At 36.8% G+C, this 115343-nt stretch carries 116 protein-coding genes, 5 pseudogenes, 3 riboswitches and 1 other annotated feature (1 of these 125 running past the window's edge); of the genes and pseudogenes, 20 read left to right on the top strand and 101 right to left on the bottom strand.

The window, feature by feature from the left end; all coding sequences use genetic code 11:
* From JCM9152_RS01695 to prsW, 42 genes and pseudogenes are all read right to left on the bottom strand, one after another.
* Nucleotides 1–1265 carry the 5' portion of a tetratricopeptide repeat protein gene (locus JCM9152_RS01695; protein ID WP_035340183.1) on the bottom strand. Its footprint begins 1 nt before the window's first position, so the window shows 1265 of its 1266 coding nt (coding positions 1–1265); its start codon is at nt 1263–1265; the stop codon is cut by the window's left edge — 2 of its three bases fall inside, at nt 1–2.
* Between the two features lie 315 nt (nt 1266–1580).
* Complete coding sequence (locus tag JCM9152_RS01690; protein WP_035340181.1) at nt 1581–2531, bottom strand: hypothetical protein; 951 nt, start codon at nt 2529–2531, stop codon at nt 1581–1583.
* 332 nt (nt 2532–2863) lie between these two features.
* Complete coding sequence (gene aroA / locus JCM9152_RS01685; protein ID WP_035340179.1) at nt 2864–4153, bottom strand: 3-phosphoshikimate 1-carboxyvinyltransferase; 1290 nt, start codon at nt 4151–4153, stop codon at nt 2864–2866.
* A gap of 12 nt (nt 4154–4165) precedes the next feature.
* Nucleotides 4166–5263 (bottom strand): prephenate dehydrogenase, encoded by a 1098-nt coding sequence (locus JCM9152_RS01680; RefSeq protein WP_035340177.1) that lies wholly within the window; start codon nt 5261–5263, stop codon nt 4166–4168.
* A 315-nt stretch (nt 5264–5578) separates the two neighbouring features.
* Entirely contained in the window at nt 5579–6676 is a 1098-nt protein-coding gene (hisC, locus tag JCM9152_RS01675; protein ID WP_035340175.1) for a histidinol-phosphate transaminase, read from the bottom strand.
* Nucleotides 6677–6699: 23 nt separating this feature from the next.
* Nucleotides 6700–7512 (bottom strand): tryptophan synthase subunit alpha, encoded by an 813-nt coding sequence (trpA, locus tag JCM9152_RS01670; RefSeq protein WP_081727859.1) that lies wholly within the window; start codon nt 7510–7512, stop codon nt 6700–6702.
* Nucleotides 7502–8695, bottom strand: coding sequence for a tryptophan synthase subunit beta (gene trpB, locus JCM9152_RS01665; protein ID WP_035340173.1), 1194 nt, complete (start codon nt 8693–8695; stop codon nt 7502–7504). The genes trpA and trpB overlap by 11 nt, the downstream gene beginning before the upstream one ends.
* Entirely contained in the window at nt 8682–9332 is a 651-nt protein-coding gene (locus JCM9152_RS01660) for a phosphoribosylanthranilate isomerase (RefSeq protein ID WP_035340171.1), read from the bottom strand. The genes trpB and JCM9152_RS01660 overlap by 14 nt, the downstream gene beginning before the upstream one ends.
* Entirely contained in the window at nt 9313–10089 is a 777-nt protein-coding gene (gene trpC / locus JCM9152_RS01655; protein WP_035340169.1) for an indole-3-glycerol phosphate synthase TrpC, read from the bottom strand. The genes JCM9152_RS01660 and trpC overlap by 20 nt, the downstream gene beginning before the upstream one ends.
* The gene (trpD, locus tag JCM9152_RS01650; RefSeq protein WP_035340167.1) at nt 10082–11101 is read right to left on the bottom strand and encodes an anthranilate phosphoribosyltransferase; all 1020 of its coding nucleotides are present in this window, start codon (nt 11099–11101) and stop codon (nt 10082–10084) included. Before trpD ends, trpC begins: the two co-directional genes overlap by 8 nt.
* On the bottom strand, nt 11094–12605 hold the full coding sequence (gene trpE, locus JCM9152_RS01645) for an anthranilate synthase component I (protein WP_173402057.1): 1512 nt from the start codon (nt 12603–12605) through the stop codon (nt 11094–11096). The genes trpD and trpE overlap by 8 nt, the downstream gene beginning before the upstream one ends.
* A gap of 233 nt (nt 12606–12838) precedes the next feature.
* Nucleotides 12839–13210 carry a chorismate mutase gene (gene aroH, locus JCM9152_RS01640; protein WP_035340165.1) on the bottom strand — a complete coding sequence of 124 codons (372 nt, stop codon included), beginning with the start codon at nt 13208–13210 and terminating at the stop codon, nt 12839–12841.
* Nucleotides 13203–14294: a 3-dehydroquinate synthase gene (gene aroB / locus JCM9152_RS01635; protein WP_035340163.1), complete on the bottom strand. Its 1092-nt coding sequence runs from the start codon at nt 14292–14294 to the stop codon at nt 13203–13205. Before aroB ends, aroH begins: the two co-directional genes overlap by 8 nt.
* On the bottom strand, nt 14295–15467 hold the full coding sequence (gene aroC / locus JCM9152_RS01630) for a chorismate synthase (protein ID WP_035340161.1): 1173 nt from the start codon (nt 15465–15467) through the stop codon (nt 14295–14297).
* 176 nt (nt 15468–15643) lie between these two features.
* Nucleotides 15644–16435, bottom strand: a complete 792-nt coding sequence (locus JCM9152_RS01625; protein ID WP_304503384.1) for a CheR family methyltransferase — start codon at nt 16433–16435, stop codon at nt 15644–15646.
* A 15-nt stretch (nt 16436–16450) separates the two neighbouring features.
* Entirely contained in the window at nt 16451–16894 is a 444-nt protein-coding gene (gene ndk / locus JCM9152_RS01620) for a nucleoside-diphosphate kinase (RefSeq protein ID WP_035340159.1), read from the bottom strand.
* A gap of 157 nt (nt 16895–17051) precedes the next feature.
* Nucleotides 17052–18023, bottom strand: a complete 972-nt coding sequence (gene hepT, locus JCM9152_RS01615) for a heptaprenyl diphosphate synthase component II (RefSeq protein ID WP_035340156.1) — start codon at nt 18021–18023, stop codon at nt 17052–17054.
* An 82-nt stretch (nt 18024–18105) separates the two neighbouring features.
* Nucleotides 18106–18954 carry a menaquinone biosynthesis protein gene (locus tag JCM9152_RS01610; RefSeq protein ID WP_035340155.1) on the bottom strand — a complete coding sequence of 283 codons (849 nt, stop codon included), beginning with the start codon at nt 18952–18954 and terminating at the stop codon, nt 18106–18108.
* Nucleotides 18951–19559, bottom strand: a complete 609-nt coding sequence (locus tag JCM9152_RS01605) for a UbiX family flavin prenyltransferase (RefSeq protein ID WP_035340153.1) — start codon at nt 19557–19559, stop codon at nt 18951–18953. Before JCM9152_RS01605 ends, JCM9152_RS01610 begins: the two co-directional genes overlap by 4 nt.
* Nucleotides 19544–20419 carry a UbiA-like polyprenyltransferase gene (locus JCM9152_RS01600; protein ID WP_035340151.1) on the bottom strand — a complete coding sequence of 292 codons (876 nt, stop codon included), beginning with the start codon at nt 20417–20419 and terminating at the stop codon, nt 19544–19546. The genes JCM9152_RS01605 and JCM9152_RS01600 overlap by 16 nt, the downstream gene beginning before the upstream one ends.
* A gap of 35 nt (nt 20420–20454) precedes the next feature.
* Nucleotides 20455–21150 (bottom strand): demethylmenaquinone methyltransferase, encoded by a 696-nt coding sequence (locus JCM9152_RS01595; RefSeq protein WP_035340149.1) that lies wholly within the window; start codon nt 21148–21150, stop codon nt 20455–20457.
* Nucleotide 21151: 1 nt separating this feature from the next.
* The gene (locus JCM9152_RS01590; RefSeq protein ID WP_052015466.1) at nt 21152–21934 is read right to left on the bottom strand and encodes a heptaprenyl diphosphate synthase component 1; all 783 of its coding nucleotides are present in this window, start codon (nt 21932–21934) and stop codon (nt 21152–21154) included.
* 44 nt (nt 21935–21978) lie between these two features.
* Entirely contained in the window at nt 21979–22197 is a 219-nt protein-coding gene (gene mtrB / locus JCM9152_RS01585; protein ID WP_035340146.1) for a trp RNA-binding attenuation protein MtrB, read from the bottom strand.
* Nucleotides 22198–22416: 219 nt separating this feature from the next.
* A complete protein-coding gene (gene spoIVA / locus JCM9152_RS01580) occupies nt 22417–23895 on the bottom strand; it encodes a stage IV sporulation protein A (protein ID WP_035340144.1) in 1479 nt (492 codons plus the stop codon).
* Between the two features lie 224 nt (nt 23896–24119).
* Nucleotides 24120–24848, bottom strand: coding sequence for a YphF family lipoprotein (locus JCM9152_RS01575; RefSeq protein ID WP_035340141.1), 729 nt, complete (start codon nt 24846–24848; stop codon nt 24120–24122).
* A 21-nt stretch (nt 24849–24869) separates the two neighbouring features.
* Nucleotides 24870–25073, bottom strand: a complete 204-nt coding sequence (locus JCM9152_RS01570) for a DUF2768 domain-containing protein (RefSeq protein WP_035340140.1) — start codon at nt 25071–25073, stop codon at nt 24870–24872.
* A gap of 231 nt (nt 25074–25304) precedes the next feature.
* Nucleotides 25305–25544 (bottom strand): stage VI sporulation protein F, encoded by a 240-nt coding sequence (locus JCM9152_RS01565; RefSeq protein WP_373646501.1) that lies wholly within the window; start codon nt 25542–25544, stop codon nt 25305–25307.
* A gap of 103 nt (nt 25545–25647) precedes the next feature.
* Nucleotides 25648–26697, bottom strand: coding sequence for an NAD(P)H-dependent glycerol-3-phosphate dehydrogenase (locus JCM9152_RS01560; protein WP_035340135.1), 1050 nt, complete (start codon nt 26695–26697; stop codon nt 25648–25650).
* Between the two features lie 21 nt (nt 26698–26718).
* On the bottom strand, nt 26719–27342 hold the full coding sequence (plsY, locus tag JCM9152_RS01555) for a glycerol-3-phosphate 1-O-acyltransferase PlsY (protein ID WP_052015464.1): 624 nt from the start codon (nt 27340–27342) through the stop codon (nt 26719–26721).
* A 14-nt stretch (nt 27343–27356) separates the two neighbouring features.
* A pseudogene (der, locus tag JCM9152_RS01550) lies at nt 27357–28669 on the bottom strand (ribosome biogenesis GTPase Der).
* A gap of 39 nt (nt 28670–28708) precedes the next feature.
* Entirely contained in the window at nt 28709–29335 is a 627-nt protein-coding gene (locus JCM9152_RS01545) for a YphA family membrane protein (protein WP_035340133.1), read from the bottom strand.
* Nucleotides 29336–29470: 135 nt separating this feature from the next.
* A complete protein-coding gene (rpsA, locus tag JCM9152_RS01540; RefSeq protein WP_035340131.1) occupies nt 29471–30628 on the bottom strand; it encodes a 30S ribosomal protein S1 in 1158 nt (385 codons plus the stop codon).
* A 93-nt stretch (nt 30629–30721) separates the two neighbouring features.
* On the bottom strand, nt 30722–31303 hold the full coding sequence (locus JCM9152_RS01535; protein ID WP_035340129.1) for a lysophospholipid acyltransferase family protein: 582 nt from the start codon (nt 31301–31303) through the stop codon (nt 30722–30724).
* A complete protein-coding gene (gene cmk, locus JCM9152_RS01530; protein ID WP_035340128.1) occupies nt 31300–31965 on the bottom strand; it encodes a (d)CMP kinase in 666 nt (221 codons plus the stop codon). Before cmk ends, JCM9152_RS01535 begins: the two co-directional genes overlap by 4 nt.
* A gap of 100 nt (nt 31966–32065) precedes the next feature.
* A complete protein-coding gene (locus JCM9152_RS01525; RefSeq protein WP_035340127.1) occupies nt 32066–32734 on the bottom strand; it encodes a flagellar brake protein in 669 nt (222 codons plus the stop codon).
* 152 nt (nt 32735–32886) lie between these two features.
* On the bottom strand, nt 32887–34239 hold the full coding sequence (ypeB, locus tag JCM9152_RS01520; RefSeq protein ID WP_035340125.1) for a germination protein YpeB: 1353 nt from the start codon (nt 34237–34239) through the stop codon (nt 32887–32889).
* An 18-nt stretch (nt 34240–34257) separates the two neighbouring features.
* Nucleotides 34258–35300: pseudogene (locus JCM9152_RS01515) on the bottom strand (cell wall hydrolase).
* Nucleotides 35301–35575: 275 nt separating this feature from the next.
* Entirely contained in the window at nt 35576–39025 is a 3450-nt protein-coding gene (metH, locus tag JCM9152_RS01510; RefSeq protein ID WP_035340123.1) for a methionine synthase, read from the bottom strand.
* Nucleotides 39026–39043: 18 nt separating this feature from the next.
* Nucleotides 39044–40879: a bifunctional homocysteine S-methyltransferase/methylenetetrahydrofolate reductase gene (locus JCM9152_RS01505; protein ID WP_035340121.1), complete on the bottom strand. Its 1836-nt coding sequence runs from the start codon at nt 40877–40879 to the stop codon at nt 39044–39046.
* 26 nt (nt 40880–40905) lie between these two features.
* Nucleotides 40906–42018 carry a methionine biosynthesis PLP-dependent protein gene (locus JCM9152_RS01500; protein ID WP_035340119.1) on the bottom strand — a complete coding sequence of 371 codons (1113 nt, stop codon included), beginning with the start codon at nt 42016–42018 and terminating at the stop codon, nt 40906–40908.
* Between the two features lie 144 nt (nt 42019–42162).
* A riboswitch (SAM riboswitch) is annotated at nt 42163–42267 on the bottom strand.
* Nucleotides 42268–42336: 69 nt separating this feature from the next.
* Entirely contained in the window at nt 42337–42501 is a 165-nt protein-coding gene (locus tag JCM9152_RS22820) for a hypothetical protein (RefSeq protein ID WP_162831716.1), read from the bottom strand.
* Between the two features lie 15 nt (nt 42502–42516).
* On the bottom strand, nt 42517–43164 hold the full coding sequence (gene prsW, locus JCM9152_RS01495; protein WP_035340117.1) for a glutamic-type intramembrane protease PrsW: 648 nt from the start codon (nt 43162–43164) through the stop codon (nt 42517–42519).
* Between the two features lie 164 nt (nt 43165–43328).
* On the opposite strand from prsW, the gene JCM9152_RS01490 reads away from it, so the two are divergent.
* Nucleotides 43329–44297, top strand: coding sequence for an asparaginase (locus JCM9152_RS01490; RefSeq protein WP_035340115.1), 969 nt, complete (start codon nt 43329–43331; stop codon nt 44295–44297).
* A gap of 75 nt (nt 44298–44372) precedes the next feature.
* On the opposite strand, the gene JCM9152_RS01485 is transcribed toward JCM9152_RS01490, so the two are convergent.
* The 4 genes from JCM9152_RS01485 to JCM9152_RS01470 all read right to left on the bottom strand — a co-directional run bounded on the left by JCM9152_RS01485 (nt 44373) and on the right by JCM9152_RS01470 (nt 48900).
* Nucleotides 44373–45329 (bottom strand): YpdA family putative bacillithiol disulfide reductase, encoded by a 957-nt coding sequence (locus tag JCM9152_RS01485; protein ID WP_035340113.1) that lies wholly within the window; start codon nt 45327–45329, stop codon nt 44373–44375.
* A 72-nt stretch (nt 45330–45401) separates the two neighbouring features.
* On the bottom strand, nt 45402–46661 hold the full coding sequence (locus JCM9152_RS01480; RefSeq protein WP_035340111.1) for a Glu/Leu/Phe/Val family dehydrogenase: 1260 nt from the start codon (nt 46659–46661) through the stop codon (nt 45402–45404).
* 167 nt (nt 46662–46828) lie between these two features.
* Nucleotides 46829–47425, bottom strand: coding sequence for a genetic competence negative regulator (locus JCM9152_RS01475; protein WP_035340109.1), 597 nt, complete (start codon nt 47423–47425; stop codon nt 46829–46831).
* Between the two features lie 260 nt (nt 47426–47685).
* The gene (locus tag JCM9152_RS01470; protein WP_035340107.1) at nt 47686–48900 is read right to left on the bottom strand and encodes a M20 metallopeptidase family protein; all 1215 of its coding nucleotides are present in this window, start codon (nt 48898–48900) and stop codon (nt 47686–47688) included.
* A gap of 517 nt (nt 48901–49417) precedes the next feature.
* Here JCM9152_RS01470 and JCM9152_RS01465 point away from each other — a divergent pair.
* Nucleotides 49418–49645, top strand: coding sequence for a hypothetical protein (locus JCM9152_RS01465; protein WP_035340105.1), 228 nt, complete (start codon nt 49418–49420; stop codon nt 49643–49645).
* A gap of 4 nt (nt 49646–49649) precedes the next feature.
* Here JCM9152_RS01465 and JCM9152_RS01460 read toward each other — a convergent pair whose 3' ends face one another.
* The 4 genes from JCM9152_RS01460 to JCM9152_RS01445 form a co-directional block, all read right to left on the bottom strand.
* Nucleotides 49650–50108, bottom strand: coding sequence for a DUF2663 family protein (locus JCM9152_RS01460; protein WP_035340103.1), 459 nt, complete (start codon nt 50106–50108; stop codon nt 49650–49652).
* Between the two features lie 51 nt (nt 50109–50159).
* Nucleotides 50160–50396, bottom strand: a complete 237-nt coding sequence (locus JCM9152_RS01455; RefSeq protein ID WP_035340101.1) for a hypothetical protein — start codon at nt 50394–50396, stop codon at nt 50160–50162.
* 75 nt (nt 50397–50471) lie between these two features.
* Nucleotides 50472–51974: a RecQ family ATP-dependent DNA helicase gene (locus JCM9152_RS01450; protein WP_035340099.1), complete on the bottom strand. Its 1503-nt coding sequence runs from the start codon at nt 51972–51974 to the stop codon at nt 50472–50474.
* Nucleotides 51964–53022, bottom strand: a complete 1059-nt coding sequence (locus JCM9152_RS01445) for a YpbB family protein (RefSeq protein WP_035340097.1) — start codon at nt 53020–53022, stop codon at nt 51964–51966. Before JCM9152_RS01445 ends, JCM9152_RS01450 begins: the two co-directional genes overlap by 11 nt.
* Before the next feature lie 296 nt (nt 53023–53318).
* Between JCM9152_RS01445 and JCM9152_RS01440 the strand changes: the two genes are divergently transcribed.
* Nucleotides 53319–53567, top strand: coding sequence for a ferredoxin (locus tag JCM9152_RS01440; protein WP_035340095.1), 249 nt, complete (start codon nt 53319–53321; stop codon nt 53565–53567).
* A 45-nt stretch (nt 53568–53612) separates the two neighbouring features.
* Here the strand turns inward: JCM9152_RS01440 and JCM9152_RS01435 are convergent, their stop codons facing one another.
* Nucleotides 53613–54662 (bottom strand): M14 family metallopeptidase, encoded by a 1050-nt coding sequence (locus JCM9152_RS01435; protein ID WP_035340093.1) that lies wholly within the window; start codon nt 54660–54662, stop codon nt 53613–53615.
* Nucleotides 54663–54825: 163 nt separating this feature from the next.
* Nucleotides 54826–55050: a binding site (T-box leader), on the top strand.
* A gap of 110 nt (nt 55051–55160) precedes the next feature.
* Between JCM9152_RS01435 and serA the strand changes: the two genes are divergently transcribed.
* Nucleotides 55161–56765 carry a phosphoglycerate dehydrogenase gene (gene serA, locus JCM9152_RS01430; RefSeq protein ID WP_235715589.1) on the top strand — a complete coding sequence of 535 codons (1605 nt, stop codon included), beginning with the start codon at nt 55161–55163 and terminating at the stop codon, nt 56763–56765.
* A gap of 50 nt (nt 56766–56815) precedes the next feature.
* Here serA and JCM9152_RS01425 read toward each other — a convergent pair whose 3' ends face one another.
* The 8 genes from JCM9152_RS01425 to JCM9152_RS01400 form a co-directional block, all read right to left on the bottom strand.
* Complete coding sequence (locus JCM9152_RS01425; protein ID WP_035340092.1) at nt 56816–57190, bottom strand: hypothetical protein; 375 nt, start codon at nt 57188–57190, stop codon at nt 56816–56818.
* A gap of 87 nt (nt 57191–57277) precedes the next feature.
* Entirely contained in the window at nt 57278–57961 is a 684-nt protein-coding gene (locus JCM9152_RS01420) for a M23 family metallopeptidase (protein ID WP_235715596.1), read from the bottom strand.
* A complete protein-coding gene (locus tag JCM9152_RS23055; protein WP_052015461.1) occupies nt 57874–58158 on the bottom strand; it encodes a hypothetical protein in 285 nt (94 codons plus the stop codon). The genes JCM9152_RS01420 and JCM9152_RS23055 overlap by 88 nt, the downstream gene beginning before the upstream one ends.
* A gap of 81 nt (nt 58159–58239) precedes the next feature.
* Nucleotides 58240–59352 carry a Ger(x)C family spore germination protein gene (locus JCM9152_RS01415; RefSeq protein WP_035340090.1) on the bottom strand — a complete coding sequence of 371 codons (1113 nt, stop codon included), beginning with the start codon at nt 59350–59352 and terminating at the stop codon, nt 58240–58242.
* Nucleotides 59330–60112 carry a GerAB/ArcD/ProY family transporter gene (locus tag JCM9152_RS01410; protein WP_268870705.1) on the bottom strand — a complete coding sequence of 261 codons (783 nt, stop codon included), beginning with the start codon at nt 60110–60112 and terminating at the stop codon, nt 59330–59332. Before JCM9152_RS01410 ends, JCM9152_RS01415 begins: the two co-directional genes overlap by 23 nt.
* Nucleotides 60018–60443, bottom strand: coding sequence for a GerAB/ArcD/ProY family transporter (locus JCM9152_RS23610; protein ID WP_268870704.1), 426 nt, complete (start codon nt 60441–60443; stop codon nt 60018–60020). Before JCM9152_RS23610 ends, JCM9152_RS01410 begins: the two co-directional genes overlap by 95 nt.
* A gap of 19 nt (nt 60444–60462) precedes the next feature.
* Nucleotides 60463–61956 (bottom strand): spore germination protein, encoded by a 1494-nt coding sequence (locus tag JCM9152_RS01405; RefSeq protein ID WP_035340088.1) that lies wholly within the window; start codon nt 61954–61956, stop codon nt 60463–60465.
* 126 nt (nt 61957–62082) lie between these two features.
* Complete coding sequence (locus tag JCM9152_RS01400) at nt 62083–62673, bottom strand: cob(I)yrinic acid a,c-diamide adenosyltransferase (protein ID WP_035340086.1); 591 nt, start codon at nt 62671–62673, stop codon at nt 62083–62085.
* Between the two features lie 109 nt (nt 62674–62782).
* A riboswitch (cobalamin riboswitch) is annotated at nt 62783–62977 on the top strand.
* Between the two features lie 126 nt (nt 62978–63103).
* On the opposite strand from JCM9152_RS01400, the gene metE reads away from it, so the two are divergent.
* Complete coding sequence (metE, locus tag JCM9152_RS01395; RefSeq protein ID WP_035340083.1) at nt 63104–65371, top strand: 5-methyltetrahydropteroyltriglutamate--homocysteine S-methyltransferase; 2268 nt, start codon at nt 63104–63106, stop codon at nt 65369–65371.
* Nucleotides 65372–65379: 8 nt separating this feature from the next.
* A complete protein-coding gene (locus JCM9152_RS22250) occupies nt 65380–65559 on the top strand; it encodes a hypothetical protein (RefSeq protein ID WP_148296411.1) in 180 nt (59 codons plus the stop codon).
* Nucleotides 65560–65618: 59 nt separating this feature from the next.
* Here JCM9152_RS22250 and JCM9152_RS01390 read toward each other — a convergent pair whose 3' ends face one another.
* The 9 genes and pseudogenes from JCM9152_RS01390 to JCM9152_RS01350 all read right to left on the bottom strand — a co-directional run bounded on the left by JCM9152_RS01390 (nt 65619) and on the right by JCM9152_RS01350 (nt 74818).
* Nucleotides 65619–67403 carry an ATP-binding protein gene (locus JCM9152_RS01390; protein ID WP_035340081.1) on the bottom strand — a complete coding sequence of 595 codons (1785 nt, stop codon included), beginning with the start codon at nt 67401–67403 and terminating at the stop codon, nt 65619–65621.
* Nucleotides 67403–68116: a response regulator gene (locus JCM9152_RS01385; protein ID WP_035340079.1), complete on the bottom strand. Its 714-nt coding sequence runs from the start codon at nt 68114–68116 to the stop codon at nt 67403–67405. The genes JCM9152_RS01390 and JCM9152_RS01385 overlap by 1 nt, the downstream gene beginning before the upstream one ends.
* A gap of 63 nt (nt 68117–68179) precedes the next feature.
* Complete coding sequence (gene ccsB, locus JCM9152_RS01380; protein ID WP_035340077.1) at nt 68180–69370, bottom strand: c-type cytochrome biogenesis protein CcsB; 1191 nt, start codon at nt 69368–69370, stop codon at nt 68180–68182.
* Nucleotides 69371–69399: 29 nt separating this feature from the next.
* Nucleotides 69400–71033 (bottom strand): annotated as a pseudogene (gene resB, locus JCM9152_RS01375) (cytochrome c biogenesis protein ResB).
* Nucleotides 71034–71051: 18 nt separating this feature from the next.
* Nucleotides 71052–71582, bottom strand: a complete 531-nt coding sequence (gene resA, locus JCM9152_RS01370; RefSeq protein ID WP_035340074.1) for a thiol-disulfide oxidoreductase ResA — start codon at nt 71580–71582, stop codon at nt 71052–71054.
* Nucleotides 71583–71656: 74 nt separating this feature from the next.
* On the bottom strand, nt 71657–72385 hold the full coding sequence (rluB, locus tag JCM9152_RS01365) for a 23S rRNA pseudouridine(2605) synthase RluB (RefSeq protein ID WP_035340072.1): 729 nt from the start codon (nt 72383–72385) through the stop codon (nt 71657–71659).
* A 173-nt stretch (nt 72386–72558) separates the two neighbouring features.
* Nucleotides 72559–73092, bottom strand: a complete 534-nt coding sequence (locus JCM9152_RS01360) for a spore maturation protein (RefSeq protein ID WP_035340070.1) — start codon at nt 73090–73092, stop codon at nt 72559–72561.
* A gap of 3 nt (nt 73093–73095) precedes the next feature.
* Nucleotides 73096–73686, bottom strand: coding sequence for a nucleoside recognition domain-containing protein (locus JCM9152_RS01355; RefSeq protein ID WP_035340067.1), 591 nt, complete (start codon nt 73684–73686; stop codon nt 73096–73098).
* Nucleotides 73679–74818: a D-alanyl-D-alanine carboxypeptidase family protein gene (locus tag JCM9152_RS01350; RefSeq protein ID WP_035340065.1), complete on the bottom strand. Its 1140-nt coding sequence runs from the start codon at nt 74816–74818 to the stop codon at nt 73679–73681. The genes JCM9152_RS01355 and JCM9152_RS01350 overlap by 8 nt, the downstream gene beginning before the upstream one ends.
* A 367-nt stretch (nt 74819–75185) precedes the next feature.
* Between JCM9152_RS01350 and JCM9152_RS01345 the strand changes: the two genes are divergently transcribed.
* The gene (locus tag JCM9152_RS01345; RefSeq protein WP_035340062.1) at nt 75186–75890 is read left to right on the top strand and encodes a DUF421 domain-containing protein; all 705 of its coding nucleotides are present in this window, start codon (nt 75186–75188) and stop codon (nt 75888–75890) included.
* Between the two features lie 3 nt (nt 75891–75893).
* Here JCM9152_RS01345 and JCM9152_RS01340 read toward each other — a convergent pair whose 3' ends face one another.
* The 7 genes from JCM9152_RS01340 to JCM9152_RS01310 form a co-directional block, all read right to left on the bottom strand.
* On the bottom strand, nt 75894–76751 hold the full coding sequence (locus JCM9152_RS01340) for a DUF421 domain-containing protein (RefSeq protein WP_035340060.1): 858 nt from the start codon (nt 76749–76751) through the stop codon (nt 75894–75896).
* Nucleotides 76752–76775: 24 nt separating this feature from the next.
* Nucleotides 76776–76982 carry a DUF1657 domain-containing protein gene (locus JCM9152_RS01335; RefSeq protein ID WP_035340058.1) on the bottom strand — a complete coding sequence of 69 codons (207 nt, stop codon included), beginning with the start codon at nt 76980–76982 and terminating at the stop codon, nt 76776–76778.
* A gap of 11 nt (nt 76983–76993) precedes the next feature.
* Nucleotides 76994–77344 (bottom strand): stage V sporulation protein AE, encoded by a 351-nt coding sequence (gene spoVAE, locus JCM9152_RS01330; protein ID WP_035340056.1) that lies wholly within the window; start codon nt 77342–77344, stop codon nt 76994–76996.
* Complete coding sequence (spoVAD, locus tag JCM9152_RS01325; protein WP_035340054.1) at nt 77341–78357, bottom strand: stage V sporulation protein AD; 1017 nt, start codon at nt 78355–78357, stop codon at nt 77341–77343. The genes spoVAE and spoVAD overlap by 4 nt, the downstream gene beginning before the upstream one ends.
* The gene (spoVAC, locus tag JCM9152_RS01320) at nt 78358–78837 is read right to left on the bottom strand and encodes a stage V sporulation protein AC (RefSeq protein WP_035340052.1); all 480 of its coding nucleotides are present in this window, start codon (nt 78835–78837) and stop codon (nt 78358–78360) included.
* 13 nt (nt 78838–78850) lie between these two features.
* Nucleotides 78851–79279, bottom strand: a complete 429-nt coding sequence (locus JCM9152_RS01315; protein ID WP_035340050.1) for a YhcN/YlaJ family sporulation lipoprotein — start codon at nt 79277–79279, stop codon at nt 78851–78853.
* 92 nt (nt 79280–79371) lie between these two features.
* Nucleotides 79372–79575 (bottom strand): DUF1657 domain-containing protein, encoded by a 204-nt coding sequence (locus tag JCM9152_RS01310; RefSeq protein WP_035340047.1) that lies wholly within the window; start codon nt 79573–79575, stop codon nt 79372–79374.
* A 100-nt stretch (nt 79576–79675) separates the two neighbouring features.
* Here JCM9152_RS01310 and JCM9152_RS01305 point away from each other — a divergent pair, with 100 nt between their 5' ends.
* From JCM9152_RS01305 to JCM9152_RS01295, 3 genes are read left to right on the top strand one after another with little or no spacing between them, the layout of a single operon-like run.
* The gene (locus JCM9152_RS01305; RefSeq protein WP_035340045.1) at nt 79676–80203 is read left to right on the top strand and encodes a hypothetical protein; all 528 of its coding nucleotides are present in this window, start codon (nt 79676–79678) and stop codon (nt 80201–80203) included.
* 54 nt (nt 80204–80257) lie between these two features.
* The gene (locus JCM9152_RS01300) at nt 80258–80938 is read left to right on the top strand and encodes a DUF421 domain-containing protein (RefSeq protein WP_035340043.1); all 681 of its coding nucleotides are present in this window, start codon (nt 80258–80260) and stop codon (nt 80936–80938) included.
* A 20-nt stretch (nt 80939–80958) separates the two neighbouring features.
* Nucleotides 80959–82524 carry an alkaline phosphatase family protein gene (locus tag JCM9152_RS01295; RefSeq protein WP_035340041.1) on the top strand — a complete coding sequence of 522 codons (1566 nt, stop codon included), beginning with the start codon at nt 80959–80961 and terminating at the stop codon, nt 82522–82524.
* Between the two features lie 147 nt (nt 82525–82671).
* On the opposite strand, the gene JCM9152_RS01290 is transcribed toward JCM9152_RS01295, so the two are convergent.
* The 3 genes from JCM9152_RS01290 to JCM9152_RS01280 all read right to left on the bottom strand — a co-directional run bounded on the left by JCM9152_RS01290 (nt 82672) and on the right by JCM9152_RS01280 (nt 85099).
* Nucleotides 82672–83568: a superoxide dismutase gene (locus JCM9152_RS01290; RefSeq protein WP_035340331.1), complete on the bottom strand. Its 897-nt coding sequence runs from the start codon at nt 83566–83568 to the stop codon at nt 82672–82674.
* Between the two features lie 194 nt (nt 83569–83762).
* Entirely contained in the window at nt 83763–84341 is a 579-nt protein-coding gene (scpB, locus tag JCM9152_RS01285) for an SMC-Scp complex subunit ScpB (RefSeq protein WP_035340039.1), read from the bottom strand.
* Nucleotides 84338–85099, bottom strand: coding sequence for a segregation/condensation protein A (locus JCM9152_RS01280; RefSeq protein ID WP_081727855.1), 762 nt, complete (start codon nt 85097–85099; stop codon nt 84338–84340). Before JCM9152_RS01280 ends, scpB begins: the two co-directional genes overlap by 4 nt.
* A gap of 217 nt (nt 85100–85316) precedes the next feature.
* On the opposite strand from JCM9152_RS01280, the gene JCM9152_RS01275 reads away from it, so the two are divergent.
* Nucleotides 85317–85853, top strand: coding sequence for a DUF309 domain-containing protein (locus tag JCM9152_RS01275; protein ID WP_035340034.1), 537 nt, complete (start codon nt 85317–85319; stop codon nt 85851–85853).
* A 126-nt stretch (nt 85854–85979) separates the two neighbouring features.
* On the opposite strand, the gene JCM9152_RS01270 is transcribed toward JCM9152_RS01275, so the two are convergent.
* The 6 genes and pseudogenes from JCM9152_RS01270 to JCM9152_RS01245 all read right to left on the bottom strand — a co-directional run bounded on the left by JCM9152_RS01270 (nt 85980) and on the right by JCM9152_RS01245 (nt 91546).
* Nucleotides 85980–86327: a GNAT family N-acetyltransferase gene (locus JCM9152_RS01270; protein ID WP_035340032.1), complete on the bottom strand. Its 348-nt coding sequence runs from the start codon at nt 86325–86327 to the stop codon at nt 85980–85982.
* A 173-nt stretch (nt 86328–86500) separates the two neighbouring features.
* Entirely contained in the window at nt 86501–86968 is a 468-nt protein-coding gene (gene ribH / locus JCM9152_RS01265) for a 6,7-dimethyl-8-ribityllumazine synthase (protein ID WP_035340030.1), read from the bottom strand.
* 16 nt (nt 86969–86984) lie between these two features.
* Nucleotides 86985–88208: a bifunctional 3,4-dihydroxy-2-butanone-4-phosphate synthase/GTP cyclohydrolase II gene (locus JCM9152_RS01260; protein WP_304503383.1), complete on the bottom strand. Its 1224-nt coding sequence runs from the start codon at nt 88206–88208 to the stop codon at nt 86985–86987.
* 19 nt (nt 88209–88227) lie between these two features.
* Nucleotides 88228–88878, bottom strand: coding sequence for a riboflavin synthase (gene ribE / locus JCM9152_RS01255; protein WP_035340028.1), 651 nt, complete (start codon nt 88876–88878; stop codon nt 88228–88230).
* Nucleotides 88851–89965, bottom strand: a pseudogene (ribD, locus tag JCM9152_RS01250) (bifunctional diaminohydroxyphosphoribosylaminopyrimidine deaminase/5-amino-6-(5-phosphoribosylamino)uracil reductase RibD). Before ribD ends, ribE begins: the two are co-directional and overlap by 28 nt.
* A 202-nt stretch (nt 89966–90167) precedes the next feature.
* Nucleotides 90168–90321, bottom strand: a riboswitch (FMN riboswitch).
* Between the two features lie 118 nt (nt 90322–90439).
* Complete coding sequence (locus JCM9152_RS01245) at nt 90440–91546, bottom strand: MGDG synthase family glycosyltransferase (protein ID WP_035340024.1); 1107 nt, start codon at nt 91544–91546, stop codon at nt 90440–90442.
* A 186-nt stretch (nt 91547–91732) separates the two neighbouring features.
* Between JCM9152_RS01245 and JCM9152_RS22520 the strand changes: the two genes are divergently transcribed.
* A complete protein-coding gene (locus JCM9152_RS22520; RefSeq protein ID WP_156314970.1) occupies nt 91733–91897 on the top strand; it encodes a hypothetical protein in 165 nt (54 codons plus the stop codon).
* A gap of 134 nt (nt 91898–92031) precedes the next feature.
* Here JCM9152_RS22520 and JCM9152_RS01240 read toward each other — a convergent pair whose 3' ends face one another.
* On the bottom strand, nt 92032–92916 hold the full coding sequence (locus JCM9152_RS01240) for a diacylglycerol/lipid kinase family protein (protein ID WP_035340022.1): 885 nt from the start codon (nt 92914–92916) through the stop codon (nt 92032–92034).
* A 107-nt stretch (nt 92917–93023) separates the two neighbouring features.
* Here JCM9152_RS01240 and JCM9152_RS01235 point away from each other — a divergent pair, with 107 nt between their 5' ends.
* On the top strand, nt 93024–94115 hold the full coding sequence (locus tag JCM9152_RS01235; protein ID WP_052015459.1) for a class II aldolase/adducin family protein: 1092 nt from the start codon (nt 93024–93026) through the stop codon (nt 94113–94115).
* A 37-nt stretch (nt 94116–94152) separates the two neighbouring features.
* Nucleotides 94153–95382 carry a zinc-dependent alcohol dehydrogenase gene (locus tag JCM9152_RS01230; RefSeq protein WP_035340020.1) on the top strand — a complete coding sequence of 410 codons (1230 nt, stop codon included), beginning with the start codon at nt 94153–94155 and terminating at the stop codon, nt 95380–95382.
* A 218-nt stretch (nt 95383–95600) separates the two neighbouring features.
* Here the strand turns inward: JCM9152_RS01230 and JCM9152_RS01225 are convergent, their stop codons facing one another.
* Together JCM9152_RS01225 and JCM9152_RS01220 are read right to left on the bottom strand one after the other, a co-directional pair.
* Nucleotides 95601–95897, bottom strand: coding sequence for a Dabb family protein (locus JCM9152_RS01225; protein ID WP_035340018.1), 297 nt, complete (start codon nt 95895–95897; stop codon nt 95601–95603).
* A 229-nt stretch (nt 95898–96126) separates the two neighbouring features.
* Nucleotides 96127–96507 carry a hypothetical protein gene (locus JCM9152_RS01220; protein WP_035340016.1) on the bottom strand — a complete coding sequence of 127 codons (381 nt, stop codon included), beginning with the start codon at nt 96505–96507 and terminating at the stop codon, nt 96127–96129.
* Nucleotides 96508–96660: 153 nt separating this feature from the next.
* Here JCM9152_RS01220 and JCM9152_RS01215 point away from each other — a divergent pair.
* Nucleotides 96661–97673, top strand: a pseudogene (locus JCM9152_RS01215) (LLM class flavin-dependent oxidoreductase).
* A gap of 55 nt (nt 97674–97728) precedes the next feature.
* On the opposite strand, the gene JCM9152_RS01210 reads toward JCM9152_RS01215, so the two are convergent.
* From JCM9152_RS01210 to JCM9152_RS01160, 11 genes are all read right to left on the bottom strand, one after another.
* On the bottom strand, nt 97729–97989 hold the full coding sequence (locus JCM9152_RS01210; RefSeq protein WP_035340014.1) for a YciI family protein: 261 nt from the start codon (nt 97987–97989) through the stop codon (nt 97729–97731).
* A gap of 82 nt (nt 97990–98071) precedes the next feature.
* Nucleotides 98072–98854: a TerC family protein gene (locus JCM9152_RS01205; protein WP_035340011.1), complete on the bottom strand. Its 783-nt coding sequence runs from the start codon at nt 98852–98854 to the stop codon at nt 98072–98074.
* 30 nt (nt 98855–98884) lie between these two features.
* Entirely contained in the window at nt 98885–99157 is a 273-nt protein-coding gene (locus JCM9152_RS01200; protein ID WP_035340008.1) for a DUF1232 domain-containing protein, read from the bottom strand.
* A 400-nt stretch (nt 99158–99557) separates the two neighbouring features.
* Entirely contained in the window at nt 99558–100481 is a 924-nt protein-coding gene (locus tag JCM9152_RS01195; protein ID WP_035340006.1) for a manganese-dependent inorganic pyrophosphatase, read from the bottom strand.
* 240 nt (nt 100482–100721) lie between these two features.
* The gene (locus JCM9152_RS01190; RefSeq protein WP_035340004.1) at nt 100722–101993 is read right to left on the bottom strand and encodes a TraB/GumN family protein; all 1272 of its coding nucleotides are present in this window, start codon (nt 101991–101993) and stop codon (nt 100722–100724) included.
* Between the two features lie 173 nt (nt 101994–102166).
* Entirely contained in the window at nt 102167–104665 is a 2499-nt protein-coding gene (locus JCM9152_RS01185; RefSeq protein ID WP_235715588.1) for a beta-mannosidase, read from the bottom strand.
* A gap of 341 nt (nt 104666–105006) precedes the next feature.
* Nucleotides 105007–105456 (bottom strand): SMI1/KNR4 family protein, encoded by a 450-nt coding sequence (locus JCM9152_RS01180; RefSeq protein WP_035340002.1) that lies wholly within the window; start codon nt 105454–105456, stop codon nt 105007–105009.
* Nucleotides 105457–105459: 3 nt separating this feature from the next.
* On the bottom strand, nt 105460–106518 hold the full coding sequence (locus JCM9152_RS01175; protein ID WP_035340322.1) for an FUSC family protein: 1059 nt from the start codon (nt 106516–106518) through the stop codon (nt 105460–105462).
* 55 nt (nt 106519–106573) lie between these two features.
* Entirely contained in the window at nt 106574–107107 is a 534-nt protein-coding gene (locus tag JCM9152_RS01170; RefSeq protein ID WP_035340000.1) for a hypothetical protein, read from the bottom strand.
* A 203-nt stretch (nt 107108–107310) separates the two neighbouring features.
* Nucleotides 107311–108738: an NAD-dependent succinate-semialdehyde dehydrogenase gene (locus JCM9152_RS01165; RefSeq protein ID WP_162831715.1), complete on the bottom strand. Its 1428-nt coding sequence runs from the start codon at nt 108736–108738 to the stop codon at nt 107311–107313.
* Nucleotides 108739–108796: 58 nt separating this feature from the next.
* Nucleotides 108797–109141 carry a YolD-like family protein gene (locus tag JCM9152_RS01160; protein ID WP_052015455.1) on the bottom strand — a complete coding sequence of 115 codons (345 nt, stop codon included), beginning with the start codon at nt 109139–109141 and terminating at the stop codon, nt 108797–108799.
* 152 nt (nt 109142–109293) lie between these two features.
* On the opposite strand from JCM9152_RS01160, the gene JCM9152_RS22515 reads away from it, so the two are divergent.
* Nucleotides 109294–109437 (top strand): hypothetical protein, encoded by a 144-nt coding sequence (locus JCM9152_RS22515; RefSeq protein ID WP_156314969.1) that lies wholly within the window; start codon nt 109294–109296, stop codon nt 109435–109437.
* Here JCM9152_RS22515 and JCM9152_RS01155 read toward each other — a convergent pair.
* Nucleotides 109422–110069, bottom strand: a complete 648-nt coding sequence (locus tag JCM9152_RS01155) for an SIMPL domain-containing protein (protein WP_035339998.1) — start codon at nt 110067–110069, stop codon at nt 109422–109424. The two genes, JCM9152_RS22515 and JCM9152_RS01155, sit on opposite strands and share 16 nt — an antisense overlap.
* A gap of 180 nt (nt 110070–110249) precedes the next feature.
* A complete protein-coding gene (locus JCM9152_RS01150) occupies nt 110250–111098 on the bottom strand; it encodes a Cof-type HAD-IIB family hydrolase (protein WP_035339995.1) in 849 nt (282 codons plus the stop codon).
* Between the two features lie 142 nt (nt 111099–111240).
* Here JCM9152_RS01150 and JCM9152_RS01145 point away from each other — a divergent pair, with 142 nt between their 5' ends.
* The 3 genes from JCM9152_RS01145 (at nt 111241) to JCM9152_RS01135 (ending at nt 113786) form a co-directional block, all read left to right on the top strand.
* Complete coding sequence (locus JCM9152_RS01145) at nt 111241–111999, top strand: NADPH-dependent oxidoreductase (protein WP_035339994.1); 759 nt, start codon at nt 111241–111243, stop codon at nt 111997–111999.
* Between the two features lie 104 nt (nt 112000–112103).
* Complete coding sequence (locus JCM9152_RS01140) at nt 112104–112829, top strand: PRC-barrel domain-containing protein (RefSeq protein ID WP_369384508.1); 726 nt, start codon at nt 112104–112106, stop codon at nt 112827–112829.
* A 225-nt stretch (nt 112830–113054) separates the two neighbouring features.
* Nucleotides 113055–113786, top strand: coding sequence for a YqcI/YcgG family protein (locus JCM9152_RS01135; RefSeq protein ID WP_035339990.1), 732 nt, complete (start codon nt 113055–113057; stop codon nt 113784–113786).
* A gap of 57 nt (nt 113787–113843) precedes the next feature.
* Here JCM9152_RS01135 and JCM9152_RS01130 read toward each other — a convergent pair whose 3' ends face one another.
* Complete coding sequence (locus JCM9152_RS01130) at nt 113844–114470, bottom strand: spore coat protein (RefSeq protein WP_235715595.1); 627 nt, start codon at nt 114468–114470, stop codon at nt 113844–113846.
* A 218-nt stretch (nt 114471–114688) separates the two neighbouring features.
* Here JCM9152_RS01130 and JCM9152_RS01125 point away from each other — a divergent pair, with 218 nt between their 5' ends.
* The gene (locus tag JCM9152_RS01125; RefSeq protein ID WP_035339988.1) at nt 114689–115279 is read left to right on the top strand and encodes a DUF1989 domain-containing protein; all 591 of its coding nucleotides are present in this window, start codon (nt 114689–114691) and stop codon (nt 115277–115279) included.
* The last annotated feature ends 64 nt before the right edge of the window (nt 115280–115343 follow it).

Here is a 115343-nt window from a genome sequence, read left to right as displayed (position 1 = left end):
TATTCTTCACTTAAAAGATTTTCTAGTAACTCTACAATATCATATCGCTCCGGTTTTAGTACTAAAAGACGTTCAAAAATCTCCCTCGCTTTTTCTCTCCTACCGTACTCGAGTAAAAATTGGCCATATTCCTCGAGGAAATCAATATCTTTGACATAGTATTCCGCTATTTCTTTGTACAAGATTTCTGCCTTTTCATATTCATCTAATTCACGTAAAGCAGATGCCTCATACCATTTATACATGACATCATCTTCGCCGTAATCTTTCATATGATTCATTAAATCCAATAGCTCTTCATGTAAGTTTTGATGTTTATAGTATGCAGACAATGTATGAACGGCTTCAACATTTGACGGGTTTAATGCAATCACTTTTTGTAAATAGGACTCACCGTCTACTTCAACATTTTTCTTGAAGGAGAGCTTTGCAGCTTGAATATACAAGGATTCATTATATTGGTCTACACTCATTCCTGCTTTTAACGTATCTAATGCTTCATCAATTCTTTCTTCTGATTCGTAAGCCTTTGCTAAATAAGCGTAAACGGAAGAGTAGTCAGGATCTAACGTCTTAAGTGTTTCGAACTGTTCAATAGCAAGTATCATATCACCCATTTGATAAGCTGTGAAACCATAACCAAATAAAGCATCTGCGTTCATATTCTTTTTTATACCAATTTGATAATAATGAATGGCATCTTCAAATTGACCAGTAGCACTGTAGGCTTCAGCTAACGTCAACTCTAGATATGTATCAGGTATTACCTCGTCAGCATGAACAGCTTTTTTTAAATGAGGGATGCTTTTAAAATAGTCACCACGTGATAAATAAAATTCTCCCAAGCCATATGAGATGATCGGTTCATCAGGAGCTATTTTCATCGCATTTAACAGCTTTTGTTCAGCAACCTCGTCTAATGATTGTAGCTGATACAAATCAGCTAAAAGTAATTGTGCTTGTAAATAGGCAGGGTCATTCTCTTTAATTTCATTTAGCATTTCAATGGCTTCATCTTCTTGATCAAGATCAATTAATAATTCAGCAGCAAATGTGTACAGATCACCTTCATCTGGATATAACATTAGCAATTCGTCGATTACTTCTTTTGCTTTTTGGACGTGACCTAACTCTTGATAAACTTGAGCAATTTCGTATTTTGTTTGATGATCAGCTCGTTTAAGTAATAGTTCTATTTCATTTAAACCCTCATCAACCTTGCCCGATTCTATTTTTTGAATAATAACGTCTAATGATTCGACCACTTTTGTAAGCCTCCTTCTCTCACAAGGATAACGATATCGTATCATTTTTTGTGCTAAGAAGAAAGAATGTTCTCTTCTATAAGAAAAACCGCGCAGCGGACTTTTCTTATAAGCGTTGTGAGAAGTCGTTACAGCGGTTTTATCTTTTTTTATTGAAAGTGTCCGTCTTTTAGAAAAAGCATGAAACGAGCCTATCAGCCTCCTCCAATGAATTCACTTAAAGCTACCTTGATTACAAGATTAAGAATTTTATATATTATTGCCTTTTAATCAAAGAAACCTATTGAGCTATGTCTTTTAACAAAACAACTCTCTTCAGTATGATGATCGATATACATGATTTTCTTGCTCCATCAAATCATTCATTGACAAAAAGCGTCCAGGGCGAATGATTTGAATAGGCTGACCAAAACCGGGTTTTAGATCAATTTCATTTAATACTTTTAGAATTCGACCTCTTAATACAACTAAATCAGGTTCTTCATGTTTATAATGTTCTATATCTCGTGCAGTACGCTTTCTTTCTTCATAACGTTTTTTTCTTTTTCGATCAACATATGCAATATAATCGAGATCACTCCCTGCAATAAGAGTTCCCTTTTGTGGGAATAAACCGATCTTTTGTAACAATGACTTATTTATTCTATTACTATATTGTGAATCTAGATCAGTATGAATACCATAATCTAAGCAATACTTCCTCCAAATAACCTCAAGTGACTTTGCGCGTTTAGTCGAAGCTTGGAAAACAGGGATGATCGCTAAAGGGTAATGTAATAGCGTATGAGAGATGTGTGTCCATTTAATAGAGTGAATATCCTCTTCTGTCGTTAGTTCAACTTTTAAATAAGGAATGAGCATGTTTTGACATTTGCGTATAAAGCTCATTCTAATTAAATAAGCAGGAATGGTAAGTCCAATGACATAATCAATTGTGCTCTTTTTTAAATAGGCATTCCAATTGTGATAGACATTTGCAAGCTCACTTTCGTATTTTACATGTGGAGCGATTGCGACTGTTGTACAGCCGTCTTTTATCAGTTGTTTTTGTCTTTCGTATAGTATATCATCCCCACCTTCATATAATAATGAATCATCAAAGTAAACACGCCCACTACATAGAACAGTCCCGTTCATACTAACTCTTTTTTTATTCCACTGCTTGAAAGTAGTAGTGGCATAGCGTACTCGACCTTCTTCAACAATAAAACAGCGATCTTTCACTCTCTTTTCATCAACTTTGATTACTTTGTCTAGTAAGTACATCTGTATCCCTCCTTATGGTTTCTTCTACTAGACAAGCTATGAATGTAAATGAAAAATAAGAACGTTGAAACGTAAATGGATCACACTATGAGAACAAAAAGATATTTATTTTTTTCTAAATATGGTTGACTTTTTATAAAAAAGAAGTATACTTTAATTAAGCGTATGGTTTCTCTCCGCTCCTATCCATACAACTTAGCTTATTTTCCTCGCATTTGTAAACGCTTACTAGTTTACGGATACGAGGGCTTTTTTTTGTAAATTAAAACGGCTCCCCTGCTTTACAAAGGAAGCCGTTTTTTCTAATTTCTAATGAAGTAGTACCGTTTTTATTATCTTTGTAATTGTTGAATATGTTCAAAAAAAGTAGGATAAGAAACAGCAATCGCCTCACTTCTTTCAATTATCATCGTCCCTTGTGCAATAAGGCCGGCGACAGCCATTGCCATACCGATACGATGGTCACCGTAACTATTCACATGAGCTCCATGAAGTGCTGCTTGCCCTTCTATCACCATTCCATCTTCTGTTGCGGTAATTTTAGCTCCTGCTTTCGTTAATTCACTAACCACTGTATCAATACGGTTTGTTTCCTTTACTTTTAATTCCTCCGCATCACGAATGACCGTCTTTCCTTGTGCTTGAGTAGCTAATACAGCAATTACAGGGATCTCATCTATTAATCGAGGAATTAATGGACCGCCGATATCAATTCCTTTTAATTTAGAGGTTGAAATCGTTAAATCAGCAACAGGCTCCCCACCTGCATTTCGCTCATTTTCAATCGTTAATTCAGCCCCCATTTGCTGTAGGACATCAATAATTCCTGAACGAGTTGGATTCATACCAACACCGTGTAACGTAATTTGACTATTAGGAACAATAGCACCTGCAACAAGGAAAAAAGCAGCAGAAGAAATATCTCCTGGAACGATAATATGTTGAGCTTGAAGTGATTGTCCCCCTTCAACGGAAACTGTTAGACCGTCTCTCTGAACTTCAACACCAAAAGCTTCTAACATACGTTCTGTATGATCGCGGGATAATGCAGGCTCGTTAACGGAGGTTACCCCATCACTTTGGAGACCAGCTAATAGAATGGCTGATTTTACTTGAGCACTGGCCACTTTAGATTGAAATTGAATAGCTTTAGTAGTACCACCACGAATCGATAATGGTGTGAAGTTCCCATCATCTCTTCCATCAATGGTTGATCCCATTTCTCGTAATGGACTAGTCACTCTTGCCATTGGCCTTTTCGCAATAGAATCATCGCCTATGACAACAGAATGGAATGGGCGCGTTGCTAGAATTCCTAACATAAGCCGCGTTGTTGTACCTGAATTACCTACATCCAATATTTCACTAGGCTCTTCTAACCCTTCCCATCCGTTTCCTTCGATCGTCACTTTTTCATTTTCTTGTTCAATAGCTACTCCTAATTTACGAAAGCAGCTAATTGTACTTAAACAATCTTCTCCAGGTAAGAATCCTTCCACTGTTGTATTCCCATTTGCAATGGCTCCAAACATGACAGCGCGATGAGAAATTGATTTATCTCCTGGTATACGAATAGTACCATTTAATCCATTCATTACTTGATTCACACTTACTTTAGCCATGTATACCCCTCCTTATAATATATATGTTTCATACATTTCATTTTCTAAATGTATTTTCGCGCGTTGCCTATCTTCTTCAGACCTAAAACTAATGCTTAACACACCCATGATATCTTCTCTCGTTTCTAAAATACGAATATTGGTTAAACTTATATCGTGTTCAGCAAGTATACCTGTGACATCTGATATGACACCTGGATGATCAGGAATATCGACAAACAGATCATAAAACGATGGGATTGCTCCTTTTTCACGAGGAGGTAATCCTTCACGAAATGATTTAGCGGCTTGAAAGTAATGGAAGATCGCTTCTGCATTTTCATGCACTAACATATTTCGAACTTTTTCCATCTCTTCTAACCATTCATCTAGTAATGTTAAAAGGCTTTCCTTATTATGTAATAAAATGTCTCTCCACATCGTTGGGCTAGAAGATGCGATTCTTGTAATATCTCGAAATCCTCCTGCTGCTAATTGTGAAACGAGCCGATCATCACCATCTAAATTGGCCAATTGATGAACTAGTGAGGCTGCAACAATATGCGGAAAGTGACTAATTGCACCAGCAAACCGATCATGATCGTCCGGAGTTAACTCTAAGAATGTAGCTTTTGTTCCTTTGAGCCAATTTTGTAATTGAATAATGTGCCTAGTATCTGATTTATTAACGGGAGTAAATATATAAAATGCATTTTCAAACAAGTGCACTCGAGCTGCTTCTACACCACTTTTATGTGAGCCGGCCATAGGATGTCCACCGATGAAAACGACATCTTTTTCAGCTAAACAAGATGCTGTTTCAACAATTTTCTTTTTCGTGCTTCCGACGTCAGTAATTAATGCTCCTGACTTTAGCTCTAACTGGCATAGCTCTTTAATTAATTCTTCTGTTTTTAATACAGGAGTAGCTAGCACTATTAAGTCAGCATTCTTCACCCCTTCTTCAATAGATGGTGCTACTTCATCAATTACTTTTAAAGATAGTGCCATTTTCTGTTGTTCATCTGAAATATCGTATCCTGTTATTCGAACATGATGCTCTGAGCGAATGGCTAACGCTATGGAGCCACCAATTAACCCTAATCCAATAATAAAAGCTGTTCGCTCCATCCCTTTCTCCTTTCTAATCAAAATTCTAAACATGCTGTCAAGAGGGTGGGACAAAAGTATTTTAGGAAAGGAGAATCCGAACAAATCTAGAGTGGAGCACGTGCACCGTTCCTGAAATATTCGGATTCTCAGATGAACACTTTTGTTATATCCCAACCTCATCGTGCGTAGTCGTTACAGGGAAAACGTGTAACGTACGAAGCCGACGTCACCCGAGAATATACTTACATCTTCTTTGGTAAACTTTTTTAGTCTCATTTCTTCAAAAAACCGTCTCTCATCCATGTATGAAAGACGGATTCCTTAAGTCATCTTTTATTGAACGGTTGAATGATTTACTAATTCTTCTAAATACGTAAATAACTCTTCGTTATCTTCTTTTTTACCAATCGTTATGCGAACACATGTCGGAAATCCTAACGCTTTACCTGAACGAACAATAAATCCTTTTCTTAGTAGAAAATCAAACACTCGATCTCCCGATTGTTTAAAGTCAATTAAAATGAAGTTCGTTTGCGAAGGGTAATAATAAAGCTCGTGCTTCTGACAAAATTGTTCGAACTGCTTCATTCCTTCCGTATTCTTTTCCACACATTCATCAATAAATGCCTGATCCTCAAGAGCTGCGATAGCCGCACAATGAGCAAAAGAATTGTTATTAAAAGGAGGACGAACAGGGTCAATGCTTGATACAAACCCTGCACTTCCAACGCCATAACCGATACGTAAAGCTGCTAAACCATAAGCTTTTGAGAATGTACGTAATACCATTAAATTAGGATACTTTTTAATTAAAGGTATCGTATTCGGGTAATCTTTCGCAGTTACATATTCATAATAAGCTTCATCAGAAACGACTAATACATGTGGAGGTACTTGATCTAAGAAACGTTTAAAAGTATCTTCATTCACATAAGTACCTGACGGATTATTCGGATTACAAACCCAAACAATTCGTGTCATTTCATCAATAGCTTGGAGCATCGCCTCTAAATGATGTACGCCATCTACCGATGGAACTTCGCGAACCTCTGCCCCTTCAATTGTTGCGTTTAATTTGTATTGTGAAAAGGTGGGATCAGCTGTGACTGTATTTGTACCTGGTGATAAAAGAGCCCGACATAAAAATTGAATCACTTCATCAGATCCATTACCAAATATTAATTGTTCTGGCGTAACACCTAATTTCAAAGCAACTTTTTCTCGCAATTTTGCTGAATACCCATCTGGATAAATGGTTGTATTTGTTGCTGATTCGCTAATGGCGGTAGCTACGCGTTTTGAAGCGCCATAAGGATTTTCATTTGAAGCTAATTTAACGACTCGTGTTAATCCAAGCTCTTCTTTAACCTCTTCAATTGGTTTACCTGGTTGATATGAAGGTAAACCAATAATTTGCTGTTTGATATCCATCACAAGCACATCCTATCTTATCATTATTGATCTTCACTTTCAGCTAATGAACTGACAAGTCGTTCAATTTCTAGTAATGCTTCAGATCGTTTATTTTCGTCTAACAATCGTTGTTCCAGTTCACCAATCTTGCTAACTAATGCACTTCCGACGACGACTCCATCAGAGTGCTGGCGCATTTTGCTCGCTTGTTCGGGCGTCGAAATTCCAAAGCCAACAGCTGTTGGGATCGTACTTGCCTTGCGAACGGTCTGCAAAAACTCATACACTCTAGGATCAAATTGTGCTCGTGCACCTGTAACACCTAAAGAAGATACACAATAAAGAAACCCTTGTGACCTTTCAGCGATTTTGACGATACGCTCCTTAGATGTGGGGGCGACTAACAAGACAAGTGAAAGATTAAATTGATTACATAGTTCTGCAAAATCTCCACTTTCTTCATAAGGTAAATCAGGAACGATAAAACCATCAATTCCGTAATTAGCTGCCTCTTCGACAATCCGCTTTTCGCCGTATTGCATTAATGGATTGACATATGTGAAAATGATAACAGGAATTGTTAATCCTCGTTCTCTCATTTGTGGTACTAACTTCAAAGCTTTTTCTAAACTCATTCCATGCTTCAAAGCTCTTTTCGATGCTGCCTGAATGGTTGGTCCATCAGCAAGTGGATCGGAATAAGGAATACCAAGCTCTAAAATAGAAGCACCCGCCTTTTGAAGTGTTAGTGCAATGTCAATTGTCGCTGCACTCGATGGATCTCCCGCTGTAATAAAAGGGATAAATAGTGGCTTATCTCCACCTGTGACAGCTTTCATACGTTTAGTTGCCATTTTCATCCCCCCTAAAATGTTTCATTAATGTGTGAACATCTTTATCTCCTCGACCTGACAAACAGACTAGTATCGTCTCGTTTGGCGTTAATTCTTTCGCACGTTCAAACGCTTTAGCTAGCGCATGGGCAGATTCAATTGCCGGTATGATTCCTTCGGTTTCAGACAAAAGCTTTAATGCATCTAGTGCTTGTTGATCTGTAACAGCTTCATAGTTCACACGGTTCGTACTTGCTAAATAGGCATGTTCTGGTCCTATTCCTGGATAATCGAGACCAGCAGAAATCGAATATGGTTCAATTATTTGGCCAGCTTCATTTTGAAGAAGATAGGTTAATGAGCCATGAATAACGCCTTTTGTTCCTTTTGTAATGGTCGCTGCATGCTGATTCGTATCAATACCTTTTCCTGCAGCCTCAACACCAATTAGCGTAACATCATCATCTAAAAAAGGGTAGAACATACCAATTGCGTTACTTCCTCCTCCGACACAAGCAATAATTTCTTTAGGAAACTCACCTACTCGCTTTAAAAATTGCTCTTTTGATTCATCTCCAATAATACGTTGGAAATCTCGAACCATTTTCGGATACGGATGTGGTCCAACAACTGATCCAATTAAATAGAATGTATCTTCTGCATTTGTGACCCAATATCGAATCGCCTCATTCGTAGCATCCTTTAACGTTTGACTCCCTGAAGTAGCAGGAACAACTTTAGCCCCTAACAACTCCATTCGAAAAACATTTAGTGCTTGCCTTTCCATATCTTCAGCACCCATAAATACTTTACATTCAAGACCAAATCTTGCTGCAATCGTTGCTGTGGCAACACCGTGCTGACCTGCACCTGTTTCAGCGACTATTTTCTTTTTGCCCATTCGTTTTGCAAGTAATGCCTGCCCCATCGCATTGTTTAATTTGTGAGCGCCTGTATGCAAAAGATCTTCTCTTTTCAAATATATATTGGCTCCACCTAAAACCTTAGAGATATTTTCAGCATATGATAATGCTGTTGGTCTCCCTGCATACTCTTGTAAATGCTCTAAGTATTCAGTGTGAAAGGATTCATCTAAAAGAGCTTTATCTAACTCATTTTCCAATTCTTCTAACGCATTCATTAATGTTTCAGGAACATATTTACCTCCGAAGTCACCGAAACGTCCACGTTTATTTGGTACCATTTCTATTCATCCTTTCCTCTAACTGCCGCACAAGTTCATATGATTTCCGACCATTCTCTTCAATTCCACTAGATAAATCAATACCATCAGGTTCATAGCGCAATAAATTTTGTACATTATTTGGGTTTATTCCACCAGCGATCCACACTGGAACGTGTTGTCTATGCCCTTCCTCAATATATTGAGGGACAAATCGCCAATCAAATGAGATACCAGTCCCTCCCCATTGTTGCCCTACTTTACAATCTATGACGTATCCATCAACTAATCCTTCATATGTCTTCATCGTTTCTAGAGCATTATCATGATGATGGATCACCTTCCAAATTGATTGCTTGACTAATGACTTTAGCTGTTTAATGTACTCAGCTGGCTCATTTCCATGACATTGAATAATATCTACATTTAAGTCAACTAATTGTCTTTGAATTTCTTCTATCGGTTCATTCACAAAAAGAGTAACAATTTTCTTTTGCTCCTTCAGACCATTCTGAAGCCAAAGTTGCAATTGCTCTCGCGAAACACGGCGTTTACTCTTGGCAAACACAAAACCGATATATTCCGCAGTACTTGAGGAAGCAACGCTCACATCATGCTCAGAATGATTTCCACACAACTTAAGTAGAGGATGAGGCATGATACTCTCCTCCAAACAAAGCTTTAATACCTTCTTTAGGAGATGAAGCACGCATTAATGATTCCCCGACTAACACACCAGCTGCCCCTGCCTGTTTGACACGCTTAATATCTTCCTCTGTATGAATCCCACTTTCACTAATAAACAAGCTACCTTCGGGAATTAATGGTGCCATTTCATCTGTTTGTAGTAGTGATGTTTCAAATGTTTTTAAATTGCGATTGTTCACACCAATCACTTTTGGTGTGAAGCAATTTAATAATTCCATTAATTCATTCTTTGCATGAACTTCAACAAGGCATTCGAGTCCAACGGAATAAGCGTAATCATACAATTTCTTTAACTCTTCTATCGGCACAGTTCCTACAATGAGAAGCATCGCATCGGCGCCGATTTTGACCGTCTCATCCACTTGTTTCTTGTCAATAATAAAATCTTTTCGCATTACGGGAATGGCGCAGACTTCTTTAACAGCAGATAAGTAATCACGATGGCCTTGGAAATAATCTACATCTGTTAAGACCGAAATCGCATCAGCACCACCTGCTTCATACCCCTTTGCAATGTCTTGTGGATGAAAATCAGGGCAAATAAGTCCCTTTGATGGCGAAGCTTTTTTTACTTCAGCTATTAAACCAATGGAATGGGTAGGATGGCTTAAAGCATCATAGAGGGAGTAATGCTGAACTTTTTTTTGCGATGGCATAATTAAGTTAGCAATTTCCTTTTGCTTTGTTTTTAAAATTTGATCAAGCACGTTCGGTTGCCCCCTTCTGTAACGCTTTGTAATGCTCATCTATTTGTCCAGAGCTTAACGCAGTTTGTGTTTGTTGAACGCCTTCTTTAATCGTATTGACTTTTCCGTATACATAAAGAGCTGCGCCAGCATTAAGTGCAACGATATTAGTTGCTGATTCGTTCGCTTCTCCTTTTAATATTGCTCGAATTAATTCGGCGCTTTCTAACGGAGTATCCACTTGAATATCAGACAAATTGCCACGTTTTAGCCCCATATCCTCTGGGGTGATCGTATATTCCTTTTTCGTATTTCCTGCTACTTCAATTAAGTATGACTCCGTCGTAATCGATAATTCATCTAACCCGTCTCTTCCAGTAACAAAAAGGGTGCGCTCTGTCCCAATCGATAACAGAGTACTAGCCATTTTCTTCGCATATTCAAAATCAGAAACACCGATTAGTTGTCTTTTCGCTTTTGCTGGATTAGTCATCGGTCCTAAAAAATTGAAAACCGTTCTGAAACCAATTTCTTTTCGCGGCGCGACCGCATGCTTCATCGATTGATGATAGAGCGGTGCAAACAAAAAGCAAAGATTATAATCTTGAAGAGAACGGCTTGCTTGTTCAACTGAATGTTGGATAGGGATCGATAGTTCTTCAAGTACATCAGCACTACCACTTTTTGACGAGACAGCTCGATTTCCATGTTTTGCGACAGGAACATTTAACCCTGATAAAACGATAGCAGTTGCTGTTGAGATATTAAATGTTCCTAAATGATCTCCACCTGTCCCGCACGTATCTATGACATTTACCCCTTCTGTGTTAATAGAAACAGAATGTGAACGCATCGCTCGAACAAATCCAATCATTTCTTCGACTGTTTCACCACGGAATCGCAAAATGGTTAGAAGACTAGCGATTTGGCTTGGTGTTGCATGACCTGACATGATCTCATTCATAACCTGTTCAGCTTGTTCAGTCGATAGTGTTTCATGGTTCATACAATGACGTAATATGTCTTTAAGCATGGCTCTCTCTCCCTTCATCTCCGAACATTCTCTCAGCTATTTGTACGGCTCTTACTAATGCTTTTGCTTTGTTTTGCGTTTCTTCATATTCTCGTTCAGGGACTGAATCAGCAACCACACCCGCACCAGCTTGAATATAGGCTGTTTGATTTTTAATAACCATTGTTCGAATGGCAATACACGAATCAATATTTCCATCAAAGCCAAGATAGCCAATTGCACCAGCGTACACACCACGTTCTGTCGGTTCTAATTCATGTAAAATTTCCATTGCTCTTATTTTAGGCGCTCCTGATACAGTGCCAGCTGGAAAAGAGGCCATTAATGCTTCTAACGGTTTTGTGCTCTTTTGTAATTGCCCCGTAACTTTTGAAATGATATGCATGACATGTGAGAATTTTCCGATTTCAAGCAATGTAGGTGTTTCAACAGAACCGTATTCAGCAATACGTCCGACATCATTTCTAGCAAGATCAACTAACATATAATGCTCAGCACGTTCTTTTTCATCAGCTAATAGTTCAGTGGCAAGTGCTTGATCCTCTTCTTCTGTCTTCCCACGCTTTCTAGTACCTGCAATCGGATGAATTTCTACATGGCCATCTTGAACTTGAACGAGACGCTCAGGTGAGCTTCCAACTACTTCCATAGTGTTAAACTTTAGATAAAATAAATATGGAGATGGATTAATCATTCGTAACACTCGATAAATATTTAAAGCAGATGACGTTACATTCATTTCAAATCGTTGTGATAATACAGCTTGAAAGACGTCTCCAGCTCGAATGTACTCTTTAATTTGCTCGACATCTCTTAAAAAATCAGTACGTTTATAATTTGAAATGACATCATCGAAGGTCACTTCATCATCTGTTTCAGGAAGGTGTTTCAACAGCAATGGAGCTTGAGGTTGTTCTAATAGTTGTGAAACACGATCAATTTCAGCTTTCGCTCTACTATAAGCAAGTTCTTCTTCACCTTCGTCTGGCCTTGCATGTACTAAAATTGTTAATTCTTTATTAATATGATCATAGGCAATTAATGTCTCGCATACTAAAAAGTGATAATGAGCAATTCGATCATCGACCTGGCGAGCCAGTGACGGTTCTATCGTCTCAATTGCATCATAGCTCATATAACCAACAGCTCCACCTCTGAAAGGAATGGCAATATCAATTGGTTGTACTTTTAAATAGTCCATCATTGAATTAAAGGCTTCTTGGAATGTGTTTAACTTTGTTAGAATTTCCCCTTCCTCTAAATTCGTAAAAGAATATACACCATTCTCTTCAATTAATTCAAATATCGGATTAATTCCAATGAAAGAATACCTAGACCAAGGTGAATGCTCATCTTTACTTTCAAGTAAAAATGAAACTTGATCTCCTAATTGATGTACAATTTGCACAGGGGTTAGCCCATCAGCAAATAGCTTTTCCACAACAGGAATGGTCTTATAGTCGCGGGAAAACTGTTGAAAATCAGTAAACGTTGGGGTAATCATATCCTTCACTCCTTTAGGAATGAATGAAATGAGTGGGAGGTGAACAAATATATAACTGAATAAGCCTCCTAAATACATTCGATTAGGAGGCATTACGACTAATCCTCAACTAAACTCAGCTCTCCTCAACTCAATCTCATTCTTATACTAAGCTAATCTTTTCTCACTAGTTGATTACTTTAATTGATTCGTAGTAATCAGTTTTCTCAACTCGCCTTTAGTCTACTCCGAACTCACTTATTCGTCAAGGATAAGTCAGGTCTCAGCTTAACGGCATCATTCAAATAAATATGGTCAATATCGCTTTGTGATTGGTCAGTATTCACAGTCATCAATACTCGAACACAAAGGGGCAAGCTCTCAGGAACTGGAATTTCTTGAGCGCATACGACAGGAACATATTCCCAACCGTTTAGCTCGCGTAATACTTTTGCTGGAAATGCTTCGTTTAAATCTGCTGTAACCGTAAATAATACATGTGCGACCATTTCCGGCTTTAGTTTGTTTTTGGCGATCATTTCATTCACTAACACATATGTCTCTTTTGTAATATCAGCAACTGTATTTGCTTGAACAGTTGTAGCGCCTCTAATACCTCTAACCATGTGCCCCCTCCATCCGTTCATCAAGAAGTACCCGAATCTTCTCAGGTGGGATATTCACAATTGTCGCTTCTCCCAATCTCTTTAATAGAACCATTCGTATAGTACCCGCTTCTACTTTTTTATCCTTACTCATTGTTTGTAACAAGCGTTCTCGATTTAATGAAGCAGGTATTTTCGTGCGATAGCCTAATTGTAAAAACCAATTTTCGTATTGTTCAATATGAAAATTTACGTTCAACATTTCTTCTGATAAGCGCAACGCAAAAAGCATACCAATCGCAACAGCTTCTCCATGTGTGATCTTTCCATAACCAAGCTGTGCCTCTATTGCATGTCCAAGCGTATGACCAAAATTAAGGTGAGCACGAATGCCATGCTCCTGCTCATCCTCACTCACTACGTCTGCTTTAACAGAAATCGAGCGAGCCAGCATGTCATTAAGGCGTTCAACTGAAATAGTCTTAAATGATGTCCATTCCTTCTCTAACTGTTTCAAAAAAGCCTCATCGCGAATAAATCCATGCTTAATGACTTCGGCAAATCCAGATTTCCACTCTTCTTCTGGTAAGGACATTAAACAATCTGTATCATATAAAACAGCTTCAGGTTGATGAAAGCTCCCTACCATATTTTTTCCTAGCCGATGATTAATTGCGACCTTTCCACCTACACTACTATCGTGAGCTAATAGTGTAGTAGGCATTTGTACGAACCGTATTCCTCTCATATATGTCGCAGCTACAAATCCAGCTAAATCACCAACGACTCCTCCTCCAAGAGCAATGACAGCAGACTTTCGGTCAAGGCCCACCTCTAACGCTTTTGTTAACAATTGCTCATATACGGAAAATGATTTAGAGGCTTCTCCGCTTTCAATGACGTAATCATATACGACTGCCGACTCATCAAAGCTTTGAATAACGTCTTTTAAATAGAATGGAGCCACATTAGAGTCTGTTACAATTAATACAGACGATACCGGTTGTAGTAATTCTTTTAACAATGCCCCAACCTGGTGTCTTAAACCAGTATCTATTCTTACTTCATATTGTTTAGACATGGTTTGAACATGGACACTCCCCATTTAAAACGTCCTCGCTTCTTCATTATGTCGATTAACATTTTCTTGTATAGTCGGTATTTGATCATGCCCAAACGTCTCTAGTAGTACATTAGCTACTTCCCATGCAACAACCGCCTCTGCCACTACAGCAGCGGCAGGAACTGCACAACTATCAGAACGTTCGATACTAGCTGCAAATGGTTCTTTAGAATCGATATCCACGCTTTGTAATGGCTTATAGAGCGTTGGAATTGGCTTCATAACTCCTCTTACAACAATAGGCATTCCATTTGTCATTCCGCCTTCAAATCCACCAAGCCGGTTTGTTCTGCGAGAATAACCGTTGTCTTCATCCCACAAAATTTCATCGTGCACTTGACTTCCTGGGAGACGTGCAGCTTCAAATCCAATTCCAATCTCGACACCTTTAAATGCATTAATACTCATAACAGCTGCCGCGATTTTAGCATCTAATTTACGATCATATTGAACATGACTTCCCAATCCAATTGGAACATTTTCTATGACGACTTCAACGATTCCACCAATTGAATCGCCATCTTTTTTTGCTTGATCAATCGCTTCCATCATTTTCAAACTTGCAGCTTCATCTAAGCAACGCACTTGTGATGCCTCTGAGCGTTCCTTAAGATCTGCAACAGATTCATATGCTGTTTTTTCAGCCTTCACACCACCGATTTCTAATACATGTCCACCAACTTGAATGTTAAAAGTAGATAATAGCTTCTTAGCTACTGCACCAGCAGCAACTCGAACGGTCGTTTCTCTCGCTGATGAACGCTCTAATACATTGCGCATATCCCGATGGCCATATTTTATTGCTCCATTTAAATCTGCATGTCCTGGACGTGGTCTTGTTAATTTTCTTTTAACTTCTTTTTCTGCATCCTCATCAATTGGTTCAGCACCCATTATTTTAGTCCAATGAGTCCAATCTTTATTTTCTACAACTAATGCGATAGGAGCACCCGTTGTTTTACCATGACGTACACCACTTAAAATTTGTACTTGATCTTTCTCAATTTGCATTCGTCTACCACGGCCATAACCACCCTGTCTTCGTGCTAATTCACCATTAATATCCGCTGCTATTAACTCTAACTGTGCTGGAATTCCTTCAATAATTGTCGTCAATTGTGGTCCGTGTGATTCTCCAGCTGTTAAATATCTCATTTTCCTGCCTCCAATGTCATTTCCATTTCTCTTCATCTTCTCTTTATCGCTTTTATGCGTTAAATTATAACATGATCTAGGCAAACTGTCTCGCACATTTTAAAAGAAAAGTTTAACTTTTCTCATTATTAGATGGGTTGATCCTTCATATCTATCTAGCTGACGTCATGATGACTTCAGCATTTTTTATAAAAAAACGTGTCCTCAGTTTCAAATTGATAAGTACTAGGGTTAAAAATTTGCTCTGTACTTCCTACAAAAAGCACTCCACCCGGTCTTAATGCTTGGCTAAATTTATGGTATAGTTCATTTTTCGCTTCTTCAGTAAAATAAATCATTACATTACGACAAACGATTAAGTCGAATTGTTGCTGGAATCGATCAGCTAGTAAGTTTTGTTTTTGAAATGTGACCGTCTTTTTAATATCATCATTTACCTTATAGCCCATTGGCTCTTTTGTAAAATACCGTTCTAAGTAACTTTTCGGTACTTCTTTTATCGACCGTTCAGGATAAAACCCCATCTTAGCACGTTTAATAATTTCTGTATCGAGATCTGTTGCAAATACGTTCACTTTAGAGATAGGCATAAACTGAGCTAAAATCATGGACAGTGTATATGGTTCTTCGCCTGTTGAACAAGCAGCACTCCAAACTTTTAAATCTTTATTTTCACTGTATAATCGCGGTAAGATCTTTTTTTCTAGTACATTCCATCTGCTTGCATTGCGGAAAAATTCTGACACATTAATGGTCATTCGTTCAAGAAATTCATTAAAAAGCTCTTCATCTTTGGCCATTGCTTGATAATATGTTTGAAAAGACGAATAGCCTCGCTTTTCATATAAAGATGTCAGGCGACGTTTCATTTGTGCTTCTTTATATAAAGCTAAATCAATTGCGGTTTTTTTCTTAATATTCGCTATAAATGTTTCATAATCAGTACCATTTGTTCTCTCCAGTCTCACGATGTATCAAATACATTACGTCCAATCAGCAGTCGCCTTTTTATAATCAATTAATTCTGAATCTTGAAAAAAGATTGCTATTTCTCTTTCTGCGCTTTCTGTGGAATCAGATCCATGTATGATATTATTAGGCATTTGCGCAGCTAAATCTCCACGAATTGTACCAGGTAACGCTTCTTGCGGATTTGTCTTGCCAATCATTAATCTCGCTGTTTCGATCACTTCTGGCCCTTCCCATACCATTGCAAATACAGGCCCTGATGTAATGAAACGAACAAGCTTTTCAAAGAAAGGTTTTCCTGTATGCTCTTCATAGTGTCTCTCTGCCATTGCCTCTGTAATGACCATTAATTTTGCTGCAACTAGAGTAAATCCCTTTTTTTCAAAGCGAGATATGATTTCTCCAATTACATTTCGTTGAACTCCATCTGGCTTTACCATTATGTATGTACGCTCCATAACCGTCTCCCTTTTCCTAATAGATTCTCTCAACAGTATAGCAAATGAAGCTACATGCGACAATATACCAACGATGAAGTGTAGCGAATCATTACGGTTCATTCAAAAAGGGTTTACTCTAAAAAGTAAAAGACCTTTTAGGGTAAACCCTTCGTAATTAAAACTTTCTTTTGCCTATGTAAGAAGCAATTTCATATAAATATCTTTTTTCTTTTTGATTTGGTAATGTTTCTAACGTTTCATATGCCTTTTGCAAATACTGATCACTTATTTTAATCGAGTAAGAAATAGCATCAGTATTTTTAATCATGGCTAAAATGTCATTAATTTGATCAGCGTTTTCCTCAATGTCTTGAAAGAACAAATCGATTTTTCTTCGAATATCAGTATGATGGTGCATTGCATATAGAGCAGGAAGAGTTACATTTCCTTGTAATAAATCTCCGCCTGCAGGTTTACCAAGTTGTTTCTCTGTACCGACAAAATCAAGGATATCATCTGTGATTTGAAAAGACATTCCAACGTAGTAACCAAATTGATAGAGCTGGTTTTGTATATATGTATTAGCTTTTGCAGCGATCGCACCAAGCTGACAACTTACAGCAATGAGAAGAGCTGTCTTACGTTTAATCCTTCTTAAATAAACTCGAAAATTTTGGTTCAAATTATATTGGTCTCTAATTTGTTCAATTTCACCTAAACACATTTCCATCATAGCGTTTGAAAGAATTTGATGTATTTTAGGATTATCAAAATAGGTTGAAGTCTCAAGTGCCTTCCCGAAAATAAAATCTCCTGTATACATAGCAACTCGATTATCCCATTGTGACTTAATGGTTTTCTTTCCTCTTCTTAAATCAGCATCATCAATTACATCATCATGTACTAATGACCCCATATGAATTAGTTCTAAGGGCGCAGCAATATGCTTTAGTGATTCAATGTCATATGAGCCAAATCGCGCTGCTAATAATACAAATACTGGACGTATTCTTTTTCCTCCAGCTTTAAGTAATTGAATTGATGCATCTGTTAACACATCATGTTCTGCTTGCACATTTTCTTCAAGTTCATTTTCAATCATTTCAATATCTGCTTGGAATTGCATATAAATTTCTGCTAGCTTCATGTCGTCCACCTTATTTATTTAAACGAATTCATTACGCTCTTCCTTTAATTAGAACATTGAATCACGTTTCATGCAAGTCCCTTTATAATTGAAGTACCGGATTCCACACATGTAAGTGATCGACAGGTTCACGTAAATAGCCTAATTTGTATAGTAAATGATAATAGAATCGTAATCCTTCTTGCTCTTTTTGTCCAAAGTCATTACAGAGCTGCTTAAAGTATTTCTCCCAAAAAGGTTGTGTTCCACCATGTGTTAATAAAATATCTTTTATCATCGGTCTGTATTGGTCGTTTTCGCTTCTTTTCTTACTAGCTAAAAGTGCTTTATAAAAGCTTAACACTTCATTCGGCTTAGCCTCGATACATTTGTTTCGAACGGCAAATACAGCATAAGTCATTGGTAATCCTGTCTGTTCATACCAAATTTCTCCTAAGTCATATACGTATAAGTCTTTTGCTAATTGGCGATTCGCAACAATCGCATCATCACCTATTAACAAACAACCATCATACCGATTTATCATATGGTGAAAATGAGGTTGTACAATTTCGTATGTAACATGTTTATGATAAAAATAACCTAAAATGATTTTCAATAAATGAACAGATGTTTCTGAACTTGAAGTTAGAGCAATCTTCTTGTTATCTAATTGATCGATAGGGTATTTTGAAAATAAGAAGATTGAACGTACTTTCCCATATGTCGTTACAGATAAATCAGGTAACAGTGAGAAACTGTGTTGATTATTTGCATAAGCAAAAGATGAAATACCACCAATATCAACCTTACCATTAGCCATCGCGTCGTTTAATTGTGAAGGTACTTGAGGAACAAACTGATAATCATTTCGTTCCAATTCGTTTCGATCTAAATAATAAAAAAATGGCAAAATATTCGTGTAAGAGATTTCTCCGATTGTTAAACTCATTGCTGTTCCCCCCAACGAGTAAATAATGAATGATCGACATCTAAATTATCCAAAACTTTTCCAACTACAAAATTAATTAGATCCTCCAAATTTTTAGGTTGTTGATAAAAACCAGGCATTGCAGGAAGGATCGTTACACCCATTTTGGCTAGTCTTAACATATTCTCTAGATGAAGCTCATTTAGGGGGGTTTCCCTAGGTACAATAATTAATTTCCTTTTTTCCTTTAACATGACATCTGCAGTCCGTTCAAGTAAATTATTCGATGAAGCATGTGCGATGCTAGACAATGTCCCCATCGAGCACGGAATGATAACCATACCATCATTTTTGTAAGAGCCACTAGCAATCGGTGCAGAGTAATCACGTAAGGAATGATAACATAACAAATGTCGATTTTTGTTGAATAAATCATCGATCAACCGTTCTCTATTCCCCACATCCAATTGCAACTCTAAATCGAATACTTGCCAGGCAGCTTCGGTTATAACTAAATGTACCTGATAAGATTCGAGCAGCAGTTGATTAACGAGTTTTATCCCATATTGTGCACCACTAGCACCGGTAATGCCGACTGTATACGTTCCTTTTATAAATTGGTCCATATAAGGACATCTCCTATCGCAAATACAAATAAAACAACGCTTAATATGCTATTCATAGGAAAGAAGGCTACGTGTACTTTTGATAAATCATTCTCTGAAACAAGTGAGTGTTCATAGACAAGAATGGCACCAGAAATAATGACTCCAGCCAAATAAAGCCACCCTAAAGGTGTAACAAAAAACAAGCTTAGGAAACTTAAAAAACTAACAGTGTGAAACGCTCTTGCAAGTAGCAATGCTTGTTTAATACCAAATCGACTTGGGATAGAGTGCAACCCATGTTCTTTGTCATAATCAGCGTCTTGAGTTGCATAAATGACATCAAAGCCAGCTATCCATAATGCTACAGCTACAAATAAAAAGTATGCTTCAAAGGGCAATGTCCCTGTTGCTCCTACCCATCCACCTAAAGGCGCAATTCCTATCGTTATCCCTAAAATAAGGTGACAAGTCCAAGTGAAACGTTTTGTATATGAATAAATGACAAGAAAGAAAACAGCAATTGGCAACAAATAAACAGCAAGCATATTTAATTGAAAGGCAGAGAAGAACAACACAACAAACGAAATAACGATAAATAACCAAACTTCAATTTTGGAAACTAAGCCTGCTGGAATAGCTCGTTCTGCTGTTCTTGGATTATGCTTATCTATTTGGGCGTCAATGACACGATTAAGTGACATTGCTGCACTTCTAGCTCCTACCATTGCAAGTGTAATCCATATCCATTCAGATAATTGTGGAAAATCTCCCCTCATAATAAAGCTACCTAAAATTGCTCCCAAAAACGCAAATGGTAGCGCAAATATAGTGTGTTCAAACTTAATCATTTCTAAGATGATTTTTATTTTTCTTACCAACGTAATCGGCTCCTATCTCTATTCATCCCTCTTCTTTATTCCAAATGCATGGCAGCTACTCCTCCAGAATACGCCTTCACTTTAACATCTTTAAAACCAGTCTCTTTAAACATCGCCGCAAGTTTAGTACGGTCTGGAAAGGTCATCGTAGACTCTTGAAGCCACGAATACTCTTCATAGCTTTTTGCAAACATCTTACCGAAGAGGGGCATAATTCTTTTAAAATAAAAAAAGTATAATTGCTTAAATACTGGCATCGTCGGCTGAGATGTTTCTAAGCAGACTACTTTCCCCCCTGGTTTAACAACTCGGTGCATTTCTGCTAATACTTGCATATAATCAGGAACGTTGCGAAGGCCAAAACCAATGGTAACAAAATCAAATGAAGCATCATCATACGGAAGCTCCATTGCATTGCCGAGCACTAGATTAGCTTGATTTAATTGTAGGTGTTGAATTTTTTCTTGTCCAACCTTTAACATATTCTCACTGAAGTCTAACCCAATAACTTGTCCATTCTCCCCGACAGCTTCAGCTAATGCAATCGTCCAATCACCTGTACCACAACAAAGATCGAGAGCTCGATTTCCTTTTTGGACTTGCATGATTTTCATTGTATCTTTACGCCAAGCTTTATGGCGTTGAAAGCTAATGACGGAATTCATAAGGTCATATTTTTTATAAATAGATTGGAACACTTGATGCACACGTTCCTCTTTTGTTTGAGACATCTTATTCACCCTCTGCGATATTCTCTAATGTATCATAGCAAATGTATTGATCAATATGCCAAATGATAAAAGGCTTAATAGTAGCCGAAGATTCTACAAGTTGTAACATGCGATCTTTTGACTCTTCTATCTTATTGTCTAAAAATGAGTCCCTATGAATAAGAGGTTTAGTTTTGTGAAGCCCTCGTAATAAAGCGGTTTGTTCACCATTAATTAATAAATTCTTTTCATTCGTAAGCATTTTAAAATAAAAGAACTCTTTAATAAGAAGCCTCCATAGTTCTAGATCGAAATGAGAAGCTACTTGTTGCATGAGTCCGGTTTCAATAATTTCGACAATCTTTTTATACTCTTCGATCGATATTTCTTCCTGCTCATAATGATTCATTTTCTTTTCATTTATTTGTTGAATCGTGTGACTAATCTTTTGAATGAGGGGAACATTCCCATTTTTAGCAAGCAAATGATAGTACATCGCTACATAATAATCACCTGCTAATACGGTTAATTGTCTTTTCTTTTTTAGCTCATCTGTATCTACATTTTTTAACGTCACTTCATCATGTATATCCAGACCAGCTTGAACAAGAAGTGTTGACAAGATTAATAAATGCAAATCTTCTTTTGTCATTTTATTATGTAACATCGCATACATAAAACGGATTTTATCATCATCTACTTCTATGTCTGGTACATAGGTTTGTAAATAATGATGCTTAATCGCTTGATTAAACTCACCTTTAACCTCTTCAACATTTTCTTGATATAAATATAAACTTCTCATTAACATGTCCCCCAAATTCTGTGTAAAAAACTCATCTATTTCCCTTAATCGTTCGTATTAATCGTCCCATAACTAGTCTGGATAATAGCATGTCCGCGTACTTTCACAGCCGATGTATGTTCAGTAAATTGTGCAATCATTACTTCACCTTTATCAAGTTTCTCTGAATGATGAAAACGCGTATCAGAGCCTCTCGTTAATCCAATTACGTTCACGCCATTTTCTTTCGCTTTAATAACAAAGAAATCATTTTGGTTACTCATTCTAAACTCTCCTGTCTATCACTTTTCTCAACTATGCTTCTACACAATAGTATCACAAATTTGTTATTTTCGCTGTCATTAGAGCATATGTAAAAATCTTAGCATATTCTCAATTGAAAAAGCAAAAGAAAGTAGTAACATCAAGATGTGTAATGTCGTTTAGATCATTATACATTCTAGTGAATTACTACCTTCTGTCATCTTCAATATGAAGTTATTTTATAATATAATCGCAATTAAACCTCCTGAACCCTCATTAATAATTCTTTCTAGTGTTTCTTTTAGTTTATATCGAGCGTTCTCAGGCATGAGTGATAATTTTGCTGAAATCCCCTCTCGTACGATTGAATTTAACGAACGACCGAAAATATCCGAGTTCCAAATCGAAAGTGGATTCTCTTCAAAATCTTGCATCAAATAACGAACAAGTTCTTCACTTTGTTTCTCGGTTCCAATAATAGGAGCAAATTCTGATTCAACATCGACTTTAATCATATGAATCGAAGGAGCTACTGCCTTTAAACGAACACCAAATCGCGATCCCTGTCTAATAATTTCCGGTTCGTCTAGGCTCATGTCTGATAAGGCAGGTGCTGCAATGCCATAACCCGTTTGCTTTACCATCCTTAGTGCATCAGCAACTTGATCATATTCCTCTTTAGCGTGGGCAAATTCTTGCATAAGTTGTAATAAATGATCCTTACCGCGAATTTCTACTCCGACAACTTCTTTTAATACTTGATCATATAAATCATCTGGAGCATATAAATCAATTTCAGCGACTCCCTGCCCCATTTCAATTCCTGCTAATCTTGCTTGATCAATAAACTCATATTCTGTAAATTGCCCTACTACTCGGTCAACATCACGTAAACGTTTTATATCTTGCACGGTTTCTCTAACTGACTCTTCATAACTTTGACGTAACCAGTGATCCTCACGAAGAACCATTACCCAGCTCGGTAAGTTCACATTGACCTCGTGAACCGGAAATTCATATAATACCTCTCTTAAAACATTGTTAATATCATGGTCAGTCATCCCCTCAATGCTCATTGATAATACGGGGATATCATACTCATCACTTAAGCTTTGACGTAATTGTTCTGTTTCAGGATGATGAGGGCGTACACTATTGACAACCATAATGAACGGTTTACCGACTTCTTTCAATTCTTCTACTACTCTATGTTCAGATTCTTTATAATCTTGGCGAGGAATTTCACCAATCGTTCCATCTGTCGTAACAATAATTCCTAAAGTAGAATGTTCTTGAATAACTTTTCTCGTACCAATTTCTGCGGCTTCTTGAAACGGAATAGGCTCTTCATACCACGGAGTATTTATCATTCGTGGTCCGTGCTCATCTTCATAGCCCTTTGCCCCAGGAACCGCATATCCAACACAATCAACTAAACGTATATTCACATCTAACCCATCATCAACATGTACCGATACAGCTTGATTAGGAACAAACTTCGGTTCAGTTGTCATAATGGTTTTGCCAGCAGCACTTTGTGGCAATTCATCTTGTGCTCTTGCTTTCTCAGATTCATTTTCAATATTCGGGAGTACGACTAGCTCCATAAATTTTTTAATGAATGTCGATTTCCCTGTTCGAACTGCACCTACAACTCCAAGATAAATATCGCCGCCTGTTCGTTCGGCTATATCCTTGAAAATATCAACCTTTTCCACTTGATCCCCTCCCGATCAGTAAAGATTTGAGATTCATCTTCCTACTTCCGTAAACCTTGGACATTACCATTACTATGATGGTGTACAAGGTTTATGACAACAATTTGTATGTAGTAGGTGATCTCACTAAATACCGAGAAGGGGATTCATAGCAAAAAGCCCCTTCCTTTGATTATGTATATCAACGAAAAGGACTTAGTAGACCAACTTTTATTTAAAATAAATCATTTTTTTCTTAACGACATTTCATAGATCGGCTCTCCATTCTCATCTAGTACGTAAGGTACACTCCTTGCTGGAACAAATGGAGAATGTTGATACAATATCGGACGAAGATCTTCGTCTTCATTAAAAGAATGATCATACTCTAATAACATTTGGTAAATATCAAGTCGATAGTCTATTATAACTTCATGATCATGCGTAAAAAGAAGGGGTAAAAATTGCTCGGAATAAGGACTTTGTACAAGTGGTTCTTCTGAAAAACCAAGCTCTTCATAATCTAACATAAATAATCCATCATCGACTACTTCCATAATAGGTACATAAGTATGGTTCCTTATATAATCATTCACCCTACGATGATATTGCTGAATAACCGATTGCGGGCGTAAATCAATCACTTTCACTTCAGGTTCCTCTTCTACATTCACTAATGCATATCGAAATACACCACCATTCTCAAAAGCAGTACCAGGTGGTTGCTGTAAATAACGTGGAACCAATTGGTTAAAATCAACAACATAACGATTGTATAGCGACGTATGCTCATCAAATGTATAAATCGGTAATACACCAGAATCTGATTGGAATTGGTCTATTGCTAATTGAACAGATTGTAACTGATCAGGATAGGCGATTTGGTTTTCCGCGCGTTGATCATCAGGCAGAAAACAACCTGCTAGCATGAACATGCCTACGATTAAAACCAAAGATTGAATCACTCGCTTCATACCAAACGTATCTCCTTTAAACTAAACTGTAGCTGTGGGTCCGCCCAAAACAATAAAGAAAACAATAATTCCTGCTACGATTAAGCAGACAAATGAAAATGATAACATTACTTTTTGAAACCAACCTGTTAATTTTGTTCTACTGAAAATAGCTGTTCCTGCTGAAACAAACATAAGCGCAAGGGCAAAAAAAGACACCCACATATTAAACATCGCTTGTGACAATATGTTTCCCTTCTTTCTGTTGCAGTTTGTCGTTTATTATAGCACAGCTTGTCCGAAAATGAAGTGACAGAGTCGCGAACGATTAAACTTTAAAATGTTGAAGAAGTGGGGGCGCACTTCTTCAACATGACGTAACCCTTCGTTTTAACACAGCCCTATTATAATGTTCGTTCTTTAAAGTATATGCACATAAATGAAACATGCTTGTGATATTGCCTATAGTTGTGAATTTTACTTTTTATTGAACATTTTAGCAAGTGAAGAGAAGTCAGCAGGCATGTTATTATTAACTATAGCATTGACAATTTGGTCTTCTTTTTCTTTTGACACTTCTTTATTAGCAAGCTTTGCTACTTGAGCAACAAGCTGTCGAACGGTTTTTTCATCTTGTAAATTTGCTTGACTAACTGAATTAGCTAGTTTCATAATTTCGTCAGGTTTCACACTCGTTTTCTTTTGAATTTGATCCATAAACGAATCATTTTTTCCAAACATGTTTCGCCCTCCCTCAATCGTATGATCACCATATCATATGCACGACTAGAAAGAAGGTGAGAACGTATGACTAATTAACTTAATCTTCTTTAAATGTTGATTTAATTAAATCGACAGGTAAGTCTTCTACTTCATGCTTTTTCACACGACCCATTAATTCATCAGCTGCGTCTTGTGGCTTCACCTGCTCAAAAAGAACGCGATATAGTGCTGTCGTGATAGGCATGTCCACTTGTAGTTTGCTGGCAAGCTCATACGTTGCTTGTGTCGTACGAACGCCTTCTACTACCATACCCATTTCATTAAGAACATCCTCCAATGTTTGTCCTTTACCTAACATCAACCCTGCTCGAAAGTTTCGAGAATGTACACTTGTACAAGTGACAATTAAATCTCCAAGTCCTGATAGCCCAGCAAATGTCATTGGATTTGCACCGAGCTTCATACCAACGCGAGCTATTTCTGTTAATCCACGTGTCATTATAGCAGCCTTAGCATTATCCCCTAACTTGAGCCCTTCTGTTAATCCGCAAACTAGTGCAATAATGTTTTTCAGAGCTCCACCGATTTCAACCCCGATTAAATCAGGATTTGTATACACGCGAAAATGCTGGTTGAAGAACAAATCCTGAGCATATTTAGAAGCTTGTTCACTATGCGAAGACACAGTAACAGTAGTTGGTTGCCGTCTACTAACTTCCTCGGCATGACTTGGCCCTGATAAAACAACAACATGCTCTAGAAATGATGAGTTACACATTTCCTCTTCAATCATTTCTGAAATACGTTTATGAGATCCAGGCTCAATTCCTTTACTTGCGTGAATGATCGTTACTTTGTTTTGAAGCTTTTCAACCATTTGTTGGATCGTTGTACGGATGGCTTTTGTTGGGACGACCAAAACAACCACTTCAGTACCTTCAAGTGCTTCTTCCATCTTCTCGTAGGCTCTTATTTGTTCAGGTAAGGAAATACCAGGTAAGTATTGATTATTTGAATGTTTCGTGTTTATTTCTTCTATTTGTTTCGCTCTTCTTCCCCAAATTCGTACATCATGATGATTATCAGCAAGCACCATCGCTAAAGCAGTGCCCCAGCTACCTGCTCCTATAACGGTTACTCGTTTCAAATTCTCCACCTCAATTTTGTATTATTTGTTTTTCTGTCCAATTTTACTTTCTTCTCCTGCAACTAGTCGTTTTATATTGGTTTGATGCCTCCAAATTAAGAGAACAGCTATAATCAATGTTAAATATGTATAAGCATCTGGATAGTCAAAAAAAGCAATCATAAATATCGGTGTTCCAATCACAAACAAGATCGATCCTAATGAAACATATCTAGTCATAAAAATACTACCAATAGCAATTAAACCTGCATAAAGAGCTGGTAAAAAAACGAGCGTTGCTAGTACGCCAATCGTTGTTGCAACACCTTTTCCACCACGAAAGCCAAAATAAATCGGCCAATTGTGACCAGCAATCGCAGCGAATCCAGCTAATGCAGGGAAGACTCCGCCATCGTCAGGTGCTAACCAATGCCCGAGCCATACCGCAACTATACCTTTAGCAATATCTAAACTAAGTACTAAAATGGCTGGGCCAATACCTAATACTCGTAATGTATTAGTCGCCCCTGCATTCCCACTACCATGTTGGCGAATATCCACTTTTTTAATTTTTTTTGCTATTAAATAACTAAAGCTTATTGACCCAAGTAGATAACTAATAATAATAACAACTATTAATGAAATTGCGATTACTCCTTCTCCCATTTCATCTACTCCCTTTAACTATTTTTCTTTCTAGCAATAATTTTAATCGGCGTTCCTTCAAATTCGAACGTGTCTCTTAATCGATTTTCAAGAAAGCGCTCATATGAAAAGTGCATCAACTCTGGCTCATTAACAAAAAATACAAACGTTGGAGGCTCTACCGCTACTTGAGTGACATAATTAATTTTTAAACGACGCCCTTTGTCAGTAGGAGTAGGATTCATTGCAACCGCATCCATGACCATATCATTAAGTACATTTGTAGGAACACGTAAATGATGGTTCTCTGACACTTTTTGAACCATCGGCAAAACCGTATGTAACCTTTGTTTTGTCTTAGCTGAAACAAAAAGAATAGGAGCATATGTTAGATAGAGCAATTCATCTCTTAATTTTTGTGTGAAATTCTGCAGGGTTTTGTCATCTTTTTTAACTGCATCCCACTTATTGACAACAATTATTACTGCTCTACCAGCTTCATGTGCATAACCGGCAATTTTTTTATCTTGTTCTATAAGCCCTTCTTCAGCATTTATGACGACTAAAACAACATTTGAACGCTCGATTGCTTTTAAAGAACGAAGAACACTGTACTTTTCAGTTGCCTCATAAACCTTTCCTCGTTTTCTCATACCAGCTGTATCGATTAGTACATATTCTTGCTCGTCTTGCGAAAATGCTGTGTCAATTGCGTCACGGGTCGTACCAGGAATATCACTTACTATTACTCGCTCTTCTCCTAACATCGCATTGACAAGTGAAGATTTCCCAACATTTGGCCGCCCAATTAATGCGATGCGGATCGTGTCATCTCCATATGGATCCGAAACTTCTTCGGGAAAATGCTCAATCACTTTATCTAACAAGTCGCCTAATCCAAGACCATGTGATCCTGAAATAGGATAAGGTGTGTCCATTCCTAATGAGTAAAATTCATATAATTGTTCATGCATATCAGGGTTATCGATTTTGTTCACCCCTAATACAACTGGTTTATCCGAACGAAACAACAGATTAGCTACTTCTTGATCTGCAGAGGTTACACCTTCACGACCATTAACAATAAAGATAATAACATCTGCTTCTTTTATAGCGAGCTCTGCTTGTGCTCTCATCTGTACGAGCAATGGCTCTTCTCCAAGCTCGATTCCTCCTGTATCGATCACATTAAATTCTCTATTTAACCATTCTGCTTTACTGTATATTCGATCACGGGTAACGCCCGGCATATCTTCTACAATAGCAACTCTTTCGCCGATCACTCGGTTAAAGATTGTTGACTTTCCAACATTAGTCTTCCAACAATAGCGACAACTGGATTGGACATGTTTGCCACAACCTTTCTATTTAATAATTGACAACCTATTTATTTTAGCTGATTTCCTGTGTATTGTCGACTGCTTCTCGGAACAGGTTGACTTTTTATGAATGATGATATCCATGAAATGATTATTCGTATCATGAAACCTACTCCAAACAAGGAAGTTGTAATGAATAGAATATCAAAAAAATAGAGATTTCCTATAGCTTGATCTTGATGATAGAAAGGAGTTAAAGCCAGTAAATACTCACCATGTATAAGTCCGGAAACAGACAGGATATAGCGCTTTTTTAATGTTGATGTTAAGAAATAACAAATAATCACAACTAGGCAAGCTAACATCCACCTACTGTCAATAAATGCAATGACTGGATCGTAAATCAACATAAGACGAAAACCAGCAAAACATGCTGATACAGTTAAAGACATGAATAGAAAATAAATATATTTTTCTTGTCGTCTTAATGTTTGTACATAAAAATATAGAAAAAAAGCTGAGCCTATGTAAACTAAATGATAAGATGTGTTCATAATTGAAATTTCTATCGGTAAAAGAATGAGAATGAGTAGAATGCCACACCCCATCCAAAAGCGCATCTTCAAATTAGAACCAAAAAATGTGACCACACCCCAAAAAATCCAACCAAACCAATAAACAAAAATACCATCCATAATTAAACCACCTCAAATTCATTATGGACGAATCTTCATGAAATCATCCGTTTACATAGTACCATTCTATTTATTTTTCCTCATAAAAAAGGAGAGATAGGGTTCTACCACTATCAACTCCTTTTTGCTCATTTTTTATTTTTTATATTTATCTAGTTTATTCCCGATCATATCGCCTAATGAAAAACCAGAAGGTTCATCATTGTGCTGTGCTTCGTATTGTTTATAGTCTTCATCTTCTTGTTCATCTTCCTCTAATAAAGCACGAATACTTAAAGAAATTCGTTTTTCATCGATGTTCACATCAAGAACTTTCACTTGTACCGATTCTCCTTCAGTTAGTACCTCAGAAGGGGTGCCAATATGACGATTTGCGATTTGAGAGATATGAACGAGTCCTTCTACTCCAGGTGCGAGCTCGATAAACGCACCAAAATGAACAAGTCTTCGCACAACTCCTTCTAACACATCGCCAACTGTTACTTTACCAGAGAAAGTTTCCCACGGACCAGGAAGTGTATCTTTAATCGATAATGAAATACGCTCACTATCGACATCAACTGAAAGGACTTTGACTTTTACTGTATCTCCTTCAGCTACTACGTCTGATGGATCTTCTACCCGATGATGAGCTAATTGTGAAATATGTACAAGACCATCAACTCCACCTACATCAATAAATGCACCAAATGATGTTAAGCGCTGTACTTTTCCTTCAACGACATCTCCTTCTTTTATAGAATTCAACGCATCTTTTTTCAAACGTTCTAATTCTTCATCCAAAACAGCTCGTTGAGAGAGAATTAACTTATTGTTTTCTCGATCAATTTCTGAAACCTTTAAGCGTAGAGTACGCCCTTTATAATCAGAGAAGTCTTCTACATAATGCCTTTCGACTAATGAAGCTGGTATAAAGCCACGAACACCTAAATCAACAACAAGTCCACCTTTTACAACTTCAGCAACTTCCACTTCTAAGATGTCGCCTGATTCATAGGCTTTTTGCAGGTCATCCCATGCTTTTTCAGCTAATACAGCTCGTTTAGAAAGAATTAGCTCATCATCTTCGAGCTTAATCACTTTTAATTCAAGCTGATCATCAACTGACAAAACATCACTTACTTTTTCTACATGTAAACTAGAAAGCTCGCTAATTGGAATAATTCCATCAACTTTAAATCCGACATCGACAAACGCTTGTTTATCTTCGACTTTTGTTACTTTACCTGTAACAACTTCACCTACAGATAAAGATTTCATCTCTGCCATTTCGTTGTTCATTTCTTCGACCATTGACTTTTGCCTCCTTCATTACTCGCCGTCTACTTACGGTTATTTTCAACTTATTTAAAATCTTTCACACTAGCGAAAGAATTTGAATAACAATTACTGATGTTTATTTATCAAATTTTGAATTTCTGCCATAATAATCGAAGTGGCTTCCTCGGCAGAACCTCTAGCCTCTTTTAACTCTGTAAAGTCAATAGGCTCACCATAAACTAGCTTAAGTCTACCTCTAAATTTATATGGCCCAATAATAGCACTAGGGATTACGGCAGCATTAGTACGTAACGCAAAAAAACCAGCTCCAGCTAATCCTTTTTGTAGTTGACCGTTCTTACTTCTAGTTCCTTCAGGAAAAAGCCCCACTATTTCATTGTTCTTTAATAATGTCATAGCTGTGCGTAGTGCTTGCTTATCACTCATTCCACGACGAATTGGGAATGCGTGTAATTTCGGGAGCAACCATTTTAGTATAGGCTTTTCGAATAATTCCTTCTTTGCCATATAATGCACATTTCTGCCTAAGTAGCTTCCTAGTAAAGGTGGATCTAAATTGCTAATATGGTTACAACAAAGCAACACTCCTCCATCTTCAGGAATATTTTCACGACCAATTACTTCTACTTTATACGAACTGGAGAGAAACAACAAACAAATACGCTTGCCGAATTGGTATATGCTCATAGTGTTGTTCTCTCCTTCACAAGGTTTAAAATTTGATTTACTACATCGTTTATTGTAAGTGAAGTAGTGTCTACTTCAATGGCACTTTCAGCTTTTTTTAAAGGAGCAAATTCTCTAGTTGAGTCTAACTTATCACGCTTAGCAATTTCTTGAACTAATTGTTCGTAATCGATCGTCTCCCCTTTAGCTGTTAATTCTTCATAACGCCTCTTAGCACGTTCTTCAACGGAGGCTGTTAAAAATATTTTCAACTCAGCATCTGGTAATACGTGTGTACCAATATCACGTCCATCTAAAACAACCTGTCCTTCTTTGGCCAGTTGCCGTTGCCGTTGCACCATTTCATGCCGTACTACTTCATGCTGTGCTACTAGAGAAACATTAGCCGTTATGGAAGACGAACGTATATCTGACGTTATATCCTCACCATTTAATAGTACTGTTGTGACAGTTTCTTCATTTTTTAGTTCAATATCTAACTTAGTTAATAAATTTAGTAATGCATTTCCATCTTCTAAGCTTATATTCTCCTGTAACGCCGCATACGTCAATGACCGATACATAGCACCAGTATCAATATATAAATACGATAATGACTCTGCTACTAATTTAGCAACTGTACTTTTACCCGCGCCTGCAGGCCCATCGATGGCTATATTCATCCCGACTACACCTTCCAACAATAACAACCATATATTTTAATAACCTTAATTTTATCACATTCTTATATGCTTGGTCTAATGAAAGAATACAATATTGGAATTATATTCTGTTTTTTCTTCGTTGCTCAAGCTGTTTTTCAAAGCAATATCGAACGATCATTTGACTTTCTTCTTTAGAAATTGATAAAAACTGTAACGATACACGCTTTCCGATGTTCCCCTTTATCGGTGTAATTCTTATAATTTTGCTCAATGTTTGTATATAAACTAACTCCCCTGAGTTCATATGTAAAGCGATCCATAATTTCCCTTCTCCTCGCTCAGGGAAGGAATGATCTTCTGGCAATACTACGGCACAACCTCCACCACTTAAATCCCATGTTACAGAACGAAGTGGCTCATATCTATTATCTGTTGGATAAACAACAACATCAACTGCTTCTTCTACTCTAACATAATTACGGCGCTGTATTCGGATGTAATTTTCTTTTCCTGGATCTTTTAACAATAAAACGGGTACGTTGAATTTTATCCTACCTACAATTTCCGTACTCAACATATAGACAGCCTCATCTTTTCCAACAAATGTAGCATGAAACTCAGTACCATCTAAAAAAAAGCTTTGCTTTTTCGTTTCTTCATCTATTGGATAATCAACAACCAAATGAGAATCATGATAATCAACAATTCGACAACGAAACTTTCTATTATGTTGATTTTCTGTTTTATTTGACATTTCTAATATAAGAACTGTACCTACTTCAATCATAAATACCCCTCCTGAAAATACCGCTACTATCATTTCTAATCTATTATGACATGAATAAGTCAAAAGTAACACTATTCATGCTGATTATACAAAACCTTTTTCCTATAAAAAAGTGGAAGGAGGTACTTTATCCCCCCTTCCACTTATCTTCTTTATGAGAAATCATAAACGGGCTCCGCCTGTTCTAGCATTTCTACCTTCTCTTCTTCGCCATCCTCTGCGTTAATGAAGATTCGATACGTATCATTATCAATTACGCCAAAGAACTCATAGCATAACACTTCTTCCCCTAAATCATTCTCAATAACAGCAATATGATCTTCCATAATTTCAAGTCGTGGATTAACGTTGTCTAACGCTTCCTCCATTGAAATTTCTGGATCTGGAATATCCCTTTCTTTATGGTTAATTAGATAACTGATGGCGTGATAACCTAATATATCATTATCATCTAATGCTACCTCTAGGGTAATTTGGTCTGGATAAACACGTACATTATCTTCTAAATGTACGTATTCAAGTACAGCTAAAGAATTATATTGCTTACTATCAACTAACTGCATTGAAGGTTTATCTTGCTTTTTTAGAAATTTAGAACCAGCTTCAGCTGCTTCGTTTAAACTTTTGTTTGTTTCTGAAACTTGACGATCTTGAAGAAACCATAATGGCTCTCCACCATAAACACTCATGTCCATATAATAATTTGAACCATGATTAGGATCATTTATAACGATTGAGTATGCAGGATATTCTAATCCATTACCAGTTTTTGAAATGTCCACTTCAGTTTGTTCATTCATATTTAAGAAGGACAGCGCCTTGTCTTTTGCTTCCGCTTCTGAAATTTCTTCCCCTTCTTCAAGAGCTCTTTTTAATTCACCATTTAAATCATCAATGGCGGCTAAACTAACTCCCCAATCTGTTTCACTATAACCTTCTATCGCTTTATTCATCACTTCAAAGTTTGTAACGACTTCATTTTCTTTCGCTTCCTCTGTTTGCTCAAGCGCTTGTTCAACATCTAACCAACGTCCGTCTTGCTGTAACATCAATGCTTGAGCTTTTCTTAGTTCTTGTCGAATCTCTTTAGAATAATCATACAATTTTTCAAGTGTTTCATATTCCTCATCTGTTAAAGGGTCCTTGTCAAGATCTCTTATCGATGTCCGATACGAAAAACGCCCCATTTTAAACAGAAATTCTTCTGTTTTCCCTATATCAACAAAATTTAAAGGGAGCTGTCCGATCATTTCATGTGCCAGGCTTGTCACACGCCAAATCTCTGCTAAAGCAGGCGTTAACTGTCTTCTCGTATTCATGGCTAAACTAGCTCCTAATTGATCTTCAATTTGATCTATATAATAGGCTAATTCATGAAATGCCCGTTGGTAATTATTCTCAGCTTGTATTTGTAAAGTTTGACCTTGAGTTTGTTGTTGATATCCCCAAATACCCGTTGAAACTAAAGCGATAGCTAATAGACCGATAATAAGATTCTTTGCCATACTTTTCACCTCCAAAGATTAATGACAGAAAATGTGCTTCCCGATACGTTTAATTTGTGGTCTGCTCCAAATCCATCCAGATGTAGCTGTATCAGGGTTGAAATAGTAAATGGCGTTCCCACTTGGATCCTGGCCATTTAATGCATCTAAAACCGCTCTTCGCGCTGTTTCATCAGGATCCATGTATATTTGCCCATCTGCAACAGCAGTAAATGCCCGCGGCTCAAAAATAACACCTGAAACCGTATTAGGAAAAATTGGACTGTTTACACGGTTAATAATGACAGCGGCAACGGCAACTTGGCCTATATATGGCTCGCCACGTGCCTCTCCATAAACGCTTGCGCCATAATTTGAAGGTCATTATCAGAGTAACCAGGGGGAACGTTATCGGCTTTTTGAATATTTGCTTCATTATCCTGTTCCTCTGGTACCTCTTCATATGGAACCGGTTCTTCAGGTATTGGTTGTTCTTCAGGAGTTGGTTCCTCTGGAGGTGCTGCTTCTTCACCTGTTGGTTCCGCTTGTTGAGCAGGGGGCTCTTGAGCAGGTGGAGTAGGAGCTGGCTCCTCCGCTTCTTGAGGTGAAGGTGTCGGTTCCTCTGGTTGGTCCGCTTCTGCTTCACCAGTACGTTGTTGTGGTTTTCCTTCTTCTTGAGTCTGTTTCTGATCTACACTTCCTTTTGGGCCTTTTTGGATATCTAACGGTGTGGTGCCATAATGTGTAAACTCCCTTCCCTCTGTCAATGCTTTTTGAACAAACTCTTCGTGGTATTGTGTTGTTTTCTCTAACCGTTCCTTCATCTTAGGGCCAACTAATCCATCAATCGTCATACCGAATTGTTCTTGGTAATTTCTTACAGACCAATAGGTTCCCCATCCGAAAACACCATCAATCGTTCCATCGTAAAATCCGATGTATTGTAATCTTGCTTGCAATTCAACGACATCATCTCCAGTTGCTCCTCTTTGTACAATTTGTTCTGAAAATGCGAATGTTGTCTGAGGTAAATGAAATACACTGACTAAAAGTAACGCAATTACTAAAATCGTTTTACGCATAACGATACCCTCCTTATCTTCAAACACTTAAATACGTCCTACTTTCTAAGGATATTGTTTGTAAAGAACCATATTTTATACAAATAGATCAAAAAAACAGTTAACTACCCATTTATTTCAGAAACCATAAGAAAAACGCGACAGCGTCCTTTCTTAAAGGCGACGTGTGAAGCATCGCTCTCCTTTGAGCTTGCCAACACTCTCTATACTTTCTTATTGTTAAAAAAAGCCTTTTACACTTGAAATGTAGTGTAAAAGGCTTTAAATCTCATCGTTTAATTAGCTAAAACATTAAAATAACGTCCTTCAGGATGAGCAAATACCATCGCTGTAACTGAAGCTTCCGGCTCCATCATATAACCTTCCGTTAGATCAATACCTATCTTCTCTGGTTTTAGTAAAGAGAAGAGCTTTTCTTGATCTTCTAAATTAGGGCATGCAGGATAACCGAATGAAACACGTACTCCTTGATATTTTGCAGCAAATCGTTGATCCATTGTCATATCAGGTGAATCAGGAAAGCCCATTCGATCTCGCATTAATTGATGCACTCGTTCAGCAAATCCTTCGGCAATTTCTAATGCTGCAGCTTGAATTAAATGACTGTATAAATAATCTCCATCACGTTTAGCTTGCTCAGCCAGTTCTCTTATTCCTTGACCGGCAGTAACTGCCAAGAAACCAACATAATCCATCTCGTCACTTGATACCGGTCGCAAATAGTCCGCTAAACATAGGAATGGTTTATGATTTTGTCGTGGAAATGTAAAACGCTCTATAATCGTTTTTTGATCTATTGGATCATAAATGATAATATCATTTCCATCTGATTGAGCAGGAAAGAATTGGTACATCCCATGAGCCTTGATTAGTTCGTTGCTTTTTGCTTCATGTAAAAATTGATCTACCTTTTCCTTTAATGCTAGTGTACGTTCATCACCTTCAGCTAATAATCGACTAACCTTTCCTTGTAAGCCTAAATGACGACCAAGCAGCATTTGCATATTGATATAAGGAATTAAATGTGATAATTGGTACTCACGAAGAATATGTGGATCAAGGTCAGTTGGCTTAAACACTTGAGCTTCTTTTACTTCAGATTTTGCTGGTACAATAACTTCTTTTTGTACCTTTTGCTCATTTTTTACCGTAACTTGATCTCGCTTCAACTGAGCATCTTTTAATTCTTCAGCAAGCTTCTGTTTTTCATCAGGGTTCGCTAATCTATTTGCAATTTCAAGACCATTCATCGCATCCTTCGCATATAAAACGAGGCCATCATATTCAGGGGCAATTCGAGTGTTTGTAAATTTCCGTGTAAGTGCAGCACCACCAACGAGAATAGGTAATGAAATTTGCTGTTGCTTTAAGTCTTGGGCAGTTAAAACCATTTGTTGTGCAGATTTGACTAAAAGACCAGATAGACCTATTGCATCAGGGTTTTCTCGGTTAATTGCATCTATCAATTCATTAGGTGTTACTTTTATACCTAGATTCACAATATTGAATCCATTATTACTTAATATGATTTCAACAAGGTTTTTTCCGATATCATGAACATCACCTTTAACAGTCGCAAGAAGAATTTTGCCTTTTCCATTTCCGTTTTCTTTCTTCTCCATCATCGGTTCTAAATGAGCGACCGAGGCTTTCATCACCTCAGCACTTTGTAGAACTTCAGCTACAATTAATTCATTATTATTAAATAACCGTCCTACTTCGTCCATCCCTGTCATTAGTGGACCATTAATAATATCTAAAGGATCATCATACTTCTCCAATGCTAGATCTAAATCTTTGATTAAACCGTCTTTTGATCCTTCTACAATGTAGGATGCAAGTCGCTCCTCTAATGTTAAATTGGAGTGCTCCACTTTCTTTTCAGCTTTTTTTCCACGATAGAATGCCGTAAAGCTTGCTAAGTTCTCATCAGTTGTATGAAATAATAGCTGACTAGACATTTCTTTTTCCTTATCTGAAATGGAGGCATAACGTTCAAGCTTTTCGGTGTTCACAATCGCGTAATCTAATCCAGCTTGTGTACAATGATACAGAAAGACTGCATTTAGCACTTCACGTCCAACAGGAGGCAAACCAAATGAAACGTTACTCACTCCCAGTATCGTTAAACATTTAGGAAGCGCTTCTTTGATTAAGCGGATTCCTTCTACCGTTGCATTTGCTGATCCTATATATTGTTCATCACCCGTTCCAACCGGAAATACTAACGGGTCGAAGATAATATCTTCAGGCTGCAAACCATATTTATTAACTAATAAATCATGCGATCGTTTAGCGACTTCTAACTTACGTTCAGCCGTTACAGCCATCCCTTCCTCATCAATTGTTCCGATAACAACAGCTGCTCCGTACTTCTTAATAATGGGCACAACTGCTTCGAAACGCTCTTCGCCATCTTCTAAATTAATTGAATTAACGATCGCTTTACCTTGAGAATACGTTAATGCCTTTTCAATTACTTTTTCATCAGTCGAATCGATCATCAAAGGGACTTTAACTTTATTAATAACAAATGACAAAAACTCCTCCATATCGTGTAGTTCATCTCGATCTGGATCAGCCAAACAAATATCTATAACATGGGCGCCTCGCTTTACTTGAGCGCGTGCGATTTCAGAAGCTTCCTCGTATTTCCCATCAGCAATCAATTGTTTAAATTTACGAGAGCCGATGACATTCGTTCTTTCACCAACAAATAATGGCCTCATACTCTCATCATATATGAGTGGCTCAATCCCTGATACCGCATGTCCATGCTCACGATTGAATGAGCGAGGCGCTACACCCTTTGTCGCCTCGACCATTACACGGATGTGCTCAGGTGTTGTCCCGCAACAGCCCCCAACGACATTTAACCAGCCCTTTTCGGCAAAAGCGATAAGCTTTTTGGCTAGAGAATCCGGAGATTCATGATAATGTCCATCTTCATCAGGTAAACCAGCATTCGGATAACAGCTTACATAGGTGGTGGAAAGCTCTGACAATGAGCGAATATGGTCACGCATAAATTCGGGGCCAGTAGCACAATTTAAACCAACGACAAGTGGCTTCATATGTTCTAATGACAGATAAAATGCTTCAATGCTTTGTCCAGCTAGAGTCGTCCCCATCGGTTCAATCGTCCCTGAAACGATTAAAGGCAATTCAACATTCATTTCTTCACTCGCTTTTTTTATTCCGATATAAGCAGCTTTCACATTTCTCATATCTTGACTTGTTTCAAGTAGAAAAATATCAATTCCACCTTTAATCAATCCTCTTGCCTGCTCATGATAGGAAGCTGTCAATTGTTCAAAAGTTGTTCCACCCGTTACCGATAGAGATTTCGTTGTTGGCCCCATTGCACCAGCCACAAACCTTGGCCATTCATGTGTAGAATATTCGTCTGCCTCTTTTTTGGCAATTTGAGCAGCTATAAGGCTTAATTCCTCAGCCTTGTAACCAAGATCATAATCGTCCAATACAATGTCTGTAGACCCAAAAGTATTAGTCGCAATAATATCGGCACCAGCAGCTAAATATTCACGATGTATTCGTTCAATTACATGAGGAGCGGTTTCATTTAAATACTCATTACAACCCTCAAATTCTTCTCCACCAAAGTCTTCAGCTGTAAGGTTCGCATCTTGAAGCATCGTTCCCATAGCTCCATCAAGAATCATAATTTTCTTTTCGAGCTGTTGTTCAAACAATGATTTTGTCATACTCGTTTCCTTTCTGTTTTAAACTCTCCTTGTTGACTTTGCTTTTTGATCGATATATTCTTTCAATTCCACAGTCATTTCATATCGTAAAAATGGAGTAATTAAATAAATGCCATTAAAATATTCAAGTGTTGTATCAATTAAAGATTTTGCAATAGAAAGACCTTCTTGTGTGGAAGCCGCACGATCTTCCCCGCAATTTGCCATCGCACTACGAATGTTATCTGTTAATTTAATACCCGGTACTTCGTTGTGAAGAAATTCTGCATTGCGACTATTTGTAAGAGGCATAATGCCGACATAAATTGGATGTGATAAGTGCTTCGTTTCATGATAAAGTGCTTCGATTTGAGTTTCGTTGTAAATCGGTTGTGTCATAAAGTAGTCTGCGCCACTTTCAATTTTTTTCTCTAAACGTTTCACTGCTTTATCTAAATACTTCACATTCGGATTGAAAGCAGCTCCTACAGAAAATTGAGATTTTTCTCCTAACTCTTTTCCTGAAAAGGAAATTCCGTCGTTTAATTGTTTAATGAGTTGTATCAGTTGAAATGAAGTTAAATCATAGACAGATGTCGCACCTGGAAAATCTCCAACCTTCGTCGGATCACCTGTAATCGCTAATATATCGTTCATTCCAAGTGCATGTAATCCCATCAAATGAGATTGTAATCCGATTAAATTTCGATCACGACAAGTAATGTGAACGAGTGGCCGTGCCGAAAGATGCTGTTTGACCATTGAACCAAGAGCTAAATTATCAACTCTGGGAGAAGCTAACGAATTATCAGCCATCGTAATGGCATCCACACCTGAATCTTGCAATGCTTTAGCACCTTGCATAAAGGCTTCTGTGCTCAATTTCTTTGGAGGGTCCAATTCGACAATTACAGAATGGCGTTCCTTTACGATCTCAGGCAATGGTTTATCTACTTTTGCTGGAGTTTGATCTTTCACCATCATTTGATGTAAAGGACGGACAACTTTGCTCGTAATCGGTGCTACTTCTTTTTTTATTTTGGCAAACGCAGCAATATGTTCAGGAGTCGTACCGCAACAACCTCCTAATAGTCTCACACCTTGCTCGATAAATTTCTTTCCCATTGATTGGAAATAATCAGCATTAGATTGATAAAAAACACGTCCATCGCGAAAGTCTGGTAAGCTTGCATTAGGATAAGCAGCAAGATACCCTTCAGTAGGAAGAGGAACAGTTTCAAATGAACGTAACATGTGATAAGGTCCCATACGGCAGTTTAAACCAACAACATCTGCGCCATTATTATACAAAGCTTTAAAAGCTTCCGTTACAGGAATCCCACCATTCAATACGCCTATTTCTCCTAGTGAAATATTCATTACAATCGGTAAGGAAGTTAAGTTCCGAGTAAGCTCTACTGCGAGCTTTGCTTCTTCTAAATCATAAAATGTTTCAAGAAGAAGACCATTTACACCTGATTCAAGTAGTATCTCAGCCTGTTCCTTAAAAGTATTTCGAATGTCTTCAAGCCCTACTTCTTCTAATTGAAAACGCCTAATCCCACCTATTGTTCCAAATATATAAGTGTCAGTATGTGAAGCCTGCTTAGCGAGCTTCACACTTTGATAATTAATATCTTTCACTTGCTTTGCAAGTCCATATTTTTCAAGTTTAATTGCATTAGCTGCATATGAATTCGTTTGAATCATATCAGCTCCAGCATTTACATATTTTTCATGGAGATCAACGATCATTTCAGGATGAGTTTGATTTAACTCCTCAAAGCATTGATCAACGCCTAATGCGTATAATTGAGTACCCATTGCTCCATCGCCAATTAATACGTTTGATTGTAGCTGATTTAAAAAAGTCACCTTATTCCTCCTGTCTCGATCCTATGCTAGGACTGTCCCTTTACGTGATTAAATGCTTGCTGTAAATCTTCAATTAAATCTTCAGCTTCTTCAATCCCAACCGAGAAACGTAATAAACGATTACAGACACCATTAGCAATCCGAATTTTTTCAGGTATGTCCATATGAGTTTGTGTAGCTGGATATGTCATAAGACTTTCGACTCCTCCAAGACTTTCAGCAAATGAGATTAGCTTTAATTGTTGTAAAAATGGATTTACCCATTCTTCCTGTTCAATTCGAAATGAAATCATTCCACCTTTCCCTGGATAAAGCACCTCTCTTACACCTTTCTCTTGCTCCAAATAATGAACGATCTTTTTCGCATTTTCTTGATGTTTGTTCATTCTTAACCCTAATGTCTTCATCCCTCTGATTAGTAACCATGAATCAAAAGATGATAGTATCGCACCTACACCATTTTGATAATAAAAGAGTCTTTCACAAAGAGCTTCTCCTTTTGCGACGATCAATCCAGCAATCACATCATTATGACCACCTAAATATTTTGATGCGCTATGAATAACGATATCAGCACCTTCCACTAACGGTTGTTGTAGCAGTGGTGTATAAAACGTATTATCGACAATTAATAATAAATCGTGCTTTTTCGCAAAAATAGCCAATTCACTAATGGATGCTTCTTGCATAAGTGGGTTTGTCGGTGTTTCAATAAAGAGCGCTTTTGTTTTATCAGTTAAGCAAGCTTCAACATTACGAATATCACGAGGATCGGCATATGAAAAATTCAATCCCCACCTATTCCAACCTTCTTCAAATAACCGGTATGTTCCACCGTATAAATCTTTCGAAGCGATAATTTCATCCCCAACCTCGAATAATGAAAAGACAATTTGAATAGCTGCCATTCCTGAACTACAGGCAAAACCTCTGTCTCCTTTTTCTAAACTGGCAATAGCGTTCTCCAATACTTCTCTTGTTGGATTCCCTGTACGAGAGTAATCATATCCTGTTGATTCTCCGATACCTGTATGACGATACGCTGTAGAGAAATAAACAGGAGTATTAATGGTTCCTGTGGGATCTTTTGAGCGGTTTCCAATTTGTACGAGTTCTGTACGCAAATGCTTGTTATTCATCAACATAACCCCCTAGTCAAATAAGACAACTCAGATTAATTTTTTTTTTAGTAGTCTCATCATATTTACTTGTTTGTAGAACACAGAAAACACCTTCTTCAAGTAATAAGAAGAAGGTGTTTGTTTACATTTAATCAGCTCTCCTTCTTATCTCTCAAGTTAATTTCAACTTGTTGGAATTAGCACCTGACCTAGTGGCTGGTTGCTGAGACATCATAGGGCCATTCCCTCCGCCTCTCGTGATAAGAATCATCATATATTGTTTTATTAAAGGTACAACACTTTCGTTAATTTTGCAAGACTATTTCGTTTTCTTTTTTATTCGGGACTTGCATCTGTGTGTAATTGCTGATCATTTCCACATACACATCGTTTAAAGCCCGTTTCAAACTCACCTTGATCATTTAAATAACCACGTAAAATATATTTTTCACCACAATTTAAACAGCGTATAACAACTCGATATCGCTCTCTTTGCTGCATGATTATTCCCCTTTCTTAAACATCTAATTGATGAGCTCGTTTTACCTTTGTTAATGCTAGCCACCATAATAACAGCATAAATGGAATCATCCCAATTAGAAAGTATATATCGAATAATACTAAAATGAAATCATATGTTCCATGTAACAAAAACGGAAATAATAAAGCCAAAAATAGATACAAACGTTTCTTTGAATGCTCAATCTTACTTCGTCCAAAGTAATAACCCATTATGACCCCATACAGAGCATGACTCGACACAGGAAAAATAGCCCTTCCAAGAGCAAAATCAAGGCCATTCGCTAATAAGTAAAAAACATTTTCAAGTGTGGCAAAGCCGAGTGATAACGCGACACCAAAAACAATTCCGTCATATCGTTTAGTAAATGTCGTATGTTGATAAGTAAAAAAATATAGAAGAAACCATTTAAAAAATTCTTCAACAAATCCATATAAGATAAAAGTACGAAGAAAAGCTTGTTGAAAATAACCTTCTGTTAAGAAAGCATATTGTAATACCATAACCGGAAACACTAAGAGCGCACCAACAAAAAATGTCCTAAAAATAAAACCAACTGTTGTATCACTATAATGATTTCTTAAATAAAAATATGATAATAAAGCCATTCCCGGAGCAATAGCTGCTGTAATAAGTGCAATCATTATATGTCCTTTCTCTTTTATCTTAAGCCTTTGAACCTATGATTATTCGACTTTGAAAAAACCTGCAGAAAAAATGCTTCATAATCTCCTCATGTTAATCATTATTCTGCTATGATATATACGTTCAGTAATATCATTAATCAGAACTGTTAGAGGTGTATAAATTGAAAAAAATACTTATTCTTAATACTGGTGGAACGATTGCGATGCAAGAAGGTCCAAATGGTACAATCTTAAAGCAACAGTTAAATCCATTATATTCCACAATTGAATCTCTATCAACAATAGCTTCTGTTATCGTAGATGATTATTTAAATATTCCCTCTCCTCATATGACTCCTCAAATAATAGGACAATTAGCAAAACATATGAAGAAACGAGTTGAAAAAGATCAATTAGAAGGAATAGTTATTACTCACGGAACTGATACTCTTGAAGAAACAGCCTATTTGCTTGATTTATTATTAGACTGGGACCTCCCGCTAATTGTGACAGGTGCGATGAGATCAAGTAATGAACTTGGCTCAGACGGTCCTCATAACCTCATTTCAGCTGTTAAAGTAGCTGTCTGTAAGGAGGCTGAAGGAAAAGGTGTTCTTGTTGTTTTAAATGATGAAATTCACACTGCAAAAAACGTGACGAAAACACATTCAAGTAATATCGCTACATTTCAAAGCCCCCAATATGGGCCGATTGGGATTGTGACAAAGCGCGGAGTTATTTTTCACCACACGTTAACGAATCGTGAATCGTTTAATTCGACTCAATTAAACAAGAACGTTGCCTTAATTAAAACCTATACCGGAATGGATCCTTGCATCATCGACGCCATTCATAAGACGAATATAGATGGTTTTGTGATCGAAGCATTCGGCCAAGGTAATGTACCTCCTGAATTAGTTAAACCTATTCGATCACTCCTATCTAACAATATTCCTGTTATCCTTGTTTCACGTTGCTTTAGTGGTATTGTTCAAGATATTTATGCTTACGAAGGAGGTGGCAGAACATTAAAAGAATTAGGAGTCATTTTCGCAAATGGCTTAAATGGACAAAAGGCTCGCTTGAAATTAATGGTGATACTCGAACAAACAAGTGACTTATCTCAAATACAAGCTTTATTTGAGCAATAAGCATAATAAATGAAAGTATAATTTAAAAGTCTTAAGAAGGGGAAGTACCCCTCTTAAGACTTCTACATTTACTGATTATGAAATAATATGATTGGCAATAACCTCTCCATGAAAACGTCCATTTTCAATAAAAATCTCATTAGCATTGTTGCCCGCAGCGATTACACCAGCAATATAAAGTCCATTTATATTTGTCTCCATTGTTTCTGGATTATAATAGGGACGTCCCGTTTCCACGTCTACGTTTACTCCCATCGCTTGAATAAACGAATGATCAGGATGATAACCCGTCATTGCAAAAACGACATCAGCTATAACCTCTTGCTTCTTACCTTCTTTTTTATATACGACAGATGACTTTGTAATCTCAGTTACTTCAGCATTAAATTCCATTTGAATAGAGTTATTACGAACTAACGAATCAAATTCGGGTAAAATCCATGGCTTTACACTTGTTGAATAGTCGTTACCACGGTATAGGTTCGTTACTCGTGCACCAGCCTTTTGTAGTTCTAGCGATGCATCAACAGCTGAGTTCTTCCCGCCTATAACGACAACATCCATATCAAAGTACGGGTGAGCTTCCTTGAAATAATGATGGACATGACTGAGGTTTTCACCTGGTATATGAAGCATATTAGGAGAATCATAATAACCAGTCGCCACAATAACTGATGTTGACTCATAACACCCTTTTGAAGTTCTTATATTGAATAGTCCTCCCCTTTTTTTTACTTCTAATACTCGCTCGTATTTATTAATGCGGATCTCTTTTCTTTTCACTACATCACGATAGTACACTAATGCTTGATTTCGTCTAGGTTTTCGTTCCTCTGTTAGAAAGGCTACACCACCAATCTCAAGCTTTTCACTCGTACTAAAAAACGTTTGATGAGTGGGATAGCGATAAATAGAGTGAACAACGTTTTCTTTTTCAATGACTAACGTGTTAAGCCCTTTATTTTGACAAGCGATGGCTGCTGATAGTCCACATGGGCCAGCACCAATAATAATGACATCTTCTCTTTTCATGAATAAACCACCTACATAAAAAGGAGTTGCCAGTTTGAATGGCTTCTCCTTTTTTTAATTTATTATATCAAACTAATGGCAACCGCGAAAACGAGATGCTTCAACGATTGAACGCAAACTATACATAAACGAAGCTAAACGCAAGTTAACTTTACGTCTAATTGCTAATTCATAGATATCTTGATAGGACTGAGTCATTCTCTGTTTTAACTGTTGCTCTACTTCCGCTTCTGACCACCTTAACCCTTGCTTATATTGCAACCACTCTAAATACGAAATGATGTCTGTTCCAATACTTGCAAGAACGTGAGGGACTATAAATAATTCATTTTGATTAATACTTGGCATATCAGTCAAGGATAGTGAATGGTTTGTCACTTCAATAACAATCGAAGCAGCTAGGTTCTCAATTTGTATCGGTGTTACTTGCTGCTGCTCAGTTGCAAGTAATAATAAATCACATTGTTTTCCTTGTAGTTCTTCTATCTTTAGTGTGTTTTTAAATAATTTCGTTACGGTTCCAAAGCTATCCCGTCGGTCTAATAAATAATCAATATCTAAACCATCTTCATCATATAGTGCTCCGTAACTATCTGAAACGCCAATAACAGTAGCCCCTTGTTGATGTACATATTGAGCAAGAAAGCTTCCGACTTTTCCAAACCCTTGAATGATCACGCGAGTTTCATTTAACTCTCGTTTGTTATAGTTTAACGTTTCATTTAATGTTGTAATAATACTAATTGCCGCTGCTTTTTCACGACCATATGTACCGCCAATTTCTAATGGTTTACCTGTAATCGCACCAGCTGACTCCTTATCAAAGTAACTTAATTCATCATACATCCAAGACATCATCTGAGTATTCGCTTGACCTTCAGACGTTAGGATATCCTTACTTGTACCGATAGTCTCATACATTCTACGTATATATAGCCTACTTAAGCGTTCCATTTCACGATAAGACAACTCACGTGGATCGCAACTAATTAAGCCTTTTGCTCCACCAAATGGAATGTTGGCAACTCCCGTTTTAATACTCATAATCATTGCTAAAGATTCTACATCACTTTCATTATAAGTAGGGTGACAAATGACACCGCCCATTGTAGGGCCTTTATATAAATGGTGTTGTACGCGATATGCCGTGTATAACCTTGTGGAACCATCATCTAACTTCAAAGGTAACGTCACTTTAACAAGTCTTGTTGGCTCCATAAATTGTAAGTATTCTTTTTCTGTATATCCTAACTTATTAAACGCAATCGTAAATTCTTCTTTAGTTGTAAAAAGTACGTCATTTTGCTCCGTACTTCCCTTTATCTTTGACATCTCCTTATTTTCACCTCAAAATGTGTAATTCACAAATCAGTATTCACCTCAATCTAATATAATCAATGATCCTGATAATTTCCATACTAAATTAAAATTTTTACAATTTTATTTATGAAGAAGGACATTTAAATAAAAAAAGAGACTGATTTTGCTCAGTCTTCTTATCAATGATTAAAAAAATGCGTATATAACAATTGTATCGCATTATGTTCCATTAGACATTTCCCATATTCTTGTACACGATATATCGAAACCGTTGCAGGTGAGCCATATTCAGAAAGAATAGCGACAAATGTTTCTTCTAAGTCTATATCAACGTCAAACTCTTCAAACGCTAAATAGTAATGACCTTCAAATGTATACAGTGTACCATTCACTATACCGAGATTGTACAAACGTTCAGCAAGTAAAAGGACACTTTCAATATCATCAAATACGTAATAAAAATCCTCTGTCTCATCAAGAGTGACTTGCATCTCAATATAACCATCATCAAGGTCTTCGTTAGACCATTCATCCACTTCACATTTTGAAACGACAATTACCATCCCTTGCGCCGGCATGGCATATACTTCAACAGCAATTGGGCCATCTATTTTAAATCCTAATTCATCATCAGCTTCTAACATCATTTCTCGAAATAGGTCATGAACTTTAGGCAAATCTTGCCAAAGATCATCTTTAGTTAACCCTCGTTCATTCATATCATCATTTGATAAAAATGCTTTAAATTTATTCGTCGTTAACCGCTCAAGGCGCAATATCCTCACCCTCCTAACATTCTGCCAATTTCGATTCACAGCCTTCATAGTATACGGTATGACAAAACTGAAAAGAAGGTTCGCAATTGAAACAGGAATCATTGTTCATGAAGTTTAAATACTTTACGTTAGTCTCTCCTATATTAACTAAAGTATGTTCAGACCAACATTAAAAATTGTCATATCAAAAAGGTGAGTCCCATATTAAACATCAGACTCACCGAAATGTTATGATCATATTCTTCTTAACCGTTTTGTACTTATACTAATGGCTTCATTTCTTCCTCAATACCTATTTCGAAATTCCCACTCAAGTAGGATAGCGCCGCACTCCCTAACGCTTTCGCTGCAATTAACATGGCTCGTTCATCTATATCAAACTTCGGGTGATGATGAGGGTAAGACGTACCTTCCATATTTCCAGCACCAGTAAAAAAGAAGACACCTGGAACACGCTGCAAGTAATAAGCAAAATCTTCTCCACCCATAACTGGAGCTATTTCTTCAACTTTAACTTCATTTAAATTATTTTTCATGATTTTACTAAACTGCTTAGTCATAATAGAATCATTGACAACAGCTGGATAGCCCTTTTCATAATTAAATGTGTAATCTGCATTCATCGCTTCACATATGCCTTTAATGATTTGCTCCATACGATTAATCATATTGTTTTGAATATCTTTATCAAACGTTCGAACTGTACCTACTAGCTTCGCTTGATCAGCAATAACATTAAACGCACCGCCTGCTTGAAAAGATCCAATTGATAATACTGCTGACTTTAATGGGTCTATATTACGACTAACAATCTGTTGTAGTTGTTGGACGATTGATGCGCCAACTACTATAGCATCAACGGTTTCATGCGGGCTTGCACCATGCCCTCCTCTACCGTGTATCGTTAAGTGGAAACGGTCAGCTGAGGCCATAATAGCACCTGAACGATAACCAATACACCCATAGGAGAATGAACTCCAAATATGATTGCCAAAAATGACGTCTACATCTTCTAAGCAGCCATCTTTTATCATCTCGATTGCCCCTCCTGGAGCTAATTCTTCAGCAAATTGGTGAATCAAAACAATAGTCCCCTGTAATTCAGAGCGAATTTCGACTAATGCTTTCGCTAAAACGAGTAATGTAGCAGTATGTGCATCATGTCCACAAGCATGCATCACACCAGGTACCTTAGAAGCAAAAGGGAGATTCGTCTCTTCTTGTATTGGCAACGCATCAAAATCTGCTCGAATTGCAACCGTCTTTCCTGGTTTCCCACCCTTTATGTATCCAACTATGCCACGACCACCAACATTTCTTTTGACATCTATTCCTATACGTTCTAAATAATCAGCAATCATTTTAGGAGTTTTGATTTCCTGAAATGAAAGCTCAGGATATTGGTGAAACTCCCTTCTCAATTCAACCATATCTCCATATAATTCATCTAATCTATGAAATAATTGCTTCTCCATTCGTTCACCTCTCCTACTTAAAGCGTTTCAGTTACTTGAAATACTTACCCAAAACGTTTTCTCTAATAAATTTTAGGAACAATGTATAATAAATTTTTTAAAAAAAGAAGCTGACTTCCCTTTGGTTGTCAACTTCTTTTCTCGTCATTCTTATTCAGAGTGTTCAGATAGCTTTAACATATAAATAGCCATAACCACAGCTAGTGCTAATGCCATAAAGCCAAAACCAAGAATCCCAGTTAATTGTATTGCTGACATCTACCTCACTCCTTACACCAACATTACATACATTTATTTTTATTTATTATATCACAACTATTTATTTTCTTAAAAGTCCGATTGTGACAATATAAGCAAAATCACAGAGCGTACTTTTATCATTGTTTAAGGTATTTCATGGGCTTAACAAGTACCTTACATGATTCATTTATTTTTAGTATTTATATTGTTTTATTTTTACGAAATCGCTATACTAATAAAGGTAAGTAACCGTTTTCATAAAAAGGGGGATCATTTGATGCGATTAAAAAAGGTAAAAAAATTCACACTGGTCACTAATAATGATATTTCCTATAACTACCGGCTTGGACTTCCGATTGAAGTTTATTGTATACGAAGTAAAAAAACGATAGCATTTGGAAGAATTGCTTTCTTTAATGATAACGTTATTATCATTCGCCGCCACTCATATGCAAGGTCGTCTTATCTATTTTTTGGTGTCAATCATTTAGAAAAGAGTTCATAATCAATTATTTGTAATATAAATTAATGTCATGCTCGGCTTTCATATAGTGAAAAACATGATCCCTTGCTAACCATTGAGTATCATCTTCCCAAAGCTCAGAACTACGATTCATTAATTCTTCTCGAAGCTCTTCGTACTCCTTTTCAGCCTTTGTAACTTTTTTATGAAAATATTGAACATATATCAAGCTTAATCCAGTCAGTAGTAAAACCAATAAAAAAAGCGAATTATTTAGCACACTCGTTAATAACGATTGATAGGAAGAGCTAAGCCGTTGAGTAAATTCAATGTAACAGACTAACAACAGTAACGATAGCAATATTAAAGTAAGATAACCACTATATCGATTATATTTTTCTAATTTCTTAAGTTTTTCTTTTCGTTCAATTAATTCCTCCAACATCACTTTAACAACTGGACTACTATAGTCATTTTGAATGTTCCATTCCTTTAATCCGCCCAATGTTGATCACCTCATTACAATGTATGTCCAATGAGCGTATGATAGAATGGGTTAAAGCCAATTTGGTAAAACTAAAGCTGCTACAATTAATAAAAGAAACAAAATTAGAAAAAGACGAATCAACACAAAGCGTACCCTCCACTTAGGTTTTTTATTTTTCTTTTCTCGTTGCTGACGCTTATGAATTGAACTACGTGGAGGTAAAGACGACATTTCGTTTTGCTTCTCTTGATATTCTCCTACTTGCTCTCTCAATTTTTCTGCTTGATCATCTAAGTTCTTATTCATATCTTTTCCCTCCTAGCTTTACTTGTTTATATTGTTATGTTGTTCCATGAAATCAATTTGTGTAAAGTATTTCATTTATACCTTAAACACTGCCTTTAAATGCTCCTGCCATGTGGAATCTTCTTGTGAATGTTCACGTTCTTTTTTTCGATTATAAGCAGATAGTGAAAATGAACAAATATCACAACACGCATACCCGTTCTCTCGTACTTTTTCTTCTGAGAAATAATGTAACAATACGTTTCTTCTACAAGATGTGCTAGTTAAATACTCTTCTGTTTTTTTCCATTTCGCTAATTTTACTGCCATTCTTTTCTGTTGTGATTTCAGCATAATTTTCGTCATTTCATCTATTGGAAAAGGAGAAATAATCATATTATTAATAACATTTAATTGTTCCAACTGAAATACCGTTAACCTCCAAGTCGTATCCGAACAACCAGTTTCTACTAGAAGGTCCTCCACTGGTACTTCATTAATTTTTCTGTAATGTGAAATACGATGCAATAGCAGTGATAACTGCTCCATTGTAACGGTATCCCTTTCAATTAGACTCTTTGCCAATGCTCTATCATCCTCACAAAAAAAGGAAATAGCAATACTTGGTGCATAATCTCTTGCTGCACGCCCAATTTCTTGAACATAAGCTTCTAGCTCTATAGGAAAGTGAAAGTGTAACACATAGCGAATATTCTTTTTGTTGATACCCATCCCAAAAGCACTCGTGCAGCAAATAACATCTAGCTCTTCGTTCATAAATTGTTGTTGGATTAGGATTCGATCCTCTGTTGATAAACCACCATGATAATACGCCGCGCGTTGATGACCCTCTTTCTTTAACTGCTCACACATCGACTCTGCCCATAATCGACTTGAAAAATAAATCATTCCAGGCCCTTCTAATTGATGAATGAGCTTTTTCGTTTTTTCTATTTTTTCCTCTGTTGAAACACAGTTCTCAACTGATAGCACAATTTCAGGACGATTGATCGATTGAATAAATCGCTTAGGATTATGAAGCGATAATTGAGCGATAAGATCACGTTGAACTTCTTTTGTAGCTGTAGCTGTAATGGCTAAACACGGTGGACTACCTAGATGTTGAATAACATCCCCTAACCTTAAATAATCAGGTCTGAAATCATGACCCCACTGAGAAATACAATGTGCTTCATCAACGACAAACAAAGACACCTGCACCTGTAACATCCGACTTTTCAAATGTCGATGCTGTAACATTTCAGGTGATACATACACTAACTTATATCGCTGTAAATTATTAATAACTCGCCTTTGGTCTTCTTTTCGCATAAAACTGTTAATGGCTACCACTTCTTTAATACCACTAGTTCGAAGTTCTTGAACCTGGTCCTCCATTAACGATAGTAATGGAGAAACGACAATCGTTATACCATCTAACAACAACGCCGGTAATTGATAACAAATAGATTTACCTGTTCCAGTCGGTAATATAGCTAACACATTACGCTTCGACATAATGGCACGTATAATAGGTTCTTGGTCATTACGAAATTTCTCATAACCAAATTTCTTTTTTAATACTTGCTCAAGACTCATAGCGCACCTTCCTTATTGCTATAACAAGTCGAATCATAAAATATGTAACAGTATCATTTAACTGCTCTTTAATGACTCTTAATTTTGTTGTTCTTAATTGATTGATACATTGAATAATTTCATTTTCTTCTTTTTCCGTAATAAATAATTTGTATGGGAAAGGAACATCTGCATAGGCCATTTCAACAATATGATCTTCTATCGTACTTTTTTTTAATTGTCGAAGCTTCATGATATCATTTAAACTAAGCCCCTTTTGTATGAGTTCATACGTCTTTTTCGTTGAATCTGTAAGCATAACCTGACCCTCAATTTCGTTTACAAACAGGTGTAGCATTGGATAAACTGTTACATTTTGAGCCAAGTTACATATTTTATGGATGACAGATATGTGTAATAGAGCAACGATATCCTCAGAAGTCGCCATTACTTCAGCTATTTGTTTCTTTGTTTTGCCTATATGGTTTTTACTCGATAATTGATAAGTAAAAGCTTCTGCTTGCTCTGTTTCACAATCATCTAATATCGATTTTAATTCGTTATGTAATTGAACAAATTGTTGTTTCTGTATCTCGGAATCTTTCGGCAGGTTTTTCTTGACCCACTGTTGAACCGAATACCTTTGTGTTAAAGGGTAAAACTTCGATTCTTTTGACATTAAAAAAGACAATGATTGAATGTAAAGTGCTAGCCTTAACCAAACAATATCCGACCATTTGTGGTACTTCCACCCATTTAAATCATGAGCAAAACCGTTTGTATCTTTTTTTTGTTCATATGTTTGTATACCGAATTTAGTTAATTTCACACGATCATTGTTGATCTTTTCAATATAATTGAGATCAATCAATTTCTTTACTTCGAAAATAAAATCGTCTCTTGACCACTTTGGAAATAGACCAAAATAAGCAGATATCATAAATAGAGCATGGTCTTGAATGGTTTGAGATGATTTTTTTCCTTGCAATACATGATAAGCACCAAAAATAGAACGTTCTCCATTAAAAGCAGCTAATATTGATAAAATAATGTATTGTTTTCTGTCCATCTTCCATACACCTACTAACTTCATCACTTCAATTTTATTGTATCAAATTCCCTCTAATAAAAGGGACTTATTTAAGCAAATAACGGGATTACTAATCATAAATAAACATATATATTCTTAATTGTTTTTAAAGAAAATAAAAATAAAACAATTATTTTAAGACGAATATGTTGAAAAGTTCTCTATTCCGTTTTAAAATAGTTCATTAGGAAAACATTTATTCAATATGTGATGAACATTTGACAGTTGTTCAGGATAAGGTAGTATAGATATAGACTAATTGGAGGGTTATAGAAATGGCGAAATATACAATTGTTGATAAAGATACGTGCATTGCTTGCGGCGCATGTGGGGCAGCAGCACCTGATATTTATGATTATGATGATGAAGGGATTGCTTTTGTCATTTTAGATGATAACCAAGGTACGGCAGTCGTGCCTGATGAGCTAGAAGAGGATATGATTGACGCCCTTGAAGGGTGTCCGACTGATTCAATTAAAGTATCAGATGATTCATTTGATGGCGACCCACTAAAATATGAATAAATCAAAAAAGGTCATCCAAATTTCACAAACTGGATGACCTTTTTTTTATAGTATCAGTGCTTCAAGGCACAGCAAGCAATTATTAGACCATACTTCAGAAAAATGATCAGGCGATAATGGATTAACACCTACACCTACTTCAATGGTAAAACCAGGTTTACGATAATGCTGAATAAACCAATCCTTATATCCTCCATCACTCTCCGCTGTTTTAATCGGTAAATAAGAGCTTACGTAAGATAGTCTACTTACCATTTCCGCACTCACTTCTGGTTCTAAATGATTATAGCCCCAATAAATGACTTGACCTTGAGAATGAAATGACAATACATAATCAAATTGATGTTGATTCGTGTAATTGTAAATCGCTTTAGCTTCTGGTTCTGTTAATGGCTTTTGTCCGCTGTAATGTCTTGGCCATGGTACTTTCGGGCTTTCATTTGCTTCCTTAGCCCAACCAGCTGGCCATTGATGATTTAAATCCACACCTCGAATGTTACTAGACCAATGATCAAATGATCTCATTCCTTTATTGATTTCTAATACTTGACGAAAGTGCGGATGCTCTTTATAAATACCTTGTTGAACTAATTCAATTCCATCGGGATTCACGATTGGAACAACATAAAGTGTACTGTCTCTCAATAATTGCTCAACTGAATAACCATGCCACCTTTGCTGATCTTTTTGCTTCTCACTAAGTTCATATATAAAATAAGCTAACAGTTTAGAGGTAATCCATTCATTGGCATGCCACCCTCCAGAGTAAAACACTTTTTTCTTGCCAGTGCCTATTTTAAATGCGTATATCTGTTTATTCATAACTGAGTAACCAATAACATCCTTTTCAACTCCGTTTTGCTGTAACCGTAATAGCATTCCTTCTAAATCATGTTGATTAAACTCCGTTAATCCTAACCAATCCATTTGATCTTGTCTAAATGTTCCATTTTGTATGTATAATTTCATTCCAGGATAGATATATTGTTGTTCTGAAAAGATCTCACGATTAAATAATAGAATGTCGAATGGACGTATACTATATTGAAAAGCGACCTTATTAATCGTCTCTCCAAATTGTACTGTATGCATCATCACCTCTTCCCCCTCCCATATTTATATATGATTTGCCCAAATTTTTATGACTAAACAACGACCGTTATAACTAAACACCAATTGACAGAAGGTTGTGTTTATGATAAATTATCAAACAATTAGTACTATTTTTGCTTAATTTAAATAGGAAAAACTATACATAAATGAAACGATGATGAAGAAAGATAGATGTGAAACCAATATCAGAGAGCTAGTGGTTGCTGTGAACTAGTTTGGTTCCTTCTTGAAAGCCCTTCGGAGTTCATGTGCTGAACTTGATGAAATAGTAGGTACATACGGATAATCCGTTATCTTGGAGTTGATTCTCCCCGAGTTGCGTTAGCAAAAAATGAGGGTGGTACCGCGGTTTAAACCTTCCGCCCCTCACGACACACGTCGTGTGGGCAGAAGGTTTTTTGTTTGTAGCGCTTTCATTTTACTGAAAAGGCCCATTAAGGCTTTTTTATATAAAAAAAGAACGAATGAGGAGTGTAGAGTATGAGCAATCAAGCTAACAAAAATGAAGAAACGATTTATCAAATTCTAGTATCTGACAGCATGAGTAAAGAGGGTCTCTTACCATTATTAGAAAGTGATAACGTTCGTTGTATTGAGAAAAATGTGAACGATGTGGATGATTTAACTCAATTTGATGCATTACTTGTCCGAAGTGCGACTACTGTTGATGCAGAATTATTAGCAAAAATGCCTAATTTAAAAATTGTAGCTCGCGCTGGTGTTGGGGTTGATAATATTGATTTAGATGCTGCTACTAAGCATGGTGTCGTTGTCATTAACGCTCCAGATGGGAACACAATTTCAACGGCGGAGCATACTTTTGCGATGATTATGTCATTAATGCGTAATATTCCTCAAGCGTATGCTTCCATCAAAGCTGGAGAATGGAATCGTAAAGCATTTCAAGGGTTCGAATTACGTGGCAAAACTTTAGGTATTGTTGGTTTTGGTCGCATTGGTACACAGCTTGCACAACGGGCAAAAGCGTTTGAAATGTCATTACTTGTCTTTGATCCATTCTTAACGAAAGAACGTGCAGAAAAAGTTGGCGTTCAAACAGCATCGTTAGAAGAAGTACTATCACAATCAGATATTATTACTGTTCACACTCCATTAACAAAGGAAACAAAAGGCCTTCTAGGTATGGAGAATATCGCCAAAACGAAGCGTGGTGTCTTTTTAATTAACTGTGCTCGTGGTGGTATTATTGATGAGCAAGCCCTAAAGCATTATTTAGAAAATGGACATGTAGCTGGCGTTGCTCTAGATGTGTTTGAGGAGGAGCCCGTAGTTGATCATGAATTAATGTCATACCCTCGTGTCATTGCAACTCCGCATATAGCAGCTTCGACCTTGGAAGCTCAATTAAACGTAGCTGCACAAGTATCTGAGGAAGTCTTACGATTTTTACAAGGCGAGCCTGTTAGCAATTCGATCAACTTACCTACTCTTTCGAAAGAAGTCTATAGTAAAGTGAAGCCATTTTATGATTTATCTAAAAAAATGGGTAATATTCTTTCGCAAGTGATGCGAACACCTGTACAAGAAATAGATGTTTTATACGGCGGTTCTGTTACTGATTTAGAAACATCTATTATTACTCGTAGTTTAATGGCTGGTTTCCTACAACCACGTGTAGATGCAGGTGTGAATGATGTAAATGCTAGCCTCATTGCGAAAGAACGTGGAATTACATTTGGTGAGAAAACAATGAGCCAAACATATGGCTATGCCAATATCATTCATGCGGTCGTACGTGGTGAAGAGAGAACATTTGAATTAAAAGGAACGTTCATTAAAGAATACGGTCCACGGATCGTGAACATTAATGGATTTAACGTTGATTTCATACCCGAGGGTCATTTAATTTATATTCAACATAATGATCGTCCTGGTGTTATTGGTCGTATGGGGCAATTATTAGCAAAACATAATGTGAACATCGCAACCATGCAAGTAGGTCGAAAGGAAGAAGGCGGAGAAGCTGTCATGATGGTTGCAGTTGATAAATTGGTAGACCAACAAGTCATTGATGACTTACTTCAAATTGAGGAAATTCATTTTGCTGATACAATTGAATGTTAATATAAAATGATTGTAAAAGAAAATGGCGTATTTCGTCATTTTCTTTTTTATTACCATATGTAAGAGAATAACAAACCTAATTGTTCATCCCTATTTATTTGTAAAAAATCGTTCCCTTTATCGGATAGTTGAATGGTCGGATACGTTACAATAACAAATTGTTCATGGTAGGCTACATGAAAATAAAATTTATACAAATGCGCCAACTCTTTTTTACTACGTGAATTAATTAAATTAAAATTAAATGCCCGATCATAGCTTCTCCAAAATCTTGGGTGTATATCATGCTTATTTTTCATTCGTATATGACCATGTTTTCTAATCTTTTTTAACATAAAGAGAAAACCATCTAAAAATACAACATTATGACTATGAATATCAGTTTGCTCATTTAACCATTTTAATAATTCTGTCTGTACAGTCATTTCTATACCCCACTTACGCACTTCTTCCTTCACTTATTTTAACATAGATTATTTTATATGGGGGTGTATAGATGAATAGATCGCTTTCTATTCTTTCTCGATATATAGCATTTGACCAATTAAAATCTGATCAGAATCTAATTCATTTAATTCCATTACATATTCAACAGAACGTTCATATTGATTAGCGATAGCTGTTAACGTCTCTCCTTTTTCTACATTATGAACGGTACTCACCTCATATATCGTTAGCTCTTGATCAATATAAATCCTTTCGTCTTTTAAGTGATTCCATTCCTTAATTTGTTCTACAGATACACCATAACGTTGCGCTAAGCTCCATAACGTGTCGCCTTTCGTGACAGTAACCTTGTCAATGACATTCGATGAATCGTCCTCATTTCTTGTAATAGCAGATATAGCATCATTTCTTTCAGCTTCTAGTGAGGCATACATATGACTAGGTTTTTGAGACAGTACAAATAAAGGATCTATCGCTTCTGACTTATGTACATTCCAGCTTTCTAGGTGGACTTCAAAGTGTAAATGGTTGCCTGATGAACGCCCTGTCGTACCAACGGTTCCAATTAATTGTCCTTCTTTCACAAATTGTTCTTCTTCAACTAGTCGTTCATGTAAGTGAGCATAAACCGTTTCCATTTGATTATCATGATTAACAAATATCACATTTCCATATGTATCGGAATAATAAGAACGAGAAACAACACCGTCTGCAACAGATACAACTGGAGTACCCTCCTCTGCTGCAATATCAATACCATAATGAGATCCCCCCTCGTTCCGAATGTATCAGTTAATTCACCAACTGTCGGCCAAATAAAGGCTTCCTCCCACTCATAAGGAACAGCTCGATCCTCAGCTGCGAATGTATATGAAGTACTGAAAAACAAAACGCCCAAAAAGGCCATAATCCCTAACACAATACATAATCTTTTTATAAAATCCATCATCGTATCCTCCTCCATACTTGTACCATTCTTTGACAATGACTGTACTATCATATGAAGGCTTGACCGATTTTATGCTTTTTATTCAATAGCACCTGATTGAACAATGTTAATCGAAACATTCACCTCAAAATTGGCTGTAGAATATATCTCTTCTTTCCACAGTGTCGGGTTCCAATCTCTTGTTGTACTTCTATACAATTCACCGATTCCAACTGGATCAATTCCTTGATCACGGAAACGCTCAAGCATATCAAGTGTTTGGAGTTTTAATTTCTCTTCAATTTTCTGTTCATAATTATCAACGGTTTCTGGTTCGTCAAAATTAAAATCTCCACTATGATCCTGCATTTCACCATCGATATGAATATGAAATCGAAATAAAGGACTTTCTCCAGATTTATCTACCTGCTTATTTAATTGGCTATTTAATTTCTCTATCACAATATAAACAGATTGACCCTCCTCATCTTTCACCTCGAATTGTTTGATCGCTTGTTTCGTTACGGATGTAATCGTCTTTAAAATAAAAGATTCGTCTAATCCAATCTCTGAATGGTAAGATTGATCTGAAAACAAAGCAGTTCCTATTATCCGAACATGGTTTCCTTGAAGCTTTAACATTGGAGCAAATGGGTCTCGACCATCGTTGTACATACTAAAAAGAAATTCATGCATATTCGCTGAAGGTATTGTATTTAAATCCATATTTTGCTGAATAAGATCAGGAATGAAGACTCCTGCCAATTCACCTACGCCGAGTTCAGTTTCCAACATTTCTCCAGCGTTATTTCCCTTTACAATACCAATTAGCATTCGATTCCCAACGGAAGGGTCTCGATACATTGCATCTAAATAAACTTCAACGCCTTCCTTTGCCAGTTCATCACCAAAAAGCATTACTCGCGCTTGTCCAAATCGTAATGGTTTTTGAGAGCGCCTGTTCAATAAAATTTTCGTACCTTTTGTTGTTTGCCCAGTCGCTGAAATGGACCCTTGCTGTAATAAACTTTCCTCCCCTTGTTCTAGAAAAGTTGGAAAATTGACAGTTACTTTTATGTAATCTTCTTCATCAGCTTTATCTATCGAAACAATACGAATTAATGCAACCTCATCAACTATACTCGTTTCCAAACAAGCGCTTAACAATAATAAAAACAGGACTAAGTAACTAAGCCGAAGTACTTTGCCCATGTTTGTTCCTCCTTATTTTTAATGCTACCGTCTGTAATATGACTAACAATGGGATATAGACATACATAAAATAGAATCCAATCTCACCAATTATTTCATTAAATATCTTAATTTCCTGCCTTGAAGGGAGCATAATGCAAGCAATTCCCACTAATACAACAGCTATAATCAACGCTTTTCTTTGACTCATTTTAAAGACAACCTTTGCACATCGTGTAGCAGCCCATAGTAATATTCCGATATTAGGAGCGATTAAAAACATCCACATCGAAATTCCTACATATTCAAACCTTTCTAAAAAAGGTAGTTGCACAACTTTATATAACGTCAGTGTAGCCCATATCGTTTTGTTCAATTGCTCTTCACTAAAAAATGATAAGCTGACAATCATGATGATTAAATAAATGGTCGTTGTAGTGAAAACAGCCAACTGCGACCATTTCTGTGTATCTTCTTTGTTTTTTAAAAAGGGGTAAAAAAGCAAAAGTAATTCCGCACCTATGAAGCTTAAAGTTGCCTCCCTTGCCCCTAATAAAAGGTCAAAGATTGAATGTTTTAAAATCGGTAGCATGTTAATAAAATGAGCAAATTCAAGTGGTAATAACAGCATAGGAAATAGCGGAGCTGGAATGATAACTCCTAGAAAAGCTAATCCAACAACTGTTCTAAATCCTCCAGAAACAACATAGTAAAAAAATGCTACAGCAACAAGTGTAATTCCCCCATGTTGGCAAATCAGAAAACATCCACACTTGAACAACTTCGATGTACGAGCGTAAAACCGTTATAGTTATTCCAATAAAATAAACCATAGCTATAAAACTCAAGATATTCCCTAACCATTTTCCGAAAATTTGCTGATGAATACTCATTAAATCACCATTAGACCTTTTTAAAAGAAGATACATGCAGGCAACAATAATGTGGACAGCTAATCCAGATATTAATATTGAAAACCAGCCGTCATATCCAGCTTCCTTGACAATGGTTCGCTGAAAGCTCAACATACCAACTCCAACCTGAACTGAATGAATGAGAAAGAAGGCCAAAAAGCCTGACACTAAGTATTGCTCCTTAATTGGCTTATGCATATTAAGTTAACCTCCTGTCTTATTCATCAAAATCACTTTTTGATGTTGCCCTTTTAAAATTAAAACGACCGCTATCAAGAGGACGCATATATATCGGTCTTTTAGACATTCTGTTAAACGGTAAACGGACAAATGCATCTTTCCAATCGGCAAACCTGGGAGGGAATAAAGGCTCCATGTATGGACGTCCTAAAGAAGTGAGCCTAACTAAATGAATTAATACGTATAAGCCGCAAAATGCAACACCCACCCCACCAAAAAAGGCAGCCATAAACAAAATTGGAAAGCGAATAACGCGGATTGTATTTCCCATTTGATATACAGGAGTTGTAAATGATGCAAGTGCGGCTAGTGCAACAATAATTAATAAAATGTTACTTGTTAAACCAGCCTCAACAGAGGCCTGTCCTATAACAATCCCTCCAACGATTCCGATTGTTTGACCTACTTTTGTCGGTAAGCGTGCACCCGCTTCGCGTAACAACTCAATCGTTAATTCTAAAAATATCGCTTCAATAATTGGTGGGAAAGGAATATTACTTCTTGATGCAATAATGGTTGACAATAAATCACGCGGAATCAATTCATAATGAAATGTTAAAACAGCAACATAAATGGGTGTAGAAAAGATAGAGAAAAGCACAGCTCCAAACCTCAAAAGACGTAAAAACGAAGCTATTTGCCAATGTAAATAATAATCTTCTAGAGAAGAAAAGAATTCAATTAGAGTCGCTGGACCAATAATCGCATCCGGAGATCCGTTTGCCATAAAGGCTATTTTTCCTTCTGCTAAGACAGCCGCAACTCGTTCAGGTCTCTCTGTATGAATTAACTGAGGGAAAATAGACATCGTTTGATCAGTAATCATTTGCGAAAGAGCATTCGCATCAATGACTTGATCAATTTCAATTGAATTAAGTCTTTGTATGACCGTTTCGATATTATCAGGATCAGCAATACCATCTATGTACATAACCACAACCCGAGTTTGTGTTAATTTGCCTATAGATAATTCTTTTATTTGTAATTGCGGGAGAGGTAGCCGTTTTCGAATTAAATAAATATTTGTATCAAGTGATTCTATGAACGCCTCTTGAGGTCCTGATACACTAAATTCAGTTTCAGGTGGAGCAACTGAGCGATTATTTTCTTGATTTGCTTGTATAGCTAAACACTTTTCAGGCAAAGGCTGATCATAAATAATGACAAAACCATGCATAACCTTTTCTCTCAGCTCATCACTATGGGTGATCCATAGTGAATTCGCATTAGGAACAGCTTCTTTCATTTCCTCTAATGTGTACGTAGGATTTTCCTTTAAGCCTTTAAGCACATTTTCGTTTAATTCTTTATGGTCAATAAGTGGCTCATAATACGCAATGTAAACTAATTTTTCATTTAGTTTGTATTCGCTCTCAACAAAGTCCTCTGACTTTTTAAATAGGTTAATCATATTCGCTAAAGGCTGCTCTTTATTCTGACTTTTTCTATTCATAAGCCATCTACTAATCACTATGTTTCACCACCTACATATCACTGTGCTCTAACATTAGTATGAAAAAACCCTAAATGTATTATGCGTAAAAAAGAAAGAGAAATTTCAAAAGGTAGCGAAACCTTTGAAACTTCTCTTTCATTCCTACTTCTCTTCTTTTCGTATACCATTTTTAAAAACAGCCGCACTGCGAATATATTCGATGTCCTTTATTTTTAATCTTGCATTTACAACTCTTGCAATAGCGAATAAATAATCAGATAAACGATTTAAATATTTAAGAACATACAGATTGTAAGCTTCGTTTGTTTCTAGTAATTGAACAACTTGACGTTCAGCTCTTCTTGCAATCGTCCGACAAATATGTAACGTTGCTGCAGCCTCTGCCCCTCCTGGTAAAATAAATCTTTCAATTGATGGTGCTTCGTCTATATAAATATCCATCCTTTGCTCCAAATAATCAATCATTGTTTGATTTGTTTTATATGGGATTTTATCTGACTTCTTTACAGCAGCTAAATCTCCACCACAGTCAAATAGTTCATGTTGGATTCTCTCTAACTCACCCTTAATATCTCGAAATAGGTCATCCTGTAATTGAGTTACTGCTTGACCAACAAAAGCATTCAATTCATCTATGGTCCCATATGCTTCCACACGAATATGACTCTTCATTAAACGACCACCAATAACACTTGTTTTACCTTCATCTCCAGTTCGTGTATACAACTTCAATACAATCCCTCTTTCATATCGTTTTCACTAGTATACATGATTATTTTCATTTCTATCTAGTAAAAATTCTCTTGACATTTCTTCTCCTTCACGATAAAGTATAAAACAATTTCATATGTTGGAAATCGGTACTTTGAATACGATGACTTTCAAAGTTTAAAAGGGAATCCGGTGAAATTCCGGAGCGGTCCCGCCACTGTAGTAGATGAGTTACAATTTCTTGAACCACTGGCTTATGAAGCTGGGAAGGTGATTGTGACGTTGACTCTAGAGCCAGGAGACCTGCCAATTTCAACAACACTGTTTTTACCTACGGGAGATAGGGAGGTGTTATAATAGCTTATTTACGCATGCCGTCATAAGGATATTATTACACTATTATAGGTAATAATATCCTTTTTTATTTTAATGAAATGGAGGAGATGTATGAATGTCAATTAAAACAAGCAACTTAGGTTATCCGCGAATTGGTGAACAGCGTGAATGGAAACGATCATTAGAGTCGTTTTGGAAAGGTTCAATTACTGAAGATGAATTACATACTCAAATGAAAGAAATTCGTTTAAATCATCTTAAGAAGCAAATGGAGTTAGGGATTGATTATATTCCTATTAATGATTTTACTTATTATGATCATGTACTTGATATAGCGACTATGTTTGGTATCGTTCCAAATCGGTTTCAATATTCCGGAGGGGTCGTTTCTTTAGCTACTTACTTTGCAATGGCACGCGGAGGAGAAGCTCAAGCGTGTGAAATGACAAAATGGTTTGATACAAACTACCACTATATTGTCCCTGAACTACATGATGCAAAGCCTACACTCGTCGAAAACAAACCGTTGAAGGCATTTAAAGAAGCGAAAGAAGAATTAAATATAATTGGAAAACCAGTTATTTTAGGACCGTTTACATTCCTAAGCTTATCAAAAGGATATAAAAAGTCTGAATTCTCAAACCTTTTGTCGCAATTAATCCCACTTTACTCACAGGTTTTATCAGAGTTGAAAGAAGCAGGAGCAGAAGTTGTTCAAATCGATGAACCTACATTTGTAACGGATTTAAGTGCAGATGACTGGAATCTAATTAAACAAGTCTATACTCAACTAGCTAACGCAACTGACATTAATTTAATCATACAAACGTATTTTGAAAGTGTTGATCAATACTTGGAGCTCATTTCATTACCAGTAAAAGGGATAGGCCTTGATTTTGTTTATGGAAAAGAAAAAAACTTAAATTCCTTACTCACATACGGCTTCCCTCAAGAAAAAATACTTGGAGTTGGAATTATAGATGGTCGAAATATTTGGAAAAGTGACCTCAATAAAGCATCTAAGCTTCTTGAAAGAATTAATGAAATAGTTCCATATTCCAGACAGCTTATTCAGCCTTCATCAAGCTTACTGCACGTCCCAGTAACGTTAAAGTATGAAGAGGCACTAGACCCTCTAGTAAAAGAGGCACTTGCCTATTGTGATGAGAAACTAAAAGAATTGACTTTATTAAAAGAGATCATATTAGACCGTAGTCAATTTGAGGACAAATTAAAAGAACACCAAACAGGCATTTATGAATTAAGTGAATCGGCATGGAGATCCGAAAAAAAATTAAACGAATTGAAAACGAACCGTATCACCCATTTTAGCAAAAGAGCAGAGCTTCAACAAAAAAAGTGGAAATTACCTTTACTACCTACTACGACGATCGGGAGTTTTCCACAATCAACGGAAGTGCGTCAAACCCGTTTGAAGTGGCGTAAAGGAGAATTATCTAACGAAAACTATGAACAACATATTAGAGAATATATGAAGAAATGGATCAAAATTCAGGAAGATTTAGAACTTGATGTTTTCGTTCATGGTGAGTTCGAGCGAAATGACATGGTTGAATTTTTTGGCGAAAAATTATCAGGGTTTGCTTTCTCAAAAAATGGTTGGGTTCAGTCATATGGGTCACGTTGTGTAAAACCACCTATCATTTTTGGTAATGTAGAATTTACAGAACCGATGACTGTAAAAGAAGTAGTTTACGCCCAATCATTAACCGACAAACCTGTTAAAGGCATGCTTACTGGTCCTGTTACCATTTTAAACTGGTCCTTTGCTCGAAACGATATTTCTAATAAAGAAATTAGCTTTCAAATTGCAGAAGCGCTTCTTAAAGAAGTACAAGCGTTAGAAGAAGCAAATATTACGATGATTCAGGTTGATGAGCCTGCATTACGTGAAGGTTTACCGTTGAAGAAAGAGAAGCAAGCAGACTATCTTCAATGGAGTATTGAAGCGTTCAGACGTTGTACATCTGATATCGATGACTTAACACAAATCCATACACATATGTGCTATAGCGAATTTAATGAAATTATTGATGCAATTGATGCAATGGACGCAGATGTGATCTCGATTGAAACCTCTAGAAGTCATGGTGAAATGATTGAAGCATTTGAAAAAACAACGTATACAAAAGGGATTGGTTTAGGCGTATATGATATTCACAGTCCTCGTATTCCAAGCGTATCAGAAATGTCATCGATTATTGAACGTGCTCTAAAAGTTCTGCCAGCAGAACGTTTTTGGGTTAACCCTGATTGTGGCTTGAAAACACGCTCTGAAGAAGAAACAATTGCTGCACTTAAAAAAATGGTTGATGCAGCTAAAAAAGCTAGAGAAAACATTACCATTTCGAGCCAATCTTAGAGGTGGTAATGAGACGGGAAATGATACAATTTCTTGAATATACAACGAATGAAAAAGAAATGAAGAATTGTATTTACCACCTAGATTCTCAAGGTTTACATTCATTAGTTGAACATTTATGCTTTACAACTATAGAAACCCAAGAACGCTGGTTGAATATGCTTCAATCGATTTTGAATATGGAATAAAAAAGAGGCTGAGGCAATACTTTTGTCCCAGCCTCCCCTTATAGTCACGTCAACACAGCTTACTCATTAGACATAGCAATGTTTGGGATAAAAAATGTGAATTCTGTACCTTCATTTAATTTACTATGAACAGAAATATGACCATTGTGAGCTTCGACAATATTTTTAGCAATCGCTAAACCTAAGCCCGTTCCTCCGCGACTTCGAGTTCTAGCCTTGTCTGCCTTGTAAAAGCGCTCAAACACAAACGGTAAGTCCTCTTCTGGTATTCCAGAGCCTGTATCAAGAACATCAAACTTTGTCCCTTCATCAAATGAACGCACACGCAACGTGACATGACCTTGTTCACTTGTATGCCTTATGGCATTGTGAAGTAAGTTTGTTAATACCTGTTCAATACGATCTGGATCAATGGTTGCTTCTTTGTCTAATTTAGTGGCATCAAGTGAAAGGGCAATGTTTTGTTCTTTCGCCAAACCTTGAAATTTACGGACGACCTTTTCAACAAAAGGATGCAGCTGTATGTGTTCGGCATGTAATTCTACGTGACCTGCTTCCATCCTCGCCAAATCTAATAGTTCATTCACTAATCGCCCTATTCTAAGTGACTCATCATAAATAATTTTTGCCATTTCCTTTTTTTCTTCATCTGACTGAGCTATATCGTCAATAATCGCTTCACTATAACCTTGGAGCATAGATATTGGTGTACGTAATTCATGTGAAACGTTTGCAATGAAATCTTTACGCAATTTATCGTGTCGCCGTTCTTCAGTCATATCACGAAAAACAGCAACTGCTCCTCTTATCACGTTTTGATCATATAACGGAGTCATTAATATAGTCCAGCTGCGACCTTGCACTTCAATTTCCGTAGTTTGTTCCTTTTCAAATGTTACGACCTGCTCAAATAATGTTCGAATTGTATCAGGTAACTTCTCTTCTTGTCGAATTTGACCTTGTTCAAAGGACCAAGATTGTATAAACCGTTCTGCTGGGGGATTGGCTAGCACGACCTTACCATATTTATTTAACGTAATGACTCCGTCAGCCATACTCCCTAATATTCGTGCTAACTGTTCTTTTTCTTGATTTAATGCGTGAATATTATTATTCAATTCTCTGCCCATGCGATTAAAAGCCATTGCCAATTGACCAATTTCATCATGTGTCAAAATCGGTATCTTCGTTTCAAATTGTCCTTTTGCGACTTCTAATGCCATTTCACGCATTTTACGTAGTGGTGCAGTTACCCTTGATGATAGGAAAAAAGCAAATACTGTTGTCATAATGATCGCTATACCACCAGAGAGATAAACGATTCTTCTCGTTTCTGCCGTTGCTGAATTAATGGCGTCCAATGATTGATATAGAAAAACAGCGCTATCTTCTATTTCGCCAGGTTGAACCGGGACACCAACTATCATGATTTCAGCGTATTGTTGTTCGTCATTACTTTCAAAAGGAAAATCACCTTCTGTACGGACGATTTGCTCCCCTGAAAATACGTCCATTAACACATGATTATTATATAATGTATGCAATGCTAAATAATGCGAATGATGATTTTCAGTACTTAAAACTTTTTCACCTTCTATTAGTAAAATCAATTTCGTATCGAACGTTTCAGCATACTCTTGAATAACGTATAATGCTTCTTCTTGCTCATAACGCTCATACATTGATGCAACCATCTGTGCATGATTCATTAATTGCGACTCGGCCGTATTTACGTGCACTCTCTCAAATGATTGAAGAAGAAGCACCATTAACAACGTTAACACAAATGTTACTAGTAAAATAATTGTAAGCCAAAGCTTACCAACTACACTGCGCCATAGCATTAGTCTTTCTGTCCCTCAAACTTATAACCTATTCCCCATACCGTTGCAATCATTGCTGCAGCTTGCGGTGAAACTCTATTTAACTTTTCACGTAAGCGTTTAATATGTGTATCAACCGTTCGTAAATCACCAAAGAAATCATAATTCCAAACATCCTTGAGTAATTGCTCACGCGAAAATACTTTATCAGGAGATTGTGCTAAATAATGAAGTAATTCATATTCTTTAGGTGTTAATGAAATCTCTTCATCAGCAACCATTACACGATGTGCGTCATGGTCAATCGTTAATTCTTGAAAGACTAATACATTTTTTGCGAGAGTATCGGTTTGCATAAATTTTGTAGCAGAAGCACGTCGAAGTAACGCTTTTACTCGTAGGATAACTTCTCTCGGACTAAAAGGCTTTACAATATAGTCATCAGTTCCTACTTCAAAGCCTTGGACACGGTTTGCTTCTTCTCCTTTTGCTGTTAACATAATAACAGGTGTCGCTTTCGATTTCCGAAGTTCTTGGCATACTTCAATACCGTCCATTCCTGGCATCATTATATCTAATAAGATGACATCGAAATCTTTTTCAATTGCTAATTGTAAGGCGTCCTCACCATTTTCAGCCTCTTCTACTTGATAATTTTCACGTTCTAAGTACATTTTTAATAATCTCCTAATACGATCCTCATCATCTACTACTAATATACGAGCATGCTCCATATAACTTCTACCTCCTCCATCTGTTCAAAAGGGGTGCCCCAATAAAGGAACACCCCTGTTCTATTATAGGGCATATGAATGCAACCCGGCTATAACTAAATTAACAAACACAAGGTTAAACATTATGATACCAAATCCAATGACACATAGCCAAGCTGAACGCTCGCCGTGCCACCCTTTTGAAAGTCTTAAATGTAAATATGCTGCATAGAATAAGAAAGTAATTAATGCCCAAACCTCTTTAGGGTCCCATCCCCAGAAGCGAGACCAAGCAATTTGTGCCCATATCATGGCAAATATTAACCCACCAAGTGTAAAAACCGGGAACCCAATGGCTATAGCTCGATAACTTATTTCATCAATTAATTGCGGACTTACTCCTTTTAATAAAGGTTGGATGGCAGCACTAATTCGTTTACGAAGAATAAGTCGTAATAACCAATAAAGGATGAGACCAGCTAAAATAGACCAAATAACTGTGTTCAAATCATTTGCTCGAATATTCTCGGGCACATGAATAATTGGAGATAATGCACCTTCTGTCAAAAGCTCTCCCTCATTCGGTCCTATGAAGGCTGGCATCGTATATGTCATTGTTGCTTCCGTTTCAAATTCATTTATATAATTGAACTGCGCTTCATAATTAGCCAAGTTAAAAGCAGTGCCAACAACGATATATCCAATTAAGCTTAATACACAGAAAAGAATAAATTCCATAGAACGTGTACGCTTATTAGTTTTAGAAAAATCAATCGTCCTTAATAAGTATATGAGCCCCGCTGCCATACCTATCGTTAATACCCCTTGTCCAAGAGCAACGGTAATAACATGAATCGTTAACCAATTACTTTGAAGGGATGGAATTAACGGTGAAATTTCACCAGGAAACATGGAAGCATAAGCAATTAAAAGCATGACAACTGGCATTGTAAATAAACCTAAATAGTTTGAACGGTAAATAGCATATAAAATTATAAAGGCTAAACCAATTGCTATTGCAAAAAAGGTCATATATTCATACATATTGCTAACGGGTGCATGACCCGCTACATACCAACGAGTAATAAAGTAACCAAGTGAAAAAGCCGATGCAAATATGGAAGAGAGAAAACCTAAAAACCCCCATCGATTTCCTCTCATTTCTCCGTCTTTATTACGCCACTTTCTTCCTGTAACGGAAACCGCATAAAAAATCGTTGATGCTAAATAGAGAAAGAAAGCAGTATAAAGAAGATTACCACTCAATTCAACCATACTCTAGCCTCCTTGCCATTATTTTCTATCTAGTTTGTTGTCTCTTTATCCTTTTCTTCCTTTTCCAGCTGATCGATAGGAGAAGGAATCGTAGTGCCTTCTAATATTTCGTCAATATCTTTTCGTAAAGATAAATAGTTTTTATTCGTATGACCAGCGATAATGAATTCGTTATCGACTTGTTGAAACCAGATTCGACGATGTGCCCAATAAGAACCTTGAATGAGACCAATCATAAAAATAATTCCACCAATAATTAATAATGGAAATGTATAATCTTTTCTCAAAACGAGAGCCGTTACATGATTTGTTTCCAAATCAACAAATGTCATTTTATATTCATTTTCCCCTAAAGGCTCAAGATTTGTTTGAATTCCAACAAAACTTACCTCTCCATCAGGCGTATCAGGTGTATACATATCGAATATAAACACTGGATTGTTTGGAACATTTGATCGTGTGGCTGGAACATTATTATTTAAATAAAAATCTTGGAAATATTCACGGATCTCAACATAATACCTTCTCCTAGATCATATACTGCTTCGGGGCTTGAGAGATCAACATCTAATTGACCAAACTGTTCACCAGTCTCTTTATTTTCAAGTGTGAAACTCATTGAGCTAAGCTCATTAAGCTTATAATCCATTTGATATAGAGAAAAGCCACTAAATGTTAACGGTTCATTTACTCGAATAGGATAACGCTCGACCTCAACTAATTCAGCATCATCTCCAATGATTCCCGAATTTTGTCGTTCATATAACACCGCATCTGTTTGATAATTACTAGCTATTGCACCCTCGGCTCGGTTTAATGCCTCGCGGTACAACTCATTTTCTTCATCGTAAACTTCAATAATAAATTGTTCATTTTCGACATGAAACTGACCATTTGTATGCGGGACTTCAGCTATTTCACCTTCACGAATCCACATATGGTCATCAACATACATTCCAGGAAAGTATCGTAGCATACAACCAATCAAGAAGATAATTAAACCGATATGGTTGACATATGGTCCCCATCTAGCAAAACGATTTTTTTCCGCAAGTAAATTTCCGTTTTCTTCTCGAATGTTATATTTCTTCTTCTTTAATTTTTTCTTAATTGTCTGTAGCTTTTCATCCACATTGTTCACTTCTGTGTAACCATAAAGCCTTTGACGTTTTAAGAAATTACGATGTTTTGTGATACGTTGATTTTTCAATGCGCGATATAATGGAAAAAAACGATCAATACTCGCAATTAATATTGATACTCCTAGTGCTGCTACTAGGAGCATGTACCACCATGAACCGTATAGGTTGTGAAACCCTAGCTCATAATAGAGTTTCCCTGTAAATCCATACTCGGTTTCATAATGCTCTGTAGGACTTACACCACCTGGAATATACATTTCTTGTGGGTAAATCGTTCCTAATGAGGACGCTATTAATGTAATAACAATGATCCATATCCCGACTTTAACGGAAGAAAAAAACATCCAAACTTTATCTATAATAGTAGTCGTATATGTTTGCGAGCGACGAGCCACTCCTTCATATTTCATATCTAGGAGCTTAGTTGATTCGTTTTGATCACCAATTGGGTTCCCACAAGCCGCACAAACTTGAGTACCCTCTTGATTTAAATGTCCGCATTCACACTTCATTTGACTCATTCCCCACACCTCAATACTTTACTGATCTTCTGGTATTATCCGTTCCATAAAATCTCGTACCATGCTTTCTGTCATGCCACCTTCAAAAACATGTTCGACAGTGCCATGTTCATTTATTAAAATTGTAGTAGGTAAAGGGTGGACGCCGTATGCGTTTGTCACAGATCGTCCCTTATCGATTACAATCGGAAATGTCAAATTATACCGACTAGCGAAACGCTCCACCGTTAGTTCTGGCTCGTTTACATTAACGGCAATAATTTCAACACCTTTTTCCTTATATTCATCATATAATTCTTCCATAATCGGCATTTCCTTTTCACATGGAGGGCAGAATGTACCCCAAAAATTAAGAAAAACACCTTTTCCTTCATAATCACTTAATTCAATTCGTTCCCCACTAAGGTCAGTCAATGCAAAATTAATCGACTCTTCTCCTACTTTCGCTAAACTTTGATCCATAAAAAATTGAGAATAAAACGTATAAGCAAGGGCTGCTCCGATCAAAATCAAAACACTCGTTCGCATCACTAGACGTTTTTGCTTCATTCACTCGTCCTCCTCTCAAAAACAGTTAACACTATGTTATTATAACGTCTTCCTAAAAGAGATGATAAAGCGTTTTATGACGGTTTCGTGACAGCTATTTCTCTTAAATGTTTCACTTCAATCGGCTTTAAAGGTCGTACTTCACCTGGGTTCAACCCTTTTAAATTCAAAAAGCTGTATTCTTCCCTTTTTAGCTTCATGACCGGGTGGCCAATTGCTTCAAACATTCTTCTTACTTGACGATTACGACCTTCATGAATCGTTAATCGAATGATAGATGTTTGCTTTCTTTTATCAAGCGAAATCATTTTCACCTTCGCAGGTGCTGTCTTCCCATCCTCTAACATAATTCCATTTTGAAGCTTTCTTAGCCCTTCTTTACTCGGGATTCCTTTTACCTTCGCAACATACACCTTATTTACATGATATTTCGGGTGCATTAAAAGATTTGCAAATTCCCCATCATTTGTAAGTATAATGATCCCCGAGGTATCATAATCAAGTCGACCAATCGGAAAAACTCGTTGCTCAATTTCGATAAAATCAGTTACGACTTTTCGACCTTTATCGTCACTCACACTTGAAATCACACCACTAGGTTTATAAAGTAAATAGTAGACAGGTTCTTCACGATCAATAGGTACACCATTCACTTCTATCTCATCTTTATTAGGGGTCACTTTTACACCTAGCTCTCGTACTACTTTCCCATTTACTCTTACTTTTCCTTCAATAATTAACTGTTCCGCTTTTCTTCTTGACGTAATTCCTGCTTGTGCAATGACTTTTTGTAGACGTTCCATATGTTCACCTCATTTAACATCATACTCGTCCCACTTTAATTTCTCAAGCAAATCAAACATTGCAATATTGTGAACAGTTTACGTATGATAAAGTCTAAAATCTTCTCCAAACCAAAAAAACTGATTACCTTAGTTTCATCATAACCAAAAAGTAATCAGCTAATAGCTCTATTCTATCTTCCAAACACATAACTTACAACAATTATAGCAGCAATAATACCAACTAAATCAGCTAGAAGACCTACTTTTAAAGCATCGCCCATTTTTCGAATTCCAACAGCTCCAAAATAAACGGTTAAAACGTAAAACGTTGTATCCGTACTCCCTTGCATTGTTGATGCAAGGCGACCGATAAACGAATCAGGACCATACGTTGCGATTAAATCAGACGTCATTCCTAAAGCGCCTGTTCCAGAAATAGGTCGAATCAATGCAAGAGGGATAATTTCTGACGGAATTCCAAGAACCTGTAGCATCGGCTTTAAAAGCTCAATAATAAAATCCATTGCTCCAGACGCACGGAAAACAGAGATAGCCACTAACATTCCAACCAAATATGGAATGATTGAAACCGCCATTCCGAAACCTTCTTTAGCACCTTCTACAAAAGTCTCGTAAGTTGGAACTTGTTTATATGTGCCATACATGAGCACAAACGCAATTAGAAAGGGTATAAACCAAATGGAAATAACCGTAATCCAATTCATGACTCAGCGCCCCTTTCTTAAGCGACGATAGTAAAAAAATCGATCGATAAGAATGGCGCCTAATGTTGAACATAATGTAGCAATTAACGTTGTACCGACAATATCTGTTGGCGCTACAGAATCATAACTCATACGAATCGATATAACAGTTGTTGGAATTAAGGTAATGCTAGCTGTATTAATGGCTAACAAGGTAATCATTGATCGACTTGCTGAATCTTTATGACCATTTAGCTCCTTTAATTGTTGCATCGCTTTAATTCCCATTGGAGTGGCGGCATTTCCTAAACCAAAAAGGTTAGCAGACATATTTGATAAAATGTATCCCATTGCTGGATGTCCTTTAGGCACTTCAGGAAAAATTTTACGAACGAATGGCTCCATTAAACGCGACAAACCTCGAAGCATCCCAGCAACCTCTGCTATTCTCATGAGTCCTAACCAAAAAACAAGAATACTAATGAGACCAATACAAATCGTAACAGCATCCTTTGCACCTGAAAAAATGGCTTCATTCACTTCAGACATCCGACCGTTAATAGCTGCAAAAACTACGCCAATGACTAACATTGACATCCATATTTTATTAATCATACGGTTTCACTCCAATGTAAAAAGAAAAAACATTTTTAAAATTCGTCCAAAAGCTTTTTTCTTGTTCAACCGGAGCCTCGTAAATAACCGGAACTCTACCGATCACCTCATTGTAGACTAGTACATCATAGTGACCTACTTTTTGTTGATCGAATCGCTGTTCCTGTCCACTTTTTTGCGGTGGATCATCAAGAGTGAGTGAAAGTTCTAGCGATTTTTTTTCTGAATCATTTAACGGATAAAGAAATGGATGAGGAACATATATACGATCTTTATAGAAGGGATGATCGATACCTTTAATCATTCCTTTGTCAATAATCGTTTCGGTTTCATATTGATCAAACGCCCATTCAAATAAATTCATATGATCATGCCAATCACTTGGAGCATTTAACGTTACAACGATATATTTGTTTTCATTCTTTTCAGCTGTTGAAACAAGAGTTCTTTTAGCTCGTTTTGTAAATCCTGTTTTTCCTCCAGTTGAATACGAATACAGCTCTGTTAATAAGCGGTTTTTATTTTTCCAAACGCGAATTTGTTCCCCATCGACGCGATGACTTTTTGTAGAAGAAATCGTTCGATATTGTTCTACTTGCATCGCATATTGTGTCAAAAGAGCCATATCATATGCAGTGGAAAAGTGATCTTCATGATCATCTAAACCATGAGGATTTTGAAACAGTGTATTGTACATCCCAATTTGCTTTGCTTTCTCATTCATTAAATAAACAAATCCCTCTAAGCTTCCACCAACATGCTCAGCAATAGCAACCGCAGCATCATTACCGCTTCTTAGCATTAAACCATATACTAAATCTTCAAGTGCCATTTCTTCTCCAGCTCTTAAATATATTGAAGATCCTTCTGTTCCCTCAGCGCGATTACTCACTTTAACCATTTCATTCATTTTCCCTGACTCAATCGCTAATAGAGCTGTCATAATCTTAGTTATACTAGCAATTCTCAGTTGATCATGAGCATTCTTTTCATATAACACTCTACCTGATTCTTGTTCCATTAATATAGCAGCTTGAGCAGACACATGGCGATTCTCTGCCTGTGTAACTTGCGATTTCACAGAAAAAATCATCAATATAGCAATACTAATACATATAATTCTTCTTCCCATCTCTCCATCCCCATCCTTGACTAATAGGATTCAACTAAACTTGTCCTGACATTCTCTTATTAGCCCATTCTATGCTTTGGTGACAAAGATATGAGTACAAAATAAATACCTCTATTACTTTAAGGGCACTGAAAAAGTTGGTTTTTAACTTTTTCGATGTCCTTTAAGCAATGTGCGTAACCGTTTCCTATTTTGAAAAGCTTGATACGAGTGGGTTTTTCGTATCAAGCGAACAACGAGTGAAGCCATTGCTAATCATATCAAAGGTACTGAAAAAGTTGATTTTTACTTTTTCAGTGGCCTCATTATTTTCAAGCTCATAATTTAACTTATTATAGAGAAAATAATAAAAATGGGGGGTTGAACGATGGAAGAGTTGTTTCAAATATTCGGAAGAATCATGACGATTTTACCACTTCTTTTATTGATGACATTATACATGGGAAGACGTTCGATTGGTCAAATGCCCGTATTTGATTTTCTTATTATGATGACTCTTGCTTCAGTTACAGGAGCTGATATTGCTGATCCAAGTATTCAGCATACTTACACAGCTTTTGCGATTGTTGTCATTGCTCTTTTTCAAAAAGTTGTTTCAACCTTATTAATTAAAAGGAGACCATTTGCCAAGTGGATTACCTTTCATCCAATTGAAGTCATTCGCGATGGAAAATTAATTAAAGCAAACCTACAAAATGTTCAATATTCAATTGATAATATTTTACAGCTATTGCGCCAAAAGGATATTTTTAATATTGAGGATGTTTATTCAGCCATTATCGAAGCAAACGGTTCGCTTAGTGTGCAAAAAAAAGCAAACAAAGTTACTCCTACTAGAGAAGAATTCAATTTACCTAATCAAATAGACACAATTGCTTATCCCGTTATTGTAGAAGGACGATTTATGAAAGAAGTGATTACTCACTTAAACACAACAGAAGAATCCCTCCGTCAACAGCTTATTGATAAAGGGATTCATCGTATTGAAGATATTTTTCTTTGCACAATGACACGTTCAGGAGACACCCAATTATCGTACACAACGAAACAACATCTAAACCCTTATGTGTGAAAGTTATTTCGTATAAGGTGAAACCATTTGATATACAGCCTGCATTTGTTCTGCACACCATCGATACTGTTTTTTTGCTTGAGGCTGTTCTGTATCTAATGAAAACAATTCCAAATCTGCTTGAACCTGTTTGATACTTGCTTCAAGCAATGGAAGCTCTGTTGGCTTAGGGACTGTCAACTGATCGTCAAATAAATCAATTGTTAATTGTCCATATTCATCGATTTGAGCTAAAACGACATTCTCAACTAATGCGTTCATTTTCTCTAGTTCCGTTTGTAACCATTCTCTACTGAATCCTCTAGTCGCTAATGGTTCATCTAAAATTTCTCCGTCCATTATGACTGTCTCGGGTTCTTTAATGGCCGGAACGTTTTGATTTAATAATTTTGCAGTTAAAGGTTGAGTTTCTTTTTTCAACAGAACATTTAATTCCCCATTCCCTTCAAGAACCGCAAATTCTACATCTGCAAATTGAAAGACATTTTTCGATCGTAATTTGCGTAATAACTCATCTGTATTTATGTGTTGCTTCTTCATATTATCTTCTAGAATCTTTCCATCTTTAACAATGGGAACTCCTTTCCCATAGAAAAGAGTTCGAACTTTCTTACTCACTTCACTTAAATAAGAGATACTAATCATCCCTACACACCAGACTACTATTGAAATGAGAGGCCAACCAAATGGAATTGACAACTGAAACGAACCAATAGCTACGATGAGTGAAATGATTAAAATTAAACTAAATTCAAGTATTGAAGCTTCACCAATTGGTTTGCGTACCAATAATCTCCCTATTGAGATGACGATAATAAAACCGATCGCACTTCGAAGTATGACTTCTAACCATCCAGGCATTTCATCACATCCTTAAACTTATACTTATTGTGGTTCATATTGCGGTTCTTGAAACTCAATTTCTTGTTTTCTTTTTTGAACTTCGTCTACAACTGTCCTTGTCTTAAGAGCTGCTTGTCTAAATGCTTCACTCGCTTCCTGCTCCTTCGTTTTTAGTGAAAGAGAAAGTAAGCTTGCCTCAATAGCTTTTAACGATACTAACGCGCTTTCTACCTTTGACGCTACCGTCATTACCTAATCACCTACCCTTTTGATTTAAAGACTAATGATGCTAAAAAACCAAATATAATGGCAGCTGAAATACCTGCACTCGTGACTTCAAAAATCCCGGTTAACACACCGATTATTCCACTACGTTCTGCTTCAGCCATTGCACCATGAACGAGCGAATTACCGAAACTTGTAATAGGTACAGTTGCACCTGCCCCCGCGAAATCAATTAAAGGCTCATATAAACCGAGACCATCCAATATTGCACCGCTTACAACTAACGCACTCATTGTATGAGCAGGTGTTAATTTACCTACATCCATTAAAAGCTGACCAATGACACAAATGAGCCCACCAACAATAAAAGCAAACAAAAAGGTCATTCACCTTCACCTCCTGCTTCTATTGAAACAGCATGAGCAATACATGGTATCGTTTCATTTTGTTGATAAGATAAAGGTGATAACAAGGCTCCTGTAGCAACAACTAATAATCGTTTTAACCGACCTTCGCGCATGATTTTTAATAGATGCCCATAGACGACTGCAGCCGAACAACCTGGTCCACTTGCCCCAGCTAATATAGGCTGTCCCTCTCGATAAATCATAAGACCACAATCTTGAAACGTATCATCCTCGATAAATAATTGCTTTTCACTTAACAGTTCCTTCGCAATGGGTAAGCCAATTTCCCCCAAATCACCAGAGACAATAAGATCATAATAATCGTTTGGTAAATTCAAATCTCGAAAGTGAGCAGCAATCGTATCTGCAGCTGCTGGAGCCATTGCAGCGCCCATATTAAAAGGATCTGATAGTCCCATGTCAATGACTTTCCCCATCGTTGCTGACGTTACGACTGGCCCTTCACCTGAATTGGCGACGACCGCTGCTCCAGATGCTGTCACCGTCCATTGCGCTGTAGGAGGCTTCTGGCCACCATATTCTGTTGGATAACGGAATTGCTTTTCTGTAGCAGCGTTATGACTTGAAGCGGCTGTCACTATTCGGTTTGCACTTTTTGAATTAACGAGTAACGCTCCTAATGCAAGCCCCTCCATCGATGTTGAACACGCGCCAAACAACCCAACATAAGGAATGGTCAATGTTCGACTCGCAAAGCTCGATGGCGTCATTTGATTAATTAAATCACCAGTGATCATAAATTGAATATCTTCCTTCTGTAAAGAAGCCTTTTCCAAGGAGCGAACAATTGATTCTTCTAATATAACTTTTTGTGCTTTTTCATACGATTCCTGTCCAAGCCATAAATCACTATGAAGAATATCAAAATCATCTGCTATGGCGCCATTTGCTTCAAATGGCCCACCTACTGTTGCGGTTGATATAATGACAGGTTTCTGTTCAAATGACCAAGATTGATGTCCTTGTAGCATTTACAGTCCTCCCCATTGGATAAAAACGGTTTTAATCAATGCAATAACGAACGCGGCAACAGTTCCAAATACAATGACTGAGCCAGCTAATTTGAATATATTTCCTCCAACCCCAAGAACATAGCCCTCGGTTCGATGCTCGATAGCAGCTGCGGCAACTGAGTTCGCAAACCCCGTCACAGGAACAGCTGTTCCTGCTCCAGCAAATTGAGCAAAACGATCATATACACCAAATCCTGTAAGCAATACAGCTATTAATATTAGCGTTGCCACAGTCGGATCACTTGCTGAGCGTTGCGTGAAATCAAAAAAAGTATAATAAAACATTTGAATACATTGCCCGATCACACAAATAAAGCCTCCGACTAAAAAAGCTTTTATACAGTTTTTTATAACAGGCCTTTTTTTCTCATGTTTTTGTGCTAACTGTTGATATTGATCTTGTTTTGGCGAGATGTTTTTCTTTTTATTTTGAGACATTGTTACTACCCTCCTACCCTTTCATCATTTCATCTAATTCTTTTAACCGTTTTGACAGCCGTTCTTCGCTAATTGAGTGTTGCTTCAATTGCTGTTCAAGCTTTCCAATCTCAATAAAAATTTTCTCATCTGTTGAAACATGTACCGTTGCATCTGGGTATCTCTTCTTAATCGCATCATGTGATTTTTTTCTTATTTCTTTTAGAAAAAAACGGTCAAGTGGTTTTACATGAGGTGTTATATATACGCAATTCCCGTGCGAAACCCCTTTTACTTCGGTAACTTCATCCATTGATAAGACAATTTCTTTCGCTGTATTTGCCATATTCTGCTCAACTATGACATCCTTTAATTGCAATGATTTTATTTCTTCGTTCGTATTCACTTGACACCCTATCAAATAAAAGCAACATACTAATAGAACCCATATGACCTTTTTCATAACCTTCTCTCCTTACAATTCATTATGTATGGCCAAGAATTTTTCTATATAATGAAAGGAGGCTCTCACGTAGAGCAACCTCCTGCTTTAAGCTAACTTTTGTATTGAGGCTCTTCTTGTTCGATTTGTTGCATTCTAGGTGTTAAGCCGTCAATAACACTTTGTGTGTTTTGGGCCATTTGTTGATACAATTGCTTTGCTTGTTGATTTTCCGTTTCAAGTGCAAACGTTTCTAAGCTCGCTTGAGCACTTTTTAACCCGGCAATGGTTTGTTTCATTTTAGAACCAACTGTCATCTTCACAACCTCCTTAGTCGTTAGTACAATTATATTTTGATAAAATAACGAATGAACTATTAGAGGAAAATTTTAACTTTTTAAAAAAGGAGTTTATCTTATGTTCTTCAATCCCATTACGATTATGTCCATTTGCACAATTATTGTCCTTATAACTATATTTATTACGTATAAGCACATAAAAAAGATGATTGAACATTTACATAACGAAATAACCGATTTAAAAGAGCCCTTTTCATTCGTGCAGTCAGAAATACAAAAGAACCTACAGGAAGAAAGGCGTACTCATGTTTTGATTATGCTATATCGCTTACGAGAAGCTGTCGGGAAGCAACAAGAACAATTACACCCTAGATATATTGAGCAATTACCTACAAGTCATGGTTTATCCGAAGATGAGCTTAGTCGTTTATTTTCTGGTGAAGCTGCTTTAATTATTGATCAATATTGGTCGTCTTATCGTTCTTATGTGGAAAAATATTGGTTAACAGATTCAAGGCAAATAAAAACGATTTTTCAAGGGAAAAATAATGACCTCAATACCGAGCTAGGACAGCTTCACTTCGATTCAAAAAAACTTGTCATACATTTTGATCGAATGCTTAACAAGCTAAACTCACTCACATAAATCTCCTCTCACTCGCTCAAACTATCTATAAGTGTGGTGAAAAGGAGGAGTTAGGTGAACACAAACTTTCTTTCTCTAACAGTTGAGCTTTTTGTTGGATTTTTTGCTTTGCTCGTCCTGACGAAAATTCTTGGCAAAAATCAAATTACACAATTAACACCTTTCGATTTCATCTCAGCATTAGTTCTTGGAGAATTAGTGGGGAATGCTATTTATGATAAAGATATCGGTCTACATTACGTTATTTACGCTGTTTTTTTATGGGGAGCACTTATTTATACAATTGAGATGATTACGCAAAAGTTTCGTGGCTCTAGAAGTATACTTGAGGGGAAACCATCCTTCATTATTGCAAAAGGCAAAATTCAATTTTCAGAGTTAAAGAAAAATAAACTTGATTTCGATCAACTTCTCCATCTTCTTCGTTCACAAGGAGTTTTTTCAATTAGAGAGGTCGAATATGGAGTATTAGAAACGAATGGCTCCGTTAGTGTATTAAAGAAATCCCAATATAGCTATCCAACTCAACAAGATTTAAATATGCCTCCTACATCCGTAAAGTTTCCTGTTATTTTAATACTTGATGGTGAAGTAATACAAGAAGGCCTTGACAAGCTAAATAAGGATAGTGTCTGGCTAAAGAAAGAGCTATTTCAACGAGGGATCGCTGGTACGAAACAAGTTGTCTACGCAGAATGGTTGGAGGACGAAGGGTTTGAAATTCAAACATACTAAAAATGGAGGCATGTAACACCATGAAACAACTAGCGCTCTTTATATTAGTCATCTTTATTTCATTGTGCGGATGTCAAGATGAGAAGACAGATCAACACTCACTCTCACATCAACAAAATAAAGTAACTCAAAACAACGGTCATAACGTTATCGTCATTCTTATTGACTCAATGACTGAAAAAGTAATGGATAAAGGACTTAAAGAAGGCAGACTACCAGCTTTACAATACTTAATCGATCATGGTACAGTCTTTCATGATCTCGTTGCACCATTTCCTTCAATGTCAGTTACAATAGAAAGCACTTTGCTTACAGGAGACTCTCCAGATAAACATTCGATTCCAGGGCTGAATTGGTACGATGAAACATCAGATTCACTCATTAGCTATGGTGACTCGATCTCATCCATGTGGAAGCTAGGAAGAAATGATGTTATTGATCATACATTAAGTAAGCTAAATAACGAACATTTAAATAAAAACTCAACGACGATTTATGAAAGCTTAAAGCAAAAAGGACTTACTACTGGTTCAATTAATATGCTTGTCTACCGAGGAGATATAAGTCATACACTTACTGTGCCTGCCCCTTTTAAAACCATTCTTCAATTAGAATCGGAAACAATAAAGACTAAAGGGCCTGATATTTTGGCATTTGGTAAAGCGATTCAACCTGAAATAAAAGGCGATGTTCCCGATGGCATAACAGAACGGCTTGGTCTAACTGACCGTTACTCAGCAGAAGTGATTGCTCAACTCATTAAAGATGGACAGCAACCTAACTTTCTCATGACATTCTTTCCTGATTTTGATAAGCTTGCTCATCATCATGGACCTTATGCAATTGATCACTTTAGTAAGGTTGATCATAATGTTCAAACGATTTTAAATGCGTATGAAAGTTGGGAAGAGGCTCTCTCGAAAAATACTTTTATCGTATTAGGAGATCATGGACAAAGTGAACTCATTGATAATAAAGAGGCTGTTGGAATTGATCTTGAATCACTAATATCTCCTTATTCAGTGGCTTCGTTATTTGAATCACCTAGTAGTGGCGATATTATCATTGCGAACAACCATCGTATGGCTTATCTTTATTTGAATAATGAAGAACTTACATTTTTCCGAGTCGGTGAACAGTTATTACAAGATGACCGTATTGAGCACATCGCTTGGATAGAAAATGATGAAGTGGTTTTACAAAAACAAGGTTTAGATGGTTATTTACGATTTAAAGAAGGCGGAGTATTACAAGATGACTATGATCAAAACTGGACACTTAATGGGAATAGAAATATTGCTCATATTTCAATAACGGACAATTATATTAACTATAATGATTATCCGGATATCTTTCACCAGCTCGATTCAGCATTAAAAAGTCATAATAACACATTAATTGTTACAGCTAAGCCTGGGTACACACTTAAAACTGAAGGTGCACCCGTTCACGTTGGTGGTGGCGAACATGGTGGACTTCACAAGACAGATACATTAACGTCTATCATTGTTTCTAATAAAAAAAATTTACCTGAAAAACGAAGAATGATCGATTTATTTGACTATTTTCACACTTTTTTTAATTAAATGTTTTAAAAATACTGATACGGTTATTCAAATCAGGAGCAATGTGCAAAGTAATCACCACTCGAAACAAAGTGTTGAATACGAGTTTTCTTTAAACGTATTCATGGCCTCTATGAGCGGTGATTGCTTTCTCTTTTTTACCGATCTCTAGTATGGTGTCCACTTTACCTTACGAGCTTCTTTAAAACGTTTTTCTACTTCTGGCCAATATACAACGTTCCACCATTGTTCGATGTACTTATTTCGCTCATTTTGATAGCGTAAATAATAAGCATGTTCCCATACGTCTAATACTAATAACGGAATGACATCTTGCTGTGTAAGATTTTGGTGTTTTTCAGCTTGTAAAATCTCTAAGCGATGAGCTCTAGGAGACCACACTAAAAGAGCCCAGCCACCTCCCTCTACTTGTTCAGCAGCTTGAGAAAATTGTTCCTTCATCTTGTTAAAGCTTCCAAAGTCTTGCTCAATTTGTTTCTTTAATATACCTTCAGGTTGTCCTCCGCCACTTGGATTCATCACTGTCCAAAATATCGTATGCAAATAATGACCAGCACCATGAAAAGCTAATTCTCTTTTCCAATGTTTAAGCAAATCATAATTCCCAGTATCTCTTGCTTCTTTGACCTTTTTCTCAGCTTTATTCAATCCATCAACATAGCTTTGATGATGCTTCATATGATGTAACTTCATTGTTTGGCGATCAATGTATGGCTCCAAATCCTCATAATGATATGGAAGAGGAGGTAATATATGACCTCCAATTGGAACAGAATGATTTCCTCTCTCTACATCCTTTTCTCGTTGTAGCTTATTCCAACTTTCGTAACAGTTCATTGCTAGAGTATATAATTGCTCATTTTCATTGTCTTTATCACCTGATTGACTTTTTTTCAACTCAGTCATTAACTCGTGCATGGACGATGTAAATTCATTATCGTCTGTCATGAATGATTCATCTTTGTTATCGCATATCCGTTTCAAATTTTCTGCCCATTTAAAGACATCCTTAACATATGGAGATTGACTATTATGAGTGTCCATTTTATCCTCCTTACCATTTAATCCATTCATTATATGATGGTAAGAGGTTGATTCATGTAAGAATGAACGCATTTTTTTAAGATTATTCATTAGCTGTTTCAATTTAACGCTTTTTCCATTAGTCGTTTCCATCAACTTCCAATCAAAAAAAGATATGTCCTAGGCTCAATAAACCTTCGACACATCTTTAACTATTACTGAATTTCTTCAAACTGCTGTAAAAATAAGTCTGCCTCATCTTCCAATGACCCGTCATCGACTTCATCAGGTAATGGAGGTAACTCTTCCAAAGACTTCAATCCAAAATGGTCAAGAAAAAAAGGTGTCGTACCATACAGAATAGGTCGACCCGTACCTTGCGCTCTGCCAATTTCCTTTATGAGTAATTTCGCTGTTAATGATTGTAACGCCTTTTCTGATTTTACTCCTCGAACATCCTCTACTTCCATTCTTGTAATAGGTTGTTTATAAGCAATAATAGCTAATGTTTCAAGAGCAGCTTGTGAAAGCTGTGATTGGATAGGCGATGTAGCAAGCCTTTTAAAATAAGGGGCATGCTCTGTTCTAGTCGTCATCCGAAAAGCACCAGCGACCTCAACAATTTGAATCCCTTTTCTTTCATCTTCATACTTAAATTGCAAGCTAGTAACAGCTTCAGCTGCTACAGACGTATCAACCTCTAATACTTCTGCTAGTTGCTTAATTGTGATCCCTTCATCACCAACCACTAATAATAAACCTTCTATAACCGCTTGGAGTTCACGAAAAATCAATGTAGATTCCCTCCCTCAACTCGGTAGATCATGATGCTTGTGAAATTTTCATCTTGCACACAGCGAATCGATTTTGTTTTCATCAACTCCAAAATGGCTAAAAATGTCATGACGACTTGTCCTCTATCCTGTTCATTAAATAGCTCTTCAAAGTGACACGGGCGATTTAATTGACTCATTCGATTAAGTACAAACTCAATTTTTTCTTCAATGGAGTACTCTTGGCTTTTTACCGTTTTCGTTTTAGGAGCCTGTAGCGCTTTACGTTTCGTTAGCTTTTGATAAGCAGCAAGCATATCAAATAATGTGACTCCTTGAATCGCCAACTCTCTCTTTTCTTCTTCTGTTATAAATTGATCTAATTCGTCAGGTGCACGAGTATACGTAAGACTTCTTTCTTTTTCCTTTTCCTTTAACTCGTTCGCTGCTTCCTTATATTTACGATATTCGATTAAGCGAAGCATTAATTCCTCGCGAGGATCCTCTTCTTCTTCCAATACCCACTCTTCTTCAAATAACTCCTCTTGTTTCGGGAGAAGCATTTGACTTTTGATGGCTAATAATGTAGCAGCCATCACTAAGTATTCACTGGCGATGTCTAACTCCAATTCTTGCATCGTTTCAATATATGTCACATATTGATCGGTTATTTGTGCAACAGGAATATCATAAATATCGACCTCTGCTTGATTAATTAGATGCAATAACAAGTCAAGCGGTCCTTCAAATGCATCAATCTTTACACTATATGAATTCAATTTAACCACCACTAGCTTCTAGACTATCTACGAAATTATACCATACATTCATTAAATGGAGAACATATCTTCTAACCGCACCCTAAAATTATCATACTCACTCTGTTCGATTCACTTTTTTTCTTATGTTACAATATTCTAATATGTGAAGATTTACATGTATGTAAAGAGATTTCGATAGTGTCCCCTGTGACCCAACGATTAAAAGGAGAAAATCATGTACCCAATTAAATATGTAGATTATTTAATTCATTATCATATTCATCGTGATTACTTTGAGTGTCACGAGATTTTGGAAGAGTATTGGAAGGAAGTGACAAATCCGTTAGTGCATAATCAATGGGTTGCGTTAATTCAATTGGCTGTTGGTCATTATCATCACCGGCGTGGTAATGATAACGGAGCTAAACGAATGTATAAGAAATCTTACCATTTATGCTCTCTTTATTCTGATGAATTAAATCAACTAGGTTTAAACACGACTAAACTATTAAGAACTATTAAAGCAGTTGAAGCACAATTGAAAATAAATGAATTCCACGATGTTCACCTTCCGATGTCACATGATTTGCTAGAAGCTTGCAAGAAGCGTTGTGAAGAATTAGATGTTAGATGGAATTTGACGTCAGTCCCTTTTGTACCTAATTTTATTGTAAATAAGCATTCTTTACGGGATCGTAGTGAAGTCATAGATGAACGTGAGAAGCAATTAACGAGGAGAATAAAAGATAGAGAGTTTCCCTTTAGCGAATGACTACTTTTCTTAATTGCGACGGTGTGTTGTTGTGCTCTACTTTAAGATCAATGTGTAACGCTTGAAGCCCACGAAGCCACTTTGATTAAATTTCTCTTTTTTCTTTCAAAAGAAGAAGAGGAGTTCTTAGGACTCCTCTTCTTCACAGGCGAGCATAAAGGTTTTCGTTGAAACTGTTGGCTTCAAGTCACAAGGAAGCATGAGCTTTAACTGTTCAAGCATCTTCTTCCCTATTCCTTCTTTACGGTGTGATGGGTTTACAGAAATATGTTGCAAATACGCATCCCCATTCTCAATTGACACACCTATTACACCAACAATATCAATCTCTTCCCAAACATACAATTTCCAATTCGAACTCTCTTCATACAAATCCATTGTCTGGCGTAACCGTTTTAAATCCTTTTCGGTAGGCATGAAGGAGAGCAAACCCATTGCAATTTTTTGATGGCTTTTTTTATATGGCATTAGCATAATAAAACCTCTCAACACCTTAACTTCTAAGCAATAATAGTCGTATTCATTATAATAGTTTATCACATTTGTCCAGATTGCAACGTGGATCTCATCGAAAAAATGTTACAACTACATTACAGCCTATGCAAGAAAATTTAAAAAGGTACACCATCCCTTTGTGCATTTATTCTTTATTCAAAGCTTTTCCCTAAATTGGCCATTTCAATGGCAGCTGTCGCAGCATCCCATCCTTTATTACCAGCTTTCGTTCCAGCACGTTCAACAGCTTGTTCAATAGTATCTGTTGTCAATACGCCAAAGATAACGGGTTTACCTGAAGACAGTGTTAAAGATGATACTCCTTTTGCAACTTCACTGCAAACATAATCAAAGTGAGGCGTCGCCCCCCTTATCACTGTGCCTAATGTAATAACAGCATCATAACGTCCTGAATCAAGCATCTTCTTTGCTGCAAATGGGATTTCAAATGCACCAGGTACCCAAGCTACATCAACATCTTCTTCATTAACACCATGTCTCTTTAAGGCATCCTCTGCCCCGCCTAATAGTTTACTTGTGATAAATTCATTAAACCTTCCTACAACAATCCCTATCTTCAATCCAGTACCTACTAAATGTCCTTCAAATGTTTGCCCCATCTTATATTCCTCCTCATTATTTTTTGAAATGTAGCATATGTCCTAGCTTTTCAGATTTTGTCTTTAAATAACGTTCATTATCTTTGTTATGCGGTAATTGTAATGCAACACGTTCAACGACTTCTAAATCATACCCCTTTAAGCCCGTTATCTTACGTGGGTTGTTCGTTAGAAGGCGCATTTGTCTTACACCTAAATCACGTAAAATTTGTGCCCCAATACCATAATCACGTAAATCCGGAGCAAAACCAAGCTTTTCATTTGCTTCGACCGTATCATAACCTTCTTCCTGTAATTTGTAAGCTTTGAGCTTATTTATCAATCCAATGCCACGTCCTTCCTGTCTCATATAGAGTAAGATTCCTTTCCCTTCTTCCTCTATTTGAGCAAGAGCTGCATGTAGCTGTGGTCCACAATCGCAGCGATGAGAGCCAAATACATCGCCAGTTAAACATTCAGAGTGCACACGAACGAGAGTGGGCTCACCTTCAATAATATCCCCTTTCACAATCGCAACACTTTCTTTCCCTTCAAGAACATCTGTGTAGCCAATTGCTTTAAAGTCTCCAAAATCAGTCGGCAACTTAATTTCAATTTCTCGTTTTACTAATTTATCTTTCTTACGACGATAACGAATTAAATCTTTGATCGTAATCATTTTCAATTGATGTTCATCAGCAATCGCACGTAATTCAGGTACACGTGCCATCGTACCATCTGCATTCATAATTTCACAAATAACACCAGCTGGTTTTGCACCTGCTAGACGAGCTAAATCGATCGCTGCTTCAGTATGCCCTGCCCTACGTAAAACGCCTCCTTTCTTCGCTACGAGTGGAAAGGTATGACCTGGTCGTTTGAAATGATGTTTCTCTGCATGCTCATCTATGAGGGCTCTTACTGTAATCGCTCGTTCCTTGGCTGAAATCCCCGTTGTTGCTGTATAATGATCTACACTTACTGTAAATGCCGTGCCGTGTGGATCTGTATTGTGATCAACCATAGAAACAAGATCAAGCTCGTGCGCTCGCTCCTCTGTAATCGGAGCACATACTAATCCACGTCCATGGGTAACCATAAAATTAATGACTTCATCTGTTGTTTTTTCAGCAATTGCGACAAAATCACCTTCATTTTCACGGTCCTCATCATCACACACAATAACGACTTTACCTTGTTGTAAATCTTCTATTGCTACTTCTATAGAATCAAAAACCATTTTTTCGTCAGCTTGACTCATTTATTCTCACACTCCTATCCTATTTGAAGCCATGTTCTGCTAAAAAACTGTCAGTTAATGATGAACTGGGCTCTTTTAAATATCGTTTTGAAATAAAATGTTCAATATATTTTCCGACCATATCACACTCAATATTAACAATGTTGCCAACATTTTTGCGGCCAATTGTTGTTTCATCTAATGTATGTGGAATAATCGAAATTGTAAAACTACCTTCATCCACTGAAAAAATCGTCAAGCTCGTACCGTCAACAGTAACTGAACCTTTTTCAATCATATATTTTCGTAAGTTCTCTGAAACACCAATACGATAATAAACAGCGTTATGATCCTTCTTCTTAGAAAGAATTGTACCAGTACCATCTACATGACCTGAGACAAAATGGCCACCAAAACGTCCATTAGCGCTCATAGCTCGTTCTAAATTGACTTTAGATCCACTTGACAATCCTCTTAAACTTGTAGCTCTTACAGTCTCAGGCATTACGTCGACTTCGAATGATTGGTCTGTAAATTCGGTTACCGTTAAACAAACACCATTAACTGAAATACTGTCACCAAGCTGCACATCTTGCAAGACTGTTTTAGCTTGAATGACCATCACCATCTCATCCCCTGATTGTCTAACATCTTTAATCGTTCCTACTTCCTCGATAATTCCTGTAAACATTTTAGTTTTCCTCCTTCAATCGAGAAATAATCTTAACATCGTCACCGACTCTAGAAACATCAATCATTTCAAGTGCAAGTGCTTCCTCTACTTCTTGAAAACCTTCTCCACCAATGGAGGTAGGAGCTAGTTTGCCACCAAATAATTTAGGGGCAACATAAGTGATCACTTGATTGACAGCACGCTCTTGTAAAAAACTACCGTTAATCTCCGCCCCACCTTCAACAAATACAGATAAAATTCCACGCTTTCCTAATTGCTGTAAGATCGTTCTAATCGAAAAATCTTTTATAGAAATAACCGTTACGCCATGTTCTTCTAACTCTTTTCGTTTTTCATCAGGTGCTTGTTCTGTCGTAAAAACCCAAGTAGGTGCTTCTTCACCTGCCACAAGCTTTGAATGAAGTGGAATTCGCAAATTTCGGTCTAAAACAATACGAATAGGGTTAATACCACCGTTGGGTAGTCTTGTCGTGAGAGATGGGTCATCTGCCAAGACAGTTCCAATCCCTACAAGTATCGCATCATGAGTATGTCGATATGTATGAACATCTAACCTTGCCTCTTCACTCGTAATCCATTTGCTTTTACCCGTTACGGTTGCAATTTTCCCATCTAACGTAATAGCTGATTTTAACGTCACAAACGGGACAGCATATTTCATAAAATGAAAAAAGACATCATTTAACTGATTAGCTTCCTTCTTACACACACCTGTTATGACTTCAATTCCAGCTTGTTCTAAACGTTTAATACCTCTTCCAGAAACAGCTGGATTGGGATCTACAGTAGCAATGACAGCACGTTTAATCTTCTTCTCAATAATCAGTTCCGCACAAGGTGGGGTCTTACCATAATGGCTACATGGCTCGAGTGTGACATAGATTGTCGCACCTTCTGCTTTTCCACCTGCCATGTTTAATGCCTGAACTTCCGCATGACCTTCTCCTGCTTTTAAATGTGCACCCATACCGATAATCGCTCCATCTTTTACAACAACTGAGCCAACCATAGGATTAGGAGATGTTTGACCTTTTGTACTTTCAGCCAACTGCAAAGCTAAATTCATATAGTCCTGATCATTCAACGTCGATTCTCCTCCCTTTTATCAGGAACTTCTCCTTATTCATCATATATTCCTATTGAAAAAAGCCCTATGCAACATTGCTTAGGGCTTTTAAGAGATCACGAAATAAACGTCAAAATGTGTATTTTTTGACGAGCACAGTTAAAAATAGATATACCTCCCCCCTCTATAAAAAAAGGGTTATGAGACCTTTTCTACTGTTTCGCTCCTTCTCCCATCCAGACTTTCACTGTCGGTCCCGGATTTGCACCAGGTCCACCGACTTCACATACATGAAGCCGGGTCACGGACTAAGAAGTGAATAATTCACTTTCATCACCGCCGGTAGGGATTTTCACCCTGCCCCGAAGGAATATTATACAATTGTAAGGAATTCAAACACAGTTTGAATATTCGAATCGTACCACTTAAATTTCAATAAATCAAGAAATTTAACTTGAAGTTCTTTATATAAATCCAGCTCCTAATATGACGTTACTCTTCAAGCAAGGATAATATTCTTTCGACAACATCATTAGCAGCATTAGGCTGCTTCCATTTACGAGCACTGTTTCTCATTTCCATTGAAAATTCATTTTCATACAAGACATGTTTTAGTATCGCAGGTATATCTTGCGTACTATTAGCTTTCTTAGCAGCACCTACATTAATCAAAAATTCCGCATTTTGTTCTTCATGCCCTGGCACGGGGTTATAAATAATGATTGGCGTTTCACAAGCTAACGATTCAGCCATAGTTAATCCTCCTGCTTTGGAAAATATCGCATCGCTTGCCTTTAAATAAAGTAAAAAATCATCTGTAAATTCAATGACGTTAATTTCATGTTTACTTTCAATCACTTCAATTTCCTTTTTTATCCTTCTATTATGACCAATCATACATAACAATTGAATGGGTTCATCCAATCCATTCAGAGAAGTAATCGCTTCTGTGTAATTCGTTAACCCCATACCTCCTCCAGCAATTAATAACACCTTTCTATTCTCACATATTCCCAAACGCTTCCGGCTATCATATTTAGATTGATTCAACGACACATGACTTTTTATCGGTATCCCCGTCGTAAAAAAGAGATCTTCCTTTAGATTATGACGTTTCGCAAATTCTGACACATTAGGATCCATTGTGAAATAAGCATCTATCTCGGGTCGGATATAAGCAGGATGCAATACAAAATCTGTAATGACTGTATAAAAAGGTATATTTAACTTTCTTTGTTTTTTTAGTCGAGCTAAAAAAGCTGTTACAAAAGGATGAGTTGAAATCATAAAAGAACAGGATGAATGTTTCACGATATGGTGTAATTGTCTAATAAATAACATCGCAAACCGGTCTAAATATAAATATAGTGGTACTTTTTCTGCTCTAAAATAAATATTTTGCCATATTAGCGGTTTCTTTTTTAATAAATGAAGATAACTTTTCAGCATACAACTATGGAGTACTGGACTTATTGCATAAAATGTATCAATAATTTTTGGTTGAAATCCTTGTTTTTGAAGTTCGTGTTGGAGAGCCATGGCCGCTTGGTTATGTCCATGCCCGATCGAAGCAGAAAAGATCAATGGTTGAGGCTTCATATTCTATTTCCCCTCTTTCCAAGATGACTGACACTAGATGTATGATAGTTATTTTTTGAACGTTAGAGAGGAATCATTCATCGTTATGAAAAAAGGTTAATTTTAAATATTCGTTTTTTAAAAAAATTACATATTATTTGAATCATTTACCATACTATCTTTAAAATCAATGGAAGGATGAATGAAATGCAAAAAATTATGCACATCTTTAAAGAAAATTTAAAGGAAATCATTCTAAATTTTGTTCAACAAGAATATGAACATCTATTTAGTCGAAATGTTAGTAATAAAGAAGAGGTAAACGATCCGTCAGATGATAATCGTTTTCTTATTATTAAGACTCCTAGCTAAAACATCTTAAGGTAAAAATGGCTTGGACAAACGTACAAGAATATCTTTACCTAAGATAGTATCAAGTGAGGTCCCTTATATTTGCGTATGATAGGACCTCACTATACAAACTCTCAGGCTCTTCTAACGCTTGATTATACTACATTCAACGCTCCCTCTTTAATTTCCATACGAATAGGACTTTCCGAAATAATTTCTCCATCACTTTGAACTAAAACAGGTTTATCCGATTGAATATAAACTTCTTTACCTGTTAAGATTCGTACATTTCTATGTAGGACGTGCGTCCCATTATAAGCTCGTAAAAATAAACGAAGCAATCCCCATTTTGTTAGCCCATGAACAATACAAATATTTAAAAGGCCATCATTATTGACCGCTTGTGGACAAATACTTATTCCTCCCGCATAATTTGGTGCGTTAGCAACGGCTACAAGCCAAACATCAGACAGTGTGAACTTCTCTCCATTAACGGTTAACGATATCTTCGTAGGTTGATACGTTCTTAGAACCTCTAACATACTAACAACATAAGACAAACCACCTAATCCAAAATGATTCAACCAATTCTTATACTTAGCTCCATTGGCAATCTGTGCGACTTTCCCATCAAATCCAACTCCTGTAACAGTCAAACAATAACGTTGACCTAAGTGAAGTAAATCAACTTTTTTTTGATCATGAGAAAAAACTCGTAATAAGGCTTTTCGATATTGTAAAGGAATGCCTAAACAACGCGCGAAATCATTTCCAGATCCTGCAGGGATAACTCCTAAAGGAATCTGTGTATACGCCAGTGCCGTAGCTACCTCATTAATCGTGCCATCGCCACCAATCACGACAACAGCTTGTAATGAATGAGCTGAGAGTTCTTTTGCAATCTTAGTCGCGTGTCTCGGCCCTTTTGTAAAACGTACAAGAAATGGTTTATTTTCTTCCTTCACTATCTTTTCTACTTTCTTCCACACTCTATTCCCTCTCCCATTACCAGAAGCTTGATTCACAATGAAACCATACATGAGATGCTCCTCCTAAAAAATCAAAATCTGATCCAATGTATATTTTCGGCTTTTATTGAAAATATTATCCATATGATGAAAAAATTAAAAGTGATGGAGGTTACACATTGAATACATTTACTTTCAGTAATATACCTAATGATACATTTTCTACTTGGCTTTTAGAAGGAATAAAACAGACTTTTTCTACTAGAGGTTATACATTCTTAACCTCAACAGAAGAACATTCAAAGCTCGTATTCAATTTCGCTGATTCTCAAAGGCCCGTTCCTTTTCGTAGAAATTCTCAAGGTACATTTGTCGTTTCAATCATTCAAACAGATCAATATCCTAAAGACATCCATAAGGAAGCATATCCTTACTTAGTTCGTACTCTTTCTAATCATTTAATGTATATTGTTCATAGTCAAAAAAGTATACATCTATACTTTTTAACGCCTGAACAAGGTCTTTATACAATCACATATGGTCGAAACGAACCAGAAGCCCATTTTTTTCAGAAAGTATTCGATCGCTTAGAACCATTAGCATCATCACAATTAATCATTAATAATGATTTTTATGAAAACCTACCTAAGTCATTATGGCATGGTGATGAAATAACCAATTCTTTACGTCGTTCAGGTGAAAAGTTAGCGAAAATGAATCTCTTACCTGCCCCGTTCCCATTAGAGGAAGTATTATCAGCTAGGGATATGAGGCATTTAAAGAAGTTATATGGGATTGGAGGCTTAAGCTACGGTAATTTAAGCGCGCGAAAAGGGAGAGAAACATTTTGGATGAGTGCTAGTGGTATTGATAAGGCTAATATGAGAAATATTGGTCAAGACATTCTCTACATTTCCGGCTATGACCCAGAAAAAAAAGCAATGAAAGTTAGTATTCCACCAAATATTAAACCAAAGCGAGCATCAGTCGACGCCATTGAGCATTGGATGATTTATAAAGAGCACCCAAACGTAGGTGCTATCGTTCATATTCATGCTTGGATGGATGGTGTACAAGCCACTCAATTTAATTTCCCGTGTGGCACAATTGAGCTTGCGCAAACAGTAGCAGATCTCGTTAAACAATCAACTGATCCAACACGTGCAGTTATTGGACTAAAAAACCATGGTTTGACTATTACTGGGAGAAGCCTTGAAGATATTTTCGAGCGAATTGAAGGTAAGGTGCTCCCGCAAGTACCAATGCTTTAACTATAACTAAATTTATCCGAAAAAAGCAGGTGTCGGCATGAAAGCATTACAATTCGATCTAAACATCCCAAAATACGTATTTTCTAAAGCGATCGGAAAAATTAATCCAGCGCTATTTATTGATTCCCCCTTCTCCTGTCTCCAGCTGAAGGATTTAGAAAGACCCAAATTACCAAATAATGACTGGGTTGAAGTAAAAATAAAGTACGGAGGGATATGTGGGAGCGACCTTAATTTAATCTATTTAAATGACAGTCCATCCACCTCGCCTTTCGTCTCTTTTCCTTTTACGATGGGACATGAGTTAGTCGGAACTATTTCTACAGTTGGTACAAACGTTGGAGATATCGCGATCGGTCAACGTGTCGTCATTGACCCTGTCCTATCTTGTGAGGCGAGGAACATAACGCCAAGCTGCGAGGAATGTAGAAAAGGCAACTATAATCTGTGTGAACATATGAATAATGGCATTATTTCTCCAGGACTACTAACTGGCACTTGTAAAGATACTGGTGGTAGCTGGGGAGGATACCTTGTCGCCCATAAAAGTCAAATCATTACTCTACCTGATACGATTGATGATGAAAATGGTATATTAATTGAACCGTTTAGTTGCGCCTTACATGCGGTTCTACGTAATAAACCAAAGGAGACTGATACGGTAATCGTTATTGGCGCAGGAGTGATTGGATTATGTGTCATTGCAGCCATTCGAGCATTAAAGATTAACTGTAAAATAATCACGCTCGTTAAACACCCATTCCAAGCTGAATTAGCTAATCACTTTGGCTCAAATGAGGTAGTCTTTCTCTCACGTCAACATGATTACGTTTACAAAGCTGCAAAATCATGTGATGCGACTGTATTAAAACCGATTATTGGCAGTCCAATTGTGAATGGTGGAGCTGATATTATTTACGAATGCGCTGGAAACCCAAAAAGTTTACAGGATTCATTCCGTTTCGCTCGAAAAGGGGGTAAAGTGGTTCTCATTGGCTTGGCTAGCTTAATAGAAAAATTAGATATGACGATGATTTGGCTCAATGAACTCGAAATAAAAGGGAGCTTTGCTTATAGTAGTGATTCATTTCAAGGAGAACAACGGAAAACATTAGAAATTGCAGTAGAATTATTAAAAACGAATGAGTTAGACTTGTCCCCTTTACTTACCCATAGATTTCCTTTAGAGGACTACCGCGAAGCATTGTTCACTGCAGGAAATAAACGTAGAAAACAAGCAGTAAAAGTCGTATTTGAACCAAGTTAAACATAAGAAACACGCGATAGCGTTTTATCTTAAATGCGTTGTAACGTGCGAAGCCAATGTCACCTGTGAATTCGCCTACACCTTCCTCGATTCTCCCATCATTTACTTCTGCAGCATTTATAAATCTTGTTTTTATGAAAAAATAAAGAACACCGAAAAAGATAAAAACCAAACTTTTTCGGTGCCTCTTACATATTGGCGCATGTCAATTTTTCACCTTAATCCACTTCAATATCAACACCTATACTATCAACTTTACCAATTTCATTTATGTAAGATGCGACTGCTTTATGCTCAGCATTAATGGAATAGGCTTCTAATGCCGTTTGATTTTGAAAACGCACATTTAATATTACTTGATACTCTTGATTTCTTGGTGAAATATTACGTCCAGCTTGTAGATCAACAATTCCATCAAGATAACCCTTTAATGCTTTAAAACGTTTAATAACTTCATTAAGTTGCTCTTCCGTCGTTTTATCTGAAAATTTTAACAATACTGTTCGATTAATCATATACATTCTCCTTTTTGTCTTCAATACACTAAACATTTTACACAACTTATTTGACAAGAGCTATGAAAATGTGCCAAACGATATGCCGAAGCCAGTGAAAAAGTATAAATTAACTTTTTCCATACCTTTCATTTGATAAGCAATAGTTTCACGCGTTGCTCGCTTGATACGAGAAACTCACTCGTATCAAGCTGTCAAAACAGGCAACGGTTCAGCTCATTTTTAATGATTATCTAAAAATAGCAGAGCCTAATTGGTAATACATCCATGGCCAAAAGCCGCCGCCAGTTCCTGGTTGACCTGGGCCCCACGGATATGGCGGACGTGGTGGCTGTGGTTGCCATGGGCCCGGTGGACGTCCTGGACGTGGTGGAACAGGTCCATAATAAGGGCTAACGCCAATCAAATCACTATTGTGAACTTGAATAAATTGCGGTTGATAACGAGGTGGAGCATACATAAACATCGAAACCATGCCTGTACGACGGTTGAAATCTGTAATGTAGGCAACTACTTGACCATATGTCGGAATGGAGGTTGTAATCCACTGATTGACATATTGGGAAATAACCGTTGGTGGTAAATACTGAACGGATGGTCCTTCAAACATTAAACTACCTCCTTTGAAAGCTTTTCACATTAGTATATGGAAGTCATGAGATATAGGTGAATATCCTCATCCTAATTCCATAAGCAATTTATTTTGATATACGAAATATCCCTGCTAAAATGGATTCAGATCTATAGAAAGAAGTGAACAAAAATGAGACAATCTATTCGCTATTCTGTGCTTGACTTAGCACCGATCAATGAAGGACAAAGCGCAAGTGACTCTTTTAAACATTCAGTTGATTTAGCTAAACATACGGAGAAATGGGGCTACCACCGCTTTTGGTTAGCTGAGCATCACAATATGCCTGGTATTGCAAGTGCCGCTACTTCCGTATTAATTGGCCATATTGCTCAAGTAACCTCTTCCATTCGTGTTGGATCCGGAGGATCATGCTTCCAAATCATTCACCTCTTGTTATCGCTGAACAATTTGGTACTTTAGAATCTTTATTTCCTGGTCGAATTGACCTCGGCTTAGGAAGAGCACCTGGAACAGATCAAATGACAGCTCAAGCCCTTAGACGAGGAAACCGAATAGGTGGTCAAGATTTCCCTGAACTTTTAACTGAATTACGATCTTATTTTAACCCTTCAATCGAACCTGAGTACCGAAAAGTACGAGCATTTCCAGGAGAAGGACTAGACATTCCAATTTGGTTGTTAGGTTCTAGTGATTTTAGTGCAAGGCTTTCAGCTGAATTAGGCTTACCTTTTGCCTTTGCTAGCCATTTTTCACCTGAAAACACAGTGCCAGCATTGCGTTTATACAAAGATCGCTTTACTCCTTCTAATAAACTTGACAAACCTTATGCAATGGTAGGTGTAAATATTATTGCGGCTGATACCGATAAAGAAGCAGAGCTTTTAAGCTCGTCATTAATCCGTTCCTTTTTAAACCTTATTCGAAATAAACCATCTAAGCTCCAACCACCAGTTGAAGGAATTCAAGAATCCATCCAGCCTCATGAGGAAACCGTTTTAGAACGGCAGTTAGGTTCCTCCATTATAGGAAGTCCCGAGACCGTGAAGGAGAAACTTCTTGACTTCATGAAAAAAACAGAAGCCGATGAAATCATTGTTCATACACAAATATATGATCATACTGCAAGACTTAGATCATTTGAATTAACAGCTGATATCTTGAACAAGATTAATAACGGTTAAATCCAAAAAGTATGCCCTAAAGGCTGAGTCGACCTTTAGGGCATACCCCTTTCATCTATCTTGTCATGTTCCATTCATGTAATTCAAGACGACGAACACCTAACTTTACATACGGATCTTCATTTGCTAATAATTGCGCTTCGTCAAAATGATTCGCTTCATAAATAACCATTCCTCCATTTCCATCTACGAAAGGACCTTTAGCGAATATCTTTCCTTGTTCTTCAAGGTTCGTTAAATAATCTAAATGGCTTTGCCGGTGCTTTTCGTTTAATTCTGGCTTTGCCATATGTAAAATCGCTGCAAAATAGGCCATCACATTCACTCCTACTATTTAGTTAAATTTGGAAATCCTCACCTTTACGATGAGAACCCCTACTTCAATCATAACATGGTCGTTATGAGGCTGTTTGCTTTTTTTCTTCACTTACATTCTTTTCTTTAGAAAGAAACCAACCAGCTAAAGCAATAGCAATCAAAACGAGATAAAACGTCATTTTCCATTCTGTTGACTCTGCGAATGTTTCAGGTAGTATACCTAAGGCAGGGTGACAAAGCGTATACACAGCTAGCTTCACTCCGACCCAACCAACAATAACAAAAGCGGCTACTTCTAAACCAGGTCGTGCATGTAACAAATTCACAAATATGCCTGCTGCAAAACGCATAATGACTAATCCTATAAATCCTCCTAAGAATATGACAATGAATTTTCCTCCATCTAAACCACCTATTGGCGGTAAAGTAGTATCTGGTAAAACCATGGCTAACGCAACAGCCGCCAAGATAGAGTCTACTGCAAAGGCAATGTCAGCAATTTCAACTTTTAATACCGTCACCCAAAATCCTGATTTTTTTACTTTTGCTTGCTGTATAGAATCCTCTTGTCTCTTTATAATAAATTTTCGAAATAAATGATTACCAGCAATAAATAGTAAGTATAGAGCGCCTATTGCTTGCACCTGCCATACCCCTACTACAAATGAAATCATAAATAAAGAAGCTAATCGAAAAACAAAAGCACCAGCTAAACCATAGAACAATGCTTTTTTACGTTGTTTTTCTGGCAAATGCTTCACCATAATCGCTAAAACTAAAGCATTATCGGCTGCCAACAAACCTTCTAGAACGATTAGAACAAGCAACACCCAACTATATTCTAATAAAATGGACCACTCCATATGTACCCACTCCTCCACATTAATTCGCTTTTATAATCGATGCTTCTTTTTTAAAGTATCTGGGGCGACAGCGATCATTCGGTTTATAATAAAAGTGATAATAATAAAATCATCGATAAAGCCAATTACACCAAGATAATCTGGTATTAAATCGAAAGGAATAAATAGATACAATAAAATCGCTATCGTCCCTATGATCTTATAGGAATTTTTTACTTCAGTTGATAAATAGAAATCTTTCATAAAAGGAATAAATCGCCACAGCTTTAATATAAAAAGTATTTTTTTAAAGAAACGTCTCACTAATTCCCACCTCCAAATCGTGTATCGTCTTATCGTAGTCTCTCTCTCATGCATTTCATCAAATCTTTTAATCACAAAAAGAAAAGACCCTTACCATTAGGTAAAGGTCTTTAAAAAAGCACAGAAAAAGACCTTTACTGTAATGTAAAGGTCTTGCTAACAACAAAAATATCAGTTGCCAATAATACCGAGAGCATGTACTCTGTAATGACGACATTATTGTAAAAGCTACTCCCCTTTAGGAAGATATGTAATTTAATAGATCTATCATATCGAAATAAGTAGAAAATGTCAATCCTAAAATGATTCGGGAGCATTCCACCTAGAGTTCGTTTACGAAACGCTTATTAAAAAAAATAATCAACTTTTTAGGTTCTTTTTTTAGCGAGCCCCATTTTCCTTAGAATGCTTCCGTTAACACTGGTACAACTTGCTTTTTACGTGAAACCACACCTTCAAGTAATGCTTTATTATCTTGTAAAGAAACATTAAATGCTTTCTCAACGGCTGATTGAGATTGTCCAACGGCTAAACCAACTGAGTCATTATTCAGAATATCCGTTACAACTAGCAAAAATAAATCTAAATTCTTTTCTTTAACAACAGATTGAACTTCTGCTTCTAAATCAGATTGACGTGCAAATACATCATCCGTATCTACTGTATTTACTTGTGCAATTTCAACCTTTTTCCCATTCATTTCAAATTCTTTTGCATCTAATGTGATAAGTTCTTTCGCTGATTTATCACTAATATCAGCACCAGCTTTTAACATGTCTAATCCGTACTTTTCCGTATTGACTCCCGCAATATCTGCTAACTCACGAGCAGCTTTAACATCTTCTTCCGTACAAGTTGGTGATTTAAAAAGAAGAGAATCGGAAATAATTGCAGATAACATGAGCCCAGCAATTTCTTTTTTAATGCTCACTCCATTTTCCTTATAAAGCTTATTTAATATCGTTGCTGTACAACCAACCGGTTCTGCACGATAATATAGAGGATCGTTCGTTTCAAAATTTGCGATTCGATGATGGTCAATGACTTCTAGGACACGAACCTGATCAATATCATTCGCACTTTGTTGTTTTTCGTTATGATCAACTAAAATAACTTCATCCACCTCACTGGAGACATTCTCTACTAGACGAGGTGCTTCAACATTAAAATGTTTTAACGCATAATTCGTTTCGCCATTTGTGTCTCCAAGCCTAATTGCCTCAACATCTAGCCCCAATTGCTTCTTCAGGTCAGCATAGGCAATTGCAGAACAGATCGTATCTGTATCAGGATTTTTATGCCCAAAAATAAAAACTTTTCCCATAGTTCCACTCCTCAAATCTTGATATTTCAATCATTTTCAGTTCCAAAATCATTTTATCGTAAAATTCCCAATAAGAAAAGTAGGATATTACGTTTTTCACATATTCTCAAGCAAAAAAGGCTAGGACAAAAGGTTTTTCACGAATGAGAATCCAAATAAATACATACTACAACGTTCTCTAGATGTTCGCATCCTCTGTTAAACACTTTTGTTGTGTCCTAGCTAGCCTCTTCTATAAGTTTAGTCAACTAGCAAACGGTTAACGCGATAACCTTGGTCTTCTAACAATTCGGTTATATTTCCGTTTCCAATTAAATGCAGTGTGTTCACAACGACAAAAGTAGTCATTTCTTGCTCTTCCTTAAGAATTTCTTCTAATTTTTCTGCCATTTGTTGATCACGCTCTTCCACCAATGCTAATGAAAAAGGACTCGTATCTAAATCTCTATATTTTTGGCTATCTCGCAATTCAGCCAATTTTTCAGCTTGTGATGTTACCCACATCGTCTCCAAGTTAGAACGGACTTTTCCAGAGTTTTGAATACTGTTCAATGTTTTCTCTAATAAAAGCTCTTGTTGTTCTAATTCAATTTCATTACTTAATATCATTTGATCTTTGAAATGCTCTAAACTCATGACAGGTTTTTGTGCTTCTTCGGCCTTCATTAAAAAATATTGGTCAATATTTTTTTTATTTGAGTACCCATAATTTTCAATTAATAAGGATTGAAGCATATCAGCCACTGCCCAAGGCTTGAATCTCGTAATCGCTTCTTCTTCTAATTCATAGTTGCTTATAAATGAAATTAACTCCTCATACAATTCTTTTGAAATATGATTTTCTAATGAGGTCCCATCATTATATACTCCTAGCTCAACCATTGCTTGCATAATGGCTACTTCATCTTTTTCATTCACATTTACGACAAAAGCTACTTGATCTGATTGATCAAATGCCTCTTCAATTTCAGGATGCAAAGGAAATAGCTCTTCACTATTTATATGAATCGAGCCAAATAAATAAATTTTGCTATGATTATTTTCTACTTCAAATAACAATCCTTTTGAAAAAATTTGCTCATCTTCATCATCATAAATCACTTCTACATCATTTTCTAGTAACGCTTGAATAACGCCTAGGTCATCAGAACCTTCAGAAGTATCAATTGAAACTCCTTCCAAGTTAACAACTAAAAGGTTAGGTAACGTAAGCAATGGTTCTAAGCTTTCTAGTTCATTTCCAGTTAGAATGATTTCTTCCAAACCTTCAAGGATGTCAATCCCTTCAAGATTAGTGATTCCGTAATCTGACAAATCTAACTTCTTTATTGCATGTAATTCATTTTTGATAGAGCTATCCGTATTTGCTTCTTCACTAATCATCTTATTTATTAAATTTTCTAGCCTTTCATCTTGAAATGACAAGTTGGGTTGTATGGTATTTATACTTTGACAGGCTACCAAACCTGACAAAACGAATAGAATCACCATTGATACGATGAGATTTCTCACGTTATCCTCCAGTTTAATTAAATTACTTTATTTCAACATCATTTTTTCACCACTTTTGATCATACCATTATTATGCATGTTATAAAAGAGTCCTACGAAATGATCATTAGTAACTAAAAACCACTGGAAAATGGTTGAATTTCCACCTTCCAATGGCCTTTTAATGAACACTCTCATCTTGTCGTGTTTAATTTTATATGATCTAACATCGAACTCACATGGAGCGTGTCTAAACGTTTCGGAACAAAGCTTTGTTTACCAATCTCTGTGAAGGTTACAATCTTGGTTTCACCTGGGAGCAAATCAAAATAATTATCTGTAAATACACCTTCTTCTGCCGCTTCTAGGTATACATTTTTTGCCAATACGTTTGATGTTAACGAAAATTCCGAATCATTTAATCGTTTCACTTTAATCTCTGGTTCAACTAATTGTAGATCTTTACTAGGTACAAAGTAATGCTCCTTCGCATCAACGATTCCTTTGTCAGTTACAAGCTTCGCGACTAGAACTATACGATTTCGCTCATGTTCTTGAATGAAATCATTAACCGTTACTGAATAAATATTTTGAGCTGTATCACCTTTAACCTTTACAGTCTTTGTTGTTGAAAAAATGCTTTCACCGTCAAATGTCATTACTTGTAATTCTAATGTACCAACCACATCTTCCATGCTATCGGAAATTAAATGAATATGGACCTTTTCCTCATCCATTCCGTCTATCGATAACACTACATCTTTGAAGCTTTTCTTGACAAAATAATGTAATGCTTTCCATCGACCATAATAGTCCATACTAGACCAAGATGCGACAGGCCAGCAATCATTCATTTGCCAATATAATGTTCCCATGCAAAATGGTTTATGACGACGATGTGCTTCAATCGCACTTTTAATTCCTTCGGCTTGCAGAACATGACTCATATATAGAAAAGATGGAAAATCATTAGGTTCTGGTAAATACATATCCATATATTGTTTAATTAAGTAGTTTCCATCTCCATTTTTTTGATGATGCAGCATTACGTCAGACTCCCACGCTAATTGATTATCAGGTGCATAGGACTTAACTGTTTTAAGTTCTGGAAAAGATTGAAATCCATATTCACTCATATAACGTCCAACATGTGTGTTATATTCACTGAAAGGCTTTTGCATATGCCAAACTTCCCAGTAATGAATATCTCCCTTAGTTGATGTCGTTGTTGCATGTTGATCTTCGTTATTTGTAATAGCTTGCATCGGTGATGATGGCCAATAAAACACATCGGGTGCTAGGCTTTCTACAACACTTGGAAGTAATTGGTGAAAGATTGCTTCATAATCGCTCCAAATTTTCTCTCGTTGTTCATTCGTAAAATCTTGTTTCCATCCCCAACCTGCATCTTCAACATAATGTGCCCACGCTGAATCAATCTCATTGTTTCCACACCAAATTGCCATACACGGATGATTACGCAAGCGCTTCACAGTATCGATAGCCTCAGCTTTCACACTAGCTAAAAATTCAGCATCACCTGGGTACATACTACAAGCAAACATGAAATCTTGCCAAACTAAAATACCGTGTTCATCACAAAGCTCATAGAATACATCATATTCATAAATACCCCCACCCCAAACACGAAGCATGTTCATATTCGCCTCAATAGCGCTGACAATCTCATGTTTATAACGGTCATACGTTACTTCTGTTACGAAGCTATCATTCGGAATATGATTAGCTCCTTTTGTAAAAATAGGTACTCCGTTCAACTCAAAATAAAATGATTGACCACTTACATCATTTTCTCTAATGACATTGATCGTTCGTAATCCTGTTCTTACGATTTTTTCTGTCACAACTTTTTCATTTTGTTCGCACAATATCGTGAAAAAATAAAAATGCTGCTCCCCTAATCCTCTTGACCACCATAGCTTAGGGTTCTCAATAGTAATAGGTATCTCTAATTGATTCAATCCTTTATGGAGTGTTACGTTTTGTTCAATTGAAATTCCATCAGTCGCTAACTTTAATGTTCCTTCCCATAAATCACTTGCTTCTACATCCACCATTGCCGTTACATGAGCAGCGCTTTTACTTATATCATCTTGGCGAATATATAAATCTGTTATATTGAGCTCTTCCCATGCAACTAGTTTAACTTCCTTCCAAATACCACTTGTCACAAAACGTGGGCCCCAATCCCAACCGTAATGATAAGGTGCTTTACGAGCAAATATGCTTACTCTTTTGTCGCCTAATTCGCCATCTTCGGAATGATCATTGGCTGCTGGTAATTGATAACCCAATTGTTCAAGCTTAGGAAGATCTTCTTTTATCGGCGAACGAAAATAAACACGTAATTGATTTTCACGTTCCTTCACATATTGTTTAACATCTACTTTCCATGTTCGGAACATGTTATCCGCAGACAAAATGTGCTCATTGTTTAAGTATACATCAGCATACGTATCCAATCCTGCAAATTCCAGCTCTACATGTTGAGCCTTCACTAATTGTTGATCTAGGTCAAATGTCGTAGCATATTCCCAATCTTTTTTATCTATCCATTGAATACCCAGCTCATTCTTCCCATAAAAAGGGTCTTCTATCTTACCACTCTTTATTAAATCCGTATGAACACAGCCAGGGACATGAGCAGGTAGCCAGTACTTATCCTCGCTCATTTTAAACTTCCAATCAGTTAACACTATTGAACTTTTCCTCATATTCAAGTAAAAATCGCTCCCTTTCAAACAAATGAATGCGAGTCTGTTGAAGCCGCAAGTTTGTTTGTTAGTTTAGTTATCTTATTGTTAGTTAATTATAAAATAATTCCCTCGTATTGTAAATGAATTAATTAAGTAATTACGTCGATTTTGTAACCTAATAAACTCTTAACAATCTTATTATCACTCACACTAAAATAATATAAGTAGCTTTTTTACCTTATATAAATAAGAGAAACTGCCTCTAATTTTTTTCTTAGAGGCAGTTTCTCTTCATTAATTTGTAAAATATTTAATCGCTATTTTTTCATCAAACGATTGATAAATTGCGAGAATGATTGAGCTATCTCTATTTCTTCCCACATACCATTTTCATCTTGTATTAAATAAACAATTGTCGGTTTCTCCTGTCGATAATCTAAGGCGACCCATGCATCCAAATCGCCTGTTAACAACACCAACTTCTCAGGCAAACCACATTGCTCCACAAAAATCGGTGACATTCCGACTCCACTCTCTTCATCTAATTCAAATAAATAAGGAATAATGATTGCTTCACCATCTGCAAATACAAAATAACGGTATGCTAAATCCCCACCATTTTGTTTTTTCATTAAATTTTTATACGATTGAGGTAAGCTATACCCTAATTGTTGTTCTACCTTTCGTATAGTCATTTCGTCAAGCTGCGATCCTGGTTTATATACACTTCTCCTTGACCAAAAGTGTAGACCGTCATACATGTCCATTCGCTACTTCCTTCCCTTCATTTGCTTTTTCTTATTTTCTAGTTTAGAAATCTCTTTTATTTCATCAGCAATAGACAAAAGAACGAATAGTATCATCTTTTTATTTGAAAATGGATGGTTCTCTTCTCCCGCTTTACCGGAAGAACGTGACTTTTCTAATTCCCAAAAGGCTTGTTCAATATAGTTGATATGTTCTAGGTAGCTATCCTTAACTTGTTCGGAAGGAGAGTTTAACCGTTCTACGATTAATTCCATTACTGCTTTCAGTTCGAATAAATCAGCATCATTTTTTCGAAATGATCCGTACGGTATCGTTAATAAATGACCAATATAATAATGAATCTGCTGAATATGCTCGAGCTTACTACGCTCGAGTATATAGTATCGTTGTTCTTTTATTGAATGACGATGATATTTCCATTCGTCTTTTTGATATTGACAAAGCAACTCATTTCTTGATAATGATGCTGTTAATTCTCTGTAAGCCCCTTTTCTGTTTGAGTTGTGATATTTCCGCTGTTCGATAAGGTCGTTTATTTGATGTTCCAATAAAATGGCTAAACGCTGCAATAATTCTTTGTTTCGTTTGCTTATATCTTTCAAAAAATGAGCGGGAAGGATTGTTAAATTCACTAGCGTTGAAACAAATAATCCAATTGTTGTTGTACCCGCTCTTTCTACAAATGAAAGGAAATAATGGTCATGACTAATCGGAATCATCGCAACAGCTGTAATTGTTGCAATTAGCGCACCGGCGTCTAGTTTTAATTTATGACAAACATAGATCGTAAAAAATGCAGCTAATGTATATGTAATCGGGGTTTGTCCGAATAAAAACGTGAATGTCATTGAAAGCGCTGCTCCAATGAGCGCTGCTGGAAAGCGCACAACGCCTTTTTTAATTGATGCCGCTGCCGTCGGTTCAATAGTGACAATCGCAATAATAACGGCAAACACGTAAGGTAAATGAAGAAAATGACATACGGTAGCTGTAATAAACACAGCTACCGCGGTCTTAATTATACGCTCTCCTACAATTTTTTGCTTTTGAAAAACGTTCATTTCATCTGCCCATTTCTTTCTTTTCATTCCTTATAGTATAGCATAATTTGAAATCTTATTGAGTACTGCTTAAATAATTGACGACTTCTTGCTGCTGGCGGGTCGTTCCGAACGCATGTGTAACTCCCCATACTCTATCAACTTGTCGTCTATTAATAGATGCATCTAAATCATGAAAAATTCGATGAATATAGCGAATCGACATTCGATCACCCGCTTCAGCTACTCGAACAAATTGTTCTGCGTTCATCATGTCGTTCACAACTAAAGAATGATCAAACCCTTCTTCGTACAGCCATTGGATATCATTCTTCAATTTTAACCACTGCTCACTTTCAATAAGTTCTTCGAAACTTAACACTTCAGCATTTCCCCAACCTGCTAATTCATTTAAATATTCATGCTGGTTAGCAATTAATTCGTTCACTACTTCTTCTTGACCATCCTGATAAGCAATTTGTACATTTGTTTCAATATAATCAATGTTTATATTTGTTAATTCAATATCATCTTTCTCCCCATCATCTTGAACAGCTTCTTCATCTTTTTTTGCAGCTTCTTCTTCAAGGATGTCATTCGCCACATTCACATTGGCTTCATCTTGATTAAATAAAAAAAAATAAAAAAAGCACAGAAGCAACTATAAAAAAAGTAAAGATCATAATATATTGCCTTCGCACGTAGCTCTCATCCTCTACTGATTAATTCTATCTATATAAAATATTACTATTTCTAGAAATAGAATACAATCACACAAGTTATCTTTATTTTTATTCATTTTGTATTGTATATCTATATGCCTAATGAAATATATTTCGTTTCTAAATAAGCTTCAAGTCCTTCTGTTCCTCCTTCTCTCCCTATTCCGCTCTCTTTCATTCCACCAAACGGCGCTTCCGCCATCGATGGTGCTCCATCATTCCACCCGATAATGCCATACTCCAATTCTTCTGCAATGTGAAGCCCTCTTGCCATACTTTCTGTAAAGAAATACGCAGCTAATCCATAACAGCTATGATTCGCCCGACTAATCACTTCCTCATCTGATTGAAACGAAGTAACAGGAATGACAGGCCCAAAGGTTTCTTCTTTCATAATGAGCATATCATCGGTCACATCAATTAATACTGTCGGTTGAAAGTAATATCCCTTATCTACATATCCTTCGCCACCTACTCTTACAGTCGCCCCTCTTCTCGTCGCTTCATTAATGTGTAATTTTACTTTTTCATATGCTTTCTTATTAATTAGTGGGCCAACTTGTACCTGTTCATCTAAGCCTCGTCCCACTTTTAGTTTTGCAACCTTTTGTATGAGTTTCGTAACAAACTCTTCATAAATGGTATGATGAACGTATACACGGTTTACACATATACACGTTTGACCTGCATTTCTAAACTTGGAAGTGATCACCGCATCGACTGCTTTATCTATTTTCGCATCTTCACATACAATGGCCGGAGCATGTCCACCTAATTCCAATGAAAGATTTTGCATTGTTTTTGCACTTTGTTGCATCAGCAGTTTTCCAACTTTCGTTGATCCAGTAAAGGTTAACTTTCTCACAATCGAGTTAGTTGTTAATTCCTTTCCAATCGCTTCTGCATCTCCTGTAACTAAATTGATCACCCCGTCTGAGATGCCAGCTTCCTTACTTAACTCTATTAATTTTATAGCGGTTAAAGGGGTTTCTTCAGCTGGTTTAACGACAATCGTACAACCAGATGCTAATGCTGGTGCCATTTTCCTTGTTAGCATAGCCGCAGGGAAGTTCCAAGGTGTAATCGCTGCAACTACTCCAATTGGCTGCTTCATCACTTGAATTCGTTTATTCCTAACACGTGAGGGGATATTTCGACCATAGACACGTTTGGCCTCCTCAGCAAACCATGAAATAAATGAAGCCGCGTACTCAATTTCACCTATTGATTCGCTTATCGGTTTACCCATCTCCTCTGTAATCGTTTTTGCTAATGATTGCTTATGTTGAAGTATTAAATCATGCCATTTCATGAGTATGTGAAATCGTTCATGAGACGTCTTCTTCGACCATATCCTAAATGCCTCATTCGCAGCCACAATGGCAGCCATCGTTTCACTCGTCCCGGCTTGTTTGATCGTACCAATGCACTCATTCGTTGCCGGATTCATTACTTTCAATTGCGGTAGCTGCTCACCTACCCATTCTCCATTAATATATATCTTTCCTTCCACTTCCATCACTCCTCCATTAATGCTTTTCCCTTTTTAACGTTTTTAATCATTCATTATAAGTAGATCATACATCAACTTGCTTCAGCTGTTCTATCTGAATGACGAAAATCCCATCTTTATTTTTACAGCGTATTCGTTTTTGTTGATATTCAATTTGCATAACGACAGTGATCGTTTTAAGTAAATAACCATCTTCCCAATAAACGATTTGCAACGGCTGATGATGATACAACGAATGTATCAATTTCCTCTCGATTTCACATAATTCTTGTTCGTCTAATTGTGGACGTGAGACTTTATTTTGTTCTTCTTTCCAATTGACAAGCTCTTTCTTATGCTCCGGTAAAACAAATTTCATTTCCCACAACTTATTTCCTCGTTGTAGTAACTCATTTTGTTTCATATCCATAAAAACGCCCCCTAAATACCGAAAGTATGTTCTCATTTTAAACGAACGTACTTTCGATCGCAAGAGGGCATCCTTACTTTTTATTTATAAAATGCATAGTCGAGAAAGATTGAACATAATGATAGGACAAAGATACTTAATGAGGTGATAAAATGAAAATTATAAGTTGGTATGCGAGACAAGATCGTCCAAGTATGAAACAAGACCCGACTCCTCAAACCCACTCTCGACCAAACAAAGAACAAGCAAAAAAAGAACACCCCTCTAAAGATAAAAGGAATTATGAACGAAAATGATAATCGACCTCAACACTTGCATGTATAGCCAAATCTCCCGTTTGGATCGGAGTTCCTTCGCTATACGCTGCTAAAACAACTGGTGATCGATAAGGTTGAATGGGGGATTCTACCATTTCCACAACACGAGAAGGAAGAGGCTGTAGCGTCGCCCCCACTGTCGCAGCCATCACTTCAGCCTTCCTTTTAGCATTTTCAAGAGCGTGACTCAAAGCTTGTTCATAAAGAGCAGACGGATCACTTAATAAGAAAGAGATCGAAACAATGGAATTAGCACCTGCTTCAACTGCTACATCGATCGCCGTGCCGACTAAATCTATCGAATCAATATCTACTTTTAATAAATGAGTCACACGATACCCCCGAAATACTTGTTTTCCGTCAATAAAGTCATACTCTGGAGAAACGCGATACGTATCCGTCTGTATGTTTTCTTTTGAGATACCGAGCATTTCTAATTGATGAACGATATTTGTTATGCTTTCACTGTTTTCGGCTTGCGCTACACGAACTTGTTCATTCTCAGTCACACTTCCTAACAATACTTGTGCTTTATTAGGTGTTCCCGTCTCAGTTGCTTGACCGAAAACCGTTATTAGTTGACCGTTTGCAATTCTTTGTAAAGAGCTCATATTCACCCTCCTTATTCAGTCTCTAACGCTTATACATATGCTTTGATCAACAATTGTATTCGTTACAAAAGGACGTCATAGCTAACATAGCATTCACCGTGGGAACTACAACTGGAGGTTACAATGGTGTTCACAGGAGCGCCAATTCAAAATCCCTGAGAAAATTAAGTGACAAGTAGTTCAAGACAGAAAGGTTTCTTTAAGAAAATGATACAAACCATCCTCTTCATTCGTAAAGCGTGTTACTTCTTTTGCTGCTCTCTGCACGACGTGTGATCCATTTTTCATCGCAACAGGATAGCCGACATACTCAAATAAAGGTAAGTCGTTCTCTCCATCTCCAACCGCTATTACTTGATCGGGTCGAATTTCAACATATTCAAGCAATTTACGGACACCTGTTGCTTTCGATATATTAGCTACAGTCACTTCAACATTATGATTAGTAGATGAAAACATAGAAAAATCATAGTCCCGCTGTAGTACGGAAAGCTCCTCTTTCCATTCATCCATTCGTAAGCGATCACGACTAAAAAAATACATTTTAATGACGTTTGAATACAGTAACTCTTCAACCCATTGAATCTCCTTATCAAATTCCTCATGCAAGGAAAACCATTCATTTTTTTCAACAGAAGCCGGCTTGGGCTCAACTAAATGACCCAATAGCACCTGATAGTCTTTCTTAAGTACATATCGTTTTCCCTTTATCGGATGAATTTCATAATAAACATGTTTCTTTCTAGCTAGAGATACTACCTCATTTACGACTTGTTTAGGGAGGACATGTTCAACCAATGGCGTCTCACCAATTGAAACACTCATCCCATTTGCTGTCACAAAGCCATCTACTTTAAAGTCGCGAGGAAGCACATCTTCTGCTTCTTTCAACGTTCTTCCCGTTGCAATAAAGACATAAATACCTTGTTGCCGTATTTGCTCGACTATGTCTTTTAACGGCTCCGTTATTTCATTTGCATTCGTTAGCAACGTTCCATCCATATCTAGAATAATGGCATCACTATTCATTTACCATCCACTCCTTTCTATACATGTTCATCATACACGGAATGCACGTTTCTTGAAATCATAAAGTACGTTTAGTACACTTATCACCGTTAACAAATCAAATCCAATTTAAATAACCACTACTTAGTAAAGGAGTTTTTTTATGAATAAAGTTGTACAAACGCTCACCAACCATCGTTCATTTCGAGAATATTCAAATGAAATGATTACGGAAGAAGAATTATCAGCTATTATAACAGCAGCCCAATCTGCTCCTACATGGATTCATGGACAACAAGTATCTGTGATCGTCGTTACAGATATCGAACGAAAAAATAAATTAGCAGAATTATGTGGGAATCAAGACCATATTCGTCAAGCACCTGTATTCCTTATTTTTTGCGCTGATTTTCACCGTGCGAAAATCGCTAGTGAACTTGAAGGCGTATCTTTTGAAGCAATAGAAGACATTGACAGTGTAATTGTGGGCGCAACAGATGTTGGGATTGCCCTAGGAAATGCGATAGCGGCAGCAGAATCCTATCATTTAGGAACGGTATGTATTGGTGGCATTCGTAAAAACCCGCTAGACGTCATTGAAATCCTTCAATTACCTAAGTATGTCATTCCAATCTCAGGTCTTTGTATCGGATACGGACAAAATGACCCAGGAAAGAATTTACGACTACCAATTGAAGCCTTTTACCATAAAGAAACTTATCATACTGATCAAACTGCAATGGTTGAACAATACAACAAAAATTATGAAGAATTTACTAAAGAGCGCTCAAACGGACAAAGACAAACAAGTTGGACAAAAAGAGTAGCAGGTTTTTACCAGAACCATCACTATAATGGTAACTTTCCTAATATTGCAAAAATGTTAAATCAACAAGGGTTCGAGTGTAAGGATATAAAGTAATAGCTAAAAAATAGAAAATGTTTAAAACTTCTGCTTGCGGGAATGGTTTACTATACCATTAACAGGGAGAGGATTTAAATGATTATAAAAGCTAGTGAACTTGAATCATTTTCAATGAAGCAACCGATGGCCAGTTAGGGAAAATTGATGATATTTATTTTGAAGCTAAAACATTTACTATTCGCTACCTTGTCGGAAACACACGAACTTGGATGTTTGGTGGAAAAGTATTACTTCATCCAGAGTCGTTCCGCGCAACAGATTTACATGAAAAGCACATAAGCGTACAATTAACAAAAGAAATGATCAAAAACAGTCCGAAGCCAAGTGATAAAGGACCAATCACATCCGACTTTGAAGATAGACTGTTCACTCATTACGGCTGGCACGCTGCACGTCCAATGGCAGGACATGGCCCAATAGAAAGTCATCCAACTGGACAACGACCAATACCTATTGCACCAGTTACAGATAATTTACCAAACGAGAAAGACGTAGCTGATCAACTGTCCAAAGAGGATTCTAATCCACTTCGTAGTGTCGATGAAACGAGAGGATACACGGTTCATAGTAAAAAAGGAAAAATAGGAAAAGTTGAGGATATCCTTGTATGTCCTGAAACCTGGAAGGTGAAATATATAGAAATCGATTTGGAGCAAGAACAAGAATCCCGACTTGTGACAATTGAGTCGATTACAGAATTGAATGTCCTCGATCAAACGATAACCATTGATGTGGATAAGGATCTTGTAAGAGAATCCCCTACTATTGAAGATTCGATCATCTCTAAAAAGTCTGAATCAGCGATTTACGAACATTATAACCAATAGCCTTACTGCAATAGTCGATAAGCCTACTGAAGAGGAATTCTGCCAAGGGAATAGAAAAATTTGATTTCAAAATTTTTCCGTGTCCTCACTCTGCCTCAGTAGGCTTTTTTTATTTGCTTAAATGGCATTTAACAATATAACGACTTTTTCACCATAAGTAAGACATACACCAACTTCCTTCAAAAAAATACATTAAAGTAAACAGCTATCACCTGGGAGGAAGCGATGAAAAGTCTATACACAAAATCATGGTTAAATCATCATTTAAGTCATTTAAATGATTGGCAACGGACTTCCTACCTTGCATTTTCTCAATTAATGCATGAAAAATCTAATTACCCTTGTATTTTTTCTCAAATTGCATTTAAGAACGATCAATTACGATTTGCTTTTATCAATGAATCCTCCATGAAAGATTCCGTCAATACTCTCGCTACCATACTCAGAAAGTATGGACGTATTTCGAGACAAACTGGAAAATATGCTTCGTTAGTCGTTTTTTTTCATGTACTTAGCCAACCATCCCTCAAACAATACGAACAATTATTTTGGACCATTTTAAATAGACTGCACAAGCTTGATCAAACTACATGGCCAAGTCATATCCCTACAGATCCAAATCACTCAAAGTGGGAATTTTGCTTTGAAGGAGAAACTTATTTTTGCCTTTCAAGTACACCTCTTCACAAAAAAAGAAAAAGCCGATACTTCCCAAGCTTTTTACTTTCTTTTCAGCCAAGATGGGTCTTTGCATATATAAATAATTCAACATCTATTGGCCGAAATACGAAACAGCGTATACGAGAACGTCTAGCCGACTATGATGATATCGCCGTCCATCCAGCATTAAAATGGTATGGTGAAGCCGAAAATAAAGAATGGAAGCAGTATTTTTTGGATGATTCAAATACAAGTCCACCTTCATGTCCCTTTAAACATTTGTACAATCAAAAATAAAAAGGTATCCGTTAAGGAGTACTCCTTAACGGATACCTCGACCTTGACTGACAGTTATTACTGCATGGTCATGCTTGACATTGATTGTTGGTTCATGACAGGCTTAAAGCTTTGAGTCATAGCACTCATATCTTGTGGGGATAATTGAGGAACTTGATATTGATGCTGCTTATTTTGATATAAGAAAATTTCATAAGCCATCTCAATATAATTTGGTACCGTATCTGCTAGCACACGACGTACAACAGGGTTAGAAACCTCTAACGAACACATCGTTAGTAAGGAAGCTGTTGATTTAATTAAACCTAGCATATGCCCAGATATGCCATGATCATTTAATTCTGCCATTGATTGTTTCGGTTTTTTCGGCTGAGATGGCTTAATCCCGTACGTAATTTGATTACTTTGTCTCATCATATATTTTTTTGTATGATGAGATGGATCCTGCCCAGTCTGGAAACATTCACATGTTATATTGTATTGGTCAAGAATAAATGAATACTGACGATCTAAAATATCCATTAATTCTTGATCCTTTACATGTGTCCGAAACATCATATAAGAATCCAACACATTAACCATCCCAGATAAAACCTCATGCAAATCAAAAACTTCATGACCACCATGGTTCATTTGTGGACTCATTTGCTGCGATTGAGTAATCGAACCTTGAGATGAATTCATCATATTTGGATTCATATTTCCACTCACCTGTTGCTGGTGCATTAACCATTCCCCCAAATGTGTTTGATATGGTACATAGTTATTATGAGTCCTAGCAAAACGTTTATAACTGGTAATAAAAGTGAGCATCAAAGCATGTATGAAATGATCGCTACATGAAAAACTAAACATGATTATTACAGATAACAATTTCATGATGATTGATCAAAGGAGTTCATATGTATTCTTCTTTTACAATAGCTGCAAAAACAGGACATGCTTTCTATGTCAAAAAAGGGACGATAATGACCATTATTAATATTGAAGGCCATCAAATTGCTGATCTTGTAGCATATAATGATGATGATTATCAGGAAAGGCTAGACTCTGCTGCTACACGTGATGCATACGGCTCATTAACAGTGAGTGAAGGAAATCACATTTACTCTAATTACTACCGTCCAATGATCACCATATTAGAAGATCCATTAAATACAAACGACCTTGTTTCTCCAGCTTGTCGTCCTGAAATGTATCAATTACTTTTTAACAAAGATAATAACGTCAAAAGTTGCTATGAAAATTTAAAACAAGCATTTTCATCTTTTAACATCCCTCAAGCAGATCAATACTATCCATTTAACTTATTTATGAACACCGTTGTTGACAAGCAAAATAAGATGACCGTCAAACCATCACCAGCACGAGCAGGTGAATTCATTCGGCTCGTCGCAAAGATGAATCTTGTTGTTGGGATTTCAGTATGTCCTAATGAAGACTCTCCTGGAAATGGATATCATTCTTCACCAATAAAAGTTGAGCTATCATAATAAGAAAGGCCATGCTACCTCTCAAACAAAGAGAACTGTTAAAGGGTACCCTTTAACAGTTCTC

It is taken from the genome of Halalkalibacter hemicellulosilyticusJCM 9152 (assembly GCF_000513115.1).
GTDB classification, from domain to species: Bacteria; Bacillota; Bacilli; order Bacillales; family Bacillaceae_D; genus Halalkalibacter; species Halalkalibacter hemicellulosilyticus.
This window is presented reverse-complemented; position numbering and strand designations above follow the sequence as displayed.

Excerpts from the sequence above, each read along its gene's own strand:
- JCM9152_RS01690 (WP_035340181.1), bottom strand. The coding sequence starts at position 2,531 with ATGTACTTACTAGACAAAGTAATCAAAGTTGATGAAAAGAGAGTGAAA.
- aroA (WP_035340179.1), bottom strand. The coding sequence starts at position 4,153 with ATGGCTAAAGTAAGTGTGAATCAAGTAATGAATGGATTAAATGGTACT.
- JCM9152_RS01680 (WP_035340177.1), bottom strand. The coding sequence starts at position 5,263 with ATGGAGCGAACAGCTTTTATTATTGGATTAGGGTTAATTGGTGGCTCC.
- hisC (WP_035340175.1), bottom strand. The coding sequence starts at position 6,676 with ATGGATATCAAACAGCAAATTATTGGTTTACCTTCATATCAACCAGGT.
- trpA (WP_081727859.1), bottom strand. The coding sequence starts at position 7,512 with ATGGCAACTAAACGTATGAAAGCTGTCACAGGTGGAGATAAGCCACTA.
- trpB (WP_035340173.1), bottom strand. The coding sequence starts at position 8,695 with ATGGTACCAAATAAACGTGGACGTTTCGGTGACTTCGGAGGTAAATAT.
- JCM9152_RS01660 (WP_035340171.1), bottom strand. The coding sequence starts at position 9,332 with ATGCCTCATCCTCTACTTAAGTTGTGTGGAAATCATTCTGAGCATGAT.
- trpD (WP_035340167.1), bottom strand. The coding sequence starts at position 11,101 with ATGCTTAAAGACATATTACGTCATTGTATGAACCATGAAACACTATCG.
- trpE (WP_173402057.1), bottom strand. The coding sequence starts at position 12,605 with ATGATTACCCCAACGTTTACTGATTTTCAACAGTTTTCCCGCGACTAT.
- aroH (WP_035340165.1), bottom strand. The coding sequence starts at position 13,210 with ATGGTTAGAGGTATTAGAGGCGCTACAACTGTTCAAGCAAATACAGTT.
- aroB (WP_035340163.1), bottom strand. The coding sequence starts at position 14,294 with ATGGGGAGTGTCCATGTTCAAACCATGTCTAAACAATATGAAGTAAGA.
- aroC (WP_035340161.1), bottom strand. The coding sequence starts at position 15,467 with ATGAGATATTTAACAGCTGGAGAATCACACGGACCACAATTGACGACA.
- ndk (WP_035340159.1), bottom strand. The coding sequence starts at position 16,894 with ATGGAGCGTACATACATAATGGTAAAGCCAGATGGAGTTCAACGAAAT.
- hepT (WP_035340156.1), bottom strand. The coding sequence starts at position 18,023 with ATGAAGCTAGCAGAAATTTATATGCAATTCCAAGCAGATATTGAAATG.
- JCM9152_RS01610 (WP_035340155.1), bottom strand. The coding sequence starts at position 18,954 with ATGAGTTTAACAATCGGAGAAATCTCTTACACGAATATTTTGCCATTT.
- JCM9152_RS01605 (WP_035340153.1), bottom strand. The coding sequence starts at position 19,559 with ATGGACCAATTTATAAAAGGAACGTATACAGTCGGCATTACCGGTGCT.
- JCM9152_RS01595 (WP_035340149.1), bottom strand. The coding sequence starts at position 21,150 with ATGTCTCAAACAAAAGAGGAACGTGTGCATCAAGTGTTCCAATCTATT.
- JCM9152_RS01590 (WP_052015466.1), bottom strand. The coding sequence starts at position 21,934 with ATGAGAAGTTTATATTTATATCAAGAAAATGTTGAAGAGGTTAAAGGT.
- mtrB (WP_035340146.1), bottom strand. The coding sequence starts at position 22,197 with ATGAGTAACCAAAATGATTTCTTTGTTATTAAAGCGAAAGAAAATGGC.
- JCM9152_RS01575 (WP_035340141.1), bottom strand. The coding sequence starts at position 24,848 with ATGAAGCGAGTGATTCAATCTTTGGTTTTAATCGTAGGCATGTTCATG.
- JCM9152_RS01565 (WP_373646501.1), bottom strand. The coding sequence starts at position 25,544 with ATGGATCAAATTCAAAAGAAAACGAGTGTGAAACCTGACGAAATTATG.
- plsY (WP_052015464.1), bottom strand. The coding sequence starts at position 27,342 with ATGGGAGAAGGAGTAATCGCAATTTCATTAATAGTTGTTATTATTATT.
- JCM9152_RS01545 (WP_035340133.1), bottom strand. The coding sequence starts at position 29,335 with ATGGATGGTATTTTTGTTTATTGGTTTGGTTGGATTTTTTGGGGTGTG.
- rpsA (WP_035340131.1), bottom strand. The coding sequence starts at position 30,628 with ATGGTCGAAGAAATGAACAACGAAATGGCAGAGATGAAATCTTTATCT.
- JCM9152_RS01535 (WP_035340129.1), bottom strand. The coding sequence starts at position 31,303 with ATGAGCATATACCAATTCGGCAAGCGTATTTGTTTGTTGTTTCTCTCC.
- cmk (WP_035340128.1), bottom strand. The coding sequence starts at position 31,965 with ATGAATATAGCCATCGATGGGCCTGCAGGCGCGGGTAAAAGTACAGTT.
- JCM9152_RS01525 (WP_035340127.1), bottom strand. The coding sequence starts at position 32,734 with ATGATTGAAGTAGGTACAGTTCTTATATTAGAAATGTCAAATAAAACA.
- ypeB (WP_035340125.1), bottom strand. The coding sequence starts at position 34,239 with ATGGCAAAGAATCTTATTATCGGTCTATTAGCTATCGCTTTAGTTTCA.
- metH (WP_035340123.1), bottom strand. The coding sequence starts at position 39,025 with ATGACAAAATCATTGTTTGAACAACAGCTCGAAAAGAAAATTATGATT.
- JCM9152_RS01500 (WP_035340119.1), bottom strand. The coding sequence starts at position 42,018 with ATGAATAACAAGCATTTGCGTACAGAACTCGTACAAATTGGAAACCGC.
- JCM9152_RS22820 (WP_162831716.1), bottom strand. The coding sequence starts at position 42,501 with ATGCAGCAAAGAGAGCGATATCGAGTTGTTATACGCTGTTTAAATTGT.
- prsW (WP_035340117.1), bottom strand. The coding sequence starts at position 43,164 with ATGATTGCACTTATTACAGCAGCTATTGCTCCGGGAATGGCTTTATTA.
- JCM9152_RS01485 (WP_035340113.1), bottom strand. The coding sequence starts at position 45,329 with ATGAAAAGAGAAGATGTCATTATTATTGGTGCTGGCCCATGTGGACTA.
- JCM9152_RS01480 (WP_035340111.1), bottom strand. The coding sequence starts at position 46,661 with ATGTCAAAGATAAAGGGAAGTACGGAGCAAAATGACGTACTTTTTACA.
- JCM9152_RS01470 (WP_035340107.1), bottom strand. The coding sequence starts at position 48,900 with ATGGAGAAGCAATTATTTCATAGATTAGATGAATTATATGGAGATATG.
- JCM9152_RS01465 (WP_035340105.1), top strand. The coding sequence starts at position 49,418 with ATGCGATTAAAAAAGGTAAAAAAATTCACACTGGTCACTAATAATGAT.
- JCM9152_RS01455 (WP_035340101.1), bottom strand. The coding sequence starts at position 50,396 with ATGAATAAGAACTTAGATGATCAAGCAGAAAAATTGAGAGAGCAAGTA.
- JCM9152_RS01450 (WP_035340099.1), bottom strand. The coding sequence starts at position 51,974 with ATGAGTCTTGAGCAAGTATTAAAAAAGAAATTTGGTTATGAGAAATTT.
- JCM9152_RS01445 (WP_035340097.1), bottom strand. The coding sequence starts at position 53,022 with ATGGACAGAAAACAATACATTATTTTATCAATATTAGCTGCTTTTAAT.
- JCM9152_RS01440 (WP_035340095.1), top strand. The coding sequence starts at position 53,319 with ATGGCGAAATATACAATTGTTGATAAAGATACGTGCATTGCTTGCGGC.
- JCM9152_RS01435 (WP_035340093.1), bottom strand. The coding sequence starts at position 54,662 with ATGATGCATACAGTACAATTTGGAGAGACGATTAATAAGGTCGCTTTT.
- serA (WP_235715589.1), top strand. The coding sequence starts at position 55,161 with ATGAGCAATCAAGCTAACAAAAATGAAGAAACGATTTATCAAATTCTA.
- JCM9152_RS01425 (WP_035340092.1), bottom strand. The coding sequence starts at position 57,190 with ATGACTGTACAGACAGAATTATTAAAATGGTTAAATGAGCAAACTGAT.
- JCM9152_RS23055 (WP_052015461.1), bottom strand. The coding sequence starts at position 58,158 with ATGGATTTTATAAAAAGATTATGTATTGTGTTAGGGATTATGGCCTTT.
- JCM9152_RS01415 (WP_035340090.1), bottom strand. The coding sequence starts at position 59,352 with ATGGGCAAAGTACTTCGGCTTAGTTACTTAGTCCTGTTTTTATTATTG.
- JCM9152_RS23610 (WP_268870704.1), bottom strand. The coding sequence starts at position 60,443 with ATGCATAAGCCAATTAAGGAGCAATACTTAGTGTCAGGCTTTTTGGCC.
- metE (WP_035340083.1), top strand. The coding sequence starts at position 63,104 with ATGTCAATTAAAACAAGCAACTTAGGTTATCCGCGAATTGGTGAACAG.
- JCM9152_RS22250 (WP_148296411.1), top strand. The coding sequence starts at position 65,380 with ATGAGACGGGAAATGATACAATTTCTTGAATATACAACGAATGAAAAA.
- JCM9152_RS01390 (WP_035340081.1), bottom strand. The coding sequence starts at position 67,403 with ATGCTATGGCGCAGTGTAGTTGGTAAGCTTTGGCTTACAATTATTTTA.
- JCM9152_RS01385 (WP_035340079.1), bottom strand. The coding sequence starts at position 68,116 with ATGGAGCATGCTCGTATATTAGTAGTAGATGATGAGGATCGTATTAGG.
- ccsB (WP_035340077.1), bottom strand. The coding sequence starts at position 69,370 with ATGGTTGAATTGAGTGGTAATCTTCTTTATACTGCTTTCTTTCTCTAT.
- resA (WP_035340074.1), bottom strand. The coding sequence starts at position 71,582 with ATGAAGCAAAAACGTCTAGTGATGCGAACGAGTGTTTTGATTTTGATC.
- rluB (WP_035340072.1), bottom strand. The coding sequence starts at position 72,385 with ATGGAACGTCTACAAAAAGTCATTGCACAAGCAGGAATTACGTCAAGA.
- JCM9152_RS01360 (WP_035340070.1), bottom strand. The coding sequence starts at position 73,092 with ATGAATTGGATTACGGTTATTTCCATTTGGTTTATACCCTTTCTAATT.
- JCM9152_RS01355 (WP_035340067.1), bottom strand. The coding sequence starts at position 73,686 with ATGATTAATAAAATATGGATGTCAATGTTAGTCATTGGCGTAGTTTTT.
- JCM9152_RS01350 (WP_035340065.1), bottom strand. The coding sequence starts at position 74,818 with ATGGGAAGAAGAATTATATGTATTAGTATTGCTATATTGATGATTTTT.
- JCM9152_RS01345 (WP_035340062.1), top strand. The coding sequence starts at position 75,186 with ATGGAAGAGTTGTTTCAAATATTCGGAAGAATCATGACGATTTTACCA.
- JCM9152_RS01340 (WP_035340060.1), bottom strand. The coding sequence starts at position 76,751 with ATGCCTGGATGGTTAGAAGTCATACTTCGAAGTGCGATCGGTTTTATT.
- JCM9152_RS01335 (WP_035340058.1), bottom strand. The coding sequence starts at position 76,982 with ATGACGGTAGCGTCAAAGGTAGAAAGCGCGTTAGTATCGTTAAAAGCT.
- spoVAE (WP_035340056.1), bottom strand. The coding sequence starts at position 77,344 with ATGACCTTTTTGTTTGCTTTTATTGTTGGTGGGCTCATTTGTGTCATT.
- spoVAD (WP_035340054.1), bottom strand. The coding sequence starts at position 78,357 with ATGCTACAAGGACATCAATCTTGGTCATTTGAACAGAAACCTGTCATT.
- spoVAC (WP_035340052.1), bottom strand. The coding sequence starts at position 78,837 with ATGTCTCAAAATAAAAAGAAAAACATCTCGCCAAAACAAGATCAATAT.
- JCM9152_RS01315 (WP_035340050.1), bottom strand. The coding sequence starts at position 79,279 with ATGAAAAAGGTCATATGGGTTCTATTAGTATGTTGCTTTTATTTGATA.
- JCM9152_RS01310 (WP_035340047.1), bottom strand. The coding sequence starts at position 79,575 with ATGACAGTTGGTTCTAAAATGAAACAAACCATTGCCGGGTTAAAAAGT.
- JCM9152_RS01305 (WP_035340045.1), top strand. The coding sequence starts at position 79,676 with ATGTTCTTCAATCCCATTACGATTATGTCCATTTGCACAATTATTGTC.
- JCM9152_RS01295 (WP_035340041.1), top strand. The coding sequence starts at position 80,959 with ATGAAACAACTAGCGCTCTTTATATTAGTCATCTTTATTTCATTGTGC.
- JCM9152_RS01290 (WP_035340331.1), bottom strand. The coding sequence starts at position 83,568 with ATGGACACTCATAATAGTCAATCTCCATATGTTAAGGATGTCTTTAAA.
- JCM9152_RS01275 (WP_035340034.1), top strand. The coding sequence starts at position 85,317 with ATGTACCCAATTAAATATGTAGATTATTTAATTCATTATCATATTCAT.
- JCM9152_RS01270 (WP_035340032.1), bottom strand. The coding sequence starts at position 86,327 with ATGCTAATGCCATATAAAAAAAGCCATCAAAAAATTGCAATGGGTTTG.
- ribH (WP_035340030.1), bottom strand. The coding sequence starts at position 86,968 with ATGGGGCAAACATTTGAAGGACATTTAGTAGGTACTGGATTGAAGATA.
- JCM9152_RS01260 (WP_304503383.1), bottom strand. The coding sequence starts at position 88,208 with ATGAGTCAAGCTGACGAAAAAATGGTTTTTGATTCTATAGAAGTAGCA.
- ribE (WP_035340028.1), bottom strand. The coding sequence starts at position 88,878 with ATGTTTACAGGAATTATCGAGGAAGTAGGAACGATTAAAGATGTTAGA.
- JCM9152_RS01245 (WP_035340024.1), bottom strand. The coding sequence starts at position 91,546 with ATGAAGCCTCAACCATTGATCTTTTCTGCTTCGATCGGGCATGGACAT.
- JCM9152_RS22520 (WP_156314970.1), top strand. The coding sequence starts at position 91,733 with ATGCAAAAAATTATGCACATCTTTAAAGAAAATTTAAAGGAAATCATT.
- JCM9152_RS01240 (WP_035340022.1), bottom strand. The coding sequence starts at position 92,916 with ATGTATGGTTTCATTGTGAATCAAGCTTCTGGTAATGGGAGAGGGAAT.
- JCM9152_RS01230 (WP_035340020.1), top strand. The coding sequence starts at position 94,153 with ATGAAAGCATTACAATTCGATCTAAACATCCCAAAATACGTATTTTCT.
- JCM9152_RS01225 (WP_035340018.1), bottom strand. The coding sequence starts at position 95,897 with ATGATTAATCGAACAGTATTGTTAAAATTTTCAGATAAAACGACGGAA.
- JCM9152_RS01220 (WP_035340016.1), bottom strand. The coding sequence starts at position 96,507 with ATGTTTGAAGGACCATCCGTTCAGTATTTACCACCAACGGTTATTTCC.
- JCM9152_RS01210 (WP_035340014.1), bottom strand. The coding sequence starts at position 97,989 with ATGGCCTATTTTGCAGCGATTTTACATATGGCAAAGCCAGAATTAAAC.
- JCM9152_RS01205 (WP_035340011.1), bottom strand. The coding sequence starts at position 98,854 with ATGGAGTGGTCCATTTTATTAGAATATAGTTGGGTGTTGCTTGTTCTA.
- JCM9152_RS01195 (WP_035340006.1), bottom strand. The coding sequence starts at position 100,481 with ATGGGAAAAGTTTTTATTTTTGGGCATAAAAATCCTGATACAGATACG.
- JCM9152_RS01185 (WP_235715588.1), bottom strand. The coding sequence starts at position 104,665 with ATGAGCGAGGATAAGTACTGGCTACCTGCTCATGTCCCTGGCTGTGTT.
- JCM9152_RS01180 (WP_035340002.1), bottom strand. The coding sequence starts at position 105,456 with ATGGACATGTATGACGGTCTACACTTTTGGTCAAGGAGAAGTGTATAT.
- JCM9152_RS01175 (WP_035340322.1), bottom strand. The coding sequence starts at position 106,518 with ATGAACGTTTTTCAAAAGCAAAAAATTGTAGGAGAGCGTATAATTAAG.
- JCM9152_RS01165 (WP_162831715.1), bottom strand. The coding sequence starts at position 108,738 with ATGGAAGTGGAAGGAAAGATATATATTAATGGAGAATGGGTAGGTGAG.
- JCM9152_RS01160 (WP_052015455.1), bottom strand. The coding sequence starts at position 109,141 with ATGGATATGAAACAAAATGAGTTACTACAACGAGGAAATAAGTTGTGG.
- JCM9152_RS22515 (WP_156314969.1), top strand. The coding sequence starts at position 109,294 with ATGAAAATTATAAGTTGGTATGCGAGACAAGATCGTCCAAGTATGAAA.
- JCM9152_RS01155 (WP_035339998.1), bottom strand. The coding sequence starts at position 110,069 with ATGAGCTCTTTACAAAGAATTGCAAACGGTCAACTAATAACGGTTTTC.
- JCM9152_RS01150 (WP_035339995.1), bottom strand. The coding sequence starts at position 111,098 with ATGAATAGTGATGCCATTATTCTAGATATGGATGGAACGTTGCTAACG.
- JCM9152_RS01145 (WP_035339994.1), top strand. The coding sequence starts at position 111,241 with ATGAATAAAGTTGTACAAACGCTCACCAACCATCGTTCATTTCGAGAA.
- JCM9152_RS01135 (WP_035339990.1), top strand. The coding sequence starts at position 113,055 with ATGAAAAGTCTATACACAAAATCATGGTTAAATCATCATTTAAGTCAT.
- JCM9152_RS01130 (WP_235715595.1), bottom strand. The coding sequence starts at position 114,470 with ATGAATTCATCTCAAGGTTCGATTACTCAATCGCAGCAAATGAGTCCA.
- JCM9152_RS01125 (WP_035339988.1), top strand. The coding sequence starts at position 114,689 with ATGTATTCTTCTTTTACAATAGCTGCAAAAACAGGACATGCTTTCTAT.